The organism is Paenibacillus sacheonensis (genome assembly GCF_009909195.1).
Taxonomy (GTDB): Bacteria; Bacillota; Bacilli; order Paenibacillales; family Paenibacillaceae; genus Paenibacillus_Z; species Paenibacillus_Z sacheonensis.
In genome coordinates this window covers 115,344-230,686 of record NZ_JAAAMU010000007.1, presented here as the reverse complement: position 1 = coordinate 230,686, position 115,343 = coordinate 115,344, and the positions used below count along the sequence as shown (strand labels likewise).

94 protein-coding genes (2 of these 94 cut by a window edge) are annotated in these 115,343 nt (G+C 54.7%); 73 read left to right on the top strand and 21 right to left on the bottom strand.

Annotated elements, in window-relative coordinates:
- Window positions 1-2,166: the 3' end of a glycoside hydrolase family 94 protein gene (locus GT003_RS15955; protein WP_161699490.1), read on the top strand. Its footprint begins 6,135 nt before the window's first position; the window shows 2,166 of its 8,301 coding nt (coding positions 6,136-8,301); its start codon lies beyond the left edge, outside the window; its stop codon occupies window positions 2,164-2,166.
- A 71-nt stretch (window positions 2,167-2,237) separates the two neighbouring features.
- Here the strand turns inward: GT003_RS15955 and GT003_RS15950 are convergent, their stop codons facing one another.
- The gene (locus GT003_RS15950) at window positions 2,238-2,867 is read right to left on the bottom strand and encodes a DUF2238 domain-containing protein (RefSeq protein ID WP_161699488.1); all 630 of its coding nucleotides are present in this window, start codon (window positions 2,865-2,867) and stop codon (window positions 2,238-2,240) included.
- Window positions 2,868-3,052: 185 nt separating this feature from the next.
- A complete protein-coding gene (locus tag GT003_RS15945) occupies window positions 3,053-3,922 on the bottom strand; it encodes an AraC family transcriptional regulator (RefSeq protein WP_161699486.1) in 870 nt (289 codons plus the stop codon).
- 156 nt (window positions 3,923-4,078) lie between these two features.
- On the opposite strand from GT003_RS15945, the gene GT003_RS15940 reads away from it, so the two are divergent.
- Complete coding sequence (locus GT003_RS15940) at window positions 4,079-5,407, top strand: sulfatase-like hydrolase/transferase (RefSeq protein WP_161699483.1); 1,329 nt, start codon at window positions 4,079-4,081, stop codon at window positions 5,405-5,407.
- A gap of 146 nt (window positions 5,408-5,553) precedes the next feature.
- Window positions 5,554-6,543 (top strand): helveticin J family class III bacteriocin, encoded by a 990-nt coding sequence (locus tag GT003_RS15935; RefSeq protein ID WP_161699481.1) that lies wholly within the window; start codon window positions 5,554-5,556, stop codon window positions 6,541-6,543.
- 165 nt (window positions 6,544-6,708) lie between these two features.
- On the opposite strand, the gene GT003_RS15930 is transcribed toward GT003_RS15935, so the two are convergent.
- On the bottom strand, window positions 6,709-7,353 hold the full coding sequence (locus GT003_RS15930) for an MBL fold metallo-hydrolase (protein WP_239565887.1): 645 nt from the start codon (window positions 7,351-7,353) through the stop codon (window positions 6,709-6,711).
- A gap of 218 nt (window positions 7,354-7,571) precedes the next feature.
- Between GT003_RS15930 and map the strand changes: the two genes are divergently transcribed.
- Window positions 7,572-8,318, top strand: coding sequence for a type I methionyl aminopeptidase (map, locus tag GT003_RS15925; protein WP_161699476.1), 747 nt, complete (start codon window positions 7,572-7,574; stop codon window positions 8,316-8,318).
- Window positions 8,319-8,451: 133 nt separating this feature from the next.
- On the opposite strand, the gene GT003_RS15920 is transcribed toward map, so the two are convergent.
- Window positions 8,452-9,639, bottom strand: coding sequence for an MFS transporter (locus tag GT003_RS15920; protein WP_161699474.1), 1,188 nt, complete (start codon window positions 9,637-9,639; stop codon window positions 8,452-8,454).
- Window positions 9,640-9,770: 131 nt separating this feature from the next.
- Between GT003_RS15920 and GT003_RS15915 the strand changes: the two genes are divergently transcribed.
- Together GT003_RS15915 and GT003_RS15910 are read left to right on the top strand one after the other, a co-directional pair.
- On the top strand, window positions 9,771-10,655 hold the full coding sequence (locus tag GT003_RS15915) for a LysR family transcriptional regulator (protein WP_161699472.1): 885 nt from the start codon (window positions 9,771-9,773) through the stop codon (window positions 10,653-10,655).
- Window positions 10,656-10,815: 160 nt separating this feature from the next.
- A complete protein-coding gene (locus GT003_RS15910; RefSeq protein WP_161699470.1) occupies window positions 10,816-11,895 on the top strand; it encodes a phosphotransferase enzyme family protein in 1,080 nt (359 codons plus the stop codon).
- 419 nt (window positions 11,896-12,314) lie between these two features.
- Here GT003_RS15910 and GT003_RS15905 read toward each other — a convergent pair whose 3' ends face one another.
- A complete protein-coding gene (locus GT003_RS15905) occupies window positions 12,315-13,706 on the bottom strand; it encodes an S-layer homology domain-containing protein (protein ID WP_161699468.1) in 1,392 nt (463 codons plus the stop codon).
- 226 nt (window positions 13,707-13,932) lie between these two features.
- Between GT003_RS15905 and GT003_RS15900 the strand changes: the two genes are divergently transcribed.
- From GT003_RS15900 to GT003_RS15875, 6 genes are all read left to right on the top strand, one after another.
- Entirely contained in the window at window positions 13,933-14,661 is a 729-nt protein-coding gene (locus GT003_RS15900; protein WP_161699466.1) for an amino acid ABC transporter ATP-binding protein, read from the top strand.
- A 68-nt stretch (window positions 14,662-14,729) separates the two neighbouring features.
- Entirely contained in the window at window positions 14,730-15,632 is a 903-nt protein-coding gene (locus tag GT003_RS15895) for a glutamate ABC transporter substrate-binding protein (RefSeq protein WP_161699464.1), read from the top strand.
- Window positions 15,633-15,707: 75 nt separating this feature from the next.
- Window positions 15,708-16,361 carry an amino acid ABC transporter permease gene (locus tag GT003_RS15890; RefSeq protein ID WP_161699462.1) on the top strand — a complete coding sequence of 218 codons (654 nt, stop codon included), beginning with the start codon at window positions 15,708-15,710 and terminating at the stop codon, window positions 16,359-16,361.
- Between the two features lie 107 nt (window positions 16,362-16,468).
- Complete coding sequence (locus GT003_RS15885; protein ID WP_161699459.1) at window positions 16,469-17,119, top strand: amino acid ABC transporter permease; 651 nt, start codon at window positions 16,469-16,471, stop codon at window positions 17,117-17,119.
- A 72-nt stretch (window positions 17,120-17,191) separates the two neighbouring features.
- Window positions 17,192-18,451: an ATP-binding protein gene (locus tag GT003_RS15880; RefSeq protein ID WP_239565886.1), complete on the top strand. Its 1,260-nt coding sequence runs from the start codon at window positions 17,192-17,194 to the stop codon at window positions 18,449-18,451.
- 5 nt (window positions 18,452-18,456) lie between these two features.
- The gene (locus tag GT003_RS15875; protein WP_161699455.1) at window positions 18,457-19,350 is read left to right on the top strand and encodes a response regulator; all 894 of its coding nucleotides are present in this window, start codon (window positions 18,457-18,459) and stop codon (window positions 19,348-19,350) included.
- A 75-nt stretch (window positions 19,351-19,425) separates the two neighbouring features.
- On the opposite strand, the gene GT003_RS15870 is transcribed toward GT003_RS15875, so the two are convergent.
- Together GT003_RS15870 and GT003_RS15865 are read right to left on the bottom strand one after the other, a co-directional pair.
- Window positions 19,426-19,671, bottom strand: coding sequence for a hypothetical protein (locus GT003_RS15870; protein WP_161699453.1), 246 nt, complete (start codon window positions 19,669-19,671; stop codon window positions 19,426-19,428).
- 92 nt (window positions 19,672-19,763) lie between these two features.
- A complete protein-coding gene (locus tag GT003_RS15865; RefSeq protein WP_161699451.1) occupies window positions 19,764-20,846 on the bottom strand; it encodes an AraC family transcriptional regulator in 1,083 nt (360 codons plus the stop codon).
- A 673-nt stretch (window positions 20,847-21,519) separates the two neighbouring features.
- Between GT003_RS15865 and GT003_RS15860 the strand changes: the two genes are divergently transcribed.
- The 4 genes from GT003_RS15860 to GT003_RS15845 all read left to right on the top strand — a co-directional run bounded on the left by GT003_RS15860 (window position 21,520) and on the right by GT003_RS15845 (window position 23,557).
- Window positions 21,520-22,062 (top strand): NAD(P)H-dependent oxidoreductase, encoded by a 543-nt coding sequence (locus GT003_RS15860; RefSeq protein ID WP_161699449.1) that lies wholly within the window; start codon window positions 21,520-21,522, stop codon window positions 22,060-22,062.
- A complete protein-coding gene (locus tag GT003_RS15855) occupies window positions 22,059-22,691 on the top strand; it encodes a DsbA family oxidoreductase (RefSeq protein ID WP_161699446.1) in 633 nt (210 codons plus the stop codon). Before GT003_RS15860 ends, GT003_RS15855 begins: the two co-directional genes overlap by 4 nt.
- Window positions 22,692-22,727: 36 nt before the next feature.
- Entirely contained in the window at window positions 22,728-22,976 is a 249-nt protein-coding gene (locus tag GT003_RS15850) for a tautomerase family protein (RefSeq protein WP_161699444.1), read from the top strand.
- 137 nt (window positions 22,977-23,113) lie between these two features.
- Complete coding sequence (locus GT003_RS15845; RefSeq protein ID WP_161699442.1) at window positions 23,114-23,557, top strand: cell wall hydrolase; 444 nt, start codon at window positions 23,114-23,116, stop codon at window positions 23,555-23,557.
- Between the two features lie 96 nt (window positions 23,558-23,653).
- Here the strand turns inward: GT003_RS15845 and GT003_RS15840 are convergent, their stop codons facing one another.
- Complete coding sequence (locus GT003_RS15840) at window positions 23,654-24,205, bottom strand: helix-turn-helix domain-containing protein (protein WP_161699440.1); 552 nt, start codon at window positions 24,203-24,205, stop codon at window positions 23,654-23,656.
- A gap of 185 nt (window positions 24,206-24,390) precedes the next feature.
- Here GT003_RS15840 and GT003_RS15835 point away from each other — a divergent pair, with 185 nt between their 5' ends.
- From GT003_RS15835 to GT003_RS15820, 4 genes are all read left to right on the top strand, one after another.
- Window positions 24,391-25,044 (top strand): alpha/beta hydrolase, encoded by a 654-nt coding sequence (locus GT003_RS15835; protein ID WP_161699438.1) that lies wholly within the window; start codon window positions 24,391-24,393, stop codon window positions 25,042-25,044.
- Window positions 25,045-25,059: 15 nt separating this feature from the next.
- On the top strand, window positions 25,060-25,830 hold the full coding sequence (locus GT003_RS15830; RefSeq protein WP_161699436.1) for a DODA-type extradiol aromatic ring-opening family dioxygenase: 771 nt from the start codon (window positions 25,060-25,062) through the stop codon (window positions 25,828-25,830).
- A gap of 220 nt (window positions 25,831-26,050) precedes the next feature.
- Window positions 26,051-26,626: a metal-dependent hydrolase gene (locus GT003_RS15825; RefSeq protein ID WP_161699434.1), complete on the top strand. Its 576-nt coding sequence runs from the start codon at window positions 26,051-26,053 to the stop codon at window positions 26,624-26,626.
- A gap of 425 nt (window positions 26,627-27,051) precedes the next feature.
- On the top strand, window positions 27,052-29,001 hold the full coding sequence (locus GT003_RS15820; protein WP_161699432.1) for a galactose-binding domain-containing protein: 1,950 nt from the start codon (window positions 27,052-27,054) through the stop codon (window positions 28,999-29,001).
- Between the two features lie 122 nt (window positions 29,002-29,123).
- Here GT003_RS15820 and GT003_RS15815 read toward each other — a convergent pair whose 3' ends face one another.
- Window positions 29,124-29,525 carry a VOC family protein gene (locus GT003_RS15815; RefSeq protein WP_161699429.1) on the bottom strand — a complete coding sequence of 134 codons (402 nt, stop codon included), beginning with the start codon at window positions 29,523-29,525 and terminating at the stop codon, window positions 29,124-29,126.
- 180 nt (window positions 29,526-29,705) lie between these two features.
- The gene (locus GT003_RS15810) at window positions 29,706-30,353 is read right to left on the bottom strand and encodes an FMN-dependent NADH-azoreductase (RefSeq protein ID WP_161699427.1); all 648 of its coding nucleotides are present in this window, start codon (window positions 30,351-30,353) and stop codon (window positions 29,706-29,708) included.
- A 306-nt stretch (window positions 30,354-30,659) separates the two neighbouring features.
- Between GT003_RS15810 and GT003_RS15805 the strand changes: the two genes are divergently transcribed.
- From GT003_RS15805 to GT003_RS15795, 3 genes are read left to right on the top strand one after another with little or no spacing between them, the layout of a single operon-like run.
- Window positions 30,660-32,147 carry a spore germination protein gene (locus tag GT003_RS15805; protein ID WP_161699425.1) on the top strand — a complete coding sequence of 496 codons (1,488 nt, stop codon included), beginning with the start codon at window positions 30,660-30,662 and terminating at the stop codon, window positions 32,145-32,147.
- A complete protein-coding gene (locus GT003_RS15800; RefSeq protein ID WP_161699423.1) occupies window positions 32,137-33,210 on the top strand; it encodes a Ger(x)C family spore germination protein in 1,074 nt (357 codons plus the stop codon). The genes GT003_RS15805 and GT003_RS15800 overlap by 11 nt, the downstream gene beginning before the upstream one ends.
- 7 nt (window positions 33,211-33,217) lie before the next feature.
- Window positions 33,218-34,327 (top strand): GerAB/ArcD/ProY family transporter, encoded by a 1,110-nt coding sequence (locus GT003_RS15795; RefSeq protein WP_161699421.1) that lies wholly within the window; start codon window positions 33,218-33,220, stop codon window positions 34,325-34,327.
- A gap of 95 nt (window positions 34,328-34,422) precedes the next feature.
- On the opposite strand, the gene secD is transcribed toward GT003_RS15795, so the two are convergent.
- Together secD and GT003_RS15785 are read right to left on the bottom strand one after the other, a co-directional pair.
- Window positions 34,423-36,555 carry a protein translocase subunit SecD gene (gene secD / locus GT003_RS15790; protein ID WP_161699419.1) on the bottom strand — a complete coding sequence of 711 codons (2,133 nt, stop codon included), beginning with the start codon at window positions 36,553-36,555 and terminating at the stop codon, window positions 34,423-34,425.
- A gap of 28 nt (window positions 36,556-36,583) precedes the next feature.
- Window positions 36,584-36,934, bottom strand: a complete 351-nt coding sequence (locus GT003_RS15785) for a hypothetical protein (protein WP_161699417.1) — start codon at window positions 36,932-36,934, stop codon at window positions 36,584-36,586.
- Between the two features lie 229 nt (window positions 36,935-37,163).
- On the opposite strand from GT003_RS15785, the gene GT003_RS15780 reads away from it, so the two are divergent.
- Window positions 37,164-37,652 (top strand): hypothetical protein, encoded by a 489-nt coding sequence (locus GT003_RS15780; RefSeq protein WP_161699415.1) that lies wholly within the window; start codon window positions 37,164-37,166, stop codon window positions 37,650-37,652.
- 111 nt (window positions 37,653-37,763) lie between these two features.
- Here the strand turns inward: GT003_RS15780 and GT003_RS15775 are convergent, their stop codons facing one another.
- Complete coding sequence (locus tag GT003_RS15775; RefSeq protein ID WP_161699414.1) at window positions 37,764-38,405, bottom strand: HAD family hydrolase; 642 nt, start codon at window positions 38,403-38,405, stop codon at window positions 37,764-37,766.
- Between the two features lie 233 nt (window positions 38,406-38,638).
- Here GT003_RS15775 and GT003_RS15770 point away from each other — a divergent pair, with 233 nt between their 5' ends.
- From GT003_RS15770 to GT003_RS15750, 5 genes are all read left to right on the top strand, one after another.
- Window positions 38,639-38,998, top strand: coding sequence for a carboxymuconolactone decarboxylase family protein (locus GT003_RS15770; protein ID WP_161699411.1), 360 nt, complete (start codon window positions 38,639-38,641; stop codon window positions 38,996-38,998).
- Between the two features lie 27 nt (window positions 38,999-39,025).
- The gene (locus tag GT003_RS15765) at window positions 39,026-39,397 is read left to right on the top strand and encodes a MerR family transcriptional regulator (RefSeq protein WP_161699409.1); all 372 of its coding nucleotides are present in this window, start codon (window positions 39,026-39,028) and stop codon (window positions 39,395-39,397) included.
- A 214-nt stretch (window positions 39,398-39,611) separates the two neighbouring features.
- A complete protein-coding gene (locus tag GT003_RS15760; protein ID WP_161699407.1) occupies window positions 39,612-41,756 on the top strand; it encodes a penicillin-binding transpeptidase domain-containing protein in 2,145 nt (714 codons plus the stop codon).
- Window positions 41,757-41,782: 26 nt separating this feature from the next.
- Complete coding sequence (locus tag GT003_RS15755; RefSeq protein WP_161699405.1) at window positions 41,783-42,439, top strand: alpha/beta hydrolase; 657 nt, start codon at window positions 41,783-41,785, stop codon at window positions 42,437-42,439.
- Between the two features lie 261 nt (window positions 42,440-42,700).
- Window positions 42,701-43,663 carry an aminoglycoside phosphotransferase family protein gene (locus GT003_RS15750; RefSeq protein ID WP_161699403.1) on the top strand — a complete coding sequence of 321 codons (963 nt, stop codon included), beginning with the start codon at window positions 42,701-42,703 and terminating at the stop codon, window positions 43,661-43,663.
- Between the two features lie 294 nt (window positions 43,664-43,957).
- Here the strand turns inward: GT003_RS15750 and GT003_RS15745 are convergent, their stop codons facing one another.
- Together GT003_RS15745 and GT003_RS15740 are read right to left on the bottom strand one after the other, a co-directional pair.
- Window positions 43,958-45,736 carry a sensor histidine kinase gene (locus GT003_RS15745; protein WP_161699401.1) on the bottom strand — a complete coding sequence of 593 codons (1,779 nt, stop codon included), beginning with the start codon at window positions 45,734-45,736 and terminating at the stop codon, window positions 43,958-43,960.
- On the bottom strand, window positions 45,733-47,304 hold the full coding sequence (locus tag GT003_RS15740) for a response regulator transcription factor (protein ID WP_161699399.1): 1,572 nt from the start codon (window positions 47,302-47,304) through the stop codon (window positions 45,733-45,735). Before GT003_RS15740 ends, GT003_RS15745 begins: the two co-directional genes overlap by 4 nt.
- 208 nt (window positions 47,305-47,512) lie before the next feature.
- On the opposite strand from GT003_RS15740, the gene GT003_RS15735 reads away from it, so the two are divergent.
- The 9 genes from GT003_RS15735 (at window position 47,513) to GT003_RS15695 (ending at window position 59,009) form a co-directional block, all read left to right on the top strand.
- Window positions 47,513-48,421 carry an ABC transporter permease gene (locus GT003_RS15735; RefSeq protein WP_338045945.1) on the top strand — a complete coding sequence of 303 codons (909 nt, stop codon included), beginning with the start codon at window positions 47,513-47,515 and terminating at the stop codon, window positions 48,419-48,421.
- 26 nt (window positions 48,422-48,447) lie between these two features.
- Window positions 48,448-49,332 carry a carbohydrate ABC transporter permease gene (locus GT003_RS15730; RefSeq protein ID WP_161699397.1) on the top strand — a complete coding sequence of 295 codons (885 nt, stop codon included), beginning with the start codon at window positions 48,448-48,450 and terminating at the stop codon, window positions 49,330-49,332.
- Window positions 49,333-49,373: 41 nt separating this feature from the next.
- Window positions 49,374-51,050 carry a type 2 periplasmic-binding domain-containing protein gene (locus tag GT003_RS15725; protein ID WP_161699395.1) on the top strand — a complete coding sequence of 559 codons (1,677 nt, stop codon included), beginning with the start codon at window positions 49,374-49,376 and terminating at the stop codon, window positions 51,048-51,050.
- A gap of 116 nt (window positions 51,051-51,166) precedes the next feature.
- Window positions 51,167-52,471, top strand: a complete 1,305-nt coding sequence (locus GT003_RS15720) for an alpha-L-fucosidase (protein WP_161699394.1) — start codon at window positions 51,167-51,169, stop codon at window positions 52,469-52,471.
- A gap of 4 nt (window positions 52,472-52,475) precedes the next feature.
- Entirely contained in the window at window positions 52,476-54,713 is a 2,238-nt protein-coding gene (locus GT003_RS15715; RefSeq protein ID WP_161699393.1) for an alpha-L-fucosidase, read from the top strand.
- A 610-nt stretch (window positions 54,714-55,323) separates the two neighbouring features.
- Window positions 55,324-55,665 carry a helix-turn-helix domain-containing protein gene (locus GT003_RS15710; RefSeq protein ID WP_161699392.1) on the top strand — a complete coding sequence of 114 codons (342 nt, stop codon included), beginning with the start codon at window positions 55,324-55,326 and terminating at the stop codon, window positions 55,663-55,665.
- Between the two features lie 110 nt (window positions 55,666-55,775).
- A complete protein-coding gene (locus GT003_RS15705; protein ID WP_161699391.1) occupies window positions 55,776-56,885 on the top strand; it encodes an FAD-dependent oxidoreductase in 1,110 nt (369 codons plus the stop codon).
- A gap of 463 nt (window positions 56,886-57,348) precedes the next feature.
- Window positions 57,349-58,422 carry a copper amine oxidase N-terminal domain-containing protein gene (locus tag GT003_RS15700; protein WP_161699390.1) on the top strand — a complete coding sequence of 358 codons (1,074 nt, stop codon included), beginning with the start codon at window positions 57,349-57,351 and terminating at the stop codon, window positions 58,420-58,422.
- A 155-nt stretch (window positions 58,423-58,577) separates the two neighbouring features.
- Window positions 58,578-59,009 carry a cupin domain-containing protein gene (locus tag GT003_RS15695; RefSeq protein ID WP_161699389.1) on the top strand — a complete coding sequence of 144 codons (432 nt, stop codon included), beginning with the start codon at window positions 58,578-58,580 and terminating at the stop codon, window positions 59,007-59,009.
- A gap of 67 nt (window positions 59,010-59,076) precedes the next feature.
- On the opposite strand, the gene GT003_RS15690 is transcribed toward GT003_RS15695, so the two are convergent.
- A complete protein-coding gene (locus tag GT003_RS15690) occupies window positions 59,077-60,189 on the bottom strand; it encodes an alpha/beta fold hydrolase (RefSeq protein WP_161699388.1) in 1,113 nt (370 codons plus the stop codon).
- 222 nt (window positions 60,190-60,411) lie between these two features.
- On the opposite strand from GT003_RS15690, the gene GT003_RS15685 reads away from it, so the two are divergent.
- From GT003_RS15685 to GT003_RS15670, 4 genes are all read left to right on the top strand, one after another.
- On the top strand, window positions 60,412-61,035 hold the full coding sequence (locus tag GT003_RS15685; protein WP_161699387.1) for a TetR/AcrR family transcriptional regulator: 624 nt from the start codon (window positions 60,412-60,414) through the stop codon (window positions 61,033-61,035).
- A 61-nt stretch (window positions 61,036-61,096) separates the two neighbouring features.
- Window positions 61,097-62,602, top strand: a complete 1,506-nt coding sequence (locus GT003_RS15680; RefSeq protein ID WP_161699386.1) for a YhgE/Pip domain-containing protein — start codon at window positions 61,097-61,099, stop codon at window positions 62,600-62,602.
- A gap of 42 nt (window positions 62,603-62,644) precedes the next feature.
- Window positions 62,645-63,208 carry an NAD(P)H-dependent oxidoreductase gene (locus tag GT003_RS15675; protein ID WP_161699385.1) on the top strand — a complete coding sequence of 188 codons (564 nt, stop codon included), beginning with the start codon at window positions 62,645-62,647 and terminating at the stop codon, window positions 63,206-63,208.
- A 652-nt stretch (window positions 63,209-63,860) separates the two neighbouring features.
- Entirely contained in the window at window positions 63,861-64,742 is an 882-nt protein-coding gene (locus GT003_RS15670) for a phosphotransferase family protein (RefSeq protein ID WP_161699384.1), read from the top strand.
- Window positions 64,743-65,011: 269 nt separating this feature from the next.
- Here the strand turns inward: GT003_RS15670 and GT003_RS15665 are convergent, their stop codons facing one another.
- Window positions 65,012-65,905: a carbohydrate ABC transporter permease gene (locus GT003_RS15665; protein WP_161699383.1), complete on the bottom strand. Its 894-nt coding sequence runs from the start codon at window positions 65,903-65,905 to the stop codon at window positions 65,012-65,014.
- A 15-nt stretch (window positions 65,906-65,920) separates the two neighbouring features.
- Window positions 65,921-66,820 carry an ABC transporter permease gene (locus GT003_RS15660; RefSeq protein WP_420831455.1) on the bottom strand — a complete coding sequence of 300 codons (900 nt, stop codon included), beginning with the start codon at window positions 66,818-66,820 and terminating at the stop codon, window positions 65,921-65,923.
- Window positions 66,821-67,074: 254 nt separating this feature from the next.
- Between GT003_RS15660 and GT003_RS15655 the strand changes: the two genes are divergently transcribed.
- From GT003_RS15655 to GT003_RS15630, 6 genes are all read left to right on the top strand, one after another.
- Entirely contained in the window at window positions 67,075-68,640 is a 1,566-nt protein-coding gene (locus tag GT003_RS15655) for a response regulator transcription factor (protein WP_161699381.1), read from the top strand.
- Complete coding sequence (locus tag GT003_RS15650) at window positions 68,615-70,387, top strand: cache domain-containing sensor histidine kinase (protein ID WP_161699380.1); 1,773 nt, start codon at window positions 68,615-68,617, stop codon at window positions 70,385-70,387. Before GT003_RS15655 ends, GT003_RS15650 begins: the two co-directional genes overlap by 26 nt.
- A gap of 183 nt (window positions 70,388-70,570) precedes the next feature.
- Entirely contained in the window at window positions 70,571-72,247 is a 1,677-nt protein-coding gene (locus GT003_RS15645) for an extracellular solute-binding protein (protein WP_161699379.1), read from the top strand.
- 159 nt (window positions 72,248-72,406) lie between these two features.
- Complete coding sequence (locus GT003_RS15640; RefSeq protein ID WP_161699377.1) at window positions 72,407-75,481, top strand: discoidin domain-containing protein; 3,075 nt, start codon at window positions 72,407-72,409, stop codon at window positions 75,479-75,481.
- A 342-nt stretch (window positions 75,482-75,823) separates the two neighbouring features.
- Window positions 75,824-76,345: a DinB family protein gene (locus GT003_RS15635; protein WP_161699375.1), complete on the top strand. Its 522-nt coding sequence runs from the start codon at window positions 75,824-75,826 to the stop codon at window positions 76,343-76,345.
- A 193-nt stretch (window positions 76,346-76,538) separates the two neighbouring features.
- The gene (locus tag GT003_RS15630) at window positions 76,539-77,681 is read left to right on the top strand and encodes a zinc-dependent alcohol dehydrogenase (protein ID WP_161699373.1); all 1,143 of its coding nucleotides are present in this window, start codon (window positions 76,539-76,541) and stop codon (window positions 77,679-77,681) included.
- A 416-nt stretch (window positions 77,682-78,097) separates the two neighbouring features.
- Here the strand turns inward: GT003_RS15630 and GT003_RS15625 are convergent, their stop codons facing one another.
- On the bottom strand, window positions 78,098-78,859 hold the full coding sequence (locus tag GT003_RS15625) for an SDR family oxidoreductase (RefSeq protein WP_161699371.1): 762 nt from the start codon (window positions 78,857-78,859) through the stop codon (window positions 78,098-78,100).
- Window positions 78,860-79,672: 813 nt separating this feature from the next.
- Here GT003_RS15625 and GT003_RS15620 point away from each other — a divergent pair.
- From GT003_RS15620 to GT003_RS15505, 24 genes are all read left to right on the top strand, one after another.
- Window positions 79,673-82,264 (top strand): adenosylcobalamin-dependent ribonucleoside-diphosphate reductase, encoded by a 2,592-nt coding sequence (locus tag GT003_RS15620; protein WP_161699369.1) that lies wholly within the window; start codon window positions 79,673-79,675, stop codon window positions 82,262-82,264.
- 136 nt (window positions 82,265-82,400) lie between these two features.
- Window positions 82,401-82,736 carry a DUF1801 domain-containing protein gene (locus GT003_RS15615; RefSeq protein ID WP_161699367.1) on the top strand — a complete coding sequence of 112 codons (336 nt, stop codon included), beginning with the start codon at window positions 82,401-82,403 and terminating at the stop codon, window positions 82,734-82,736.
- Between the two features lie 43 nt (window positions 82,737-82,779).
- Window positions 82,780-83,280, top strand: a complete 501-nt coding sequence (locus GT003_RS15610; RefSeq protein ID WP_161699364.1) for an SRPBCC family protein — start codon at window positions 82,780-82,782, stop codon at window positions 83,278-83,280.
- 468 nt (window positions 83,281-83,748) lie between these two features.
- Entirely contained in the window at window positions 83,749-83,982 is a 234-nt protein-coding gene (locus tag GT003_RS15605) for a hypothetical protein (RefSeq protein WP_161699362.1), read from the top strand.
- 11 nt (window positions 83,983-83,993) lie between these two features.
- Window positions 83,994-84,308: a spore coat protein gene (locus GT003_RS15600; RefSeq protein WP_161699360.1), complete on the top strand. Its 315-nt coding sequence runs from the start codon at window positions 83,994-83,996 to the stop codon at window positions 84,306-84,308.
- A 41-nt stretch (window positions 84,309-84,349) separates the two neighbouring features.
- On the top strand, window positions 84,350-84,478 hold the full coding sequence (locus GT003_RS15595; protein WP_161699358.1) for a DUF4023 family protein: 129 nt from the start codon (window positions 84,350-84,352) through the stop codon (window positions 84,476-84,478).
- A 136-nt stretch (window positions 84,479-84,614) separates the two neighbouring features.
- Window positions 84,615-84,926, top strand: a complete 312-nt coding sequence (locus GT003_RS15590) for a WGxxGxxG family protein (protein WP_161699356.1) — start codon at window positions 84,615-84,617, stop codon at window positions 84,924-84,926.
- Between the two features lie 373 nt (window positions 84,927-85,299).
- Window positions 85,300-85,695, top strand: a complete 396-nt coding sequence (locus GT003_RS15585) for a (R)-mandelonitrile lyase (RefSeq protein ID WP_161699354.1) — start codon at window positions 85,300-85,302, stop codon at window positions 85,693-85,695.
- 239 nt (window positions 85,696-85,934) lie between these two features.
- The gene (locus GT003_RS15580; protein WP_161699352.1) at window positions 85,935-86,693 is read left to right on the top strand and encodes a cyclase family protein; all 759 of its coding nucleotides are present in this window, start codon (window positions 85,935-85,937) and stop codon (window positions 86,691-86,693) included.
- Between the two features lie 246 nt (window positions 86,694-86,939).
- Window positions 86,940-88,730 (top strand): histidine kinase, encoded by a 1,791-nt coding sequence (locus GT003_RS15575; RefSeq protein ID WP_161699350.1) that lies wholly within the window; start codon window positions 86,940-86,942, stop codon window positions 88,728-88,730.
- On the top strand, window positions 88,723-90,144 hold the full coding sequence (locus GT003_RS15570) for a response regulator transcription factor (RefSeq protein WP_161699348.1): 1,422 nt from the start codon (window positions 88,723-88,725) through the stop codon (window positions 90,142-90,144). The genes GT003_RS15575 and GT003_RS15570 overlap by 8 nt, the downstream gene beginning before the upstream one ends.
- A 212-nt stretch (window positions 90,145-90,356) precedes the next feature.
- Window positions 90,357-91,265, top strand: a complete 909-nt coding sequence (locus GT003_RS15565; RefSeq protein WP_161699345.1) for an ABC transporter permease — start codon at window positions 90,357-90,359, stop codon at window positions 91,263-91,265.
- Window positions 91,265-92,188 carry a carbohydrate ABC transporter permease gene (locus GT003_RS15560; protein ID WP_161699343.1) on the top strand — a complete coding sequence of 308 codons (924 nt, stop codon included), beginning with the start codon at window positions 91,265-91,267 and terminating at the stop codon, window positions 92,186-92,188. The genes GT003_RS15565 and GT003_RS15560 overlap by 1 nt, the downstream gene beginning before the upstream one ends.
- 56 nt (window positions 92,189-92,244) lie before the next feature.
- Window positions 92,245-93,930, top strand: a complete 1,686-nt coding sequence (locus tag GT003_RS15555; RefSeq protein WP_161699341.1) for a type 2 periplasmic-binding domain-containing protein — start codon at window positions 92,245-92,247, stop codon at window positions 93,928-93,930.
- A 341-nt stretch (window positions 93,931-94,271) separates the two neighbouring features.
- Window positions 94,272-96,089, top strand: a complete 1,818-nt coding sequence (locus GT003_RS15550; RefSeq protein ID WP_161699339.1) for a right-handed parallel beta-helix repeat-containing protein — start codon at window positions 94,272-94,274, stop codon at window positions 96,087-96,089.
- A gap of 182 nt (window positions 96,090-96,271) precedes the next feature.
- Complete coding sequence (iolD, locus tag GT003_RS15545; protein WP_161699337.1) at window positions 96,272-98,209, top strand: 3D-(3,5/4)-trihydroxycyclohexane-1,2-dione acylhydrolase (decyclizing); 1,938 nt, start codon at window positions 96,272-96,274, stop codon at window positions 98,207-98,209.
- A gap of 29 nt (window positions 98,210-98,238) precedes the next feature.
- Window positions 98,239-99,135, top strand: a complete 897-nt coding sequence (gene iolE, locus GT003_RS15540) for a myo-inosose-2 dehydratase (protein ID WP_161699335.1) — start codon at window positions 98,239-98,241, stop codon at window positions 99,133-99,135.
- Window positions 99,136-99,173: 38 nt separating this feature from the next.
- A complete protein-coding gene (gene iolB / locus GT003_RS15535; protein ID WP_161699333.1) occupies window positions 99,174-100,031 on the top strand; it encodes a 5-deoxy-glucuronate isomerase in 858 nt (285 codons plus the stop codon).
- Window positions 100,028-101,041, top strand: a complete 1,014-nt coding sequence (iolC, locus tag GT003_RS15530; RefSeq protein ID WP_161699330.1) for a 5-dehydro-2-deoxygluconokinase — start codon at window positions 100,028-100,030, stop codon at window positions 101,039-101,041. Before iolB ends, iolC begins: the two co-directional genes overlap by 4 nt.
- A 17-nt stretch (window positions 101,042-101,058) precedes the next feature.
- Window positions 101,059-102,516 (top strand): CoA-acylating methylmalonate-semialdehyde dehydrogenase, encoded by a 1,458-nt coding sequence (locus tag GT003_RS15525; protein ID WP_161699328.1) that lies wholly within the window; start codon window positions 101,059-101,061, stop codon window positions 102,514-102,516.
- A gap of 40 nt (window positions 102,517-102,556) precedes the next feature.
- Complete coding sequence (iolG, locus tag GT003_RS15520) at window positions 102,557-103,603, top strand: bifunctional inositol 2-dehydrogenase/D-chiro-inositol 1-dehydrogenase (protein ID WP_161699326.1); 1,047 nt, start codon at window positions 102,557-102,559, stop codon at window positions 103,601-103,603.
- A 97-nt stretch (window positions 103,604-103,700) separates the two neighbouring features.
- The gene (locus GT003_RS15515) at window positions 103,701-104,705 is read left to right on the top strand and encodes a LacI family DNA-binding transcriptional regulator (protein ID WP_161699324.1); all 1,005 of its coding nucleotides are present in this window, start codon (window positions 103,701-103,703) and stop codon (window positions 104,703-104,705) included.
- Window positions 104,706-104,954: 249 nt separating this feature from the next.
- Window positions 104,955-106,409: a serine hydrolase domain-containing protein gene (locus tag GT003_RS15510; protein ID WP_161699322.1), complete on the top strand. Its 1,455-nt coding sequence runs from the start codon at window positions 104,955-104,957 to the stop codon at window positions 106,407-106,409.
- A 904-nt stretch (window positions 106,410-107,313) separates the two neighbouring features.
- Complete coding sequence (locus GT003_RS15505; RefSeq protein ID WP_161699320.1) at window positions 107,314-108,792, top strand: Lsa family ABC-F type ribosomal protection protein; 1,479 nt, start codon at window positions 107,314-107,316, stop codon at window positions 108,790-108,792.
- 152 nt (window positions 108,793-108,944) lie between these two features.
- Here GT003_RS15505 and GT003_RS15500 read toward each other — a convergent pair whose 3' ends face one another.
- Complete coding sequence (locus tag GT003_RS15500) at window positions 108,945-109,496, bottom strand: TetR/AcrR family transcriptional regulator (protein WP_161699318.1); 552 nt, start codon at window positions 109,494-109,496, stop codon at window positions 108,945-108,947.
- Window positions 109,497-109,698: 202 nt separating this feature from the next.
- On the opposite strand from GT003_RS15500, the gene GT003_RS15495 reads away from it, so the two are divergent.
- Window positions 109,699-111,630: a fructose-1,6-bisphosphatase gene (locus GT003_RS15495; RefSeq protein WP_161699316.1), complete on the top strand. Its 1,932-nt coding sequence runs from the start codon at window positions 109,699-109,701 to the stop codon at window positions 111,628-111,630.
- Between the two features lie 188 nt (window positions 111,631-111,818).
- Here the strand turns inward: GT003_RS15495 and GT003_RS15490 are convergent, their stop codons facing one another.
- Window positions 111,819-115,343, bottom strand: partial view of an S-layer homology domain-containing protein gene (locus GT003_RS15490; RefSeq protein WP_161699314.1) — the 3' portion only. 528 nt of this gene lie beyond the right edge of the window; only the last 3,525 of its 4,053 coding nucleotides appear in the window; the start codon falls outside the window, past its right edge; it ends in the stop codon at window positions 111,819-111,821.

Genomic DNA, 115,343 nt, shown 5'->3' with positions numbered 1-115,343 from the left:
ATGGTTCCATCCCGGAAGAAGGAATCGACGGGGGTCTATACGGTGGCGCACGGACAAGGTTATTCACGCTACGAGCATGACAGCCATGGCCTGCATCACGAGATGACAGCGTTCGTCCCGCCCGAAGATCCCGTCAAGATCATCCGGCTGCGGCTCGCCAACGGAACGAACGACACGCGGAAGCTGTCCGTGACGTATTACGCGGAATGGGTAATCGGCGTGCACCGCGAAGGGAACGCCTCCAGCATCGTTACGGAATGGGACGCGGAACGGCGTATTCTGCTTGCGCGGAACACGTATCAGGACACGTTCCGCGACGCGACGCCGTTCCTCGCGCTCCGTCCGCGGACGCCGGGGACGAGCGAATCCTGGACGGGAAGCCGGTTGTCGTTCATCGGGCGGGATGGCGACCTCGAAGATCCCGCCGCCATGCGCAGGGCGCGGCTCTCGGGCGAGACGGGACCGGTGCACGATGCCTGCGGAGCCGTGCAGGTCTCCGTATCTCTAGAGCCCGGCGAGGATGGCGTCGTTTATATCCTGCTCGGCTGCGGCGATTCCCGAGAGTCCGCGGCGCGACTGGCGGGCAAATACGGAGAAGCAGATGCCTGCGAGCAGGCGCTGAGGGACATGCGCGCGCTCTGGAAAGACGTGAACGGTACGATCCGGGTCGCCACGCCTTCGGCCGAGATGGACATCATGCTGAACAACTGGCTGCTCTATCAGTCGTTGTCGTGCCGAATGTGGGCGCGCACCGCCTTCTATCAGGCGGGCGGCGCCTTCGGCTTCCGCGACCAGCTTCAGGATTCGCTGGCCATGCTGCACATCCGGCCCGATATGACGAGGGAGCAGATCATCCGCCATGCTTCGCATCAATACCTCGAAGGGGACGTGCAGCATTGGTGGCATGAAGAAACGCATCGCGGCATCCGTACCCGGTTCTCGGACGATCTGCTCTGGCTGCCGTATGCCGTCGTCCGTTATCTGGAACATACCGAGGACGAGAGCATCTTGTCTGAACTCGCGCCTTTCCTGCAGAGCGAGCAGCTGAAGGAAGGCGAGCACGAACGCTACGAGGAGACCGTCCAATCGCAGGAGAGCGGCACGATTCTCGAGCATTGCTTCCGCGCGCTGGATCGCGCGCTGCGGTTCGGCGAGCACGGGCTGCCGCTCATGGGCATCGGAGACTGGAACGACGGCATGAGCAACATCGGCCCGGAAGGGCGCGGAGAGAGCGTATGGCTGGGCTGGTTCCTGGGCGATGTCCTGCGCGGCATTGCCGGCATCTGCGAGAGGCGCGGCGATCGGGATCATTCGGAGCGTTATATGAACGCCCGCCGCGAGCTGGAGAGCGCCATGCAGGAAGCGGCCTGGGACGGAAATTGGTACCGCCGCGCGTTCACCGATGCCGGCGATTGGCTCGGATCCGTTCGCAACGCGGAATGCCGAATCGATGCCATCGCCCAATCCTGGTCGGTCATCTCCGGAATGGCGCCGCCGGAGCGCGCGCAGCAGGCGATGCGCTCCTTCGACCGCGAGCTGGTCGACCGCCATCTCGCCGTCGCGCACATCTTGACGCCGCCCTTCGACAAAACCAAGCCAAGCCCTGGCTATATTCAAGCCTATCCGCCCGGCATACGGGAGAACGGAGGCCAATATACGCACGGCGTCATCTGGAGCATCGTAGCCTGGAGCATGCTCGGGGACGGGAACAAGGCGTTCGAGCTGTTCCATATGTTCAACCCGATCACGCATACGAAGTCGGCGTTCGAAGCCCGCACCTACGTAGGGGAGCCGTACGCCATGACGGCCGACGTCTACACGGAACCGCCGCATCGCGGCCACGCGGGCTGGACGTGGTATACCGGCGCGGCAGGTTGGATGTACCAAGCGGGCATCGAGTGGATATTAGGCTTGAAGCGGAGAGGGAACAGGCTGTTGATCAATCCCTGCATTCCAGCCGAATGGCCGGAATTCAGCGTCACGTACACGTACGGGCGAACGGCGTACCGGATCAACGTCTACAATCCATCGCGCCGGTCGGGCGGGTGTACGGCTTTGCGGATCGACGGAGAGGAAGCGGAGATAAGCGCGCACTGGATGGACGACAGTCCGTTTATCGCGATGGAGGACGACCAGAAGGAGCATGTGATCGAGCTGACGCTTTAGAAGGGGAAGATATGCAGACGCTCAAATCGCAGCATTAAACACGAAAAGCCGCATTCATGCGGCTTTTTGCGTTATTCCGATGACATTCGCTCATGAATCTTCCTGGCATGCAGGCGACCGACGCATACAAGGCCGATAATCGCGCCGCTTAACGCGGAAATCATGTCCCACTGCGCATCCCATCGATCGCCCTGCATGCCCAAAAATTCGTCTGCATTTCCTCCGACGCATTCGTAGGCTGCGAATTCGGCAATTTCATACAAGCTGCTCACGGCAAGCGTGCAGGCAATCGCGATGGCAATCGGCCATTTCCCCGGCTTCATCAGATGCAGTCGAAGCAGCAATTCCCTGGCGGCAAATGCCGGGATGATGCCCTGAAATCCATGACCCAGACGATCGAAATGGTTTCTCTTCCAATGAAACCATCGCTTCAATTCGTTAAAGGCAGGTACGCTCTCATAGGTGTAATGGCCGCCGATCAAGACGAGAATCAAACTCGCCGCGAGCAGCCCGTAGAACAAATCAGTGAACCTGAACGTACGAAAGGTTGCGCATAGAATGATCACGGTGACGAGCGCGGGCGTGACTTCGGCGAACCAGATCGCGTAATCGCGCGGCCGAATGACGGACCAGACGGTAAATCCGATGAAAACCAAAAGCATCGTAACCGGGACGATGTAAGTCCTTGTCGAGGAGAACATTCGTTACTCCTTCCTGTGGGTTGTCCGTGCAGGCTTTCTGCTGGGAACCCGATCGCGCTGCTTGCCTGCCCGCGGATTATTCCGGATTCCAGTATCCATTGTTCCTTGAATGCGGCAGCGTCATTCACGACCGGCAGCGGCTGTTCGGATACGCGACTGAGCGCATTGAACGTACCGCGCAGGCATTATGGCTGAATCGAATTGTCGTGATGGTCAACCGTCTTCCGGCTGCGCTCCCGGAATGCGCTCGGCGTGATTCCGAAATGTCTGGTAAACGAACGCGAGAACGTAAATAAATCGGAATAGCCCAGCGTCAACGCGGCCTGCGTGATATTCATTGCGTCTTCGGACAAGAGGCGGGCCGCTTTGTCCATGACCCAGCGGCGTTTATATTTGGAAGGGGATACGCCGAATCTGCGGGTGAAACTACGCGTGAAGTGGCTGCGGTGGACGCCTGCCCATGCGGCCAAATCGTCCACGGTCAGATTTTCCGTGCCGTGAAGATGAATGTACGCCTGTACGGCGTCCAGCCAATGCGAGGAGGGCGCGAGCGTATCCCGTTCCTGAGGATCGATGCTCTGAAGCAGCCGGTAGGCGAGAGACATAAGCGGGAAGCTGCGATCGCTTCGAGACGCTCTCAGCTCGTCCAGCGCCTCGTGCACGATATCGAGCGAAGTCCGGTTGAAGGCGCCATTCCGGTAGGGGCGGTCGGAAGCGAGACCGACGCGGGCCAAGACGTCCGGCATCTGGTCGCCCTTGAAGGCAGCCCACATAAGCTTGACGGGCGGGCTGTCGTCCGCCTCGACATACGTATAGACGGATCCGGGAAAGAGGCAGAAGAGATCGCCTTCCGACAGGACGACGGAGCTGCCGTTCCAACCGAATTTCACTTTGCCGAACGCAACGAAATGAATACTGTAGAACTCGACGGAACGAGGTCCGACCTGCTGGGTGAAATCGTATTGATAACCGGCTTTGAGCAGCCATAAGCCCATCTTCGTCTCGAATGGGGCCGGGTAATGAAAGCATTCTTCTCTGACTAGCCGTCGGTTCATGATCGCCGATTCGCTCCTCTCGCGCTGCACGCTCGTTCCATCGTACACCAGGGATGCAACAAATTGTATAACAATTGCAAGATGCGGACATTCCCGATCGCGCGTGCGGACGGTACCCTTAGTATAGGTAATTCGAAACCGAGAGGGGAATGGAAGATGGAAGAGACGAATGGGCGCAAGCCGAACCTCCTGATCATTTATTGCGACGATCTGGGTTATGGGGATCTAGGCTGCTACGGCTCGGAGACGGCCAAGACGCCGCATCTGGATCGTTTGGCAGCCGAAGGCATCCGATTCTCGAATTGGTATTCCAATTCGCCTGTCTGCTCGCCGTCCCGCGCGGCGCTGTTGACGGGCCGCCATCCGGCGCGCGCCGGAGTGAACGAGATTCTGGGAGCAAGGCGAGGGCTGCATGGGCTGCCGGCCACGGAGGTGACGCTGGCGAAGGCGCTTCGGACCGAAGGCTATCGCACCGCCCTGTTCGGGAAGTGGCATTTGGGCGTGTCCGAGGAGACCGGACCCAACGCGCACGGGTTCGACGAATTTTTCGGCTTCAAGGCCGGCTGCATCGATTTCTACTCGCATATTTTCTACTGGGGCCAAGGGCATGGGATCAATCCGCTTCACGATCTGTGGGAGGACGAGACGGAGGTCTGGGAGAACGGGCGCTACATGACCGGGCTCATCACCGAGCGCTCCGTCGATTATATTCGTCGTCAGGCGGAACGGGACGAGCCTTTCTTCCTGTATGCCGCGTACAATGCGCCGCATTATCCGATGCATGCGCCGAAGGAATACATGGATCGATTCGCGCATCTCCCATGGGACCGACAGGTGATGAACGCGATGATCGCCGCAGTGGACGACGGAGTCGGAACGATCGTGGAGGAATTGAAGCGTACGGGCAGCTACGACAATACGATGATCTTCTTCTCCAGCGACAACGGGCCCTCTCCCGAGAGCCGGAACTGGCTGGACGGCACGGAGGACGCCTACTACGGCGGCAGCGCGGGCATCTTCCGCGGGCATAAGTTCAGCTTGTTCGACGGCGGAATTCGCGAACCCGCCATCCTCAGCTGGCCTGCGGGACTGGCGGGCGGACGGGTGAGCGACGAAATGACGGCAATGATGGACCTTATGCCGACGTTCCTCGATTTGGCCGGTATCGACGCCGGGGCCGGACCACTCAAGGATATCCGCATCGACGGCCGCAGCCTGAAACCGATGCTGGCGAACGGCGAACCGTCGCCGCACAAGCAGCTCTTCTGGGAGTATCAAGGGCAATTGGCCGTCAGGGAAGGCGACTGGAAGCTCGTGCTGAACGGAAAGCTGGACGGCAGTCTTCCGCAGCCGGATTGCGTGCATCTGTCGGATCTGTCGCAGGATCCCGGAGAGCGGATCAATGAGGCCGGTCGGCAGCCGGAACTGACGGAACGCCTGACCCGGGCGGCGCAGGACTGGTTTGCCTCCCTGATGGAAGATTGACAGGATGGATCAAGGTACCGCGAGCGCGGACGTTTAAGCAAAATTAACATTTTATGGTACTTGCAGACTATTCAAAGCGATATCCGATTATTTGATAATCAGGTAGTACTCGACTGCTTGACAATTATAATCATGGAGGTAATCGGATGCTTCGCACTAAAGCGTTAAGAGTGATGAACAGGCCATTGAAACTGCTCGCTTCCTTCGGTCTCGCGATGCTTATTTTCGGCATGACCGTCCTGCCCGCCTTCGCGGCGACGCCGGGCAAAACGGTAAACGCTTCGGCAACGCTCGCCTACAATCTCAAAGGGCTTCATCACAACCTGGCCGTTCAAAAAGCCTATATAGCCTCGACGTATCTGTACGTCACGCAGCGGTCCGGAGGAACGGTCTATCTGTCGAGATTGCTCATGAGCGGCACGAACGCCACCTACGTCGACGAAATGACCATCACCAATGCAGGCCATGGCCAAACGCTCGATATGTACACGTATAACGGCATCAATTACTTTTATTTCAGTTCGAAAGCGGACCCTTCGACGACGTATAACTGGTCACTGCAGGTAGCGAGGCTTCAATATTCCGCTGGCGCGACTTTCGATTACACGGATCTTCATCGGTTCACCTACATGAATTACGCCGACGAGAACGGCACGAGCCTGGGCGAGACCTACCGCGTCGACGGCGGCGGCAACAGCGAGTATACGATCTTCCGCGTACAAACCGCCGAAGGCAGCGTAACCTGGTCCATCTATGATACGGCAGCGTTGAACCAGCTTCTCGACGGCAGCGAACAGGTGAGAATGGACAGCGCGGCGGCGGTGAACGCCAACGTGGCGAGCATTACCCAGACGGATAGCGCGATCGTCAGGCCCAACGGTTCTTTCCAGGGCTTCGACATGCTGGGCAGCACGGAAATCTACACGTCGGGCGGCGCGGAAGGCGATACGCCGCAGATTGCCTTGATGTCGAACACGGGCGCGTACCAATCCCTCGTGAAAATTACGAACGTGGGTACTCACGAAATCGAAGGCGTGCAAACGAAAGACGGCAACGTGTATTTCAATATCGTGACGGATACGGTGAACAAGAAAGACTCGCAGAAGATTTATTATGTTTCGGACAGCATTTTCTAAGGGAACGAACCGAAAGGAGCTGTCGGCTTAGGCCGGCTGTTTCTTCGTAAAAACGCGAGCTAAGCGTCAAAAAGGACAGCAGCTCATGGCTTCGCGCCAGGAATGGCTGTCCTTTCTTGATTGCTCGATTGCTGCGAACCGAAGGCGGCTTCCTTGACCTTGCAGCTACTTGACCGCGACCGGGCCGGCGTCCAAGATCGTCCGCAATCGCCCCTGGAGGTTGTCCGTGCATTCGCCGCCGTGATAGGCGATGATTTTCTCAAGCTCCAACGACCGGAATTTGGCAATGGATTGCAGCGCCGAAGCTTGATCCGGCGTGTACGCAGGACTGTACGACTGCAGGATGCCTTCTTGCGCGGTGAGGGCATCGCCCGCAATCAACGTCTGGCTTGGAATATGGTAGAAGGAAGTATGATCCGGCGTATGGCCGGGCGTGAATACCACTTGAATCCCTCCGGCGAAAGGCAGGACATCCCCGTCCTGCAAAGCGACGTCGACGCTGACGGGATGGCTGACGAGTCTCTTGCTCTTCTCCAGGGGAATTTCTCCGGCCAAGTAAGGGACGGCCGCTTGATGGGCCAGCGCTTGAACCTGATCGCCGAAGGCTGCCATCAACTCGGGCAGGCTGCCGATATGATCCATATCTTGATGGGTAATCAGGATCTTCGTTAGTTTCTCGTACGGAATTCCCGCTTCTTGGAACGCGGCGCGAATCAACTCCGTTTGGCCGGGAAGCCCGGTATCTACGAGAACAACGTCTTGATCGTCCCACAGGACGGTCGGATTAAAGGGTTGACCGCGATTTTCCATATGAAGTTGAATGCTCCTGATACCTACGCCCGATGGATTCACTTTCGAACACCGCCTCATTCTAAATTGTGTACGACCTCATTATTCCTCTAGGATCGAGGAAAATCAATCTCTTTCTTATGGTCCGTGCGAAATAACCCGGCCATTTCGCCGACGGATAACGGATTCCATCTTCTCTATGGTAAGATGGAGCTATCTATAATACGGAGGGGTAATTCGTGACAGTAGGATCTCAAAAGGATATCGACGGACTGAAGGAAATCGGCAAAATCGTCGCCCAGACGATTGATGAAATGAAACGCCGCGTACGCGTGGGCATGACGACGCAGGAACTGGACGATATCGGAGGACGGCTTCTGAACCGGCACGGCGCCGTGTCCGCGCCGAAAAAGACGTATAATTTCCCGGGCAGCACCTGCATCAGCATTAACCATGAAATCGCGCATGGCATACCGGGGGCTAAGAAGATTCAAGCGGGCGATCTGATCAACATCGATGTTTCGGCCGAACGCGGCGGTTATTATGCGGATGCCGGGCACTCGTTCACGATGGCGCCGTTCGATCCGGTTTTAACCCGTCTCTGTCACTACACGCACGATACGATGATGAAGGTCATCTCTTCGTTGAGGCATGGCGTGAAGTTGAACGAAATCGGGAGGATGATTCAATTCGAGGCCGAAAAGGGCGGCTATCGGGTAATCAAGAATCTGTGCAGCCACGGAATCGGTAAATCGCTGCACGAGACGCCGCAGGAGATTCTCCCTTATTATAACAAGCACGATAAACGGGTATTGAAAGAGGGCATGGTCATTACCGTCGAGCCTTTTTTATCTACCGGTGCCGTATTCGCCGTTGAACAACCGGACGGATGGACGTTAAGCGCGCCTGACAACAGCTTTACGGCCCAACATGAACATACGATCATCATTACCAAGCATCAGCCTATGATTTTGACCGTGGCATAAATAGCTGATCCGTCGGATATAACCTGGAACAAAACAAGACAGCAGCCGGAAGCGATCGGCTGCTGTTTTTTGGTCTGGGCGAATTCTTGACGTGACGCCAGTATTGTATGACGGACTTCACGCCTGTCCCATTTCAACCCTCCGCAGGGGTTGGACGATGCGCTTGCGAGCCAAGCAGACGCCGGGATAGCAACAAGGCAAAAGCCGCAAAAACGACGAGTATGAAGCCGAACAGCAGGATATTGCCGCCTAAATGGTACAGCGGACTGCCTATGATCGGACTGCACGCCATGCCCATATATCGGAAAAAGTTATACGCGCCGACGGCGGTCGCCCGGTTATTCGTGAACGCGCCCGTCAGCAGCGTCGTCTGCACCGGGAGCGAGAGCCCGAGGAACAAGCCGAAGAAGATAATTCCGGCCAGCAGCAGCGGCAATGACATCGAATAGAAGATCAGGAAGAACAACACCGCTGCGGCGTTCAGAAAAGTCGTAAGCACGACCAGCTTTTTACCATTGATCCGTGCTTGGAGCTTCCCGCCGGCATAACTGCCGACCACGATGCCAAGCGACATCGGCAGAAATACCAATCCCTTTTGTTCGGCCGACAGCCCGTACCGATCGCTTAAGATGTTCGGCAGGAAGACTAGAAAATCATAAAACACGTAATACTGTATAAACCCCAGATAAATAATGGACGATCCGGTCCGATTCTGAAGAATCGCCGCGAAATCCCGCAGTCGAAAGCGGCCGGCTTGGACGTGGTCCGGCTTCGTTTCCTTCAAATAGAGGTAGTTGAACACCAGCACGACCAAGCCCGTCGCGGCGAGAGCGAGAAACACGGCGTGAAAATGGAAGATCCCGCTGAGAAAGCCGCCGATGACCGGACCGAGCACAGGACCCAAGGAAACCAGCATTTGAAAGGTTCCCATCGCTTGGCCGCGCTCTTTGCCGTCGAACAAGTCGCTGATGACCGTAACGGCAACGACGGATCCGGCAGCGATTCCGATCGCCTGCAAGGCCCGGAAGACCAGGAGCAGCTCGATGTTTCCGGAGAAAAAACACCCGACCGATGCGATCACGTACAGCGATATGCCGAACAGAAGCACTTTGCGGCGCCCTTTCGAATCCGTAAGCGGACCGTAGATCATCTGCATGATGGCAAGGAATAACGTAAACACCGAGATCGTCAGATTGACGACGAAGGAGGTAGAGTGGAGCTGCCGTGTAACCTCGGGCAGTACCGGCGTGTAAATGGTTTGCGTGAACGGCCCAAGAAATGCAGCGAACGCCACGATATAAACGATGAATTTTCGATTCATGATGGGTTACTCCTCATCTCTGGTTCCCCGAAATTTTGTTACTGCCATCGTAATGGATATCGATCATTTATTCCAACGCATTTTATGTTATAATCTCATTCACTAGAAGGAATGATTGGAGCGTGCGCTAGTTGGAACTTCTGCAGCTGCATTATTTTCTCGCGGTAGCTCGCTCGGAACATGTGACCGAGGCAGCCCGGAGCCTGCACGTGACGCAATCGTCATTAAGCAAAACGATTCAACGCCTCGAGGAGGACTTGGGCGTCTCGCTGTTCGATCGAACCGGCAGGAAACTGCAGTTGAACGAGTTCGGAAGAAGGTTTCTTCGGCGCGCGGAAAGGGCGTTGTTCGAATTGGAACAGGGGAGGCTGGAGCTTAGCGATTTGTCCAGCCCCGATCATGGCACGCTTGAATTAGGGGTGACCAGCGCCAGCGTGCTGCCCGAGATTCTTCGGGAATTTCGAAAAAAGCGGCCCCTGATCCAATTTCACGTGCAGATGCTGATCACGCAAGAAATGATCCAGCTTCTGGAGAGAGGAGAGGTGGATTATTGCTTGTCCTCGCCTCCGGTCGAACGGGACGATATCGAATGTCATATCGTCTTCACCGATCCCATCCTCGTCGCCGTACCGAAGGGGCATCGGCTGGCGGATCGAAGCCGCGTATCCTTGACCGAGCTGAAGGATGAATGGTTTGTCGGGGTAAAGATCGGCTACGGGACGCGCGATTTGATGGACGCGGTATGCAAGACGGTTGGATTCGCGCCTCATTACGTGTACGAGGGGGACGAACCCGCCAGGCTGGTCAATCTGGTGGAAGCCGAGATCGGGATTGCCTTCATCCCCAGCACGGCGAGGAATTCGCGCGTACATGTCCATTATCTCCAAATCGAGACGCATGAAGTGGTCAGAGAAATCGCCTTATTATGGCACAAGAGCCGGTACATATCGCCGGCTGCCCGGGAATTTCGCGAAGTCGTTATGGATTATTTCGCTGCCCGAAACTTGACGGAATAACGGTCGGGAGACGCTGCTGATGGGTAAAGCAAGCGGTTATGTGTAGATCTAAAGCATCGGTTGTATTTGATTATAGCGAAAGATTCCCTGGCGCCTAAACGGAATTTCCCGGTAGGCTATGTTCAAGGAGAAATCGCTGCAAGAAACCTGACAGGAGGAGATGTATATAAAGGTTAACGAAGCCGTCAAGAACATAGATGCCCTTATACTTCCGATGGCATCCGTGTTATACGGACTGGAAGGTTATGCATGCAAGCCGGCGAACGCGCACGAGGGAGGACGGAATGTCGTTTATGTCTGCGAGAAAGGTGGCGAGGCTGCAGCCGTCCTTAGAATCGCCTTCTTGCAGGACAGAACCCGGGAAGACTTTTTGGGAGAGCTTGAGTTTGTCAGGTATTTATTCGAGCATGGCGGTAGTGTCCCGGACGTCGTCGGCTCCCGTCAGGGAAACCTGCTGGAAGAGGTCGCGCATGATCACCATACCTTCTTCATCTGTCTGTTTCAGAAGGCTGCAGGGAAAACGCTGGCTGAAAATCAGTACCGGTACCGGGAAGGCGCTCCGATGACCGAATATTTTTTCAATTGCGGGAAGGTCCTGGGGAAGCTGCACCAGCTATCGAAAGGATATACGCCATCGCGTCGCCGATATGGTTTTCATGACAAATTCAATGCCGATTCTATCGAGAAACGGATACCCGGTTCGCTGCCATTGCTGAAAGAGAAGATGCTGGATCTCCTTAAAGCCTTGGAAGAACTGGACAAGAACCGCGAGGCCTACGGAATCGTCCATTTTGATTTCAATGACGGGAATTATGCGATCGATTTCGCAACGGGACAAATAACCGTTTACGATTTCGACAATTGTTGTTCTTGTTGGTATATGTTTGACGTTGCCAGTCTTTGGACAAACGGAACGGGCTGGATTCAATTCGAACCGGATGCCGGCAAACGCCGAGCGTTTATGGATGCGTATTTCAAAACAGCCCTCGAGGGATACAAATCCGAGACCGGGCTCGGGGATGCCTTGCTGGAGAAATTGCACTTATTCATACAAGTCAACCTCATGGAGAGCATCATGGACGCATTCGAGGTCATGCGGAACAACGGGGAAGCACCGGAATGCAATGAGGCGTTGTCGTATCGCATCAAATGCCTGGAAGACGATATTCCGTATCTGGGCTTCTTTCATGACATCTACGCGTGCGATGAACCATTCGAGCATGACAAACGAACAATCTGATCGGCGATACATCGCGGCATTCGGCGGAAGCTGCCGGTCGTTCGACGTTCATTCTGGCAGGATGCTAACGCCTAACGATCGCCAGCGATGCTAAGCCTCGAAATAAGCAGCCTCAAAAAACCTAATGACTCCCACCGGCGTTAATGGGCGTCCAGGAAGCTGCTTAGCGCGGAAAGTCGCGTAATAAGCCTCCTGGCAAGCGTTAGCTTTAGGAAATGGACAATATGGACCCATTAACCTTCCGTGCAAGCGTTTAGCCGATGGCGGGTGAGGGTTAGCGACGTGCATCGGTAACCAGCATCGGCAACGTGCATCGGCATCAGCATCCCCAAACGTTCTGCGAATGTTGATTATCTCGACACTATGCGAAGAGGCCGCTCCATCGGAGCGGCCTCTTCTTGGTATCCGATCGTGCAGTCTTACAGCGATTCGCCGTTCAAATAGTTGTAGAACGGCACGTCGGTCCAGAAATCGTAGCTTTGGACGTCGACGGCAGGGTCCACGTGCTTGAACCCGTCGACGACGGCCTTGGACTGTTCCTTCAACGAGAAGGACTGCGCGTAATACCGGCCGAGCTGGATTTTGTTGTTCGTGATTTCCTTATAACCGGCCAGGGGCGTCAGCGAGTAGTACAGCGGCTGCCACCACGAGCTTGCGATCAGCCCGGGCTGGTCGTCTTTGTTTTTCTTGGCGTAGGCGCCGATGATGGCGTCAAAGCGCTGTTTGTCGGCAGCGTTCGCGAATTCGAAGGCGATATCGTATTCCTTCGCGTATTCGATGTAATTGCCGTTCGCGATCTGGCGCACTTCGTATTGATCCGAGACGCCCGGCTCGCCCCATTCCTTCAAATAGACGAACGCGGATGTCTTCGGTTCGAATTGAACCTTGGCTTCGATGCCTTCGCTTCGAAGCAGGCCGATCAGCTGAACGGCATGCCGGAGGTCGCTATGACCGTAGACGAGCGACAAGGATTCGATGAAGTTCGGTTCGTAACGGCTGTCCTTCAAGTTGTAGCCCGTTACCAGTCCCTGCTCCAACGCAGCATCGACGATTTTCTGAAGCTGGTCGTCCTTGATGATGACCGAACCGTTATAGGCGTCCGTCAGCTTGGCATAGATGTCGGAGTCGCCGACATTGCCGATGTAATGCTTGTATTGGCCCTTGAAGACAAGCGCTTTACCGATCAGCAGATTCGCCAAATCCGCGGTGACGGGCGCATTAGGTTGGAGCTGGTTGTAATAGGAGGCCGGCAGCACGCCCGTATCGACTGCCGCGGCGAGCTCCTGCTTCGTTTGCAGGTTGAGCGAAGACAACTTGACCGGAAGCTTGGCGATCGCTTGCTCAGCTTTGGCTTCGGGATACGTGGAGGCCAGCTCTTGAAGGCCGGCCAATCGAAGCGCGAGCTGCACGGCATGGACCGCTTTGAGCGGCGCCGATGCGTTCGGGGCATCGGTCGACAGCAGCCCGTTCTGGTACAGCGCCGCAGCGGCATCGTAATAAGGGCTGGACGCGTTCAAGTCCTTGAAGGTCACGGGCTTGTCCGCCTTGGCCAGCTGCAGCGAACGGACCGCATCGGAGAAGAATTCGCCGCGGGTCACGTTCGCGGAGAACGCGAAGCCGAATTTGTCTTGCAAGAAGGCGGCGTATTCAGCGGAAGTAATTTCTAAGCCCGAGACGGACGCGTCCGCGAGGACCGAAGCGGAAGTCGCAGCCGGTGAAGCATAGGCGGCCGACTGGGCGGACCCCAACAAAGCGGCGGATAACGCGGCGGTCAGAAGAACCTTGCTACGTACGGAAAGCAGAATGGACATGAATGAAGACCTCCTCGTATGTATAAATCAGATAAAACTTAGTTCTTTAGTAGGGATATAGTAGCATTGGATGATTTACCCTGTCAATCGTAAAAAATCCATGCGTTCGATGTCGGATTCGTTAGGATTGCGTAGGTTTTCGTTATCGTTATATACCTAGCATGTAATCTAACATCACATAACCTGTCCATCGGAGCGGTTCCAGGTAACGGGAAGGGGGATTGCATTGATCGTATTTCAACAAGTGGAGAAGCATTATGGCGATTTTCATGTGCTTAAAGGCATCGATCTTCGAATCGCGCAGGGGGAAGTCGTCGTCGTGGTCGGTCCTTCCGGCTCGGGGAAGAGTACGCTCCTCCGCTGCGTCAACCGTCTGGAGGCGATTACGAGCGGCGATTTGACCGTGGGCGGCGTCGACGTCACGGATAAGAAAACGGACATCAACAAGCTGCGGCGGGAAATCGGCATGGTGTTCCAGCACTTCAATCTCTATCCCCATCTGAAAGTCATCGACAACATTACGCTTGCTCCGGTGAAGGCTCTCGGCGTTCCGAAGCCGCAAGCGGCGGAAACGGCCAGGATGTATCTGGAGAAAGTCGGCATCGCGGACAAGGCGGACGCGTTTCCTTCGCAGCTGTCGGGCGGGCAGCAGCAGCGCGTGGCGATCGCCAGGGCGCTGGCCATGAAGCCGAAGATCATGCTCTTCGACGAGCCGACCTCCGCCCTCGACCCGGAGATGGTCGGCGAAGTGCTGGACGTCATGAAGACGCTGGCGCGCGAAGGCATGACGATGGTCGTCGTTACGCACGAGATGGGTTTCGCGCGGGAAGCAGCGGACCGCGTCGTGTTTATGAACAAAGGGCAAATCGTGGAGATCGCGCCGCCGAAGGAATTCTTCGAGCAGCCTAAGGAAGAGAGGGCGCGTCTATTTCTCAAACGCGTCCTGCGCCATTAACGGGAGGCGCAAGTCCGAATACATGCCGAACAGGAGATGCAATCCATTCCGGAAAGGGGTTTTAAGCCATGAAGAAGAGAAATTGGATGACGCTTGGCATCATATTGACGTTTCTTGCCACGGCCATACTGGCCGGTTGCGGCAGCAATGACGGAGGTAACGGGAACGGAAACGGCGGCACCGGCGGTACGAACAGCGGAACGAACGGCGGGGGGAACAAGGACGCGAACGGCGGCGCGAACGGGGAGGCGGCCTCGGCGCTGGGCGACATCAAGAGCCGGGGGAAGCTCGTCGTCGGCGTCAAGTTCGACACGAAGCTGTTCGGCCTGAAGGATCCGGCGAGCGGCGACGTCGAAGGCTTCGACATTGACATCGCCAAGGCGCTCGCCAAGGAGATTCTCGGCGACGAGACCAAGATCGAGCTGAAGGAAGTCACGTCCAAGACGCGCATTCCGATGCTGAACAACAACGACATCGATATGATCGTCGCCACGATGACGATTACGGAGGAGCGCAAGAAGGAAGTCGACTTCTCCGACGTGTATTTCAAGGCCGGCCAGTCCTTGCTCGTGAAGAAAGGCAGCCCGATCAAGAGCATCGACGACATCAAGAAAGGCACCAAGGTATTGGCCGTGAAAGGCTCGACCTCGGTCGATAACATTAAGGAAAAGGCGCCGGACGCAACCGTCCTGGAGTTCGACAACTACCAGGACGCGTTCAGCGCGCTCAAAGCCGGTCAAGGCGACACGCTGACGACCGATAATGCGATCTTGTACGGCATGGCCGTTCAGGACCCGGGCTACGAGGTGGTCGGGGAGCCGTTTACCGACGAGCCGTACGGCATCGCGATCAAGAAGGGTTCGACCGATCTGCTGAACAGCGTCAACGCAGGATTGAAGAAGCTGCATGACAGCGGCGAATACGACAAGACGTACGAGAAATGGATCGGCAAGGCCCCGTCCGGGGAATAGCGGTCGGCGAACGACAGGATGGGTGGCCCAGCGCCGCCCATTTTCTGCATACCGGGAACAGCGGGAGGGGATAACATGCCGGACGTATCGATTTTTACGGACCATTTCGGAATATACATGAAAGGCTTCGGCAACACGATCTGGGCAAGCGTCATTGCCTTGCTCGGCAGCTTCGCGCTTGGGACGATCATCGCCGTCTTCCGCATATCGTCCGTCAAGCCGCTGCGGTGGATCGGGACGGGGTATGTGGAGTTCGTTCGGAACATACCGCTGCTGCTGGTCGTATTCGTGTTTTATTACGGCTTGCCATCGCTCGGCGTGACGTTAAGCGGATTCGTCTGCGGCACGGTCGGGCTGATGGTCTATACCGCCTCTTTCGTCGCCGAAGCCATTCGGGCGGGCATCATGAGCGTTCCGTCCGGTCAGTCGGAGGCGGCCAGGGCGTCGGGGCTGACCTACATGCAGACGATGCGGCATGTCGTGCTGCCGCAGGCGATACGAATCGTCATCCCGCCGCTCAGCAACCAATTCATCAACCTCGTGAAGAATTCGTCGGTGCTCAGCGTCTTCGCGGGATTCGACTTGATGTACTACGGCGACCAGGTGGCCGGTAAGACGTACGCGACCTTCGATACCTACATCTTCGTCGCGGCGCTGTATCTCGTTCTGACCCTTCCTTTAAGCTTCGCGGCGCTGAAGCTGGAACGGAAGCTCGCCAAGAATGGATAGAAACGCCCGCGCTGCCGGTTCTTGATACGCAAATCATGAACCTCGAACCGCAGGCAGGAATGCCGCGAACCGCAAGATTCGCGAATAACGAATAGGAGGATCGGCGGATGGACATAACTGGCGCTTTCTCTTACCATAATCTCATCTTCGTCATGAAAGGCTTCGGCATTACGCTATGGGTGGCTTTCGTCGCGATCGTACTTAGCTTCGTGCTGGGCAGCATCACCGGAACGCTTCGCTATATGAGGATTCCGGTCTTATCCCGCATTCTCGGCGTGCTCGTCGAGCTGATCCGCAATTTGCCGCTGCTGTTGATCTTGTTCTTCACCTATTTCGCGATGCCGGACGTCGGCATCAAGCTGGGGGTCATGAGCTCGGCTATCGTCGGTCTGGCGGTATTCGAGGCCGCCATGATCTCCGAGATCGTACGCAGCGGGCTAAGCTCCATCCCGATAGGCCAGATCGAAGCCGCCCGTTCGTCCGGCCTCACTTATGCGCAGACGGTATGGCATATCGTGCTCCCGCAGGGACTTAGGCGCATGGTACCGCCGATCGTGAGCCAATTCATCTCCCTGCTCAAGGACACGTCGCTCGCCATCGTCATCTCGCTGCCCGAGCTGATGCACAATTCGAAGATCGTCATCGCGCAAAATTTCGATTATACGCTTCCGATTCTCGCGCTGGTGGCCGTCTTGTATTTCGCGGTCAATTACGCGCTCTCGCTTGCGGCGAAGCGTCTGGAAAATAAATGGGTCTAAGGTTCGGCGGACTTCGGATTCTCGTTGGGAGTCATTCCTATAACGATACAAAAATGGTCCAAATCCGAAAGCATGCAAATTACCGTCGTCGCCATCGTCGTCGCGGTTGCGGGGGAATTCAAAATCAACCCGTTCATCGGCGAGGTCTTTCGCATCGGTCTTGGCAGCAGCGCCTTTCTGTTTCTGTTACTGCTCATGAGCCATCTGCCTTATTGGCGGACGGGAATCGCTGCAGGCGCGACGGTGCTGCTGTTTCGGGTAACGTTCGACGGGGCCGCCTCGGCCGATACGTTCCAACTGATCGACAGCGTGAAGACGCATTTCTCCGCCATGCTCTATTACGTCGTCTTCGGGGCCGGAATGAACCTCGTTCAACGCAGGCTGCATCAATTGAATCCGCTTATTCTCGGCGCTTGCGTCTCGCTGATCGACGTCGCGTCCAATGAAGCGGAGCTGCTGATGCGCAGCGCCGCGTTCGGGCTGCCGTATTTTCAATCCGGTCAGTGGCTGCTGATTTCGGTCATCGCCGTGGTGCGCAGTTATTTTACGACCGGCATCTACAGCAGCATCGCGGTGCACCAGATGCGCAGCGTTCACGCCGAGCAGCAGAAACGGATCGAACAGATGATCAACGTCGGCAGCGGGCTCTACGGCGAGGTCTTTTATTTGCGCAAGTCGATGGACGCTATCGAACAGATCACCGCGAAGAGCCACGACCTGTATGGCCGGTTGAACGAGGACGGGCTTAACGACTACGGCCGGGCCGTTCTCGGAATCACGCAGCAGATTCACGAGGTGAAGAAGGATTCCCAACGCATCCTGGCGGGACTGATGAAGCTGGTCGACCTGGAGAGCGCTCCGGAAATGACGTTGGCGGAGATCGTCGAGCTAGTGGGGAAGTCCAACGGCGAGTACAGCCGCATGCTGAAGAAAGACGTCCGGATCGAGAAGGATGTCGGCATCGATTACCGGACCGCTCACTATATCCCGCTTATCACCGTGCTGAACAATTTGGCGGCCAATTCGGTCGAAGCGATCGAACGGCATGGCACGATCCGCATCCGCGTACGGGAACGCCAAGGAGAAACGATCTTTATCGTCAGCGATACGGGGACGGGGATTGCCGAACAGGATAAGGACATGGTGTTCGAGCCCGGCTTTACGACCAAGTTCGATCAGGAAGGCGTCGCGGCGACCGGCATCGGCCTCTCGCATGTTCGCGCTATCGTCGGTTCGTTCGCGGGCAGATTCTTCCTGACGGAGCCGGGACGGGACGCCGAAACCACGTTCGCTGCGGCTTTCCCGACCGTCAAGCTCAAGAAGGGAGTGTAGGCCCCATGCTATCGTTCTGTATTGTCGATGACGATGCGGTAAGCCGGCGGATGCTGCAGACGATTATCGAGAAAGGCGGCGTCGGCGAGGTGGTCGGAATGGCCGCCGGCGGCATTGAAGGGAAGCGGCTCGTGCTGGACGAGAACCCCGATGTCGTGCTCATCGATCTCTTGATGCCGGATCAGGACGGGATCGAAACGATCGCGCGGCTGAAACAGGAAGGGTACGAGGGGAAGTACGTCATGATCTCCCAGATCGAGAACAAAGAAATGATCAGCAAAGCCTATCAAGCTGGCATCGAATTTTATATTCAGAAACCGATTAATCGGGTCGAAGTCAAGGCCGTGCTTGGCAAAGTAAGCGAGCAATGGCGCATGGCTCGTTATCTGAAGGAAATCAAACAGTCGATCGCGAAGCTCGATAACCTGAGTTCGGAGCCGGCTGGCGCACGGAAGAACGCCAAAGAAATCATGCGGACGATCTTAATGGACATGGGCATCATCGGGGAGAGCGGAAGCCAGGATATCATCGAGATGATCGATCAGTTGATCCATCGGCATGAGGGAGGAAGCTTCCCGCCGCTGAAAGCGCTGTTCGAGGCCGGCGCCCGGGCAAGCAAGCCGGAAGGCGGCGATATCGAGAAGGAGGGCAAAGCGGTCGAGCAGCGCGTTCGCCGAACCGTCATCGCCGCTATATCCAATCTGGCGAGCATCGGTCTTACGGATTACGGCCATCCGAAATTCGAGCATTACGCGCCGCTGTATTTCGACTTCGAGGACGTGCGTCTCAAGATGCGGGAAATCGACGAGAAATGCCCGCAGGAGAAGCGCAAGGTCAATATCAAGAAATTCCTTCAAGTGATGTACCTGGAAGTGCTCGATAAAATGAAAGCTCGATAAAATGAAAGCTCGATAAAATGAAACATCGGTAACATAGAAAAAGGAGGCGCGGCAATCGCACCTCCTCATGACGCTCTACTTATTGCTGTAGGCCAGTTTGTCTTGTTCGCTTAACGTGTAAAATCTGCTGAAGCTCCGAAACATGATCGTTCCGTCGGCAATGCGAACGGAGTGATCGTTATAGGATCTTATGGTCGAAATCGGTCTTAAGCGCATGCGATCTTGGAAAGCTTCGATCGGTTCCTTGTTCATCATCGCCAATTCTAGATCTTGATCCGTAATCAATTCTTGTTTAGCCGTAAATAGAGGTTTGTTAGCCAAAATTCAATCATCCTCCAAAGGAACTCTGTATAGGTACTAAATGATACAGGAGTATGGCATATAAAGCAATTGATTCGCGTTACGGCCCCGTTTCATCGCCGGCCATCCGTCATCGCCGATCGGCGGTATTCCATGGGCGTAACGCCATAGAACGAATAAAACTTCTTATAGAAGAACGAAAGATTGTTGTAGCCGATCTCCTTGGAAATCTGCTCGACGGTGCGATCGGTTAATTTCAGCTGCAGCGCGGCATGCATGAATTTCTGCTCCAAGACCAATGCGGAAAAGTTTTTGCCGGTCACGTTCTTGATGATCCTGCCCAAATGTTCGGCCGAATAGCGAAAATGCTTTGCCGTTTGCTCCAGCGTCGCGTTCAAGTAATGCTCGTTGATGTACGCCATGATTTCGATCACGGGAATCGTGGATGTCCGGCCTGCTTTGTTCAAGAACATCTCGTAACTGTCGCTTTCTAACAATCTGCTGAACAGGATGGTCATATAAGACTTGATAATCTCTTGATTCGTCTTTTTGCTGCCGAAGGACTCGCATAACAGGTTTTGGATCGTTTGTCTGATCTGCCAATTGTCCGACGTATGGAACAAGAGAAAGTTCTTCTCTCTCGAAGCATCCGCGATAATCGAAGCGATCGTCTTGCCGAGGATATGGTCCCCGAGGATGTTGTAGATGAAGGCATTGTCGAAAAATTCGTTCTTCGCCAAGAAATTGATGAGAATATCGTTTTCGCCGCATTTCTCGATGGAATGCTCGACATTCTTGTTGAGGATAATCAAGTCCCCTTCGTTTAATTCGAAACGCTCGCCCTCGATTTCTTGATAAAAGGTACCGCTGTAGACGTAATTCATCTCGAACAGGTCATGGGTATGCTTGAGCATCTTGACAAATCTTGTATGCCTGGAGATCGCGAAGATTTCTCCCGTGACATGCAATCGAAGCCGATCGCCCTCCAACGTGTAGTGGTAGATCGGAGGGTGGGTAATTGCCGCGGATGGCGCGGGCGCTTCATGCGGATGCTGTCGTACAGAGCGACGATCTACCGATGACGGATTAGATAGAATACGACTTTTAATGATGTCGTCCGAAAGATCGTTATCCTTTAATTTGGCTTCCAACGCCGTCCACTCGAATAACAACCGATCCAATTCTTCGTAATTCATGAAAACGCCTCCCATAACGATTATATCAGATTTGGTTAGTCCGATTGACGGCTAACGATATTGGATAACGGCAAACGATGCGTTACCATATCAGAAAAGGTTAGTTTGTCGAATAGGGAGGGGCGGAATGGATGTATGTTAACCCTGATCGCGAGCTTTTGCATGCCAGCCAAGCAATCAGAAGCATCATAGAAGAAGTGGTCGTAGACGGCAGAAAATCGGTTCGGATACATACCTCCTGGCAGCTCGAAAACGGCCGGGTATTGCTCTACGAGTACTCGCCGGCCAACTGTCCCGCCAGTAATTTCAGCGTGTATGAATGCTTGGAGGATTATAACGAACTATGCCGGCAGCTCGAATTGTTATAGTCGTCCCACCGGCCGCCCGAGGGGCGGTTTATGCGTGCCGCAAATGGAGATTCAAAAAAGTGTATTGACATTCTACCTACTAAAAGGTAGGATACGTACATGAACAAAAACGCCGCACGCGCAGCCGTATTCGTTAGAGGTGATTGGTCGACCGAGCAGCTGGCGCGCTAGCAAATGTTTGACGCTAAGAAAGATGCCCAATTGTTCTTTATGCAATGCTTACCTTTTAGTAGATAGCTTATTGTGCAGTGCACGCGCATAAGCGAATCTCCGGTAAAACTACATCATGAATGGAGCGAATCATAATGAAAACACTCGTTATCGTAGCACACCCGAACCTGGAATCGTCGAACTGGAACAAAGCATGGGTCGAGGAATTGAAGAAGAGCGGCGATATTACGATTCACGAGCTGTACAAGGAATATCCGAGCAAGAACATCGACGTGAAGCGCGAACAGCAGCTGGTCGAAACGCATGACCGCATTATCTTCCAATATCCGTTGTATTGGTACAACATGCCGCCGCTGCTGAAACAATGGTTCGATGACGTGCTGCTCTACAACTGGGCTTACGGTCCCGAAGCGACGGCGACGACGGGCAAAGAAATCGGAGTTGCCATCTCGACGTACGGAACGGCGGAATCGTACCAGCCGACGGGCTCCAATCGCCTGACGCTGGAACAAATTTTGGCGCCGATTCAGGCCAGCGCGCGATTCATCGGCGCCGTGTACCTGCCGCACTTCGCGTTGAGCGATACGTCCGACGTGACGCCCGAGCGTTTGGCGCAAAGCAGCAAAGCGTATGCCGAGCATGTGAAGACGGTTAAACCGGCCGCGGTGGCGGTATGAACGACGTGAAGATCGACGTCTTCATGGACATTGTATGCCCATGGTGCCGAATGGGGGATGCTAGCCTTAGAACCGCGCTTCGGGAGCTGCCCGCAGACACGAAGGTTACGGTTCGCTATCATGCGTACCAGTTGAATCCCGGCATCCGCAAGGAAGGCGAGGACTACCGGAAGGTCATGATCGGCCGCTTGGGCGGAGAGGCGCAATTCGAAGCCAGAATGAAGCAATATAATCAGACCGGCGCGCAGTTCGGCCTGAATTACAATATGGAACTGGTGAACTATACGCCGAATACGGTGTTGGCGCACCAACTGATCGCGATCGCGCCGGAAGAGCTGAAATCGCAATTGATCGAACAGCTGTACACGGCCTATTTCGAACAAGGCGCTAATCTTGGCGATGTGGACAAGCTGGTCGAAATCGCGCAAGCGAACGGAGTCGCGAACGACCCAGCGGCACTCAAGATGCGGCTTCTCCAAGGCGAAGGCCGGGAGCAGGTAGAAGAAGGGCAGCGCGACGCTCAGAAGCTCGGCATCCGAGGCGTGCCTTATTATATCGTCAACGATAAGTATGCCCTATCCGGCTTGCAGTCGCCTGCGGATTGGCTTCAGACATTCAAGCAGGTCTAAAGAAACCGCATTACAATCGAATGGAGGAGATCATACATGCCGATCGTAAATATTCAGGTCACGCGAGAGGGCACGACGCCCGACCGCGATTCGGTGACCGCCGAAGAGAAGGCAGCCCTCATCAAGGGAGTAAGCGAGCTGCTGCTTAACGTGCTGAATAAGCCGCTGGAATCGACATTCGTCGTTATCGAAGAAGTCGATACGGACAACTGGGGTTGGGGCGGACTTCCGGCACTGGAATATCGCCGTAAATTGGCCGCGCAGAAGGCATCCGCGGAAGGCTGATCGTACCCCTATCAATCCTGTTAAAGCCGCGTAAAACGCGGCTTTTTTGCGTTTTGGCAATTACGCTTCGTAGGCTGGAGTCACACATTCGGTCCTCTTGCAATATGATGAGTCTAGAAATCTAAAGAGGTGAGCCGATGGGAGTCGTAAAAGCCAGGAAAGCAGACATTGATATGCTGGCAAGGTTGCTTCGAGCCGAAGCCGAGACCGAAGGCGAGAAGGGAATGCTCCTTGTTGGAAATGTCGGCATTAATCGAATAAGAGGAAACTGCTCCGATTTTAAAGATATTCGGACCATTCCCCAAATGATCAACCAACCGCATGCATTCGAAGCGCTGCAGCATGGGTTGTATTATCAAGGCTCGAGAGAGAGGGAACGCCGCTTGGCGCAGCGATCCGTGAATGGGGAGCGGAATTGGCCGGCCAAATTCTCGTTATGGTATTTCCGTCCGGGCTCGTTTGATAATCCGGGACCTTGTCCGCCGACCTGGTACGATCAGCCGTTCGCGGGACGATGGAAGAAGCATTGCTTCTACGAACCGACCGGCGCGGAATGCGAGAATATCTACAATACGTTCTAACAGGACCAACGAAAAAAGCCCGGGATCGGGCTTTTTTTCGTGTTATTGGGGAGGGTAATTAGGCTCGGAAAGTTAGGATGTCTAGCTTAACGCCGCTTAGATAAGGTCTTGTCCGTTCTCGCTCTCCGTATAGATCGCGATGAGCACGATGGCCGTTTCTTCGCCTATGTTGCGTACCCTGTGAGGCGTACAAGCATTCCAGCTGAAGGAATCGCCTTCTTCGAATTCGGCCCCGTCTTCCCCTTGCTCCGCATAGATGCGTCCTTTAATAACCAGATGCACTTCCTCGCCTTCATGCGCATGGGGGGCAATGCCTGTCGAAGCGCCGGGAGGAAAAGTCACGATATTCATCCTGACGTTCTTCGTGGAGCTCAAGTGCTCCACTTGGAGTAATTCCGAACCGCTTGTCGTCACGGTTCGTTCGTCGCTGCGAACGATTTGCATGCGCTCTTCTTTCTTTAACAGCAAATAGGCGAGCGGCACCTTCAAGGCTTGCGCGATATTTTCGAGCGTTGCGATCGAAGGGGAGGTTTTATTCGTTTCGACCTGACTCATAAATCCTTGGGACAGGCCGGTAGCTTCGCATATTTGAGCGATCGTGATGTTTTTGCGTTTTCGGATCGCCCGAATCGTAGAACCGATGTCCATGCCGATCCCACCTCTAAAATATTTGTAATACGAAAGTTAAATTCATATTATCAATTTATGTATTGACAAGTCAATGAGGTGCGAGGTAAATTACAGATACAGATTATATATTCTTATTACTAATATTCGAGTTCGGACGGAAGTCGATGCGCTGAGCTCGGATTGGTCTCATGGAGGGGAAGCACATGAATCCGAATTATCGCTACGATGTTCATTTGCCGCCTAATATGGAGCAAGGGAAGAGCTATCCGACCATCTTCACGCTGCACGGCAAAGGATCGAATGAACGGAATATGTTCGGTTTGGTCGCGCCGTTGGCCGATACGTTCATCATTATCGGCGTTAGGGGAAATTTGCCGCTTGGCGCCGGCTATCAGTATTATGAATTGAAAAGCCTGGGGAACCCGATTCGGGAGATGTTCGACCAAGCGGTGCAGGATCTCGAAGCATTCATTGCCTATGCCACGGAGAAGTACCCGATCGATGCAGGCAGACGTTATCTGCTCGGCTTCAGCCAAGGGGCGATTCTATCCGTCGCGCTGGCGCTTACGATGGGAGAACGACTGAAGGGAATCGCGGCGATGAACGGCTATATTCCCGGTTTCGTGACAACGGAGTATGCGCTGCGAAGCATGAAGGGCGTTTCCGTATTCGTCTCCCATGGAGAATACGACTCCGTGTTCCCGGTTCGGATCGGTCACGAGACGGCCGCCTATTTACGCGACCGGACAGAGCATGTGACGTTCAAGCTGTATCCGAGCGACCACGGCGTTTCGGAAGAGAACCAGCTTGATTTCTTGGCATGGGTCAAGCATGACGCTGAAGCTGAATCCATATAAGAGGGAGCGAAACTTATGATGCCATCCTATTTCTTCGCGCACGGCGCGCCGTCGATCGTGCTCGAGGATAACGAATATACCAAGCTGCTGAAGCAGTTCAAGGACCATAGCCCAAAGCCGCGAGCGATCGTTCTATTCTCCGCGCATTGGGAGGAATCGATACAGACGGTTAGCGCCGCGCCGGCGTACGAGACGATTTATGATTTCGGCGGGTTCCAAGACGAGCTTTACCGGATGACGTATCCGGCCCGAAGCGATGAATCCCTCGTGGAGCGGATTCAAAGCCTGTTTACGAAGCAGGGGATCGAGAACGTTCGAAACGAACAACGAGGCTTGGATCACGGGGCATGGGCGGTTCTGAAGCTGCTGTATCCCGAAGCGGATATTCCGGTCGTTGCGCTGTCCGTCAATCGTCACCTGCCTCTTGCGCAGCAGTATGAGATCGGGAAGGCACTGGCGGCGCTTCGCGAGCAGGATGTTCTCCTTATCGGAAGCGGAGGGACTGTTCATAATCTGAGAAAGTTGAACTGGCGCTCCGAAGGGATTGACCGGTGGGCGGAACAATTCGACGACTGGATTCAAGAGAAGCTGGAGATGTGGGACACGGAAGCGCTGTTCCAATACCGCGAACTCGCTCCCCATGCCCAAGAAGCCGTACCGACGAGCGAGCACTTCATTCCGCTTCTTCTTGCCATGGGAACGGGCGATGCCGGCCGCAGCGCGAGGCTTCTTCACAGAAGCTATCAGTACGGTAACCTGGGCCTGAGCTGCTGGCAATTCAATTGAGATTCGATATTTGAAGTCTGCGGTCTGGAGTGCGGAGATTGCAGTTAAAAACTGCGGTCTGAAATCCGAAGTCGCTATCCGGCGGCTTCTTTTTTATGACTAACGGCATCCATCTGACATATGAAAACTCATTCGCTTCCCGTATTGACACTTTCATAACCAATGGTTATATTAGGAACATCAAATAATAACCATTGGTTATGAAAAAGGTGATGAGACGATGTTCGCAGGACATTTCGGTTTGGCGGCAGGCATAAAATCGAAGGTGCCGGAAGTTCCGCTCTGGGCGTTAATGGTAAGCACGCAGCTGTTGGACATTGCATTCGTTCCGATGCTGCTCGGCGGAGCGGAGACGATCGAAGAGACTCGCCCCGGAGGCGGCTACGGAGAAGCGGTCATCCATGCGGACTATACGCATTCGCTTGCGGGCGCGCTATTGATCGCGCTGCTTGCCGGGCTTGCAGCATGGCGGCTCTGGGGCCGGCGGGCCAGCGGAATCATCGCGGGGATCGTGTTCAGCCATTGGCTGCTCGATCTCGTCGTGCATCGCTCCGATATGCCCCTATTGCCAGGGAACGCCATGGATCTGCCGCTCCTCGGACTGGGGGCGTGGAAATCTCCAGGCTTGTCCGCCGTGCTTGAACTTATCCTCATCGTAGGCGGCTTATGGCTGTACGCCCGATCGGCGCTCGATAAGGGGAGAGGTGCCGGTAGAAAAGCAGCGGTCATCTCGAGCTGGGTGCTCGGCTGCGCGCTCGGATTGGCTCTCGTCACGGACGTGACGGGCTGGTTTTAAGGAGGGATAATAATGAGTTTTATCATCTATCTGATCGTGTTCGCGGCGTTATGCGGCTGGCTGGATGCCAGAATCGCGAAAGACAGGGGATGAAATGAAATGAAGTCCGCTTAAATCGCGGGCTTTTTTTGTTTCTGATCAAGATTAAATTCATTGGCAACAAGACGGACAGGCGATTATCATCATTTTTTTATAACGCAATCGTTCAAGTTCCTTCCCCCGCAAGCGATTGACGCATGCGAAAACGTCGAAGATTTTAGGACTATTTCGCAAAATGGGGCGGTGCTATAATTAGCGCATGCTCGTAAATGTAAGTGCTTTCATTTGGCTAGCATGTTTGATTGCCGTCTATTATGCGCTCGGGAAAGAAGGTGGTGCTGCGCCAACCGCTTCGCCAAACCAATGAGAGAGGCAGGTCAATTAAAATGCCATTGTCCCCATCCCGCTCCCGCATGCCCCGCTTGACGGTTTTGCTCGCCGCCGCACTTCTCCTCGCGATATCGATCTTCGTTCCGCAAAGGTCGTATGCGTTGTCCACGAACGGCAACGGCGGTACGACGGACGTCGGCACTTGGTTCATCACGTACAACGGCACCGCCAATTGGGCCAACAATTTCGGCCACGGCTTCCCAATCATGTATCGCCCGCTCGACCAGAACGGCAGCTACTCGATCCCCGACAGCACGAGCACGGCGCAGGCCGATTTTTACCTGCAGCAGCTGGCGGACGCGAAGATCGACTTCCTGCTGTTCGACGAGACGAACGGAGGCATGGCCGGATACGCGATGGAGAACGCCTACGTCGTCGACAACGCCGGCATCATGTGCCAGCGCATCAAGATCTGGAACGAAACGCACAGTTGGAAAATCAAATACGCGTTCGCCGTCGGCGTATACGACGCGCTTCGCGGCAGCGATTCGGTGGGTCTTACCGCGGAGAACCAAGCGCATTACGTGTTCGATAACTTCTATAATAACAGCGCATACGGCGGTCCGGGCAACTACTACCAGGTCGACGGCAAGCCGCTCCTCATCCTGTACAACTGGGCGAGCGACACGCTGGCGCAGTGGAACGCGTACGCCGGCAGCAAGACGTACGGCAGCCAGTTCACGGTCCGCCGCGCCTCGAACAGCGAAGCGGGCACGTACGGCTGGCAGACGGCCTACGGGACGCAAGTGAACAGCGAGGTGGAAGTCGTAAGCCCGGGCTGGAACAATCACGTCGGCTCCACGCCGATTCCGCGGAACAACGGCGACTACTATACGGCGAGCTGGAACACCGTACTCAGCAACCCATTGCCGCGGATCGTCATGATTACCGCGTTCAACGATTACAACGAAGATTCGGCGATCTGGACCGCGGACACGACGAATCTGAACACGACCTATGACGAGAAATGGTCGGGTCATGACGGGCTGCTGCATCCGACGATGTATTGGGACATGACCAAGAATTACATCGCGACGATGCGCGCCATGCCTGCCGGTCCGATTAACTTGGCGCTTGGCGGGACGACGACGGTCAACAGCGTCTATGCGCCTTGGGCAAAATCGAATCTGACGGACGGCAGCCGAGGCACGGCATATTCCAGCCAAGTCGGCGTGAAGAGCGACCATGCGGAATGGATCGAGCTCGACCTCGGCAGCGTGAAGGCGTTTAATACCGTGACGCTCGCGAACCGCTCCGACATGGCCTACGGGTTTCCGAAGGATTTCAAGATTCAAGTGTGGAACGGCTCGTCCTGGATCGACCGCGTGACGCAGGCCAGCTACGCGCAGCCCGCGGCGGGGGCCGCGGTGCCGTTCACGTGGGGATTGACGGACACGACCAATAAGATCCGCATCTACGCGACCGGGCTGCGGCCGGACAATATGGGGGATTACGTCCTCCAGCTCGCGGAAGTCGAAGTGTACGACGCGCCCGGCGCCAGCGTCGCGAACGCGGGCTTCGAGTCCCCTGCAGCATCGAGTCCGTCGAATATTACGTACGGTCCGATGACGAGCGGATGGACGTTCGACAGCGGCGCGGGCGTTCAGCATAACGGCAGCTGGTTCGGCGCGTCGAATGCGCCGGAAGGTTCGCAGACGGCTTTCGTTCAAGGCGCCGGCCAATTCAGCCAGTCGATCACGATGTCTGCCGGTTCTCATACGGTCAGCTTCCAAGCGGCCAAGCGGACTTCCCTGGGCGGCACGCAGTCGTTCAACGTCTATTGCGACGCGGCGCTGATCGGCTCGTTCACGCCTTCGTCCGGCAGCTTCGCCCCGTTCTCGACAGGCAGCTTCACGACGACGGCGGGCAGCCATACGATTAAATTCGTCGGGACGAATATAGTAGGGGACAACACCGATTTCATCGATGCGATCGTCGTGAACTGAAGACATACGAAGCGATAAAGGCAGTCTTCGTTTTGTTCGCTTCGCTTCGGTAGTCTTGTGAGACGTTTACGGGGCATGAAAAAACGCCGGTGACCTTAACCAGGTTACCGGCGTTTCCCATACTAGCGTTTCGGCATTTTGCTCTCGTCCATGTACAGCAGGTTCCAGCGATGGCCGTCCAGGTCGGCGAATCCTGCGCCGTACATCCAGCCGTCATTCTCGCTCGGCTTGCCAAAGATGCTTCCTCCTGCGGACTCGACTCTTCGAACGAAGGCATCAACTTCTTCCCTGCTGTCGGCGCCAATGGAAAATATGACCTCCGCATTGCGGGAAGTATCCGCGATCGTTGAACCCGTGAATTTCTCGAACACCGCGTCCGGGAACAGCAGAATCGTGGTTTGGCCGACGGCAAGCTTGGCTCTTTCGTTGCCGAAGCTCGTCGCATGGAGTCCGATCGCGTTGAAAAAGGCCGTTGATTTCTCGACGTCTTTGACCGGCAGATTAATCCAAATGTCCTGTGACATGGCAGCAGCCTCCTAGATTATCGTTTAACTCATGCTAATTATACGCTATTACCCGGAGCAGCGGCGGATCAATGAGAAGAAACCGCAGGACATGACATTGCTGTCATGCATCCTGCGGTTTCTTTCTGAGCCGTCTTATTTAATTGCCTGAGAGTTGGACATAAGAATCCGTCGAACGGGTTAAACCGTTACCGTATTGACTAGGCGAGCGGCTGCTTCTTGAGCTTCTTGTTTGGCTTTGTCCAGCACGACGGCTTTGTCGAGTACGGACGTCCCTTGGGCGCGGATGATTTGGTAATCTTCGATGCCGAGGAAGTTGAACATCGATTTGAGGTATTTGTGGGAAAATTCATTGTCCGTGTACCAATCGTCGTTCGTATAAACGCCGCCGCTTCCTTGAATGACGAGCAGGCTGCGGCCGTCGGTCAGCAAGCCTACGCTGCCGTTTTCCGTGTATTTAAAGGTTTCGCGGGCGATCAGGATATTATCCATGTAATCCTTCAATCGCGAAGAGATGTTGAAGTTATGAAGCGGCATGACGATGACGTATTTCTTGGCACTCTTGAATTGCTGCAAAATCTCGTTCATGCGGCCGGTGACCCGCTTTTCCTCGTCCGTCAGTTCGCCGCCGGAAGCGAATTTATTCCATGCGCTCAGAACGGTGCTGTCGATTTCCGGAATTTCTTCGGCGTACAGATCGATTTGCTCGATCGCTCCGTTGGGATTCAGCTTGCGGTAGTTCTCGATAAAGTGGTTGCCGACTTCCAGACTGACGGAAGTAGGGGAATCGACGGCAGCATGCGCATTGATAACAAGCAATTTTTCCATATCGCTCACTCCTAGTTGGTTTGTTTAATTGACGATAAGATAAATCGTCGATTAGTAATGTCTATAATATACGACGCCGGACAGGCGATGTCAAAATTATTTTTATGGTAAATGATCGTTTGCAGCATCCGTACGCTCCGGATGGATTGGTTTAGTTATGCTCGAAGCCGAAGAGACTATGCAGTATTATTTTGCGCCCGCATGTTGAAGATGCCCCCAAAGGAATAATAATCCGTATGCAGGCTACACTATCTTCGAACATTTTCCAATTTTTATTTCTATCGTTGGCAGGAGGCGGATCGGGACATGGCAGCGTCCGAACCATTGACGATCGAGTCGTTGGGCGAACTCATGGCCTTGGTCGGGAAGTCCGCCGACTTTACGCGGATTACTTTAGAAGCGGGAGCTAACCGCATCACATTAAGCGTCTACTCCTCCATGGCCGACAACCGGCAAATATACGAGCATCTCATGCCTGGCCTGCAAGGCATGCAGGAGAAGATCCGCGATTGGTCCGCCTTGCTTGGCCGGCTCCCGTTCAAGGACATGTCCGTGGAGACGGAGCCGAAGAAGATCGCCGCGAAGCTGCAGAGGGGCTTTGCTGTCATTGAATTGGCCATTCTGCCCGCGGAGACGCTGCTCATTGACATCTCGAACGAAAGCTTGGGCCATCGAAGCAATAACGATACCGAGAACGAATTCGCCGTCATCGGACCCAAGGCAGGCTTCGTCGAGAATTTGGAGATCAACATGCATCTGCTGCGCCAGCAGATCGCCGTACCGCAATTGATATTCGAAGACATGACGCTCGGCTCGTTGTCCAAAACGAAGATCGTCGTGGCGTATATCGAAGGCTTGACGAACCCCGAGCTCGTGCAAAAGATGAAGGACAGGCTTCGCGGGATCGATTTCGACGTCGTCTACGACAGCGCGATGCTCGAGCAGGTGATCGCGGACGAGTCGAATACGCCGTTCCCGCTGTTCTTGACGACGGAACGGATCGACCGCATCTCGTACGTGATCTCATCCGGGCAAGTGGCCGTCATGTGCGACGGTTCTCCGTACGTGCTGTCGGGGCCTTCGACGTTCATGGATTTCTTCATCTCGCCGGAAGATTATTATTTGCCCTGGATTACCGGGTCGTTCTTCCGGATCATTCGCATAATGAGCGTGTTCTTCTCTCTGTTTGCTTCGCCGCTCTACATTGCCGTGCTGACCTACCATTTCGAAGCGATTCCGACCCGGCTGCTGCATCCGATCATGTTGTCGGGACTGCATGTTCCGTTCTCTCCCGTAATGGAAGTGCTCTTCTTGGAGACGACCATCGAGCTGCTTCGGGAAGCCGGAGCGCGGCTGCCCGCGAAGATCGGACAAACGCTCGGCATCGTCGGGGGCATCGTGATCGGCGAAGCCTCCGTCCAGGCGGCGCTTACGAGCAATATCTTGCTGATTATCGTGGCGCTGTCCGCGCTCGCTTCCTTTACGACGCCGATATTCAAAATGGCCAATACGATTCGGGTGCTGCGCTTCCCGTTAATCTTGCTGTCCGCGCTTCTCGGCGGGTTCGGCATCGCCGTCGGCTTCACGCTGCTGCTTGCCCACTTGCTCCGGCTCAAGAGCTTGGACTCGCCGTATATGATTCCGTTCTACCCGTTTCGGAGGGGGAATCTGGCGGACAGCCTGATTCGCTCTTCCTACCAGCATACGACGAACCGCACCTTGTACTTGAACCCGCTTCGCAAGAAACGCTATCATCCCAACATGGCGAAGGACGACATTGATCATGAGGATTAAATCGCTGCGGGCGGCGCTGCTGCTGGCAGGTACCGTGCTGATCGCCGGCTGCGGAAGCGACAGCGTCATTAATCGTATCCGCGTGCTGGTGGCCGTCGGGTTCGACCGGGAGGGCGAGATGTGCACGGGCGTCGTAGCCTATCCGAATTACATTCACCGCAAGGGCAGCCTGGCGATCATGAAAGGTAGCGGCAGGGAGCCGAAGCTGATCATGGAGCAATTCCAACGTCAGTCTCCGCGGAAGATCAGGTACAACAAGGTCGATTCGATTATTTTGAGCCGGCAAATCGCCTCCGAAGGCGTTACCGTGGCCGTCAATTCGATCGAACGAGATCCGGCGCTCGGCAGCAACGTGCTGCTCGCCGTCTCGTCCTGTTCCGCCGAATCGATCATCCGCAGCCTCGACCGCCAGGAGCTGGAAAACACGCCGTTCAACCTCGTGCGGCAGAACGTGAGCGACGGCGCCGTTCCGCTGTCGAACCTGTATTTTTTCCTTCACGATTTCTACTCGGAAGGCAAGGATCCATCAATGCCGAGCCTGGCTTTGGACAAGCAGAACCAGATCTTCATCGATGGTTACGCGCTGTTCAAGAAGGATCGCCTTAAGCTGGTGCTGAATCTGGAAGAAATGGCGCTCTTCAAAATGCTGCAAGGGAAACCGAAGATCGAACAACTGTTTACCTATAAAGGGGAGCATTACGTGCTTACGGTAAGGCATGGCCGTACGCGCTCCGTTCCTCATCCCGGAACGTCCCCGAAGTCGATGCGTTACGACGTACGCTTGACCGGGAGCATTAGGAATTACAAGGGCAATCTCCTTGCTCGCCTTCCGGATGAATCGAGGGCCTTTGCCGAAGCGATCGAGTCGCAGATCAAGAACAAGCTGTTGGCGCTGCTGAAGAAAATGCAGGCGGGCAAACTGGATTCCCTCGGCGTCGGCGAGCGGTTCAGATCGGTGGAGCGGGACTGGCAGGCGGCCGCGTTCTACCGCGAAGACTATCCGACGATGGATTTTCAGGTGAACGTCGTCGTCAATATTACCAATTCAGGAGCCGGAGAATGAGGAATCGATGAATTATCAAGCCCCGCTCGCCAAGACCGTGTCGCCCTATCTGCTCTGGTTCATGATTCACAAATCGCAGACGGGAGTCGCCGTACTCGATTTTCAAAGCAGGATCGCGCAAGGAGCCGAGCAGGATTCCTGGGTGTCCGTGCTGTTGACCGGCCTATCCATGCACCTCGTCGTGCTGCTTATGTTCTACGTGCTGAAGCATGCGAATCGCGGCGATCTCGTTTCCCTACACGTCCAGCTGTTCGGAAGAGGGCTGGGCACGCTGCTGAACGGTGTGTTTCTGCTCTATTTGCTGCTGCTCGTGTGTTATCAATTGATTACGTATTCGCAGGTCATTCAGGCCTTGGTCTTCCCGGATATGGGCACCTGGCGCATCGGATTGGTTTTCCTGCTCTTGTTCGTCTATATCACGAGCGGAGGGTTCAGAGTCATCACCGGAACCGCGTTCTGGTTCGTGCTCATTCCGAGCTTGTTGATCGTAACGCTGTTCATCCCGCTCCAGTATGCGGATTGGCGGAATTTCCTGCCCATGTTCAATCACTCCCTGCCCGAGTACGCGTACTCGGCCGCGCAGAGCCTTCCGCTCTATATTGGCGTCGAGCTGCTGCTGATGTACTATCCCTTCATTCGAAATAACGATAAAGCCCAGAAATGGGCGCATATCGGCGTGATGCATACGTACTTGCTTTATTTCGTCTTCGTGGTGGCGACCTTCGCTTACTACAACATGGGCCAGCTCCGCCATTCGGTCTGGCCGACGCTGGGTATGTCCAAGATCATTCAGTTCACGTTCCTGGATCGATTCGACTATTTCTATATCTTCAATTGGGTATTCGTGATTACGCCGCCATGCTGTCTGATTCTATGGAGCTGCACGCGCATACTGCGGTTCACGACGCGGATGTCGGGACGCGTATCGTTGTGGGCCACGGCCGCGGTCGTGTTCGTCATCGTGGCAGTGTTCCATGACATGCTTGCCATCGACCGGCTGGGGGCCGTCGTGCGTTACGCCGGAACCAGTTTATTGTTCGGGTACATTCCGCTGCTCGCCGTATGCGTGTTCATCGCGAACCGCTTTCGGAAATCGGTCCGCGACAGCGAGGCCTAGCGCCGATCCGCACGATTGCCGACTTGACTGTTACGAACGCATACTCGCATTCGCGAATTTACGTTCGCAGCAGGCGTTGTTGGACGTTGTTTCGTTTAAGCTTTGCGGAACAAGTACTTACGCTTGTAAAGCATTAGCCATACTTGCGCGGCGATAAAAATCGACGAATACGCGCCGCTTATCAATCCGAACAGCAGGGCAAGCGAGAACAAACGGATGCTTTCGCCCCCGAACAGCAGCAAACCCGCGGTAGATATAAAAACCGTCAGAACCGTATAGAGAGACCTGCGCATCGTCTGCCGCAGGCTCAGGTTCACGAGCGCTTCCAGTTCGCTTGCCGAGCTGATTGCGGTTTTCTTCATATTGCGCCGAATCCGGTCGAAAATAACGATCGTATCGTTAAGCGAATAGCCGACGATCGTCAGCATGGCGGCGATAAACGTAAGGTCGACCTCCAGACGAAATACGGAGAACAGCGCAACGGGAAGCAAAATATCGTGAATCAGCGCAACGATGCATGCGATTCCGTATAAATAGTGGAAGCGGATCGCCGTATACAGCACGACCCCTCCCGAAGCGATAAGAATGGCATAGACAGCCTTCTTGACCGATTCTTCCGCAATGACAGGATCGACCGTGGATTCCTGTTTGCTCGCTTGCTGTCCGTATTGTTGCTTCACCTTGCCCTCTATGGCGTCAAGCTTGGCGAGGGGGATCGGTTTGCTGAAGGTAGTCGCGGCCGACATTCCTTTCTCGCCGGTCTTTACGACAGGCTTCATGCCGACGGACGGTATCTCCTCATGCAGAATCTTCGTGATGTCATTCGTTTCGAACGGATGGCCGATATACAGCTCCAATCGGGTTCCCGCTTGATAATCGACCCCCAGGTTCAGCCCTTTGCTTCCAATCGTGACTAGGCCCGCTGCGAGTACCAAAGCCGAAACAATCAGGCAGCGCCTGCTCCACTTGACGAAATTCGGCAGCCGCCGCGTCTGATTCGAACTCCGCCGGATCCGTCCGGCGTCGAACCATAAGGGACTGCGGACCGCGTCCTTCCTTAGGAGCAGCCACAACAGAAATCGAGACCCGTACACATTGGTGAACAGGCTGACGATGATCGTCATCATCAATACGACTGCGAAGCCCTTCACGGAATTGGTTCCGATCGTCATGAGCACCAATGCGGCTATGAGCGTGGTGAGATGGGCGTCCGCAATGGTCGAGAAGGAAGCCCGCGCCCCGTTCCGGCAAGCAGAGCGTAAGCTTTTACCGTCCTGCAGCTCTTCTTTGATTCTCTCATACGTAATAATGTTCGCATCGACGGCCATGCCGATGGCCAATATGAATCCGGCGATGCCGGAAAGCGTCAGGGCGGCGTTCATCCAATCCAGGAAGACGAAGCAAATGTAGGCGAACCCGGTGATTGTCAGATTGGCCACTAGTCCAGCCAGCCGGTATACGACCAGCATAAAGAGCAGAATGGCTGCCGAGGCTAGATAGCCGGCGAATAACGTTTTTTGAAGCGCTTCTTCCCCCAGGGATGGCGACACGGTACTGACCTGCTTTTCGACAAGCTTGGCGGGGAGCGACCCGGCATTCAATAGATCCTTCATTTCGGTTGCTTCATTCAGGCCCCTGCTTGAGATGGCCGATGAACCGTTGTTAATGACAGTTTGCACGATCGGGGAAGAGACGACTTTGTCATCCATTAAAATAGACAGCGGCTTGTCCAAATTCGCTTCCGTTACCCGCTTCAGCTTATCGGGATCTTTGAACGTGACGATCACCTCGGCACGGTTCAGATTGTCATAGCCGATTCCGGCCCCGTTCGGCGAGAGATCATGGCCATCCAGCACGGTCCGTCCCCGTTCGTCCTTGAAGGTCAGATAAGCGGGCTGTCCGATCAGTTCCCTGAGCTTCGTCTGGTCGCTGACGCCGGCAATTTTCACCCGGATGCGATCCGTGCCTTCGATCGTAATATCCGGCTCGGCCACTTTGCTGATATTGATGCGTTTCTCGACCGTCCGTTCGGTTGCCAGGAGCAATCCCTTCGTCACTTTCCCGCCCGAATCGATCGGCCGAACCTGATACAGAATTTCGAAGCCGCCTTTCAGATCAAGCCCTAGCTTTAGATTTCCGATGATCGGGGAAACGGTCGTGAACATAAAAGTCAGCAAAAACAATACCGTTATCGTAAACGGCAGCAGTCTTTTACTATAGTTGCGCAATCAAAATACTCCCTTTCATTCTATAATGTCATAGAAGAACAGGGGGATTGGCCATATAGTTGGATTGATACTTAATGGGGTTAAGGATGTAGAACTGCTTAAGCGTGGGGATGAAGGAGCGGACATGGAATCTTAGCCTTGCTTGCGGAGGAGATACGGAGGCGAACAGAACCAATAGCAATAAAGCGTAGAGGACCAGCTGGAAGACCGGTTGGGTGTTTTGGAAGACGGACGCTTCGATCGCGTTGGAGGAATCGCTGCTCGGGTTCCAAGTCAGCTGGACGCCGCTTTCATGCACCGCTTCGGAATGCTGCAGGGGACACAGACAGGCTGCGAGCAGAATGAAGGCTAGCAGTACGATCTTTCCGATTTTACTCATATCGTCACCTCCTTTCGATTCATGTGGAGTATATCACCTGAGAACGCTTCATGTAAAATGCATCGTTCTCCTTACTGGGATGAAACGCTGTGCGAAAACGAACTGAAGAATCAGGTCCCATGCAAGCCCCTTTGGCTTGGAAGTGGTCTAAAAACGTTGGCATGCTGCGAAACCTATAAAGAGGTTGACACGGTCAATGCGATGTTGAAAAAGGAAGGGATGAGCAAGAATGGACCGACCTTTAATTTCGGAGCATGAAATGGTTCAGGAAACGGAGTTATTCCATAAGATTTTTACGGTATTCCGTCATGAGATCGACCAAATAGAGAATACGCGGGGAAAGCTTAACGATTTCCAGCTCATGCAGGCCGTCTTGCTCGCCAAGGATACCATGGGCGTCGTCGGCTGGGACAGCAGGCAAACGGTGAGCTCGATTTTCGAGAAATACATGCATATCTATCGGACGTTCGGAAGAGAAAAAGCAGATGAATGGGTAACGATCACATTTGAGTACAGCGTTAGTACGAGTGAGTATGAAGGAATCAATTCAACTCTAGGACGCCCGGACACAGAAGACGGCTATACGGTCGGCGAAGAAGAAGGCATACTCACAAACAAAACATCCAGAATAGACGAGCTCTCCCATCTCATTGTAGAGAAGGAGACCGATTTGTTGCAGCTCTACCGTGAGCTTTTTTTATTGCAGCAAGGTTCCTAAATTGGTAGGTCGGCATCCTACGGTCATGATAGTATCGGATGATAATAGCTAAAAAACGGATCGTGGAGCAGTTGCCGATGGCAGCTGCTTTTTTATTTGGCGATTGTTCTCTCAGGTTACATTCAGGATAATGTCCTTTAATTCTATCAGCGTCTTGATGCGATAGGTGGCCTGCGAGAAGTCATGCGTCTGCGTGAAGTCATTCTGGACAATCGCGCAATCGATGCCAGCCGCCACGGCTGCGTTCAACCCTCGGTTGGAATCCTCTACGACCAGCGTCTCGTTCTTGGCAGCTCCAAAGAGCCGTAAGCCGGTCAAGTAGGGCTCCGGATGCGGCTTGGTGCGCTCGTAGTCTTCGCGAACAAGAACGAAGTCCATGAATTGCTTAATCTGGCGCTTTTCATGAATCAGTTGGAAATCCGCTCGTTTTGAAGTCGTCACGATGGCCATGCGGACGTGCTTAGACAGTTCGGCGAGCGTATCGACTACGCCCTCGATCTCTATCGCTTCCGTTCTTAGATATTCCTGATAATAGGCGTCGCGGACCTCGCGCTGCTTGTCGATGGTCCGTTCATCCATACCTGCCGCCCTCGCTTGGGACCATGTGCCAAATGTCTGAGTCATGTCGCGGAGGTATTGATCTTTATCCAAGGTAAACCCGATATCGGCTAGGGCGCGTTCTCCCGCTTTGAAATACCACCATTCCGTATCGACCAGAACGCCGTCATGATCGAAGAGGATAAACTTTTTCATTGGACCATTCTCCTTTGTCAGCTGCGGCAACCATGCGAGCCGCTTATATAGTTCTTCGCAGTTGGCCACTATTGCACCTTCACCAACACTGAAATATTCGTCGTAACATTCGCAGAGCATTAGGCTCCCAGGCTCCCTTCCGAAGTCACTGACGATTTTCAATAAATCTCTTGCATTAGAGCGCGCTCTAAAGTTTAGAATGAGAATCAGCTAAAACATGAGGAGCTGATCGTATGAAAAATCGGTATGAATTCGGAATGGAAATGTTGAATAAAGTGGACGGGCATGCAGGAGAGGCTGTCGCAGCCCCGTTGGGAGATTTGGGAACCCTTCTCGTGGAATGGTTCGGCGATATTTACGGCCGCGACAAGCTGACCTTAAGAGAACGGGAAATTGCAACGATAGCCATGCTGACGGTGCTGAACAGGGAACCGCAGCTGCGCGTGCATCTTGGGGCCGGATCCAACGTAGGGCTGACCCGTCAGGAAATGGAAGAAGTTATGACACATTCGGTTCTATATGGGGGATTCCCGACGGCTATCAACGGCATGAACCTGCTGAACAGCATGACGCTGCCAGGTGAAGTGAAATAACGCCGCATGCTGATATAGAATACGAATATGAAAACGACGCATACCATCCAGCAAGTTACGAAGATCACCGGTCTATCCGCGCATACGCTGCGTTATTACGAAAAAATCAGCCTCATCCGCGACATTGAAAGAGAAGGCAACGGTTACCGCTATTATTCCGAAAAGGACGTCGAATGGCTCCAATTTCTTATCCGATTACGGGATACCGGCATGCCGATCCGTGACATGCAGCGTTTCGCCGAGCTGCGCTATCGCGGGAACGAGACCGTCGCCGAACGGAGACAGATGCTGGAGAGACATAAACATCAGATCAGGGAGCACATCGACCGGCTTCTAGGAAATATAGAGGCTTTAAACGAGAAAACCGATTATTACAGAGAATTGGAGAAGGAACGATGAAAGACGAACCGAATGGTTCTGAATGTCTATTGAGTAGACAGAGATCAAGTATCCACCATCACGACGGCAGCCGGCATATTACGTTCGGCTGCTTTTTTTGTTGAAATTTGTAGAGATAGGATTACGCTGGCATTCAGTGCAACAAATTCGTTCCACTAGCGTCAAATAATGGAAGGATAAATAGGCTAAAACTTTGGTGGCGGTGATATCAAGCATGATAAAAAGAGTGAATAAGCGAACGATTTTCTTGAGTGGTTTGCTCTCCTTCATGTTCGTCGTTCTAATTGCACGCGTATTTCAGGTGCAGGTTGTGCAGGGAGGTACCTATTTGGCCTTAGCGAAACAAACCTGGGCGAAAGATAACGTAATAGCGGCTAACCGCGGGATGATTACGGATAAGAATAATAAACCGCTGGCCATGAACGTCAATGCCTATAATTTATCGTTGCAGCCGCAGAGAATTTATCATTTACATCTGCAAGATGAAATCGTAGAAAAGTTGTCTCTCCTATTGGGGAGCAGCGAAGCGTATCTTAACGGCCTGATTAGCAAAAAGAAGAGCGATGGAAACTATTTCGTGCAGGTCGAGGTGCGGAATGGCGGGTGGTTATTGGATAGCGGCATGGACGATAAATTGGTAAAGTTAAAAGCGGCATTGCAGAAAGAAAAATCCACTTCCGACGTAGGCATGGTCATCGAACAAGCGGACAAGCGTTTTTATCCGGATAATTCTCTCGCATCTCAGCTCTTGGGGTATGTCAACAAAGAAGGAGTTCCGATCATGGGACTGGAAAAAAGCCTGGATAAGGAGCTTAAACAAACGGATGGCCGAATTATTGCTTATCAAGACGGAAGTTCGATCGAACTTCCAAATGGTACGATAAGTTATCAGAAGCCCGTCAATGGGAAGAACATTACGTTAACGATCGATGAACAAATTCAATTTTACGTCGAGGATGCGCTGAGAGGCTTGCAAGCCAAATACAATCCCAAAAGCGCCTCCGTCATCGTGGCCGATCCCAATACGATGGATATTCTTGCCTTAGCGAACATACCGAGCTTTAACCCGAATGCATTCTGGGAGAAAGCCAACGATCTAAGCGCCTTTTATAATCATGCGATCAGGTCGGAATACGAACCTGGCTCAACGTTCAAAATCGTTACGTTAGCTGCAGCCGTTCAAGAGGGATTATTTGATCCGAACGAGAAATATAGATCCGGATCGATCAAGGTTCCCGGACGTACCATTCATGATATTAACCCGCAGGGCTGGGGAACGATAACTTTCCTAGAAGGGCTGAAACGGTCAAGCAACGTGGAGTTTGTGAAGCTGGGCTATGAAAAGTTAAAACCCGCCAAGCTGGAGCAGTATATTAGAAATTTCGGGTTCGGATCGCCAACGGGGATTGAATTGCCCGGCGAATCCAAAGGCGTCATTACCATGAAGTACCCATCGGACTTTGCTGCTGCTTCTTACGGGCAGGGGGAGGTACAAGTTACCCCGATTCAACAAATAGCTGCCATCAGCGCTATTGCTAACGGCGGTAAATTAATGCAGCCTCATCTGGTGAAGAAGATCGAGGATCCTCAAGAGGGGAATGTTGTAACCAGTAAGCCTACTGTAGTTCGGCAAGTCATTTCGAAAGAGACGGCAACTAAGGTTGGGCAATATTTGGAACAAGTCGTATCGGATCGCGTGATTGGCTCCGGAAGGTACGCCTATATGAACGGATATACGGTAGCGGGAAAAACCGGCACGGCAAACAAGGTGGAAAATGGGGAATATGCAGAAGGCAAACATGTCGTTTCGTTTATTGGCTATGCGCCGGTTAGCGATCCCAAACTAGCGATCATCGTAATCGTCGATGAACCAAACAGCGAGGTCGACGGTGGAGGGGTAGTCGCGGCGCCGGTGTTCAAACAGATCATGATGAATAGTTTGAAATACTTAAAAATACCCGAGGACAGAAAAGAGCAGCAGCCCACGGATGAAGGGAATCAACAACTTGTCACGATGCCTAGTTATTTGGGGAAGGGCATCCAGGAACTGAATAAAAACGGATTGATGGTCAAAACAATCGGATCGGGGAAGAAGGTCATCTTCCAATATCCGACCGCTGGCGTAAAAATCAATAAACTTGCTCCAATCTATCTCTTCACGGATCAGACGATAAATCAAACACCGCCCGACTTAACCGGCTTACCGTTAATTGATGCCTTGAGCATAGCAAGAATCCTGAAATTCGAACTAAACGTGAGCGGGGAGGGGTTTGTCGTATCTCAACGCTTCGATCCGAAGACAAAATCCCTCAGCGTCGTTCTTGATACGGAATTGAAATCATCCCTTACGAAGCAGTGACCCTATGAAAACAGGAGATGTGCGCTATGAAGATCGCGGGAGAGTTCGTCACTGAAACGCTCGAATATGATGGCGGACGGCAGGTTACCGTATACGTCCCGCCGGTTCCACCGCAGGCAGTCGTGTTTGCCGGCGACGGTCAGCTGATCTCGCAGTGGGGCGGGTGCTTAGAGGCGGCCGACGTACCGCCAACGATGATCGTCGGTGCCCATCGGACGTCCGATACAGATGAGATGGCGCGCATCCATGAATACTCGCCGCCGTTCGACCGGGAACGGTTCGCCTCGCACGAGAGGTTCTTCGTCGAAGACGTCCGCCGATGGGTGCAATCGCGCTTCGGCGTCGCGCTGCCCGCCAAACGAACCGCGGTATGCGGCGTATCGGCGAGTGGGGAGCTCTCACTCGCGATAGGGCTTCGATATCCGGACATCTATGGTACGGTATTCTCCGCTTCGCCGGGCGGGGGCTACCGACCGCCTGCCGTGATGCCCGGCCAGCTGCCGCGTACCTATCTCGTGGCCGGCACGCTGGAGCCTTTCTTCCTCGAGAACGCGACCCGGTGGGCGGAAGCGCTGCGCGATGCAGGCGCGGAGGTCGAAATGATAGAGCGGATCGCGTCACACGACGACGCGATGTGGCGAGAAGAGTTCCCTCGGATGGTGGCGTGGGCGTTTGGGCGATAAGCATCCGTAAAGTTTGGGGCCGCTGGCTTGATTCGCAAAAGTACCAAGGTGCAGTTTGCCTCCATCCACTCCTATCAAAATGCAGGGCAGCAGGGGAGCGTATCTGGAGGCATGAACCCGAGGTTTTCAAACTAAAAGACAGGTAAATAAAACTAATAAATGATACGTGCTATACTTCAGAAAGTAATGATTTTAAATTTAAAGAACGTAGAAGAGCTTGCCGCAGCTCCCAACAAATTCACTATGCAGGAAGGGATAAAGATGATTAATTCGACTCGGATTCCTGAGAAGCTCCTGCGATCCTTGCTAATGGAACAGTACGAGTTAGTTCCCGCCACGCTTGAGTTTCTTCCGCTGGGACTTGATTACAACGCTGCAGTATATCATATCGTCAGCGGGCAGCAGGTTAGTTATCTGCTTAAGGTCACATCCAGACCTCTTTATGAGCCATGTTATCTGGTTCCTAGTTATCTTAATCAACAGGGGATAACATCCGTTGTGGCTCCTATTTCTAACAGTAGGGGGGCACTATGGACCCAGCTACGGGATTGGACTGTCGTTGTCTATCCCTTTATTGACGGAGAGTCAAGCTTCGAAGGGATGTTAGCCGAGCAGTGGAATAAGTTAGGCATCGCCCTAAAACTGATCCATCAGGTTATTTTGCCGCCTGAAGGATTCCATTCTCTGCGACAGGAAATGTTTAATCCAGCAGAGTACATCCGATGGGTAAGAACGTTTGAGAATCATAATGCACGCTTTGAAAGTGTCAATACCATTGAAAACGAATTACGCGCTGCGTGGGATAAGAATAGGCCGACGATACACGCAATGTTGACTTCATTGAAAGAACAGGCAGGTCTCCTTCAATCGCGAACGATTCCTTATGTAATATGTCACGCAGATCTGCATCCAGCCAATGTGATCCGTGATGAAGCTGGACAGGTGTTTGTAATCGACTGGGACGAGGTGATGCTCGCTCCCAAAGAGCGTGATTTCATTTTTGTCGGGATGCCGCACGCTGATGCATTTTTTCAGGGGTACGGAACCACAGAAATTGATGAGACGGCACTCGCCTACTACCGCTTAGAGAGAGATATTCAGGATCTTATTGAGTGTGCTCGAGTAGTATGTACCATGGATGATTTTGCATTAGAGGAAGAAGCAAAGTCTAAGTCCAATGCCGTCAAATTATTTCAATGTATCTTAGCGAAAGAGAGAACTTAATGGACCATTCCGCCAACTGGGAACGATAGTGCAAGACGAAAGGCAGCCCTTTCGGCTGATTATGGATTGTTTGGAAATACCCGTCGCTTAGTAGACTCCTTCTCAACAGAAAGCTTGAAATAGATGCACTTCGTTGGCACTAAAGGTCTGGAGGACGAGGTTTAACAGGCTAAGCTGCACTAACGAACACGATAGCTCAATCAAGACACGAAGTCAGCCGATCGTAAATGATCGGCTGCTTTCATGTAACTTAGGCAAGTTGAATTGTATCTTGGCGTCAAGATGCTCATCCAACTATACGCTTTTAATAATTTGCTTCGGAATCAGAATGAGCATGCTAGTGCGGAGATTCGTTTCCGGCACATCCTCCGAATCATTGGTTGAACCGACGCCGCTCTGAATGGAGAGACCGTACTCCGAACCGAAAACCAACTTAATTCGATCATCGACGTGCTTTAAGCCGTACCCGGTGGAATGTTTCCTTAAAAGCTGCTCCAAGACAGCGGGTTCGATGCCGGGTCCGTTGTCGCAAATGCTGAATTCTATCGTTTCGCCTAGCACCCGGCCGGTAATGACCAATAATCCTTTGCCGGTTTTCTTTTTTTTGATGCCGTGTTTAATTGCGTTTTCTACGATCGGTTGAAGAATGAGGTTAATCATGCCATAAGAGTAAACCTCTTCGTCGATTTGGTAGACCACATCGAATCGAAGATCGCTCGTCGCCAACACGATCTCCAAATAGGACTTCATATTATTGATCTCGTCCCGCACGGATATGATGTTATCGCCACGATTAAGCGCGGTCCGGTAAAATTGGGACAAACTCGTCACCATCTGGCTAATCTCGTGATTGTCGCTCTCGAGCGCCTTCCAATTAATGAACGAAAGCGTGTTATAGAGAAAATGGGGAGAGATTTGCGACTTTATGGCTTTCAGTTCGGCTTCTTTTTGAATGATTTTGTTCTTATACCGTTCGTTAATTAACCCGTTGATTTGCTTTAGCATATCCCCGAATCGGTTGGTAAGCTCCCCGATCTCGTCTTTGGACGTGCTCTGTACCCGGAGCTCCAACTCGCCCTGTTCAGCTCGCTTCATCCAATTATTAAGCTTATAAATTCTGCGTATCATTGATTTGGCGAACACCGAAATAATGATGATGAGGATGAGCAGGCAAATCCCGACTACGATTAGCGTCGCGCGGACGATACTTCCCGAGTTTTGCAAGATATCCTTGTCAGGCACAAGGCAGTATAAGTACCAATCCGTATTGGGGATGTTTTCTTTAATCAGCATCATGTCGCTGCCGCCGATCTGGATGACGGCTTTCGGATTATCCTTGATCATCGCGAATACGCCCGAGGTTTGTTCGTCCAAATCATGACTGGAGTACACCGGATTCCCGGCCGAATCGAGCAGGAACACCCATTGTTCTTTAATGGAATCGGGCAGGTTGGAAAATAGGTTACGGTTATTCACGCGAATATAGAGGATGTTCTCCTCTTCTTTCGCGGCCGAGGGAGCGGCTTTCTCGCCGGGCGAATACCGGAGCGGGAATTTGCCGGCTAGGAATAGCTCGTTCCCTTCATGGAACCAAGTCGTGCCTTTAGCCATGCTCACTGTCTTATACCAAGCTTGGTCGGTAATTCTCTCGATCCTCTGAATATAGTCGCCGTATTCCGGCATCTCGTTCGCCGTATAGAGGGTAAGCTGCTGGGTTTCCGTATTCAGATTCAAGAGCATATTCAAGTAAGGATTGAGGTATTGCGTCAAGTCGTTATACAGATTGTATAGATCGATATAGTTGCCGTTAAGGATGCGTTGAATAATATCGTTGTATAGAATCAATGCGGCCATGTTCTCGTAGTGGTCCATATTGGCTTTGATGCTCTCCGAGTAGACTTCCACGTTCCGCTGGTAGTCTTTCGCCGCTTGTTGGTACAGGAAATCCTTCGATTGGTTGTAAGAATAGATACCAAGGAACAGAATGGGGATAATGCTGATAATGAGGTAAGACAGAATGAGCTTCTGTCTAAACCGCAACCGGTCGATATATCGGCGTATCCAAGCCATCATGGCCGATGTCCTTCCCTAATCTGGGTAGGCGTTAGTCCGTAATAGTTCTTAAGCAGCGTGCAGAAATACGGAATATTGGAATACCCGACTTCATTTCCGATATCGACGATCTTGCGATTCGTATGCTGCAGCAATTGCTTGGCTTCCTCCAGCCGAAGCATCGTAATATATTTAATTAAGCCGACGCCCGTTTGCTTGGCGAAGAGATGGCTTAAATAACTAGGGGACAAATAGACTCGCTCCGCGATCTGCTCGACCGACAAGTCGGACCGGTAATCTCTCTCGATGAGTTGGATGACGTCCTCGATGACTTTATGCGTCGCTTCGGAATTCGCGGTAATCGGGGTAGGCTCGTCGTGCGCACCGTAATCTTGCAGAATCTCGAGCATGAGTTGACGCAAGTCCTTCAACTGCGCCGTCTTGAAGATCTTCTCGAGATTGTTCTTGAAGGAGACGGAATCTTGCTTGTGCGTCGCATTGAATATCGAACGGACGATTTCGGAACAGATGTATTTCACGTAGATGACGGAGAAGCGTTCGCTGTTTTTCAGGTCGTCGAATAGCCGGGCGAATCTCGTGCGCACGTCTCCGAGTTCCTTGCGTTCGATGCTGTCGGATATCGCGAGAAGGGCTTGGTCAATGTAACCCGATTCCTCTCCGCCCTCGGACGAGCTCTCCGTAAACAGCAGGGCGCCGTCGTCGAAGAAAAACTTGCTTTCCAGCAGCGCCTCCATCTTGCGATATTCTTCGCGCATCGTTCCGATTTGGTTAAACGTACCGCTTACCGCGACGCTAACGTCCGCATGAAACCGTTCTTTGATCCACTGGATCATTCGTTCGCCAATAGGTTTCGATAACGCGAAAGTTTCGGACGCGTAATCGACTTCCATCATCGCCAAGAGCTGATATTCGTTCAAGGCGATGAAGGAACTCTTGCCGGGGATCAGCTCGCCAAGGCTCTGTTCGATATCGAAGCCGGCGGCGTCGAATAGTCGCTTGGCTGAATCCAGCATCATCATTCGGAAGCAGCGTTCGTCCGCAGCTTCACGATGCGGAAGGATATCCTCCCACTGTCGCAAGGGAGAATGCAGATCGTCGTTCGTCAATAGTTCGGTCAGTTTCTTGTATTTTTCCGATTGGATGCCCGCCCGGTAGGCTTCTTGGTATTTTACGGCGTCTTCCCGTTCCTTTTGTTCGTCCTTGCACATTTGAATGACTTGAACGAGCACTTTAAGGAAGTTATGAACCTCGACCGGCTTGAGGATATAATGCATGGCTTTCAGGTCGATCGCTTTCCGGGCGTACTCGAATTCGCCGAAGGCGCTTAGAAAAATAATTTTGACAGGGAGATTCAGCGCCCTTACGTGCTCCGCTAATTCAAGCCCGTCCATTTGTCCCATCCGGATATCGGTAAGCAGGATATCGATCGGATTCCGCTGCAAATAATCAAGCGCTTCTTCTCCGCTATCCGCCTCGATAACTTCCAGCTCCAGATCATACTTGGCGATAAGCAGCTTAACTCCCCTGCGCTCGAAGCTCTCGTCGTCGACGATAAGTATTCTAAACATGGCGCATCCTCGCAGTCTGATCGCATTCAGCGAATGGTTTAATTCAACTATCATTTATAGTAGTAGGTTCCGTCAAGGCGTCATTCCGAGAATCCAAATAAAGTGAAATGTTTCGAAGATATGAGAAAGATACAGCCCTCCAGCACCCTGTTATGATGAATTCGTGGCCGCAGAACAGACCTATTGCTTCCCGGACAGGAGGAGGATTGTGAAAGATCGAACGAAACGTTTCAAAAAATACCGCGTGCTCTTGGCGATGCTCGTACCCGGCTTATTGTACTTGACGGTATTTAACTACATTCCGATGTACGGGGTCCTGCTTGCTTTCAAGGAATACAAAATCACGGCGGGCATTATGGAGAGCCCGTGGGTCGGATTGAAGTATTTCCGCAAAGCCTTCGAGGATCCCCACTTCTTCGTCGTCGTCAAGAACACCATCATCATCAGCTTCTATAAGCTGCTGTTCGGCTTCCCGGTTCCGATTTTGTTCGCGGTATTGTTGAACGAAATACGAAATCGCACATTTAAGAAGTGGGTTCAGACGATTTCTTATTTGCCGCACTTCATGTCTTGGATCGTGTTGTCCGGGATATTCATTACGATCTTCTCGATGGAAGGACCCATCAACGCAATCGTGAAAGGCATGGGACATCTGCCCGTCATCTTCATGGCCGACGAGCGTTACTTCCGCACGATCCTCGTGAGCACGTCCATCTTCCAAAGCTTCGGGTGGGGTTCGATCATCTTCCTGGCCGCCATCGCTTCTATCGATCCGCAGCTGGGCGAAGCCGCCATTATCGACGGAGCCGGCAGGTTCAAAAGAATGATCTATATTACGCTTCCCATGCTCGTGCCGGTCATGTCCATCATGTTGATCCTGTCGATGGGGACGATATTGGATGCGGGATTCGATCAAATCTTCAATATGTACAATCCGCAGGTGTACGACGTTTCGGATATTATCGATACGTACGTGTACCGCATCGGGCTTATCGACGCGAATTACAGTTACTCCACGGCTGTCGGACTTTTCAAATCCGTCGTTGCGCTCATCCTGATCGTCGGCGTCAACCGCAGCGTCAAGGCCATCGGAGGGAACGAACACACGCTGTGGTAGAGTTCCCCTAGAGAGGAATGAAAGATATGGTTAAAAACTCCCGAATGTCGTCAAGAATCGCGGACTTCGTGCTGTACACCGGAATGTTCTTGGTCATGGTCGCGACGCTGTATCCCTTCTGGAGCCAAGTCGTCGTTTCCCTGCAAGCGGGAGCGTCGACCTACTCGACGGGCATGATGCTGTTTCCCAAAAGGATAACGTTCGAAGCGTATGGATTGGCGCTGCATTATAAACCGTTGTGGATAGGTTACGGAAACACGATCTTGCGAACTTTAATGGGCGTTTCGTTAACGCTTATTATCACTTCGATGACGGCTTATCCTTTATCCAAAAAAGATTTGCCATTCAATCGGGCGTTTACGGGCTATATGCTGCTCACCATGCTTTTCACCGGTGGACTGATTCCTAATTACTTGCTCATTAGAAGCTTGGGAATGTTGGATACGATATGGTCGCTCGTAATACCGGGCATGTTAAGCGCGTTTAATGTACTGATCATGCGTAATTTCTTCAAATCCGTCCCGGAGAGCCTCGAAGAGTCGGCAACCGTCGACGGGGCGGGCCACATTCGCATATTCACGAGCATTATCCTGCCGCTGTCGATGCCCGTGCTGGCCACGATTGCCTTATGGGTAGGCGTCGGTCACTGGAATGCTTGGTTCGATAGCCTAATCTATATCAACGATCCGCGCAATCAAGTGCTGCAGGTCGTTTTAAGGAAGATCATCATCGAGAACGATACGTCCAATATGGCCGCAATGATTCAGAAGATGAATACCCACGCCGAATATACGAGTCGGCAATTACAATCCACGGTTATCATGTTATCGGTTATTCCCATGTTGATCGTGTACCCGTTCGTGCAGAAATATTTTGTGCAAGGCGTCATGATCGGCGCTATTAAAGGCTAATGCCTTAAAATAGAAGACAAACGACAAAGGGAGAGGTTAAGTTGAATAAACGGATGAATGGCTTGTCGCTGGCATTATCTATCGTCTTATTGGGGTTGACGGTTACGGCTTGCAGCAACAATTCGAATTCCGATGAGGGGAAGACGAATGATTCGGCGGCGAGCCCGCCGCAATCGGCAACGGCGTCGGGCACGGGAGCATCGGATACCGTCGATCCCGTTACGGGCAAGAAGATGAAGCTGATGGTATGGAGCTTCGACGCGGACAAGACGAACGTCGACGGGTATGCCATGAACGCGATTCGCGAGAAGCTGGGAGTCGACATCGATTTCTACAATTCCACTAACGATGCCGCGGCAATTAAAGAGAAATTATTGCTGCAAATCGCATCGGATAACATTCCGGATTGGTGGACGGAAATTCCGTTCGCGGAAGGCGACAAATTCGCCGATCAAAACGTCGCGGCGGAAATTCCGCTGGAGATGCTCGAGAAAAACGCGCCGAATTACATGAAGTGGATGGAGAAGAATCTCGGTCCGGATCCGATGCGTTACGTAAGGCGCCAGGACGGCAAAATCTACAGCTTGCCCGTTCTCTGGACATTGGCTTCCTCTTCGGAGGTTCTCGGTTACCGTCAGGATTGGTTGACGAAAGTGGGAATCGATAAGACGCCGGAAACGATCGATGAAATGGCCGTCGCCTTGGACAAATTCCGCAACGAAGATCCGGACGGCAACGGCAAGAAGGATACCTACGGCATGACCAGCCATCCGGCGACGGATGCCACTCAGCAAGTGCAAGGCCTATTCTCCGCCGTATTCGGCGCATACGGCGTCTGGCCGGGCGCGACGGTCGACATCGACGGCAAAGCCGTGCGCGGAGAAATCGAACCGGGTGCCAAAGAGGCGCTTACGACCCTGAACAAATGGTTCAAAGCCGATTTGATCGATCCGGAATTCTTCATTAACAAAGACGCGAACGTTGACGATAAGGTCATCTCGAGCAAAGTCGGCGTCGTTCAAAAATCGTGGTGGGAATTCATCCAGCCCGAAGCGTTCTACGAGGGTAAATTCTATGCCAAGCTTCGCGAAAAGGTGCCGAACGCGGATTGGGCGTTGTCGAGCGGCCCGAAAGGTCCGAACGGGAGCTTCGGAATCACGCAGGGCAATCCGATGCTCGGTACGGGCATTCAGTTCGGCAAACCGCTCGAGGCGAATCCGGAGAAGCTGGCCAAGTATTTGCAAATGTTCGACGCGACGAGCTTCGATTTGGATCTCTACACGAAGATCCATTACGGAGTGGAAGGCACGACCTACGAAAAGAAATCGGATGGCACTTATGCCTATCTCCCGCCGTACGACACGGACGAATCGCGCACGGAGTACGGGATCGGCAACTTCTATCATGCTCCCGGCAGCTTCAACGATTACGATTTCCAAGCGCCGTTCATGACGCGCGGCGATCTGATGGACGTCAAGAACGCGGCTGCGAGCAAAGGGATCGGCAAATACGACTTTATGCTTCCGTTCGCCAAGCCCGCGTTCACCGAATATCAAGACGCGTTGACGCAATTGACGATGAAAACCTATATCGAATTCATTACCGGAAGAAGACCGATCGAGGATTTCGATAAATACGCAGCCGAGTGGAAGAGCGCGGGCGGAGACAAAGTGCTTGCCGAAGCGCAAACCAAGCTGGACGAAATCAACAAGAAGTAAGCCGGGACCTTGAGCAAGAGGACATGCCGCGAAACCGATTAGCGTTATCCGGAATCGATTCATGTCCTCTTTCTTGTTGCGGAAACTCGCCTATCGGAAAAGGAGAATAACCTTACATGAGCGATAAGAACAGGGAAACAGACAGTGTTGCCGTCGAAGTCAAAGGGATCCCCGGGAAGAAAGAAGTGCTGACCGCATCGGCGGCGGGTTCGGATATCGAAGACGAGGAAGGAGGGAGATCGTATCAGTGGTTAAGCGCGGCGACTAGCGAAGGGATTTACGAACCGATTGCAGGAGCCCGCCATGCAACGCTGCCGTTGTCGGCGAAGGAGGTCGGCCGATTCGTTCGGTGCGAAATATCCAATTCCAACTCCGGGGAAACAATCGCAGCCGGGTCGAGCAGGGCTGTCGGTCCGATCGCCGACGCTGCCGGAAATCCGCACGCCGATTGGCTGCGTGAGGGGAAGTACGGAATATCGCATCACTTGCTGGCGGAATTCATGAATCGCGTCGCGGCGGAAGACAAAGATAAGTGGCAGCCGCACGAGACTTGGAACGAGGTCATCGACGGTTTCGACGTCGAGGATTACGCAGCGCAGGTCGTAGAGACGGGAGCGGCGTTCGTCATCTTAACGCTCGGCCAGAACAGCGGATATTTGCTGTCACCGAATAAGACCTACGACCGGATCGCGGAAGTCGAGCCGGGCGAACGCTGCTCGCTAAGAGATCTTCCCATGGAGATTATGGATGCGCTGATCCCAAAGGGGATCAAGGTTATTCTCTATTTGCCGGCCAATCCGCCGAGCAAAGCACATAAGTCGCCGGGGGATAATGCCATTAACAAGGCTTTCCATTACCCCGTGGAAATCGCCCCCTCGCAGGAAACCCAAGCCGCCTGGCAGTCCGTTATTCAAGAATGGTCGGATCGGTATCGGGATAAGCTGGCCGGCTGGTGGTTCGACGGTATGTGGTTCCAGCAAGCTTACGATGATTTCTCGCAATCCCGGAATTGGTATAGCTTGGTTCATGCCGCGAAATCGGATTGCGTTTCGAGGATCGTCGCTTTTAATTCGGGCATCGGCAGCGACCGGCTGGTTAACTCGCCTCTCGAGGATTATATGGCGGGAGAGACGAACGAGATCGGTTTGCTTCCGCACAACGGCAGGCATGCCGACGCGGAGAACGGCGTCCAATGGTTTCAGTGGACGTTCCTTGGCAAATTCGTCACCGACTTGGCCGGATGGGGCAACACCGGGTTGAATTGGGCTCCGGAAGAAGTTATCCGATGGGTCGAACAAGCGACGGATAGGGACGGAGCGATCGCGTTGGACGTGAACGTCAATCGGTACGGCAAGATGGATACGAAGCAGCTGGAGTTGTTGAAAGCCTTAAAACGCAGGGTAAAACCAGAGGAGGCATGAAATAATGAAGGCCGTATTCCGTAAAATAGCTTTGGCTGCCATGTTCGCGGTTATTGCGTCGTTGCTGGTTCTGCTGCCGAGCAACGAGGCCGAAGCCCAAACTTATAATTCCAACACGGATTGGTTCATGCAAGGGAAGTACGGACTATTCGTCCAGTGGCTGTACGGAGGCGGCGATATTACGGGGGATTGGAATACGTTAGTGAACGGTTTCGACGTCGATTATTTCGCCAAGCAAGTGCATGAAACCGGAGCTCAATACGTCATCTTCACGTTAGGGCAGAACTCGGGCTATTTTGCTTCTCCGAACGCCGCGTACGATACGCTCGTCGGACGAAATTCCGCGACGACCAAGATGTCGACCCGCGACTTGCCGGCGGATCTCTACGATGCGCTGAGTCCATACGGGATTAAGTTGATGCTGTACATGCCCGCAAGGTCTCCTTCGGATGATCCGAACCCGGTCACGACCGCCTTGGGCGACCCTACGCCGATTTACGATAATCTTGCCCCTCAGGCCTTCCAAGCCAAATGGGAAAATATCATTCAAGAATGGTCGGACCGGTATGGATCGAAAGTTGCCGGTTGGTGGTTCGACGGTACCTATAATACCGGTCCAACCTACGGTAAACCGGATATCTCCCAGGCTTACACGAATTATAGCGCCGCTCATAATTTTCAAACGTTCGCCGCGGCGGCGAAACACGGAAATGCCGACGCGATCGTATCGTTCGATCCGGGGCTCGTCGTAGAAGCGCCGATGACAACGTACGCGGATTATATTACGGGAGAACAAAACGTGCTGCAGTACGTTCCGTCCCAGTACAATTCAGCTCCGTTTTCCAGATGGATCGGCGGCGTGCAATGGAGCGAAACGGCGTACCAGGGATACGATTGGGCGCGCAACGGCATGAAATACACGACGCTCGATCTAACGAACTATTTCTCGACGGTAACGAATCAAAGCGGCGTAATCTCGATCGGACCCAACGTCAACAAATACGGGCATATCAATGCTGCGCAGTACGCACAGCTCGTGAACATGCATAACGCCTTGGCGGGAGTCGGTCCCGGAGTAAGCGTCACGGACGATAATGACGGCTCAATCGCGTACTCGGGAACGTGGTCGACGAGCGTTCCTTCCGGGACGGGGTACTACAACAATACGGGCCATTTTACGACGACTCCGGGAAGCTACGCACAGTATACGTTTAACGGGACCAACGTCGTATGGACGGGCGTGAAAGGCCCCGATCACGGAACGGTCGATATTTATATCGACGGAATATTGGACAATCGGGTGAATTTATACGCCGCGCACCGGTACGTCAATACCGCAATTTACTCGAAAGTCGGATTGACCAACGGATCGCATACGATCAAGATCTTGGCCCGAAGCGACAAGGACACCGCGTCGACAGGATATTACATGGAAGTCGACCGATTCAATATCACGTCGGGAACGCCTTCTGTAACCGATGATTCGGCAGGCGGCGTATCCTATTCCGGCACGTGGTCGACCAGCGTTCCAACGGGTACGGGCTATTATAACGATACAGGGCATGTCTCGACCGCAAGCGGCAGCTACGCGCAATATACGTTCTCCGGATCGAGCATCGAATGGTACGGGATATTAGGACCGGATCACGGGAAAGCCGATGTCTATATCGACGGCGTCTTTGATCAGACCGTCGATTTGTATCGCGCAAACCGGTATTTGGACAATTTACTCTTTGTCAAGAGAGGCCTATCGAATGCTTCGCATACGATAAAGATTACCGCCCGCAGCGATAAGAATGCTTCTTCTACCGGATATTACGTGGAGGTAGATCGCTTCAACAGTTCTAGGGGAACGCCGATAACGAAGATGGACGATCGCGACTCGCAGCTGGTTTATTCGGGAAGCTGGAACACGGGGATAGCGACCGGGACTGGTTATTACAAAGATACCGGCCATTACACGACATCGGCTGGCGCCTATATGCAAGCGGCGTTTAACGGAACGAGCGTCGAATGGAGAGGTAAACTCGACGCGGATCACGGCATGGCGGACGTCTATATCGACGGCGTATTGGATCAAACGGTCGATCTGTACAGCGAGTTACGGTACGATGACGTTGCGGTCTATCGCAAACAAGATTTGACTAGCGGTGCCCATACGATAAAAGTCGTCGCCCGCAGCGATAAGAACGCCTCTTCGACGAATTACTATGTCGAAGTCGATGCTCTGGTCTATCAGTAGGTTTGATGGAGGATGTATTCCTCATATTGAAGCACGCGAACAAGGTAGCCTGAATAAAGGCTATCTTGTTCGCAACAATAGGGAGAAACAGTCCGACCCTTAAGTCGGAATGGACAATCAGAAGCATAGAGGGTTATACGATTCAACGGAGACGATAGTCGAACCGATTGGAGTAGGGTGCAATTTGCAGCTGCTCCTTTTTCATCGAACGAAAGAGTAATATAGCTCCGCTATGAGGCAGCATATGGATGTAAAAGGGAAGCTATACTTCCATTCATTTATTTATCCTATTGTTGCTTTTAACGTCTATAATGGGGATGGAACATATTTACATATGCGTTACTCACAAAGTGTCTGAGCGTGGATATTCGATTTTAATTTCTGAGGAGCGAGATGGGAATTGAAATGGACCGTTGGCATCATTACGATTTTGTGCGTTATTTTTCTTAACGGTTGATCTATTTGTTTATAAGGATTCTCCCACAAAATTAGCCTTTAGAGGTTTTGCAATTAGCGGGGACTATAGTTGAACACATCTTGGAGCAGCTTGAAAGAACAGAATTTTGCAATCGTCCTTTTGTTACTAATGACTTGAATTTGGAGGGAAATCGTGAAAAGAGAAAACATCTTATTGCCAATTTCGATTATTATTCTCGGAGGATGCTTAATTCTTTCAGCTTGGGTAGCATCAAATGAGCTGAAAGGCCAACAATTAGAAAAATCTCTAAATACCCTTGCTCAAACAAAAGCACTAATGACTTCTAATGAAGCAGCGCAATACATGGGAATTTCAATAGTAGATTTTGATTTTCTTATTAATAGTCAAGCGGAGTTAAAATCAGGAATGAGCACTTACGATAAATATATGTTCATTTCATTTATCGACATAGGTAATCAAAAATACTTTAATAAAGTCGAGATAGATAAATGGATTGAATACAATATCCATTAAGAGACTTGCCAGTATAACAGTTTATTGAATATTGACTATCGGGGAACGGTAGCTGAATGCATGATCGTGGGTGTTGTATTAATCTTCATTACTCAATTTGAAGGCAGGGAGTGGAAATCCTGAAGATTGTTATAATTGGCGCCGGCATTGCTGGACTTGCCACCGCGCTTGCGCTTAAAGACAGAGGGGCGGAAGTACTTGTAGTTGATAAAAACGGAGGATTGGAAACGCGCGGTGCGGCGTTGACGCTGTGGTCCAACGGAACCTATGCCTGCAAGAAACTCCATGTATTGGAAGAGGTTCTGGAGCATTCCGCAATTTTATCGAAAGGCAATATTTACTCGAGCAGAGGGAAACAGTTAGAAAGCCTCCCCATTGATTATTCAACCCCAACCGTTGGAATTCCCCGGTACGAATTATTGCGTATATTGGCAGATCGGTTAAGCGAAGGGACTATTAAATGGAACAAAAAGATCCGCTGCTTAACGGAAACCGAAGTGGAATTTGAGGATGGCACCTCAGTCGAAGCCGATCTCGTGATCGCGGCTGACGGAATACATTCAACTGTTCGGAGTCAATTCATTCATGATTCATTACGCTATAGCGGATATACATCCTGGCGCGGAATTGCGAATACCAAACTTTCTTCACCCTATGAAGGGGTCATGACACAGTTCTGGGGAAACGGGGTACGATTTGGTTTTTTGCCTTTGATAGATGGAAAGACGTATTGGTTTATGACTGCGAACGCGAAAGAAAAAGCAACCGAAAGGGATGACGTTCTGAAATTCATTGGATCGCTGCCTAAGCCGGCGGATGCCATCTTCGAGGGACAAGATCATTCCCAAATCATCCATTTAGATATCTATGATCGTCGCCCTATTCCGAAATGGTCTTTCGGGAATGCACTATTGCTCGGCGACTCCGCGCATCCAATGACCCCTAGCCTTGGTCAAGGCGCTTGCATGGCACTGGAAGATGCCGTCATTTTCTCCGCTTGCTACGCTTCATCTAAATCCATCCAACAAATCTATGATGAATTTGAAGCAATACGGATTCCCCGAGTCAACGCCGTGGTTCAGTTATCGAGACGAATCGGCATGGTCGGTCAAATTCAGCAACCCCTGTTAGCCCGTCTGAGGGATCGTATTTATCCATTGGTACCGCGGAAATGGAAGAAACGAATATGGGATGAACTATATGGCTTCATCAAGATTTAAATCATTTACCGATGGTGGTTTTCTCCTTAAAAGCAAGTAAGGTGAACGATTATTTGGCTCCGCAGAACATGGGGTATAAGACCATCTACTTAGATAAAAATGAAACCAAACGAGACGGGATCGACTCCGTCCGTGATTTTCATGAACTACTGGCAGTTCTAAGTTAATAGTTTGATTCCCTGTAGATGTTTATAAAATACGAATATGGTTATACTATAAATAAATTATCGCTTGCGTTTAACTGATATTCATGACGAAACCGTGTAAGTTGGACCATTTGAAGGTGCTGACAAAGAATATACATTAGATCAACGATAAATAAACCGCTAAGGCATGACGCCTTAGCGGTTTTTATTATGCAGCGTCGGCCTCATAGGAGGGTAGGGCTCCTGCAACCTATCCAGAGGCCAATGCGTCTATTCTACCGTTCCCTACAAATTTCGAATAGGACGGTGTTAATACGATGATACGGCACAAACATATCCGGACGGGACTTCTTGCGGCATTAACGCTTGTTCCCGCCTTGCCTTTGGCTCAAGCGCACGCGGAGACTCCGGCTCCTTCGGCGCACACGAGCGTCCAATTCCAACTTGGGTCGAAATATTATACCGATCGCACGGGCAAACACGCTTTGGCGACGGCGCCTTATTTGAATGCAACCGGTTTGACGATGGTTCCCCTTCGGGCGCTCGCGGAATCATTATCCGCTGGCGTCGTCTGGAACCAAGCGAAGCATGCGGCCACGGTGACGGGTGCGCCATTCGGGACGATCACGATCTCCTCGTTCGAGAACAAAGGCGGAGTCTTGTTCGTGCCGGTCCGAACCATCGCCAGCCAAATGGGGGCCGACGTCGGCTGGGATAGCGCTTCACATGCGGTTACGCTCTCGCGCAAGAATCTGGGACAAACGTTCCGATACGACTTTAGCCAAGGTGACGATGGATGGAAAGGCGGCTTCGCCGATCTTCCGGTCGACTACGATCCGGCGATCTACGATTTGAAATACGACCGCGAATTGCTGCCGCTCGAAGGCGGAGCGAACAAGACGAATTACGGATTGAAACTCCAAGGCAGCAACCGCAGCGACGATTTGTTCATGTTCCTGACGAAGAAAGTGGAAGGGCTCGAGCCGAATACGGAATACGGCGGGAACGTTACGTTCACGCTGTACACGAACCAAGACGGCGGCGGCATTGGCGTCGGCGGGGCTCCTGCGGAGTCCGTATATCTGAAGGCGGGAATTATCGGAACCGAGCCTCAAGCGGTCAAATCTGGCGAAGCGGGCTCGGAATTTTATCGGATGAACATCGACAAGGGGAATCAGGCAACGGATGGAGCCAACGTCAAAATCGTCGGGAACGTCGCAAAGCCGGATGCGAGCAAGCCGGGCTATCAGCCCGTCAAGTTCGAATGCACAGCAACCGCGAAGACGAATGCCAAAGGCGAGCTCTTCCTGTTGATCGGTACCGATTCCGGGTACGAGGGGATTTCGACGTTCTATTTCGACGACTTCAGTCTGACGGTGGCGAAAAAGTAAGAAATAATGTGGTTGCGGTAGGAAGCGAAAGGCGATGCAGGGGACTCTCCCTGTATCGCCTTTTTTTTGGTCCGCCGTTTGCAAAGCGCTTATTTTTGCAGAATCAGTAAAAGCTATTTCATAAGTACGATAATAAGTAAGGAGTGGCATATCAGATGAAAAGGCCCAAATCTATCATCGTTGCGATAACGGCAGCTGCGATACTATTCATTGGAGGAATATACTGGACGAATCCGGCTTCGGCGCATCCTGAGACGATTAAACGCGTCGATTTACTTCGCCATGATCTCGGCATTAACGGTCGGGAAGTCTTGCAGGATCTTGTCGAATTCGCCCCTGGAGCCGTGTCTCCAACCCATGCCCATCCGGGCGAAGAGATCGCCTACGTGCTGAAAGGCACGTTGAAGTACGAGATCAAAGGACGTCCGCCAGTGACGCTTAAGGCCGGCGAGAACGTATTTATCCCGGCAGGAGTCATACACAGAGCGACGAATGTCGGCGATGGCGCAGCTTCCGAGCTTGCCACGTACGTCGTGGAGAAAGGAAAAGAGCTTCTGGAGCCGTATCCAGCTAACGAGCTTCCGTAATCTTCGTTTCGCTCGTAACGCGTAAAAAATCGCTATCCATGGAGCGATTGGCGATCGATGCACGCAGCTAAAAAAAGTCCATGAAGTTTCTAATCGTCGCTTCCGGGTCCTCCTCCGGGAAAAAATGCCCGACGTTTTCCAGCTTGACCATCTTCACGTTCGAGGCTCTGCCCGGTAGGAAGGCGTTCAAAAGGTCGTACGAAATCGAAGCCAAACCAAGAACGGGCATATTCAGCACGGGGTAATCCGCTAGATCCTTGATGTCTTGGTTCCAGGTCTGGAACCAGGCGTTCGACGATCTGATTGCGTCACTGCCGGCATACGCAATGGCGTACGCTTCGCGATCGAAAGCATCGATCTTAGCCGGGTTAACAGACAGGTAGTCCATCACCCAGTTTTGCAAGAAGCGGAAACGGCCTTCCAACATTTGCTGAGGCAGGCCGGGTACGGAATTGAGCGCGAACCACCACGTGTAATAGTTGGGATTCGGTTTCTTGAACGCATCCTCGGACGGCAGCATTGGAATCTGCTTGAACGCGTCGAAGACATGCGGGACGTCCAGCATGGCGAGTTTCTTTACGGCAGACGGATAATTAGCGGCAAAGCTGTAGGCTACCATCGAGCCTATATCGTGACCGGCGATGTTCAGCTGCTTCAAGCCCAGCTGGTCGGCGAGCGCCTTGACGTCCGAGGCCATCGTCTTCTTATCGTAGCCATCCAGCGGTTTGCTTGAACCGCCCATGCCGCGCAAATCCACTGCGATGACGCGGTAACGATCGGCGAGCGCCGGCATGATTTTGTGATAAGCCCACCAAGTTTGCGGCCAGCCTGGCAGAAGCACGAGCGGGTCGCCCGTGCCTCCCTCGACATAATGGATGCGGATGCCGTTAACGTCGGCGTAGCCGTTCTTGAATCCGGGCAGCTTCGCCGCCAGTTCCGCATCGAGCTTGCTACCATCGACGGGCCTCAGCACCTGAACAGCTGAGGATGGCGCCAATTCAGCTTCTGCATGGGCCGTACGCAAGCCGGAAACACCTATTGCTGCGACAGAGACAAGTCCCGCGAACCCGATGGTCTTCGCCGCGCGTCTTAGACTGCAGCTGCCACCGGATTGCAGCGTACGAATGACGATCCGGTACCGCGACAGCAATTTTGCAAAGATCTTCCTTGGCTTAAACATGTATAGTCCTCCAAATGGCGTATAGTAGGAAGCGCGTACCGCTATTTTTTGATCGTGGATGCATTTCCATACCGTATTTATAAAATACTAGGTTGACGAAGGATGAGCTTCCATACATTGCACGTATGCTTCATGTCGCCTCGAAATTGACTTTCGAATGAAAATCGATTACGATTCGTTATACGATCGTTGAATGAAGTGAAGAGGAGGGAGGCAAAACCATTGCATAAAATCCCCAAGACGAGCAGAGACCAGCAAGCAGCGGAACGTAGAGAACAAATTCTACAAGGCGCCAAGGACTTGTTCGGGGAGCATGGCTTTCACGGAACCACCATGCGAATGATCAATAAGCATGTCGGCATCACCGACGGTTTGCTGTATCATTATTTTCCCGGAGGGAAACAGGAAATTTTGGAGACGATCTTTGCCGAGGTGCAGGAGGCGAAGATGGAACGCATGGATAAGCTGCTGGCATCGATCGAACGGGATCAGCCGCTGCAAGATGCGCTTTCCCAATTTTTGATCGGCTTGTACGCGACGCTGACGGAAGACCGGGCATTCATCCGAATGATGTTCCGAGATGCGGAGTCCATTCAATCGGATCGGCGCAACTTTATGTCCGAGATGATCAAGCTGCGTCACCAATCGCTCACCGAGGTGCTCCAAGAACGGGCGGAAGCAGGAGAAATCCATGAAATGGATTACGCCTTGGCTGCCCATCAGCTGCTGTCGATCGGTGTCGTCTGCGCGCTGCGCGAGGTTTCTTTCATTAACGTGGTCGACGTCGAGATCGAGAGTCACATCCGAAACATGGTCGCTTTCTCCGTGTCACAATGGCGAAAGTGATTTCTTTTTACTTATTTCATTAACCGAACGTAGAATGAACAAGTGGAGGCTCAATTTTTTTATGATTCATTTTTTTCGACAACGGCATCCTTATCTGACTGTCTTCCTTGTCTTTCTCGTTGTGCTGGTCTTCGGCCTGGCGCAGCTCGGTTCTAGCGTTAACCCGGTCCCGCGCGACCTGCCGGTGTTGATCGTGCAGGGCGATGCCGGGACAGCGACGCCGGCCGGCGACAAGAATTTCGGCCGCGAGCTATCGGAGCGTCTTCGTCATGCCAAGCTGCCTGGAGGAGAGGAACCGGTCCTGGTCTGGCGCGTCATCTCTTCCGAGGCTGAGGCCATCAAGGCGATGAACCGGGAAGAGGCGTATGCTGCGCTTGTCATTCCGGCGGATTTCTCGAAGAAGGTGTCGAGCCTGCTCTCGCCAGATCCGCAGTCGGCTTCCGCCGTCCTGTACGTGAACCAGGGCATGAACTATAACGGCGCTACGATGGCAAGCGGCATCGTGACCCAGATGCTCGGCGGCGCGAACGTGCAGCTTCGCGAACGGCTGTTGGCGCAAGCCGGGCCGGAGGGCATGTTGACGCCCGCGCAGACAAATGCGCTCGCCGAGCCGATCCAAGTATTGAACCGCAGCATCAATGCCATCGGCCCGAACAGCTCTAATGGCAACGCGCCGGTCGTGCTGACCCAGCTCGTCTGGTTCGCCGCGATGGGTTCGACGATGATGCTGTTCGTGGCAGCGAACCGGGCGACCGCGAGCGGGTTCCGCCTGCATCGTTTCGGCATCCGCTTATCCCAGATCCTCATGGGCATAGCCGCATCAGGCGCCGCCGCGCTCAGCATTCTTTGGATCGCCGGCCAATGGTTCGGCCTGCACATACCGGATTACGCCGGCATCGGCTGGTACTTATTTTTCGTCTGCATCGTGTTCTTCCTCGTCCAGACGACCGTCGTCAGCTGGCTGGGCTTCGCGGGCATGCCGCTATTCGTCCTGCTCTTCTTCTTCGCGGCACCGCTGCTCGCGCTGCCGCCGGAGCTGCTGCCGGCATTCAGTCACCGTTTCATTTACGACTGGCTGCCGCTCCGATTCGCGGCGGAAGGGCTTCGGGACCTGTTCTATTTCCGAGGATTGAATTTGAGCCGTCCGACGTGGACGCTGGCCGCGATTGGCGGCGTTGCGGTCGTCTTGACCCTATTATCGGTGTTGAAGCGGCATCGAATGGCCGATGACGAATCGGAGAATAAAGTCACGGATTCGGTGCTGGAACTGGTTATAGCGTCGGAAGCGAGCGAGCCGGCGGAGCAACCCGCGCTTGCGGAGGCAGCGGTTCACGCGGACCTGCCAATCAAGGATAATGAATTCCGCAATGCCGTTCGAGGGTTTTTAACCCCAGCTCCGCCCGCGAACGACGATGGGCATTTCACCGATAAAGAATACCGGAAGGTGCTGCTGAAGCTGAAAGAGGCCGCGAACGAGGAAGAGGAGCATGCTGAACGCATGTCCTCCGATAAAGCCTACCGGGATACGCTGAAGAAATTAACGGGACTCCATAAGGAACGCGAGTAAGGAAGCATTCCGAACAACCATCACAAGGGAGGAGATCAATCGATGAAAATCTACATTGTGTACGATAGCGAAGCGGGGCATACGGAACAACTGGCACGTTCCATAGCCAAAGGAGCCCAAAGCGTGGAGGGCGCCGAGGTGTTCATCAATCACGTCAATAAGGCGAACGTCAGGGATCTTGCCGATATGGATGCGATTATCTGGGGATGTCCCGGACACTTCGGCACGATCAGCTCCGGCTTAAAGCAATGGATCGATAAACTCGGGTATTTGTGGGCGAACGGGACGTTGGTGGATAAGATCGGCGCGGTATTCTGTACGACGGTCACCATTCATGGCGGTATCGAAGCGACCTTGCTTAACCTGATTACGCCGATGCTCCATCAAGGCATGATGGTCGTCGGCTTGCCGGCCAATATTCCGGAAAATGCGCTGTACGGCAGTTATTATGGCGTCGGTGTCACGTCTCCCGTCGAGGAAACGAACGATGAGTTGATCCAATCGCTGTTCAAGAATGGGCTTGGACTAGGGGAAGTGCTAGGAAAGCGCGTGGCCGATACTGCCAGCCTCGTTGCGGCAGGCAGGAAACTGCATGGGAATTCTTGAATAGGCAAAACAACCCGTAAGAACAAAGCGCGATGAAGCTAACGCCGCACGGCTTTCAGCGCAGGAGATCCATTGTAGTAGACTCATCCCGAGCAGACTCATTCACGCAGCAGACTCATCCATAAAACAGGGCCGCTTCGATACGAAGCGGCCCTCGGAATGTCGAGAATATCTAACGATTGTGCCAGGGGCTAATCTGCTCAAAATGACCATTTTAGAACGCTAACGATTGCCAGATTGCCAGGAGGCTTATTGCGAGATTTTCCCTTGCATAATCGCTCGTTTGCGCTCAATAACGTCTGTCACACCTGTTAGCGTTTATCGAGCCGTATTATTAGATGAATAGCAACGCTGACAACCGTTAGGAGTCAGTCTGCGGTCATGGAGCAAGAAGTTCCGTTTTACATGCGGGCTGCTTCCGCGAATCATACGGCAAGACAACCTGTCTTGAAGTACCATAGCTAGGTGGTAAGGATGATGACCTCTCGACCTGAACGGGGGAGGAAACCATGAAAATAACCCCTCGGGGAAGGGGTCTTGGTACGGGGTCAAGAATAGGATAGAGGCAAGATTTTGGGATCGGCTCGGTTGACGAGAAACGAATGGAAGGAACACGAGCCGCCCACGAGCCATCTAAAACCGGAGGTGCCCTATGAATGCGATTCGTACCGTGATAGAGAAGCTAAAATTGAACGTCTCGCATATAGAAGATGTTCCGGAGTCGTTCAGCTCGGACGTATACAAGCTTACGCTTGCCAGCGGAGACACCGTTTTCGTGAAAATTCCATTTAACAAGGACAAACTGTTCCGTGAATCTCGGATGCTGGAAACATTAAAGGGTCTCCTGCCTGTTCCCGAGGTATTGGATATCTGGTACGGGGATGAACGTACCACCGGAGCACTGCTTCTCTCGGCGATTCAAGGTATGCCTTGCGCGGGAGTCATGGATGAGCAGCTCCCTTATCATATCGGCGTGGTTCTCGCTATGCTCCATGAGGTAAAAGCTCCTGGCTATGGTTACCATGTAACGGATGGTTATAAATTGCTGGATCCAAATGATTGGAGACGCTATATCAAAAGTAATTTCGAAAAGTGGAAAGAGCCATGCAAAGACATGCTCGACTCGAAGCTGTATGACAGGTGCATCCTTCACTTTGATGAAGTTTTCTCCGCTTTACCGGATCCCGATGGACCCTGCATCGTTCACATGGATTTTAGACCAGGCAACATATTGGTGAATGGCAGCGAGGTGGCAGGCATTATTGATTTCGAGAGTGCCCGCGGCGGATCGTCGGAAATCGATTTCACGAAGGTCAATCGGTATATTTGGGAAGTCAACCCGAGAACAAAGAAACCGTTCATTGAAGGTTATCAATCGATTCGGCCTATGTTGCCGTTGGAAAGCATACTGCCGTTGTATGATATTTACGATGCGTTCAGCGCAATTGTTTGGTGTAAAAACAGAGGAATCGAAAAAAATCGGACCTTCCTTCAGGAAAACATTCTAACGTTAAGGAACTCGGTGGGCTATTGAGCGCAGGGGTTTAATTGTATAGGGCGGTCAACCCACAACGGAGGAGATTGTTCGGCTTGCCGACAGTCAAGCTTTCTGGCGGGATGCCATACCCGCCGTCAGGGTTGGAATCAACCCGCTGAATTTGGATCCGTGAAGGCAACGAATGACGACCTGCCCATACAACAGCGGCCGGCCAAGACGTTTATCGCGTCTTGGCCGGCCGGCCAAGACGTTTATCGCGTCTTGGCCGGCCGCTGTTGTTTCGTTTGGTTCAGTCTGAAACCCTGCTAGCTCTTGATCGCGCCCATCATGATGCCTTTCACGAAGAAGCGCTGGATGAACGGATAGACCAGGATGATCGGCAGCGTCGATACCATGGTGACCGCCATGCGAATGCTCTCGCCGGACACCGGGATGCGCTTCGACGATTTGGCCAGCGCCTCCGCCTCGGACACCATGGCGCCCGTCTGGTACTGGTTCAGAATTTTCACGAGCACGGCCTGAAGCGTCTTCAGCTCCGGCTTGTACGTGTAGATGTACGAGTCGTACCAGGCGTTCCAATGCCCGATGCCGATGAACAGCGCGATGGTCGCGAGCACCGGCACGCAGAGCGGAAGCACGATGCTGCCGAAGATCTGCAAGTCGTTGGCCCCGTCGATCTTGGCCGATTCCTCGAGCTCCGGGGGCAATTGTTCGATGTACGTCCGCACGAGGATCATCAAGAAGACGCCGATCAAGCCCGGGAATACGAATACCCAGAAGGAGTCGATCAGATGAAGCGATTTGATTATCATGTACGTCGGAATCAAGCCGCCGCCGAAATACATCGTGAAGATGAAGAACAAGGTGAAGAACCGCCAGGCGATCAACTCGCGCTTGCTTAGCGAGAAGGCCATCATGCAGATGGCGAACACGGAGAGCGGCGTGCCGACGACCGTCCGCAGGACGGTGATTTTCACGGAGCTGATCAGCTCCGAATTGCGCAGGATCGAGCGGTAGCTCTCGAGCGTGAACTCGCGGGGCCACAGATAAAGTCCGCCCCGAACGGAGTCCGTGGCATCGTTCAGCGAGACGATGAGAATGTTCCAGAACGGATAGAAGGTGACGGCGAAGACGAGAAACAAGAACGCGTACATCGCCGCATCGAACGTTTTATCTGATATCGTGCTTTTTCCGAGCATGCTGCACCTGCTTCCTTAGAATAGCGATTGGTTGTTGAATCTCTTGGAGGCGGAATTGACGATCACGATAATGATGAACGCGACGACGGAATTGAACAGGCCGACGGCCGACGCGTAGGAGAACATGGAGTTTTGCAGGCCGTATCGGAACGAATAGGTCGAGAGCACGTCGGAATAATCCATGTTCAGGCCGTTGCTGAGCAGGAAATGCTGATCGAATCCGGCATTCAGGACGCCGCCAAGCGACAATATCAGCAGGATGACGATCGTCGGCTTCAGATGCGGCAGCGTGACGTAGAGAATCTGCTTGAAGCGCCCGGCGCCGTCGACCTTGGCGGCTTCGTACAGATCGAGGTTGATCGACGAGATCGCCGCCAGATAGATGATCGAGCTGTAACCCATTTCTTTCCACGTATTGCCGAAGGCGACGATCCACCAGAAGTATTTGCCCTCTTGCAGGAAGAAAACGCTGTCCTTGGTCAGATGCAGCCATTTCAGCACGTCGTTCACGATGCCGTCCGAGGAGAGCACGGTGACGATGATGTTCGCGGCGATGACCCAGGAGATGAAGTGCGGCAGGTAGGAGACGGTCTGCACCGTTTTCTTGAACGCGGCGCCTTTGATTTCGTTGACGGCGATCGCGATCATGATCGGGATCGGGAAGGACACGATCAGGGTCAGCAGCGTCGAGGCCAGCGTGTTGCGCATGATGATGAAGAAGTCGCCGTTGCTGAAGAAATAGTCGAACCACTTCAGGCCGACGAACTCGCCGTGAAACATATTGGTCCAGAAGCTGCCGAGCTTCGGCTGGTAATTGATAAAGGCCATGTAGAGTCCGGCCATCGGCAGATAGGCGAACAGGACCGCCCAGATTATCGCGGGAAGCAGCATCAGGAGAAGATATCGCTGCTCCATGAGCCGGTGCTTGAATTTTCTTTTGGCCGCCTTTTCCTTGGCGCGAATCGTCGTCACAGCCGTTTCCATGGGGTGCACCTCTCTCGTTCATAATGGGAAAAGTATACGGGCTCGCGATTTGCGCCAGCAATACAACATTGTGCAGAATCATGCGGGAAAACGTCTTACATGCCGTAATGAGGCTTTTCGGGCTTCTTCGCGGATCGGGACAGATAGTATAATAGGTCTGGACGTTATAGGGGGAGGCTGCGGGAATGCTGGCGATCTATCTTGTGGAGGACGAAATCATCGAACTGAACCTAATGATGAACCATATCGATTGGGCGGGAATGGGGCTTAGAGTCGTCGGGTCGGCCAAGAACGGCAAGAAAGCCTGGGAGCAAATCCAAACGCTGCAGCCGGATATCGTGCTGTCGGACGTGCGCATGCCGTTCATGGACGGACTCCAGTTGGCCGCGCTTATCCAAGCGCGCTTCGATGGGATCAAGGTCGTGTTCCTGAGCGGGCACGACGAGTTTACATACGTCAAATCCGCGCTGGATTCGGGCGCGGTCGGCTACCTGCTTAAGCCGATCGATCGACGCGAGCTGTCGGTCATTATGGACAAGGCGAAAGCGGAAGTGGAGAAAGCGAAGCTGCTGCGGCGTTCCAAAGAGGTGCTGATCGAGAATCTTCTGGCGGTCCTGTTCGTCGGAGCCGACGGCGGAAGCCGAGAGCAAGCCTGGCGCGAATTGGTCGATCGCTATCCCGAATATGAAGACAGGAAATTTGTAACCGCTTTATTCAGCGCGGACGGCTATTCGAATCTGCATGCCGTTAACGAAACGAACGGACGGGAGCTGTATCGAACGGCTGAGCTGCTCCAAGAACTGTTGGACATCCGCGGAATGGAAGGGATGGTCGTCGGACTGAACGAGCACGAATGGCTGCTCGCGCTCCCCGCGGCCGCCGGATCGAATGCCGCAGGCTTGTGGGAGGAGGCGCAGCAAGCCATTCAGGCTTCGCTGGGCTGGACGGTGACGGTCGGCGTCTGCGATCGGGAAGGCACGCTGCGCGAGGGCAGCTCGCTGTTCGCGAAAGCCAGGCAAGCGGCCAACGAGCGATTCTTCGCCGGGCCGGGGACCGTGGTGCTGGATTCCAGGCTGCATCCGAGGCTTGACCTCGGCTTCGGCAGCCTAGACGAAGCGTCGCAGCCCGGCAAGCTCGACCTGTCGGACCGGGAACGGTCCATCGGGGTCGTCAGCCGGTTCTTCGATCTTGCGCGCAATCTCCGAACCACGAAGTCGCGCGTGCTTCTCGGAGCGAAGGAGCTGCTCGCCGCGATCGCTTCCGAGCGGGCCAAATACGAGAATTCCTCCGGAGCGGCTGCCGACGCCGAAGAGCCTGCCGAATGGACGCGTGCAATTGAACGGGCGGAGACCCTTGATGAGGTCAGGGAATACATGCTGGAGCTGACCGGCATGATCTGCTCGCAGCTCGAAGACCGGCAGCAGGACCGCCACCTGCAGCTGGTGCAGCAGGTGACGGACATCATCGACCGCGAATATCACGTCGCTCTCACGATCGACTATTTGGCGGGGAAAGTCTATCTGTCGCCCAATTACCTGCGCGTGCTGTTCAAAGAGAAGAAGGGCTGCACCGTCCATGAGTATCTGACCAGGATTCGGCTGAACAAGTCGCTGGAGCTGCTCCGCGACAAATCGCTCAAGATCCACGACGTCGCAAGCCGGGTCGGCTATGACAACACGTCCTACTTCTGCTCGTTCTTCTACAAAACGCAAGGAGTCACGCCGAATGAATATCGCAAAAAGTTTCTATAAACCGCTGCGGCTGCTCTATGCGAACCTTGTCAATAAGCGATTCAGAAGCAAGCTGTTCCTCGTCTTCCTCTTGGTCACGATCGTCCCGGTCTCGGTCCTCGTCTCGTATTCGTACCATGCGATCAAGGACCAACTCGTCCGGCAGGCCGTCGAGAACGTCGGCAGCACGATGGACCAGATCAACAACAACATCGAGAACAAGCTGAGCCTGTATGCCCAGCTCTCGACGTTGATCTATCTGGATACGGAGCTCCGCAATTATTTGCTTAACCAATATAAGAAGAACGACGTGTACGTGCTCGACGCGTTCGACTATATCAACAAGTCGCTGTACAAAATCATGGCGATGAACCCGAACATGAAGGCGCTCACGATCTATTCCGACAACGAATCGCTGAATTCGGACGGCTTCTTCATCAAGCATACGGCGGATTTGCCGCAGACCCTGCGCGATCGGTCGTTCCAAGCCGAAGGACAGCTGACGAGCTTCTACGTAACCGATCCCGCCACGAACGAGAAAGTCATCCTGCTGGCGCGCTCGTTGAATTATCTCAGCTTGAACTACCCGTACGGCATCCTGGCGATGGAAATCTCGGAATGGGAGCTGTATTCCCTGATCGAGAAGGAGAACAAGAACAAGACGATCTACGTCGCGGACGAGAAGGGCGACATCATCACGTCGAGCACGAAGCAGGCGGCTTTCCGGAACATCTCCGATATCGTGCCGGGCGCGGCGAAGGCCGGAGCGCTGAAAGACGGGGACGTCGTCTACGGCAGCATCCGAGGCGAGCGTTCGATCTTCGTGCAGAAATCGCTGCCTAACGGCTGGAAGACGGTCGTCGTTCTTCCCTACGATGCCTTGATCGACCAAGCGTCCGCCGCCTCGCGGAAAATGCTCTACATCTCGCTTGCCTGCCTCGCGGTCGCGGTCGTCCTGATCTACTGGACGAGCCAGCTGATGACGAAGCGCTTCGAATCGCTGCTGCAGCAGATCCGCAAGGTCGAGCGGGGCAACTTCGACGTGCGTCTTCCGAAGATGGGGACGGACGAGGTCGGGCAGCTGTCGTTCGCGCTGAATAAGATGGCGGTCACGATCCAAGAGCTGATCAACGACGTGTACAAGAAGGAGATCGCGCAGAAGGAAGCGGAGATGGACAGCCTGCAAGCGCAGATCTCGCCCCATTTCCTGTACAATACGCTGGCTTCGATCTCCGCGCTGGCCATCGCGAACGACACGCGGCAGAGCCATCTGATGGCGGACGACTTGGCGCGGTTCTACCGCATATCGCTAAGCAAGGGGAAGAAGAGCATCCCGATCGAACAGGAGATCCGCCTGACCGAGCATTATCTCGCGATCCAGCAAGTCCGCTTCGAGGGACTGTTCAACGTCCGTTTCGCGCTGGACGAGTCGCTGCTGCATTACACGACGCCGAAGCTGATTCTGCAGCCGTTCATCGAGAACTGCATCAACCATGCCATGTGGGACGAGGAAGGCGGCATCGGCATCGTCATCAAGCTCATGGCGGACGGCGGCGACCTCGTGCTGGCGGTCGTCGACGACGGGATGGGCATTCCGCGGGCGGTCATGGAAAGGATGCTCGAGGCGCCGGATGCGTCGGTGGGGTACGGCATCTACAACGTGCATAAGCGCATACAGCTCGCGTTCGGCGATCGGTACGGGGTGCGCGTGCACAGCAGGCTCGGCATCGGGACGTCGGTCCATATCCGCATGCCGATGACGCGGTGAAGCGGGGGATGAAAGACGTTTTCCGGTACGTTTGCATGCAAAGTGGTATAGAAACGCGGCGATGCGGGTGTCTACAATAAATTCAGGCGGCAGCGATGGGCCCCGCGGAACCGGCCGGTCCGTTCGGATATGAAATCGCTGTCACGACAGTGCTCGCCAATACGTTAAGGGGGAAAGACACGCATGTGGAAAAAGAAGCAGTTTCGATTCACGCTTGCCGTGACGTTAATGGCCACGATGCTCGCGGGCTGCGGCGGCAACGACAAACCGGCGGCGAACGATGGAGCGGCGAATGAGCCGGCTTCCGGGAACGCGGCCAATAGTGCAGCCAATCATGCAGCCGACGACGAGGGGACGTCCGACGCGTCCAAGCCGGTCAGCTTCACGTTCTTCGACGCGAATGTCGGCGATACGTTCGATAACCCGGTCGCGCAGGAAATCACCAAGAAGACGAACGTGTCGCTGGAAATCCAGCAGCCGACGGGCAATCCGTCCGAGAAACTGAACCTGATGCTCGCGAGCAACGATCTGCCGGATATCATGGACATCGGCAGGGGCGACATTCTCGAGAAATACATCGCCGCCGGCGCGCTCGTGCCGCTTAACGATCTGATCGACCAATACGGCCCGCATATCAAGGAAATGTACGGCGACATGCTCAAGAAGACGAGAAGCGCGGACGGCAACAACTATTACCTGGCCAATTGGTACGGGCTCGAGCAATATCCGGTATTCGGTTTTCTAATGCGGATGGACGTCATGAAGGAACTCGGCGTCGGCGAGAAGACGAACAACGGCGAGCCGTTCAGCTCCGACGAATTCGTCGAGTTGCTGAAGAAGTACAAGGAGAAGTACCCGGTGTCGGACGGCAAGCCGACGGTGCCGATGACCTTCAACGGCGAGAACATGGGCGCGATCACCGGCTCGTTCAAGGGCATGTTCGGGATCATGCCGTATTACCAAGTCGATGGCAAGCTGCAGACGGACGTGAAGGACCCGCGTTACCTGGACATGATCAAATTCATGAACTCGCTGTTCACGCAAGGCCTGATCGACCCGGAATGGGCGACCAACAAGACGCAGCAGTACGAACAGAAGCTGGCGAGCGGCAGCTACTTCTCGACGGCCGATGCCTTCTGGAACCTGGGCAAGCCGAACACGGTCCTGAAGGATGCAGCCAAGGATGCGGCCAAGAAAGACGAGGCCCAGTTCTATCCGTATAAGGTGCTGGCTCCTGGCGTCGATCCGTCGAAAGCGACGTACGGACCGAAGAGTTCCCTCGGCTGGGACGGCATCGGCATCTCGAAGAGCAACAAGGACCCGGTCCGCGCCATTCAATTCCTGGATTACCTGGCCAGCGAAGAAGGCCAGTACCTCATGATGTGGGGCATCGAAGGCAAGGACTGGGACATGAAGGACGGCAAGCACGTGCCGCGTCAGGAGACGCTGGATGGCTTCGCGAAGGACTGGGACGGCTATTCCAAGCAGACGGGTATTCGCAAATGGACGTGGACGATCAAGAACGGTCCGGGCTCCGACGGCACGCCGTACGATCTGATCGGCCGCTATCAGACGGATCCGGTATCCGCGCTCGCGATCAAGAACCTGGCGGACACCTCGTTCGACACGGCGCCGTTCGATAATTTGGGCCCGAGCGGAGGCACGCCGGAAGCGATCATCCAGCAGAAGGTGAACGAGACGACCTCCAAATACTTCCCGCGTATGGTCATGGCCGCTTCGCAGGACGAAGCCGTCGCCACGTACGAGAAGATGCTAAAGGAGCTGGAAACGGCCGGCGTATCGAAGCTGGAGGCCATCTACACCGACAATTACAACAAACGGATGGAATTGTGGAAATAAATTCGCCGGCTGGTTGCAAGCTGCAAGGTACGGGGGCGCTTGCTTGCGCCTCCGCCTGCATGCCGCTGTTTCGTGCCCGGGCATGGAAGTGGCCCGTCATCAGCTACGGCGGAATGAACCAGCGAGGATGATCGAAACCCTATGCTAAGGAGGCGGCAAATGCGCAAATCCGTATGGACGCGGCTTATCGTTGTTATGGTGACCATCGTGCTGGGAGGGACCTTAATACCGCAAGTGAATCACGCGAAGGCCAAGCTGAGCGTCGAACAGAAGAACGGCAAGGTGGAGGCTGCGAACGGCTGTTATACGATTACGTACGATCTAGCGAAAGGCCTCGGCAGCTTCGTATGGGGCGGGCGAACGATCGTGCAGGACTTCGGCTCGGACATCAAATTCGCCGGGGACGACGCGCGCTACCGGTCCTCCGATCCGGCGAAGCGGACGGCGGAATGGAGCAAGCTGCCCCGCGACGGTTATGGCAGCGACGGCGTGAAGCTGTCGATCCGCAGCGTGCTTGACTCCGGACCGACTCTGACCTTGAACTTATACTTGTATCCCGATAAAGCCTATTTCTTATCCGATATGAACGTTGCGAATCCGGCAGGCAAGGCGGTCGAGATCGTTGAGCCTGTCGCCGCTTCCAACCTGGATATCGGAGCCGGCGCGGACAAGCGTATCCTGACCACGCCGTACACGAACAACTTCGACTTCGGCGTGGCGCCGGTGAACGATTTCGGCAGCAGCCAGAACGGCGCGGACCGCTATGAGGGCGAGCAGCTGAAATGGGAGCCGTTCAACGGCATCAGCCACTGGGTGTCCGCGATGTTCGACAATGCCGGGAAGCAGGGCTTCGTCGCCGGCGCCGCGACCGTGAAGAACTGGAAGAGCAGTCAGAAGCTCGGCCAGGCGGCGCAGGCGAACGGACCGCTGACCGCATTCGGCGTCTATAACTGGGGAGGCTCGCAGAGCGGGCCGACGATCGCCTCGGACCGTTTCTTCTTCGGATTCTACGACGATTATCAAGCCGGGCTGGAGGAATACGGCAAGGTGTACAATATCGGCGAGCCGCATCTGGAGTGGAAGGGCGACGTGCCGATGGGCTACAACACGTACTACTCGCATTACGGCTACGCAACCGCGGAAGCGATGTACGCGATGGTCGACTACGTGGCGGAGAACCTGAAGCCGCTCGGTTACGAATATTTCAACCAAGACGGCGGATTCTGGCCGGATACGAGCCTGCCGTTCGACGAGGGCATGCAAACCTTCGCCGATTATGTCCATAGCAAAGGTTTGAAGGTCGGCGGCTATCAGACGCCGTTTACGATCTACGACTCGTGGCTGGACGAGGCGATTCCGGGTACGGACGCCACGTACCGGGATATCTGCCTCAAGGACGAGAACGGCAAGCCGGTCCGGACGTATCTGGGCACGTACGCGATGGATATTTCGAACCCGGCGGCGCAGACGGCGATTCGGACCGCGATCAAGAAATACGTGGATTGGGGCTTTGATTACCTCAAGCTGGACTTTATCGATATGGGCATGTACGAAGGACGGCATTACGATCCGTCGGTCAACGGCGTGCAAGCGTACCGGATCGGCATGGGCATTATTCGCGATACGGTACTGGCGGCGGGCCGGCCGATCTATATCAACGAATCGATCGCGCCGCTCCTTCCCGCGGCATTTGCCCATGGCAGGCGGGCGGCTTGCGATACCTCGCTCGGCGTGAACGGGTACGCCGGCATCGAGCGTCAGGCCTTCAATGACCTGGCCTCCTGGTGGACGAACGGCACGCTGTACGATTACAACGATCCCGATATGATCATGCCGGAGAACTTTGCCCAAGGCTTCTGGTACAAATACAGCCAGAGCGAGGGCAAGCTGCTGGCGACGACCGTCGCGATGGGCGGCGGGCATTGGCTGATCGGCGACAACGTTCCGTTCCTGTCCGAGGACCGGATGAGCCTTCTGCAGAACGAGGAACTGCTCGATATCGCCGCGAACGGCCGGGCGGCCAAGCCCGTCGCCATGACGAGCTTCTATCACAAAGGCGAGCATGCGCCGTCGGTCGCGTATAAGGCGGGCGACCGAGGCGAGACGTACGTCAGCCTGTCCAACTGGGATGCCAAGAACGAAGCGACGATCAGCGTCAAGCTGACCGACCTCGGCCTGAACGGCAGCGCGAATTACGCCTTGACGGAAGTCTATTCCGGCCGCGGACTCGGCAAGGCGAAGGGGCAGTTCGCGTATACGCTCCCGCCGAGCGGCACGGCGATCATCAAGGTGACCAACGGCGGTTCCGGCAACGGCGGCGATGCGCCGGCGAATCTGGCGCTCGGCAAGCCGGTTAACGTATCCTCCGTATGGGCCGATCCCGGCTACGAAGGCGCGAAGCTGACGGACGGCGAGTTGAGTACGAGATGGAGCGCTGCCGATAAGCACCAGAACGACGAATGGGCGGAGATCGATTTCGGGAAGCCGACGACGGTCAATCAGGTGGTCGTGAAGGAATACAAGGGCGATTATTTCCAAATCGCCAATTACGCGCTGCAGTATTGGGACGGCGAGCGTTATGCCGACATTACGAAGGGCTTCACGGTGGGCGATAACAAGACGATCGATTTCAATGCGGTCACGACGTCCAAGATCAGACTGCTTATGAAAACCAACTATTTCATTCCGTCGATCAAGGAAATCGAAGCGTACAACGTCAATGGAGGCGGCGGCCCGCGTATCGTGCAGGACGACAGCAGCGCGGAGTATGGGAACTACTCCGATATCCGAGCCGGCGTACAGCGGATGCAGGTGTTCAAGCTGACGAAGAGCGATCTGCCGAAGCTCGACGTCTACATCTACGAGAGCTACGTGAACGCGGTGCCGGCGGATGCGTATTATTTCGACATCGTCACGCTGGACGAAAACGACGATCCGCAGGACAAGATCTTCTCCGCTTCGCTCCCGGCGTACAATATTCCGGGCAGCGTGAGTCCGTATTCGATCTATCCACGGCTGAAAAACCTGGATACGACGAAGAACTACGGCTTAATCCTCAAATCGCCAAAATCGGCGGACACGGGATCGACGGACAATAATTACGGCTTCGCTTACAGCGACAGCGATCCGTACGCGGACGGTTACGAGAAGCTGTCGCTCGACGGCGGCAAGACGTGGACGGCCGAGAACGGCGGGAAGCGGGATCTGATCTTCACGGTGTATTCAAACGGCTAAGCAGCAGGACCTTAAGGACGGAAGACGGCGGGCGAGCTCCCGCCGTCTTTTGCTGTTCGCATTTTCGAGGGGAAGGGGACGCGCTTCGGTTGATTGCGCTGCCGGACATCCGTTATAGACTGTGCCGGGCGATAAGCCGGCTGGGAGGATCATGGAGCGATTAGTGGAATGGTAAGGATAAGGAAACGATTGGAAGTTATGGCATTCGAATTCAACACGATAAGCCCATTCGGCAAATCATCATTGCATACACGTAGTTTGGATTCCGTTCACGTTGAGGAAAGAAGTCAGTCTGAAAACGTGAATATCGATAAGCACAATACCATGATGGAGGCGATGGCGATGAATTTTGATCTGGAAGAAGCAATCGAGGTGCTGGAGCGTACCCCGCGTACGCTGGAGGCGCTGCTGTCAGGGCTGTCGGCAGGCTGGCTGCGAAGCAACGAAGGCGAGGGCACGTGGAATGCCGTCGAGGTCGTCGACCATCTCATCGAGAGCGAACGGACGAACTGGGTGCCGCGGCTAGCATTCCTGCTGCAGGAGGGCGAGAGCAAGTCGTTCCCGCCATTTGATAGGTTCGCCCATCTAGGCCAATCTGAGCAGCCACTGGCGCGGAAGCTGGAGGAATTCCAGGCGGTGCGAACGGAGAATCTCGCCAAGCTGAGGACGCTGGTCGATCCCGAACGGGATTTGGAACGGACGGGCAGGCATCCTTCGTTCGGCATCGTTCGCGCGCGCGAGCTGCTGTCCACCTGGGTCGTTCACGACATGACGCATATCGCCCAGATCGTGAGGGTCATGGCCGAACGGTACCGTACGGACGTCGGTCCATGGACGGCGTTTCTCGGCATTTTGAAGAAATAGTCACGGTTAGCATCGAATCGGCTGCAAGTTCGAATGGCGGTCGCGGGATTGCAAGCATTTAATTTCATTTAATTTCATTCGACGCCGCGAATATTCTCGGCCCCACATAGCTACCGCGAATGTACGCCCCTTAAAGACTACCCGCCGTGATTTAGGGGAATGCTTCTGACATTAATCGCATAGGGGTGGTTCAATGAAGGCTCTAACCTACCAGGGAATGAAAAAAGTGAAAGTAAAAGAAGTAGAGGATGCCAAGTTGAAAAACGCAGACGATGTTCTCGTGCGCATCACGACGACCGCTATCTGCGGTTCGGATTTGCATCTCTATAACGGGGAAATTCCCAATATGCCGGATGATTTCATTATCGGTCACGAACCGATGGGCATCGTGGAAGAGGTGGGGAAAGATGTGACGCGCGTCAAGAAAGGCGACCGCGTTATCGTTCCGTTCAACGTTGCCTGCGGAAAATGCTGGTATTGCAGCCATCAACTCGAAAGCCAATGCGACAATTCGAACGAATTCCTTCATGGCGACACGGGCGGCTATCTCGGATATTCCGACACGTTCGGCGGATACGCCGGCGGACAAGCGGAGCTCCTGCACGTGCCCTACGGCAATTTCATGCCGTTCAAGGTTCCCGAAGATGCGGAGATGGAAGACGAGAAGCTTTTATTTCTATCCGATATCTTGCCGACCGCCTACTGGAGCGTCGAAAACGCCGGCGTCAAGCAGGGTGATACGGTCATTATTCTCGGCTGCGGGCCGGTCGGGCTCCTCGCCCAAAAGTTCGCCTGGCTCAAAGGCGCAAAGCGGGTAATCGCCGTCGATCATGTGGATTATCGGCTGGAGCATGCCCGCAAGACCAACAATGTCGAAGCGTTCGACTTCAAAACAACGGATAATCTGCTCGGCCACCTGCAGGAACTGACGGGAGGCGGAGCGGACGTCGTGATCGACGCGGTTGGACTGGATGCCGAAAAAACGATTCTAGAGAAAGTGGAGACGCTGCTAAAGCTGCAAGGAGGCGGGCTCGGTGCGTTTCGGATGGCGTGCAAGCTGGTCCGTAAAGGCGGAACCATTCAAGTAACCGGCGTATACGGCATGAATTACAACGCGTTTCCGTTCGGCGATTTATTTGCGCGCAACATTACCGTAAAATTGGGACAAGCGCCGGTGATCCATTACATGCCCGAGCTGTATCGCCAAATCAAAGAGGGCGTGTTCGATCCGACCGACATCATCAGCCACCGGATCAGCTTGGACGAGGCCGAGCGCGGATATCGGATTTTCAACGATAAAGAAGAAGGGGCCATGAAAATTATATTGAAACCGTAAGTCTTGTCCGGGCTTCGGAGCGGAGGTACCGGAAGTCGAGGGCGGCAGAGGCTTATCCTTCATATCGTTGAGAATAACAGGAGACTAATGCAGCCGATCGTATTTCGAACAGATGCCTTTAAAGTTTGCATATGCAGAATCCCTGACCGGGCATAATACCATAGGGGTGAATGACCATGAAATGCGTCTACTGTGAAAACATCCAACAAATAAAAGGGAATCAGCATAAATGTTACATTTGTTCCATCATTAAGCGAAAGCGATAAGGTGTGTCGGGAATAGCCTTACAGCGACCGGAATGCATCTGAATCAAGCGCATCGTACAAAGCGGCCGTCTACATACTCTCTTGTAGACGGCCGTTTATTTTTAAACTCCAAGAAAATAGGTAAAGCCTTGAAGTGCTGCGTCACCGCCGTCAGTTCTTACGGCCGTTCAGTTCATCTTGCAGCCACTGCCGAAAGCGGATACGGCCGCGATAATCCGGCTGGTGCGAGATTAGCGCTCCGGCGCTAAGCGACCGGCTGACCCGGCGCGGCAGGGGGACCGGCAGCAGGAGCGCGCGCTTGCCGGCGATCGACCGCCATGCGCGGATCCATTGGCCGGCATCGATAATTTCAGGGCCGGCGATCTCGATTCGTCTGCGGGCCGGCGTAGATTCGACGACGTCGGCAATCGCTGCCGCGACATCGGCGCATGCGACGGTCTGCAACGGAATTTTCCCGATTGGCAATGGAAGCATCCGCCACCGTCCGGCTTGTTTCAGCAGCCCGGATACAAACTCGTGGAATTGCGTGGAACGGACGATGCTCCACGGGACCGGCCCGCCTTCGACGATGCGCTCCTGCTCCGCTTTCACGCGATAATAACCGAACGGCACCAGCTCGCATCCGACGATGGATACGCCGACATGATGGCGAACGCCAGCCTCGGCCTCGGCGGCTAGCAGCCGTCTCGATCCTTCCACCAACACCTTCGACGAATTCGTCGTGGCGTTGCTGGCATCGACGACGGCATCGCAGCCAGCCAGCGCGGCAGGAAGCCCTTCGCCCGTCGTCAAGTCGATTCGATGCTTGGTTGAGCTGCGGCTGAGCGATCGCGTCTCATGGCCGCGTCGGCGAAGTTCCGCAACGACATGCCTTCCAAGCGTTCCGTTTCCTCCGACAATGGCTATAATCATCGTTTATCCCCCTCAGTAATGGCAATCGCTTCGTATATTTAATATCATTAAGAAAGTGAAACAATAGAAAGGGCATCCGGCTCGCGAATGTCGGATTAGCTGTCGAATCAGCTAGGGAACATGCCCGCTGAGAAAGCCTAGTGATTTCGACAGTTAATGGCATTAAGCACTTCATCCATGTTTGAAATAACCCCCGGCGGAGACGCTGGCAAGCATGAATGGTATGCCGGACATGCTTATAACGACAATGCCCTGCTACTTGTGACAGCGTAGACTCATAAATGTTTCAGTCATTCGAATAGGTAAATGAACGAAAGGACCCCGCATACCGGATGAAGCGGCAGCGAGGCCGTTTTCCCATGGGGAACACGGTTTTCTACCAGTGAACTGTGTTCGTCTACCTTCTATGGTAAGTCGTCACGGACACCGTGCCGGTCGCGCCGACCGCATGCCAGAGGCCGCACAAGGCGGTTCGGATTGTTTGATATGCGTGCTATAAGAGGAGCGGAAGACATCGGGGTGTGCGGATAAAGGACTGCGGCCAATCGCTCAATATGGAGCTTGCCGCTGATGCCGCATCGTGAAAACGATATCGGTCTTAACCGTGAAAATGGAGTAAATTTAGCCAAAGGACAAGCAATCGTTCGAGAATAGGCGATGTAAGCGGAGAATAGCGATGAAATGGGTGGATTTTGGCGTGTAAACCTATATGTGGTATAGTATAATCATAAATACACACAATATATAGTTACAGAGATGCTGGCAATCGGTGTGCTTGCGAGAAATGGATACAGGAGAGGATGGACCAATCGGATGGCAATGACGCGGAAATTGGAAGGTCTTAGCGAGAAAATATTTTTGGACCGCTATGCGTGGAAGAATGCGGATACGAGCAATACGGCAGTCGGAGACGTCGTTCTGGTCCTGACGAAGGACGATCCGAAATTCCCGGCCAAAGAGGTCGGCGAAGTGATCGGACGGAACGGTAACGAAGTGACCGTGAGGTTAAGAAGCGGGGATACAGTGACATCGAGCGTAGAGAAGCTCACGCTTACGATAGAGAAGACGCCGGAGGAAATGTGGGACCGTCTCGCCAATGCGATGGCAGGCGCGGAGAAGGACGAAGCGGACAAGGAGACTTGGACAGAGCGATTCCGTTACATTCTGGACGACTGGAAGCTTGTGCCGGGCGGACGGATTGCCGCAGGCGCGGGGGCGAGCGACGAATTGACGCTGTTCAACTGCTACGTCATTCCATCGCCCAAGGACAGCCGCGGCGGCATTATGGCGACTTTATCCGAGATGACGGAGATCATGGCCCGCGGAGGCGGCGTAGGGATTAACCTGTCCTCGCTGCGTCCTCGCCGCGCTATCGTGGCAGGGGTCAACGGATCTTCGAGCGGAGCAGTGTCCTGGGGAGGGCTGTTCAGCTATACGACCGGCTTGATCGAACAGGGAGGCAGCCGCAGAGGCGCGCTTATGCTCATGATCAATGACTGGCACCCGGATGTTCTCGACTTCATCACGGTGAAGCAGACCATGGGCCAAGTGACCAATGCGAATCTGTCGGTTTGCGTCAGCAACGGCTTCATGAAAGCCGTGAAGGAAGATTTGGAGTGGGAGCTAGTGTTCCCCGATACGAAGGATCCCGAATACGACGAGCTGTGGACGGGCGATCTTGACGCTTGGAAGAAGCTCGGCAAACGCGTCGTGCCCTACAAAACCGTTCGCGCGCGCGAAGTTTGGCATACGATCATCGAATCCGCATGGAAATCGGCAGAGCCCGGCGTCGTCTTCATGGAATACTATAATCAGATGTCGAACAGCTGGTATTTCAACCCGATCATCTGTACGAATCCATGCGGCGAGCAAGGTCTTCCGGGATGGGGCGTCTGCAACCTGTCGGCTATTAACTTGTCCAAGTTCTATGACGAAGACAACCATGACGTGGATTGGGAAGAACTGGCGAAAGTAACCCGATGGTCGGTGCGTTTCCTCGACAACGTCATCGATACGACGCCTTATCACTTTGAAGAGAACGAGAGGAACCAGAAGCTGGAGCGCCGCGTCGGCCTGGGCACGATGGGTCTGGCCGAATTGATGATCAAGCTGCGCATCCGTTACGGCAGCCCGGAATCGCTTCAGTTTCTCGATAAAATATATGGCTTTATGGCACGCGAAGCTTATCTGGCTTCCTCGGATATCGCCGCGGAGAAAGGCTCGTTCGAGGCATTCGATGCGGAGAAATTCCTGCAAAGCGGCTTTATGAAGAACATGATCTCGGAATTCCCCGAAGTCGGCGAAGCGGTTCTGGCCAAAGGCATCCGTAACGTTACCGTCATTACGCAGGCGCCTACGGGCAGCACAGGGACGATGGTAGGCACTTCGACGGGGATCGAGCCTTATTTCGCCTTCGAATACTTCCGCCAAAGCCGCCTGGGTTACGACAAGCAGCTGGTCCCGATCGCGCAAGCCTGGAAGGATGCGCATCCGGGCGAAGAGCTGCCGGATTACTTCGTAACGGCCATGGATTTGTCGGCGAAGGATCATATCCGGGCGCAAGCGGCGATCCAGCGCTGGGTAGACAGCTCGATCTCGAAGACGGCGAACTGTCCAAGCGACTTTACCGTCGACGAAACCAAAGAGCTGTACGAGCTTGCCTTCGACCTGGGCTGCAAAGGCGTAACGATCTATCGCGACGGCAGCCGGGACGTGCAAGTATTGTCGACGAAGAAGGAAGACAAGTCCGATTCGGCTGCCGATGAAGCGGCTGCAACGGCGGAAACGGAACAAGCGGAGGCGAAGCTGGAGACGCTTAACGCCGCGCTGAACGTCAACGTAACGCCGCAGGCGGAGCAGGCGTTCGACAAGCAGTACAAGCGCCGTCCGCAGGTTCTCCGGGGAGCAACCTACAAGGTGAATACGCCATTCGGCATGGCTTATATTACCATCAATGATCTAAACGGCATTCCGGGCGAAATATTCTTGAATGTAGGCAAAGCGGGCTCTGACGTCTTCGCGATGGCGGAAGCGCTGGGCCGCGTATGCTCCTTGTTCCTCCGTTACGGCGACCACGGCAACAAGGTGAAGCTCCTGATCAAGCATCTGAAAGGCATTGGCGGCTCAGGCGCGATCGGGTTTGGCTCGAATCGCGTAGAATCGATCGCCGATGCGGTAGCGAAAGCGCTGGAGATTCATATCGAGAGCACCAACGAGCAGGCGGCTGCATATGAGCCGGTGCAGACGGCTCCATCCATGAATGCCCCATCGCCAATCGCCGATCATTCGCATAAGCATGGCGAGGTCACCTCGCGTGACCTCTGTCCATCCTGCGGATCTGCCTCGCTGCTGAATGTCGAAGGATGCAAGCAGTGCAGCAATTGCGGTTATAGCAAGTGTAATTAATCCTTAAGCGATCTTCGAGCAGGCGGTTAAACCCGTTTTCTCGAAAGATCGCTTTTTATATTCCTTGACGGGAATATTCTCCGAATGGTATATTCAGTCGGAAGGAATGAATTTCCAAAAGGAGGTAAAAAATGGCGTGAATCAAGAAGTCACGGCTTTTATCGAGAAGCTGCCGGAATGGCAGGGCGGGATCAGTTCGACCCTGCGGGACATGATTCTGGAGACGATTCCGGAAGCCGAAGAACGCATTCAGTACAAGAAACCGCATTTTCTGAAAAACGGACATTATGCCGCGGTTATTTCGCCTTCGAAGGATGCGATCGCGTTCATGATCATGAATGCCGGCGGCATCGAATTTCCGAAGGGATTCGAAGGACCTGCCGAACGAAAGTGGATCAAATTGCGGGAAGGCGATACGCCGGATCTCGTCCTGCTGTCCGGGCTTCTGCAGCAAGCTTCCAATACGCTCTAATCGATCGGTATCGTTCATTACCACATCCGAAGGAGGAACGCTGATGAACGCCCGACAAGGACTTTTATTGAAACGCGAGTTCAATGCCCCGCGAGAGCTCGTATTTAAGGTATGGACGGATCCGGCGCATTTTGGCAGCTGGTGGGGTCCCAAGGGTTTCTCGCTTGAAGTGGCGAAGATGGACGTCCGTCCGGGAGGTATGTTCCTGGGCTGCCAGAAGTCGCCGGACGGGCAGCATGCCATGTGGGGCAAATTCGTTTACAGGGAAGTCCAGGCGCCGGAGAAGTTGGTATGGGTGCAGTCCTTTTCCGATGAAGAAGGCAATACGGTCCGCGCCCCGTTCAATCCGAACTGGCCGCTGGAGATCTTGAATATGCTTACGCTTGAAGACAACGAGGGAAAGACGCTATTGACACTGCAGGGCGGACCGCTCAATGCCTCTGCCGAAGAGCAGGACGCATTCGACGCGATGGCACCGATGGTTGCGCAAGGGTTCGAAGGCACGTTCGAGGAGCTTGCCAATTACCTGGCTAATCGACAGTAGAGGAGACCGGTTGGCCAATTGCCGTATCATCTACAATGTTGAAAGGTGATCGCTGCAATCTACCCGAGAACGCAGACGTTCTCGCAGAAATTCAAGCATTTTTGAATGGCGGCATTTTCGCGGAATTCAGTTTCGGGCTAAAATTGCGCAAATAGAAGTGAAGCGGATCGTCCGGCTTCACTTCTTTTTGTTTTCCATTTCGTGACGTCTTCTGGAGAAACAGAAGCGAGGTTGAGAACGACATCCGCCTTTTCCGACACTTTCTCTGCCACGTCATCTTGGTTGTAATCAATGACTTCAAATCGGCTTGGACGAAGCGGAGCACGGTTATCGCAATAACAATAAAGAGAAGCCGCGACGAACATTATTTTAAAACCTTAGTCTTCCAAGTTCTTGCACATGGGATAAAAATCCTTGCGATGAAGGAAGCTAATAATCGCTGCACAGCTAACAGAAGGGAGCATGATCATGAACCAATCCGCAGATGCAATGACGGCAAAGGAATTGGAGTATATTGCCGATTCCATGTCGAACGAGGATTTGCTGCTTAAGCAATGCGCGGTCGCGTCGGCAACCGTTCAAAACCCGCAAATAAAAGCGACCGTAAACCAGTTGATGAACAAACATACCCAGCATTATCAGACGCTGCTGGCGATGATGGAACAGCACAGAGCCATGGCGCCGACGCAGCCCCAACAATAAGGGAGGATCTTATGAATAGTCAGCTTAACTTGCCGGAAGAAGATATCGCGAATACGATTTTGGCGGATTTAAAACGGGTTACGAGGGAATACGCGACGGCCGCCACCGAATCCGTCTGTCCGCAAATTCGGCAAATGTTTACGAACTTGCTGAATGAAACCCTCGCCATGCAAGGGGATCTCTATACGACGTTGAAACAAGCCAATTTGTATAATGCTTCCTCGCCCGTGCTGCAGCAAGAAATAGACAAACAGGTTGCCCAGTATAAGCAAACGCAGCAAAAAACATCTCAATTCGCGCAACAAAGCGCCGTTCAAGTTCAATAAGTCCAGCATTCAGCGCAACTTACGATACGGGGGGATCCGGTATGGAATCCACGAACGAATTCGTGAAGAAGTTCAACGAGACCCAGGCAAAACAACGCAAGAACCACGAGAGCGGCAAGGGTAAACCGTCGAAGAGCCTGCAAAACGTGCAGCACACGAATAACCCTTAAATTCGCAAAACGGCCGTCTACGCTAACAATCGTAGGTGGTCGTTTTTATTGCGGCTTGCGTTGGACGGCACGCATAATTCATGTCCTTAAAGGGAAATTATAAGCTGAACCACAAATCAGCGAGGAGTTGGCACCCATGAGAAAAGTGAGATATCTAATGGCATTTACACTGGTAAGTTGCTTTACATGCCTGTTAGGCGCCGGAATTATTAGCGCTGCGGGGATGAATCATGCGAACACCGTGAACACGCCTTCTACGCAAAGCAACCAGTCGTATGATCGTTCGATGAATACGTACAATGCGACTTCTACGACCGGTGGAAATTATCGGACAAATGCCGTCAACGATGACAATGATTTCGACTGGGGTTGGTTAGGCTTGTTAGGATTAATCGGCCTAGCGGGCATGAGAAGCCGCAGCCATGACCGTAATCCCGAGCGTTCGTAACGGAACATAAATGCTAGACCTTTACCAGGAGCGTCCATCGCGGTCGCTCTTTTTTCATGCCTACTATGAAACGTGATACCTGTTAAACGCTTCCAGCTATTATGCGTCCGATCGGCTTCGCCATGGTGTGCGGCTGGGTTACGGCTTATCGTCCCTTGTCCGCATTACTTTCGACAACACCAACGAATAACAATATTACTCGACAAATTCGGAACTTATGTTAATAACGTAACAAATTGCGTCGGTTTAACCATTGTCTTCAAAGGTTAACTGTACAATAATTAACATGCGTTCATTAAACCATATAAGTTAATTAGTCAGCCGATCCAGTGGCCATTCGTGTTACTCGCAGCACTAACGGAGGGAATAGAATATGGAAATCAGAAAAAACGGAACCCAGCCTTCAGGCAAAGGACCAGCGGAATACTTTACCGGTACCGTTCGCATCGATCCCCTGTTCGAAGCAGCCGATCCTGCGCGCGTGGCCGGAGCCAGCGTTACGTTCGAACCGGGGGCGCGAACGGCATGGCATACCCACCCGCTGGGGCAGACGCTAATCGTAACGGCAGGAAGCGGAAGCGTACAGCGCTGGGGAGGGCAAATCGAAGCCGTTCACCCCGGTGACGTGATCTGGTTTCCGCCGGGCGAGAAGCATTGGCACGGTGCTTCGCCGACAACGGGGATGACCCATATCGCGATTCAAGAACGGATTGATGGCAAGGCGGTCGATTGGCTGGAGCATGTTAGCGACGACCAATACCAGGCCTAATAAGCTTTCGGTTAAGAGGCACGCCATTATTGGCGTGCTTCTTTGACGTTAGCTTGGGCGGCGGAACTGAAAATCCGGCAAACGTTCGACGATGCGGCTGACGGGGAGGGAGGCGTTATCGATAACCCAATATGGCTCATTCTGCTTGACGGATTCGTTAGGTTTCCGGAAAATAGTGCTATACGCTGGAACGCGCGGGCGAACGGTCCGCGCGAGTTTGGCGGGAAAGAGGTATCCCTATGAGATTCATCGATTTAAGCGTCGCTATCAGCCCGCGGATTCGCGAGCCTTTGCCTGCGAAGATCGAATACGCGAGTCACGAAGACGGGGCGAGGCAGGCCGCTGCCGTGCTGGGGCTTCAACCGGACGATTTTCCGGAAGGCAAAGCATGGGCGACGGAGACCGTGACGCTGAACACCCATGCCGGGACGCATATCGATGCGCCGTGGCATTACTGGCCAACCTCGGAAGGCAAGCCTGCCCGCACGATCGACGAAATGCCGCTGGAGTGGTTCTACGGCGACGGCGTCCTGCTGGACTTCAGCGCGAAGCCTCCGGGATATGAGATTACGACCGAGGATCTGAAGGCGGAGCTCGCCCGGATCGGCTATACGTTGAAGCCCTTCGACATCGTCCTCGTCCGAAGCGACGCGGACAAGCGCCTATTCCATGAGCACTATGCGTTCTTGCACGCTGGCGTATCGGCTGCCGCTACCGAATGGCTGCTGGACCAGGGCATTAAGGTGGTCGGCACGGACGGTTGGGGCTGGGACATTCCGCTCAACCTGCAGGCCGAAGCGTACCGCAAAGCGCCGAGAGAAGGCGTCTTGTGGGCGGCCCATTACGTCGGCAAGGACCGAGAGTACTGCCAGATCGAGAAACTCGCCAATCTGGACCAAATTCCGAAGCCGTTCGGGTTCAAAGTTTGCTGTTTCCCGATCAAGGTGGAAAAAGGCAGCGCCGGCTGGTCAAGACCCGTGGCGATCGTCGAAGACTAACCTGTCTGGCAGTCGCTGCTGCGCTGCATCGGAAACAGCCCCATCGGCCTGCTCGTAGAACGACATACGATTGAACCGCTGGACTCCCATAAAGCTGTCGGCCTACAAAATGCCGGCAGCTTTATTGCGTTCAAACTAGAAAGGCATGGCGGTCCGGCCCAATTCCTTGTCATTGACTATGCCGGCGGGAAGCAGTAATAATAAGCCATAGACCATTTCGACAATACGAAGGCGGGAATACGCGCGGTGGCTTTCCTGAGAAAATTATCCATTCGTTCGCAGTTGTTGATCCTGGCCGCTTGCACGATCGTCGTCATTCTTGTCGTCATCCTGCATACCTATTCGATGATGTCCGGGATGATCACCCGCAGCCACGAGGAATACGTCAAACAGACCGTATCCGAGATCAAGAAGAACGTTGCCTCCAACCACGACGTCATCTATCGCATCATGCAGGATATCTCGTACAACCAAGACGTGCAGGACTATCTGGTCGAGACGGACAAGCTGGTCCGGTACGACAAGTTCACGAAGCTGAACAAATACCTGAACGGTCAGAAGGATCTGAAGGAAGGCATCGAAGATATCATCATCTCGGGCAATAACGGAACCTGGATCGATCTGTACGGCGGCAACCGCTATGTCGTCCCCCTGCGCAAGCAGCTGGCGAACAGCAAGGTCAACGGGTATTACGCGGGAATGCAGCAGTTCGACGCGCTGTACGGTCCCGACAAGAAGCTTATCTTCGCGACTTCGATCACCTACAGCCAGCAGGGAGCGCTGTTCAACCGCAACGTCGGCACGGCGTTCTTCATCGTCGATGCAGCCGCGCTCGTCAGCGAGCAGGACTATTCGTCGAAGGAAACCGGCACGCAGCTCTATTTGCTGGACCGTTCGCATCAGGTGATCGCCAGCACGTCGTCGATGACGACGGGAAGCGATTTCAAAGGCTTCGACTTCGGCGCCGCGAACGTGAGCAACCGGGTCATTCACTGGAAGAACCGCAGCTACGTCGTCGAGACGGAGCCATTGCCCGACATCGACGGCACGATTCTCAGCATGGTGCCCGAGAACGAGCTGTTCCGGGAACTGCTCGATATCCGCAGGCAGGAGCTGATCATTCTCGGCATCGCGCTCCTAGTGCTTGCAATACCGTTCATGTTCATCATCAATAATATCCTGCGTCCGCTAAAGCGGCTGATCTTCTTCATCACGTCGATCAGGCGCGGGGATCCGCTCAAATTCAAGAAGCGGATCGCGCTGCACGGCTATATGGAAATCAGCATCGTCGCGACCGAGCTTAACAGCATGCTCGACGAGATCGACCGATTGACGCTGAGTCTCCTGGATACGAATACGCGGCTGTACGGCATCGAGCTGGAGAAGAAAAAGTCGGAGCTCGCCTTCCTCCGCAGCCAGATCAATCCGCATTTTCTGTACAATACGTTGGAAGCGATTACGGGCATTGCCGTCGTCGAGGGGCAGGACCGAATCAAGTCGATGACCCGCGCGTTGTCGAGCATTTTCCGGTACAGCGTCAAGGGCGCGAGCGAAGTGCCGCTGAGCGAGGAGATCCGCATGATCGAATCGTTTATCCGGATTCAACAGATCCGGTTCGCGGACCGCTTCTCGGTCCGCTATGAACTGACGGAGCAGGCGCTGGCCTACCGCGTCCCGAAAATGATCCTGCAGCCGCTCGTGGAGAATGCGATCTACCACGGCTTCGAGCCGACGCTCCGGCAGGGCGAGCTCTGGATTCGAGGGTTCGTCGATGCGGATGGATCGCTCGTCGTGCGCATCGAGGACAACGGCACGGGGATTCAACCGAACGTGCTGGAAGAGCTGAAGGGCATGCTGGCCGCCGCCCCCTCGGGCATGCACGTGCCGGCGGAGCAGCGAAGCATCGGACTCGTCAACGTGCATAACCGGCTTCGGTTGATGTTCGGCGCGGAGAGCGGCCTGCGGATCGAGAGCACGGCGGACGAGGGTACGACGATCGAAATGACGGTTCACGAAAGGAGCGGTCCGGATGCATAAGGCACTGATCGTCGATGACGAAAGCTGGGTCGTGGAGAGCCTGAAGGACTTGGTCGATTGGGAGCGTCACGGCTTCGAGATCATCGGACAAGCGCATAACGGGGCCGAAGCGCTGGCGCTTATGAAGGAGCTGAAGCCGGATGTCGTCTTTACCGACATCCGGATGCCGGAGATGAGCGGCCTCGAACTGATTCAACGGGGACGAAGCCTAGGGCTTCCGATCCTGTTCGTCGTCGTTAGCGGCTATGCCGAGTTCGCTTATGCGCAGAAGGCAATCTCGTACGGGGCAGTCGCCTATTGCCTGAAGCCGTTCGACGACATGGAAATTTCCGGCGTGCTGCACAAGCTGGACGGCATGTTGACCAAGGCCAAGGCGATGCCGTCGCCGGCGTCGCCGCTCTTGCAATACCTGTTGGAGACCGGAGAGGACAGCCGGCAGAAGCTGCTGGACGAGTTGGAACGCGCGGGCTTCGGCGATTGGAGCGCGAACGGCATCGTTCCGATCGCGGCGGTCGGCTCGGGCGAGCTGGAGCTGCGAGGGCCGAAACTGCGATTGAAGACCGGCGCCTCCAAAACGGTCTATCTGCTTCCCGCGGAGCAAGCGATCGCGCTCGGGAAAGCGTGGACGTCGCGAATCCCGGACGGCTTGTCCGGCATCGGCATCGGCGGCGTCATCAAGGATCTCGCCGAGGTCAGGGCCGGCATCGACGCCGCGGACGCGCTCGCGCATCAATTCTTCGTGACCCGGGAGATCGGGGCGTACGCATCGCGCACGTTCCGGCAAGAAGAGCTGAACCTCCGTTTGGCGGACATGAGCGAAGCCATCGCCGGCAGAGCCCAACCCGCGATCGAGCAGGCTTTCAAAAGCATCGGGGAGCTCTTCGGCAGCGGCGCGCTATCGATCCGGCACGCGTTCCAAGTCTACAACCTGACGGTTTCTTTCTTGTTCAAGCTGGGGCAGACGGAAGAAACGTTGTACAGCTACGAACAGCTGCTCCATGCGTACCGGGACGTGTACGACATGCTGGCCGCGCTGGAGGCGCTCGCAGCGCGGGATATGATCCCCGCGGAGCCTGCGCCGTCGATCGAGACGAAGAATCGCAGCTTCGCCAGCATCCTGCAGTTCGTCACGGAGCATTACCGCGAGGAGCTCTCGCTGCAAGGCTTATCGGAACAGTTCTACTTGAACCCGAGCTACATCAGCCAGCTCTTTCGCAAGGAAGTCGGCGAGACGCTGACCGGCTACATCGCCAGGCTGCGAATCGAGCAGGCGCAAGAACTGCTGAAGGGAGACGGCGATTCGATACAAGAGATCGCCGAGAAGATCGGGTACCGGGACTATTTTTATTTTACGCGGCTGTTCAAGAAGATAACGGGCAAGACGCCCTCGCGATATCGCAGCGAACGCGAGTGAAGGCGCTGGGAATGGACGATTTTTAGCATTCATATGGACGATTTTTAGCATTCATATGGACGCGATTTAGGAAACCTTCGGTCGAAGGTTTCCTATTTTTATTTTAGGCCATGTAAAGCGGTTACATTCGATAAATCGCGTGCATACCCGAAGCAAGCAATGCAGGCGATAATGGAACCATATTGTTGGTAACGCTTACGAGGAGGTGCGATATGGGAAAAACTTTACGGAAGGATCTGGTCAAACACAGGTATTTATATCTGCTGCTCCTTCCTACCGTGCTCTTTTACGTCTTGTTCCAATACGTGCCGATGTACGGGGTGCTGCTGGCCTTCAAGGAATTCCGCTATCATGGCGGCATCTTGGGCGGGCCGTGGGTGGGGCTGGACAACTTCAAGGATTTGGTGGGCCAGAGCGATTTCTGGCGGGCTTTCTGGAACACGCTGTATATCAGCTGCGGCCGGCTCGTATTCGAATTTCCGGTCGCGATCCTGTTGGCTTTGCTGATCAACGAAGTGGCGCGGGAGAAGATGAAGAAATTTTATCAAACCGTGTATACGTTTCCGCATTTCATCTCATGGGTCATCATCAGCGGCATCATGTTCAATTTTCTAGGCAGCGCCGGCGTCGTGAACCAGATCATCGCTTCGCTCGGCTTTCACAAGGTGACGTTCCTGACCGATCCGGGCTTGTTTCGGGCGATCGTGTTCCTGTCGAACATTTGGAAGGAAGTCGGGTGGAGCGCGATTATCTACCTGGCGGCGATCGCCGGCATCAATCCGGAATTGTACGAGGCCGCTTACGTGGACGGCGCCGGCCGGTTCGAACAACTGAAGTCGGTCACCTGGCCCTCGATCCGAGGCACGGCGGCGATCCTGCTGATTCTGGCCGTGGGCAACGCGATGAACGGCGGATTCGATCAGATCTTCAATCTGTACAATCCGGGCGTCTACTCGACGGGCGACATCATCGACACGTATACCTACCGGTCGGCGTTCTCGGACGGCCTCAGCTTCGGCGTGACGACGGCGGTCGGATTGTTCAAAGCCGTCTTGAACTTCTCGCTGCTCTATCTGGCCAACTTCATCGTAAAACGACTCGGCGGGGAGGGACTCGTATAATGGACAACGCGACGCAAGCCGCAAGCCCGCAAACACGGCCAACGCCAAGGAAGCGCGGCAAACTGAACATGGCCGATGCGGTCATCCACTTCATTCTGGCCGTCTTGACGCTGGCGACCCTGCTGCCGTTCTACAACGTCGTGCTCATGTCGTTCAGCACCTCGGTCGCCGTCTCGAAGCAGATGGTCTATCTCATTCCGACCGCGTTCGATCTGTCGGCTTACGGCTACATCCTGCACGAGCCGCGATTCTTGAAAGCGCTCATGGTCACCCTATTCGTCACGGGCGTCGGGACCTCGGTCAACATGCTCGTGACGATCACCGGCGCGTACGTGCTGTCGAAGTCCGGATTTCCGGGCAGGAAGATCGTCATGGGCGGCATCATCTTCACGATGTTCTTCAACGGGGGATTGATCCCGTTCTACCTGACGATGAAAAACTTTCATCTGATCAACAATTTGCTCGTCATGGTCCTCCCGGTCGCCGTCAACACGTTCTATATGATCATCTGCATCGCGTTCTTCCGCACGCTACCGGGAGGCTTGGAAGAGTCGGCCAAGATCGACGGGGCGAACGACATTCAAGTGCTGTACAAAGTCGTCATCCCCATCTCCATGCCGATGCTCGCGACGATTACGCTGTTCTACGCGGTCGACCGCTGGAATGAATGGTGGTACGGCGTCCTCTTCATGACGAACGTCAATTTGCTGCCGATGCAGGCGCTGTTGAGAGAGCTGCTGACCAATTACCAGCAAGTGCTCTCGAGCATTACGACCAGCGTCAGCGTGCAGAATTCTGATCTGCAGCCGGAGATGCTCAAGATGGCGGTGCTCGTCGTCAGCACGCTCCCGATCGCCTGCTTGTACCCGTTCCTGCAGAAATATTTCGCCAAAGGCGTTATGATCGGATCTATCAAGGGATAGTAAGAGCGACAAGCTTTTATTATAAAATCTTACTTTAGACAAGGGGATAAGTGCAGATGAACAAAGCAAAACGGATTGGCTTGAACGGTCTCCTCGCCGCGGCGCTCATTGCGGCCGTATCGGGCTGCGGCAACGCCAACGACGCGAACGGGACGAACAACGCGCCGGCGGCGTCGGACAACGGCGGCGGGAATGCCGGCGGCAGCAACGAGGCGGCGAATGCGCCGGCCGCGGCGGACGATAATCCGTACAAGGATCACCTGGACATTTCCCTCTCGTGGTGGGGCATCGGCGTCGGCTTCCAGCAGCATGACGGGCTGGTCCAGAAGATCGAGAAGGACTTCAACGTGACGCTGAAGCCCGTGGACATCGGCTGGGACAACTATAAAGAGAAGAACCAAGTATGGTCCGCGGCCGGCCAGCTGCCGGACATCATCACGAACAGCATCGTGAACGACAACCCCGCGACGTATAACCAATGGGTCAGCCAAGGCTTGGTTCGGGCGCTGCCGGAAGACTTGAGCAAGTATCCGAACCTGGATAAAGTAGCCAAAGCGCCGGACGTGAAAGGCGTGTACCGCGACGGCAAGCTGTATGCCATTCCGCGGATGACGTATCCGAACACGGATATGTGGGCGGTCGACCGGGCGGTCTTCGTGCGCAAGGACTGGATGGATAAGCTCGGCCTGAAGGATCCGCGGAGCTTCGAGGAATTCGACGCCATGATGAAGGCATTCGCCGAGAAGGATCCCGACGGCAACGGCAAGAAGGACACGACGGGCATCGTCATGAATACGCTCGGCTACTTCAAAGGCGTCTTCATGCCGACATTCCCGCAGTTCGACAATTCCAGCTGGGTGAAGGAGGACGGCAAATGGATGCCGTTCTATGCCTCCAAGCAAATGGACCAAGTCATGGTCCAGGCACGACAGCTGTACGCCGACGGCGCGCTCGATCCGGACTTCGCGGTCGAGAAGGCGGGCGAAGCGAACCAGAAATTCTATCAAGGCAAAGCGGGCGCGCTGGCATTCGCCTCCAATTCCGTCAGCGGCTCGAGCGGCGTCAAAGCGGAATGGGAGAAAAACAACCCCGGCAAAAACTTCTTCGACAACGTGAAGATCCTTCACCTGTGGCCGGCGGCCGACGGAACGGTCTACCGGCATACGACGCAGTCGTTTTGGTCCGAGACGATGTTCAACGCGGAAGTCGACGACGCCAAATTCGACCGCATCCTGAGCATCTACGACTGGCTGCTGTCGCCGGAAGCGAAGGAAATGTTCGACTATGGCATCGAAGGCACGGATTACACCAAAGACGCGAGCGGCGCGATCACGATCACCCGTCCGAAAGAAGGCGATGCCTTCGTCGATCTGAAGAAAGAGTATCCGTCGATGGACATCGTCTCGCAGCTGGCGGCATGGCGCAACGCAAGCTCCTTGGAGGACAGCCCGGCCAACCGTTCCGCGCTGGGCGACGCGGTCGTCGAATTCATCCAGAACGAGCTGAAGTGGCAGATGGACAATGCCAAACCGATCCCGACGGCATTCGATATCTTCTCGATGTCCACGCCGGCCAAGGACAAATTGTCCACGATCAACTTCGACGAGGATTTTACCCGAATCGTGCTGGGCAAAGACGATCCGGTCGACATGCTGCATGACGCGCAGAAGGGGTACGACGGCAAAGGATTGCAGGCTGCCATCGCCGAAGTCACGGCAGAGATGGCGAAGCTGGGTCAATAATGCGCAGCTACGCGCAGTTGCATATTCGTGAACGTCTCGAATAGTCGAACGCACGACGAGAGAAAGACTCTGCGCGAGCTTAGAGAGCTTAGGGCGGAGTCTTTCTTTATTTTTGCCGATATCTCTTTTTTCTTTCTATCTTTCGCTTGCCCGAGATGGTAAGTTTAACGCAGATGCTCGAGAGCAAGGCCTGTTTGCTAGCGAGATGTACTAGCGAGATTCGTTAGGGAGATTGACTAGCGGCTAGCGAGATTTACGAGTGAAATATACTAGCGACACTGCTAGCGGGACTTATAGCACACTGCTAGCGAGACTTATAGCTTCGACAAGGGGGATGCGACATGAATGCCGAACGAACGGCCGCAGATGCGGCGGTCCGTATCTTATTGACGGATTACGGCGCCGAGCCGAACTCCGGGCGCGATGCGCTGCCGGCCATGCGCCGCGCGATCGAAGCGGCATCGCGGGTGCCGGGACCCGTCGTGCTGGAATGCCCGAAGGGCAGCTACGATTTCTATCCGGAGGCGGCGGCTCGGTTGACGTATTTCATCACGAACACGGCAAGCGAGGAAGAGAATCCCGATCCCGCGAAGACGATCGCGATTCTGATCAAGCAGGCTTCGCGCTTGACGCTGGAGGGGAACGGTTCGCTGTTTCTGATTCACGGCCGCATGACCATGCTCGTCGTGGATGGCTGCGACGATATCGAGATCCGCAACCTGCATCTGGATTATGTCCGGCCGACGGTGGCGGAGATGACGATCGAGGCGGCCGGCGGCGATTATTTCGATGCGCTCGTGCATCCGGATTCCCGCTATGAGCTGCAAGACGGCCGCGTCTATTGGATCGGCGACGGCTGGCGCTTCCATGAAGGACCGATGCAGGCCTTCGATCCGGTACGGAATCGTACCTGGCGCATCGATAACCTGGGCGAGAGGGCGGTCCGGGTCGAGGAGCTTGCCCCGATGCGGCTGCGCTTCCATTTGGACGGCGCACCGGAGCAGCCGCCGGGCAGGGTGCTGCAGGTGCGCGACGGCATCCGCGACCAAGTGGGGGCCTTTATCCACCGAAGCCGGAACGTGCGATGGCTCCGTTCCGGCGTGCATTTCATGCACGGTCTCGGCATCGTGTGCCAATACAGCGAGGACTTGCGCTTCGCCGGGCTGGACTTGACGCCGCGTCCCGAGACGGGCAGAACGGTAACGGCGTTCGCCGATTTCATTCATCTGTCCGGCTGCCGCGGCAAGATCGTCATTGAAGACTGCCGGTTCGTAGGCGGCCATGACGATCCGATCAACGTGCACGGCACGCATTTGCAAATCGCCGATATCCCGGCTCCGAATCAAGTGCGCCTGAGGTTCATGCACCCGCAAACCTTCGGTTTCGAGGCGTATTTTCCCGGCGACGAGGTGGAATTCGTGGAGAGCGCATCGCTGATCGCGTACGGATCGGGCAAGGTAAAGACCGTGCAAGCGCTCAGTCCCCGCGAGTGCCTGCTCACGCTGGAGGAAGACGTGCCCGCAGGCGCCGCGGCCGGCCATGCGATCGAGAATACGACCTGGACGCCGGAAGTACACATCAGCGGCAATTATTTCGCCCGCATCCCGACGCGCGGCGTGCTCGTCTCGACCAGGCGCAAAGCGGTCATCGAGCGGAACGTGTTCGACGGCATGACGATGAGCGGCGTGTTCGTGGCCGACGACGCGGAGAGCTGGTTCGAATCCGGTCCGGTCCGCGACCTCGCGATTCGCCGCAACCGGTTTATCGCGTGCGGAAGCGCCGACCATCCCGTCATCTATATCGCGCCCGAGAATCGTCTCGTCGAAGCCGATAAATCCGTGCACGGCGGAATCGTCATCGAAGACAATCGGATCGAGACGTCCGAAGCGGCCGCGCTGGATGCCAAGAGCGTGCGGGGGATCCGATTCGCGAACAATGCGATCGTCCCGGCATCCGAAGTCGGGAGCCATGGCGGTCAGCGGCCGAGAAAGGCGGCAAGTCTCATCAGGCTGTCCGCCTGCAGCGAGGTGACGATCGCCGGCAATGCGATCGCAACCGAAGGAACGCCGGCCCAGTTCGTCTTCACGCATCTAACGGCGATCGACGAGGTCCGCGTCGAGCCGGGACAAGGGCTGCGCATAGAGAGCATCGAGGAGTAAGGAATTTGTTACGAAATATCCATAAAGAAAGCGTTGTCACGCCGTGGGGAATCCTATATACTCAATTTGTTAAGGAAAACGATTACCCTATCTAGTAATTTGGATGATATGAGAGAAATATCATCCTTTTTCATAGGTTTAGGGTAATCGATAACCCTCGCTCAAAGGAGTGTCGTAGAACGATGGAAACGGTTCGATTAACGACCGCGCAAGCGCTCATCCGATTCTTGAACAGTCAATTGGTGGAGTTCGACGGCGAGCGGCAGCGGCTCATCAAAGGCGTGTTCACCATCTTCGGCCACGGCAACGTGCTCGGCATCGGCCAGGCGCTGGAGGCAGAAGCCGGCGGGCTCGAGGTATACCAGGGGCGCAGCGAGCAGGGGATGGCCCATGCCGCTGTCGCGTTCGCGAAACAGAAGCGGCGCAAACAAATCATGGCCTGCACGACATCGGTCGGACCGGGTTCGGCCAACATGATCACGGCTGCGGCGACCGCTTCCGCCAACCAAATTCCCGTGCTGCTGCTTGTCGGCGACACGTTCGCAACGCGACAGCCGGATCCGGTGCTTCAGCAGATCGAGCAGCCGTACGACCTGACCTTGACGACCAACGATGCCTTCCGCGCCGTGAGCAAATTCTGGGACCGCATTAATCGCCCGGAGCAGCTGATGTCCGCGTTGATTCATGCGACGCGCGTGTTGACCGACCAGGCGAACACGGGAGCCGTAACGATCGCGCTGCCGCAGGACGTGCAGACCGAAGCATACGACTACCCGGTCAGCTTCTTCAAGCAGCGCGTTCACCGCATCGAAAGGCGCGTTCCGGCCGCAGCGGAACTGACGGAAGCCGCGGCGCTGATCGTCAGCAAGCGCAAGCCGCTCATCCTATGCGGCGGAGGCGTCCGTTATTCGGAAGCGGGAGAGGCGCTGAAGCGCTTCGCCGAACGCTTCCACATTCCGTTCGCGGAGACGCAGGCGGGCAAGAGCGCCGTCGAGAGCGATCATCCGTATAATCTCGGCGGCATCGGCGTGACGGGCAACCTCGCGGCCAACCGGCTGGCGCAGGAGGCCGATCTGATTATCGGCGTCGGCACGCGGTACTCCGATTTTACGACGGCGTCGAAATGGCTGTTCCGGCACCCGGAGGCCGACGTGCTGACGATCAACGTCTCGGTGCACGACGGCTACAAGCTCGATGCGGTCAAGCTGACGGCCGACGCTAAGCTGTCGCTGGAGGCGCTGGAACGCGAGCTCTCCGCACTCGGGTACCGCGCATCTTACGACGGCGAGATCGCAGCCGCCAAGGCGGATTGGAACGCGGAGCTCGAACGGTTGAATGTCACGGGCTACCGCGATGGGGAACCGTTCGTGCCCGAGGTGGAGGGGCACCTCGATCACGTGCTGCCCGAATTCAGCGAACGCTTTCAGAGCGGTCTGACGCAGACGAGCGTTATCGGCGAAATAAACCGGCTCATCGACGCGGACGCGATCATCGTCGGCGCATCGGGAAGTCTGCCGGGCGACCTGCAGCGGATGTGGAAGAGCAGGCTGCCCAATACCTATCACATGGAGTACGGCTACTCCTGCATGGGGTACGAGATTTCCGGCGCGCTCGGCGCGAAGCTCGCGGAGCCGGACAAGGAAGTCTATGCGATGGCCGGCGACGGCAGCTATCTGATGCTGCACTCGGAGCTGGTGACGAGCCTGCAGGAGCGGAAGAAAATCAACGTGCTGCTGTTCGACAACGCGTCGTTCGGCTGCATCAACAACCTGCAGATGGGCAATGGCATGGGAAGCTTCGGCACGGAGTTCCGTTACCGGAATCCGGATACGGGGCGGCTCGACGGCGAACTGATGCGGATCGATTTTGCGCAGAGCGCGGCAGGTTACGGGGTGAAAACCTACGCCGCCCGCACGCTGGAACAGCTCCGGGAGGCGATTGCCGATGCGAAGAAGCAGGCGGTCTCCACGCTGATCGACATCAAGGTGCTGCCGAAGACGATGACGCACGATTACGAGCAGTGGTGGCATTTCGGCGTCGCGGAGGTCTCGGGAAATCCGGCGGCCGAGCAGGCTTACGCCCGGAAAGAGCAAGCGTTGAAAGAAGCCCGGCCGTATTGATTGCCAACAGATCCCAAGGAGGAAACGGCATGCTGGATAATTCGAGAATCAAGCTCGGCATCGCGCCCATCGCATGGACCAACGACGATCTGCCGGAGCTGGGCGGGGAAAATACGTTCGAGCAGTGCATCAGCGAAATGGCGCTCGCCGGCTTCGAAGGTAGCGAGGTGGGCAACAAGTACCCGCGGGATCCGGCGGTGCTGCGGAAATACCTCGCGCCGCGCGGCCTATCGATCGCGAGCGCGTGGTTCAGCGCTTTCCTCGTGACGAAGCCGCTGCAGGAGACCGTGGACGCGTTCACCCGGCATCGCGATTTTCTTCATGCCATGGGAGCAAGGGTAATCGTGGTCGCGGAACAGGGACATAGCATTCAAGGCATGCCGGATAGGCCGGTGTTCGACGACAAGCCGTCATTCGCGGAGGAAGAGTGGCAAATGCTCGCGGCCGGTCTTCATCGGCTGGGCGAGCTTGCGCAAGAGAAGGAGATGGACGTCGTCTATCACCATCATATGGGCACGGGCGTTCAGACGGCGGAGGAGATCGACAAGCTGATGAAACTCACGGATCCGGCGCTCGTCTCGCTGCTGTTCGACACCGGCCATCTGGCCTTCTCCGGCGAGGATCCGCTTGCGGTTCTCGCGAAGCATGCCGATCGCGTCAAGCATGTGCATTTGAAGGATATCCGGGCGGACGTGGTCGCGCAGGTCAGACGGGAGCGGCTGAGCTTCCTGCAAGCGGTCAAAGCAGGCGCGTTCACGGTGCCCGGCGACGGAGCGGTGGACTTCGCGCCGGTGTTCGCCAAGCTGGGCGCGATGAACTACGCGGGCTGGTTCGTCGTGGAGGCCGAGCAGGATCCCGCCCTGGCGAACCCGTTCGAATACGCGGTGAAAGCACGCCGCTTCATCCGCGAGCAGGCCGGCCTGTAGACGGTATCGGCAATCGATCAAGAGGAGGGAAGCGGAGCATGGCAGAATTGATCGTTTCTTCGCAAGCGCCGGATCAAGAAGGCAAGGTGCTTGGCATTACGCCGGCTTCGGCAGGCTGGTCGTACGTCGGATTCGAGGTGTACGCGCTGCAACCCGGCCAGTCGCTGAAGCGGGAGACGGGAGACCGGGAAGCCTGCCTCGTCCTGTTGTCCGGCAGGGCGAAGGTCGGCACGCGGCATGCAAAGTGGGACGATATCGGAGAGCGGATGAGCGTGTTCGAGCAGATTCCGCCGTATTCGGTCTACGTACCGATCGACGATTCCTTCGAGGTCGAGGCGCTGACCAAGCTGGAACTGGCCGTATGTCTGGCCCCGGGCAAGGGAAGCCACCCCGCCCGCCTGATCGGTCCGGCGGACGTCGGCGTCGAGCAGCGAGGCGCGGGCAACATCGGGCGGCGGATTCACAATATTCTTCCGGAGCACAAGGAAGCGGACAGCCTGCTCGTGGTCGAGGTGTTTACGCCGGAGGGCCATTGGTCCAGCTATCCGCCGCATAAGCACGACACGGATAATCTGCCTCACGAGTCTTATCTCGAAGAAACGTACTATCACCGGGTTAACCCGGGGAATGGATTCGCGCTCCAGCGCGTATATAACGATGAGCGTTCGCTGGACGAGACGATGGCCGTCAAGGACGGCGATGCGGTGCTGGTGCCGGAGGGCTATCACCCGGTGTCGGCGCCGCCCGGCTACGAGGTCTATTACCTGAACGTAATGGCCGGCCCGGTTCGGGCATGGGTGTTCCGCAACGACCCGGACCATGCGTGGGTCATGGAGCGCAAGCTGGCGGAGGCGGCGCTTGCCGCAGACTACGACGAGGGAGTGAAGCCGGAATGAACAACCTATCGTTCCCGGAAGGCAGGCTGCTTGATTTCGTCGCGCTCGGACGCGCATGCGTCGATCTGAACGCCAACGAGATTCACCGGCCCATGGAGGACACGGTCACGTTCACCAAATACGTCGGCGGCTCGCCGGCCAATATCACGATCGGCATGGCGAGACTCGGAATGCGGACCGGCTTCATCGGACGCGTGTCCGACGACCAGATGGGCAGGTTCATCGTGCGCTATTTCGAGCGTAACGGCATCGATACTTCCGGCATGATTACGGACCGATCGGGCAGCGTGACCGGGCTCGCTTTTACGGAAATCAAGAGCCCGAGCGACTGCAGCATTCTCATGTACCGCGACAATGTCGCCGATTTGCTGCTCGAGCCACGCGACGTCGACGAGGCCTACATCGCGAATGCCAAGGCCTTGCTGATCTCGGGCACGGCATTGGCGAAGAGCCCTTCGAGAGAGGCCGTGTTCGTAGCGCTCGATTATGCGCGCAAGCATGGTACCGTCGTGCTGTTCGACCTTGACTATCGGCCCTATACCTGGGCTTCGCCTGAGGAGACGGCCGTCTATTACAACCTCGCGGCCGCGCAATGCGATGTCATCCTCGGCACGCGCGAAGAATTCGACGCCATGGAGACGTTCGAACGGAACGCGAGCCGGGATGACGCATACACGGCGAATAAGTGGTTCGGTCGCCATGCGAGCATCGTCGTCATCAAGCACGGCAAAGACGGCTCGTTCGCGTTCACGAAGGAAGGCGAGCGGATCGAAGGCACGACGTTTCCGGCCAACGTGGTCAAGACGTTCGGAGCGGGCGATTCGTACGCGGCGGGTTTCATTCACGGCCTGATGAAGGGCTGGGATCCCGCCAGGTCGATGGAATACGGCGCCGCGGCCGCCTCGATCGTCATCTCGAGCCACAGCTGCTCGGACGCCATGCCGACGCTTGAGGCTATCGAAGATTATATCGAGCTGTGCAAGAGCGGCCGGTTCGCGAGTCAGTCTTAATCCAAGGAGGAACACAGATGTCTACAATCGAAGCGCAGACGCTCCCCAATTTTATCGGCGGCCAGTGGGTCTCGTCCACGTCGGGCAAGTCGGAGCCCGTGTACAATCCGGCAACCGAAGAGATCCTGGCCCGCGTTCCCTTGTCCGGCCGCGAGGACCTGGATGTCGCCGTGCAGTCGGCGAAAGAAGCGTTCCTATCCTGGAGCGCAACCGCTGTGCCCCGCCGCGCCCGCGTTCTATTCCGCTATCAGCAGCTGCTGATGGAACATTGGGAAGAGCTGGCGCGCCTCATCACGCTGGAGAACGGCAAGAGCTATAAAGAAGCTTACGGCGAAGTGCAGCGCGGCATCGAATGCGTGGAATTCGCGGCCGGCGCGCCTACGCTGATGATGGGCAAGCAGCTGCCCGATATTGCCACCAATCTGGAATCGGGCATGTACCGATACCCGATCGGCGTCGTCGGCGGGATCACGCCGTTCAACTTCCCGATGATGTGCCCGTGCTGGATGTTCCCGCTCGCCATCGCCTGCGGCAACGCCTTCATCCTGAAGCCGTCGGAGCGCACGCCGCAGCTGGCGAACCGGCTCGGCGAGCTGATGAAGGAAGCGGGATTACCGGACGGCGTCCTGAACATCGTGCACGGCGCGCATGACGTCGTCAACGGACTGCTCGAGCACAAGGACGTGAAGGCGATCTCGTTCGTCGGCTCCCAGCCGGTGGCTGAGTACGTCTACCGGAAAGGAACGTCGCACGACAAGCGCGTGCAGGCGCTCGCCGGCGCCAAGAACCATACGATCGTCATGCCTGACGCCGATCTGGATTACGCCGTGAATCAGGTGCTGAACGCGGCGTTCGGCTCCGCGGGCGAACGCTGCATGGCCGCTTCGGTCGTCGTGGCCGTCGGCGAAGCGCATGAACCGTTCTTGGCGAAGCTGAAGGAAGCGGCCGACGCCATCAAGATCGGCAACGGCCTGGAGGATGACGTATTCCTGGGCCCGGTCATCCGCGGCGCGCACAAGGAGCGCACGCTGAGCTATATCGAGACCGGCGAGAAGGAAGGCGCGCTTCTGGTTCGCGACGGCCGCTCCGATTCGGCGGTGAACGGCAAGGGCTATTTCGTCGGTCCGACGATCTTCGATCAAGTAACGACGGAGATGAAGATTTGGAAGGACGAGATTTTCGCCCCGGTGCTGTCCGTCGCCCAAGCCGTCTCGCTCGACGATGCCATCGCGATGGCCAATCAGTCGGAATTCGCCAACGGCGCCTGTATTTTCACGAAGGATGGCAGCAACGTGCGCAAGTTCCGCGAAGAGATCGATGCCGGCATGCTCGGCGTCAACCTGGGGGTCCCTGCGCCGATGGCGTTCTTCCCGTTCTCCGGCTGGAAGAAATCGTTCTATGGCGATCTTCATGCCTGCGGCCCGGACGGCGTGGAATTTTATACGCGGAAGAAAATGGTGACGGCACGCTGGTAGCACGTACAAGACAGACGATGGATGGGGAGGCACGGGACAGATGACATTACGGGTAGGCGTAATCGGAACCGGCGCGATCGGCCGGGAGCATGTTCGCCGCATGACGCAGGTGCTGAAGGGAGCGGAGGTCGTCGCCGTGACGGACGTCAACGCCGCGCAGGCGCGGGAGGTCGTGGATGCATTCAAGCTGCAGGCCGTTATCTATGAAAATGGGCAGGAGCTGATCCGCGCGCAGGACGTGGACGCGGTGATGGTGACGTCTTGGGGCGCCACGCACGAGGAGTTCGTGCTGGCTTCGATCGCGGCGGGCAAGCCGGTATTCTGCGAGAAGCCGCTGGCCGTGACGGCCGAAGGCTGCAAGGCCATCGTCGAAGCGGAATCGGCGTTCGGCAAACGGTTGGTGCAAGTGGGGTACATGCGCCGCTACGACCGCGGTTACCGCGCGGTGAAGGAGGCGCTGGTCAACGGGACGATCGGGGAGCCGCTTATCCTGAACTGCGCGCACCGCAACGTGTCGGTGCCGGACTTCTATACGAGGGACATGTCCATCGTCGACACGTTCATCCACGAACTGGATGTCCACCGGTGGCTGCTGGACGACGATTACGTATCCGTCCAAGTCGTTCAGCCTCGCAAGTCTCGACTGGCCGGCAGCCATCTGCAGGACCCGCTGCTCGTCTACATGGAGACGGCGAAGGGCGTCCGAATCAACGGCGAGATCTTCGTCAATTGCAAGTACGGTTACGATATCCAATGCCAGGTCGTCGGGGAGATGGGCATCGTCAGCCTGCCCGAGCCGATGAGCGTGACGATGCGCAGCGAAGCGAAGCTGTCGACCGGGCTGCTGACCGATTGGAAGGAACGCTTCATCGAAGCGTACGACATCGAGCTTCAGGACTGGATCGACTCCACGCTGCGCGGGGAGATGAACGGGCCTTCCGCATGGGACGGCTACGCGGCGGCGATCGCATCCGACGCCTGCCTGGAGGCGCGCGATTCGGGCGCCATCGTACGTATTTCCATGCCTGAACGCCCGTCGTTCTATCGTCATCCGTCCGAAGACAAGGCAGCGAGCGGAATAAGTTAAGCGGTGGACGCCCGGCGGACGAACGGCCCGGCGTCCTTCCCATTTCTCCGCCCGTTCGCTATACTGGACAAAACAAGTAGAGATGAGAGCGTGCTGCATGAAATCGACGATATACGATATCGCCAGGGCGGCGGGCGTGTCGACGGCCACCGTATCGAAGGTCATCAACAATAAAGGCAGAATCAGCGAGAAGACGCGGAACAAGATCAAACAAATCATGGACGAGCAGCGCTACGAGCCGAGCGTGATGGCTTCCGCCATGAAGGGGAAAGGTACGCGCACGATCGCCTTGATTATTCCGGACATCGATAATCCGGTCTATGCCGAATATTTGAAACGCATCGAAGCGAGGGGCCACGAGCTGGGGTATACGATCGTCATGGCGTCTACGGAGCGCGACCCCGAGAAAGAGGAGCGCCATATCTCCCTGCTCCGGCGCAAGGTGGACGGGTATATTATCGCAGCGCGCTTCAACAATATCGGTCTCTTGAAGGAGCTGACCGAGGACGGCGTACCGGTGGTCCTCTTCGCCCATGAACGCGATGAGCTCTCCGTGGACAGCGTAACCGCCGACGACTATCTGGGCGGCTACCGCGCCACCGAATATTTGCTGGAGCTTGGGCATGTTCGCATCGGCATGGTGGGCGAGGACACGCTCAGCAGCCATGAACGGATTCGCGGCTACAGGCAGGCGCTGCAGGACCGCGGATTCCAGGCGGAGGAAGGCTTGATCCGCGTCGGCGGCCACACGATCGACGGGGCAGCCGAACAGGCAGGCATGCTGCTCGACCGGGCGGACCGGCCGACGGCGATCTTCGGCTACAACGATGTCTCCGCCGTGGGGGCCATGCTGGCGGCAAGAACGCGCGGCATCCGCATGCCCGACGAACTGTCGATCATCGGATTCGACAATACGATGCTGTGCGAGATCATGGATCCCAAGCTATCGTCGGTCTCCATGCCGACGCAGGAGCTCGGGAATCGGGTCATGGAGCTCTTGATTCGCAGAATCGACGGCGGGGACATGCCCAAGCAGCGCATCCGGCTGCTGCCCGAGCTTGCGGTGAGAGAATCGACCGCCCGGCCGGGAGGAAGCGTCTGAGGCATAATTATATCTTCTTGTCCAAGCCGCAGTCGATGCGGCTTTTTTCTATGCCTTGCGCATGGAAAATCTCTCTTAGGACCGCTTTACACCAGGATGCAACTGCTATAACATGCTAACTGAGAACGGAAAACATGATCGGCATGCATGGCAGGAAGCCGCTCGCCGATCGAAATCCGTCGTTATGTAAGCGCATTTATTTCGCGTGCACCTCGTACTTCAAGTATGAATTCGGGAGGAATCGAAATCATGACCAAGCAAACTCGTCTGCCGAGAACGACGCCGGAGGCGCAGGGCCTGTCCTCGCAAGCGGTAATCGCCTTCCTGGACGCCGTCCGGGAACGAAATTTGGAGCTGCACAGCTTCATGCTGCTCCGGCGCGGCGAAGTCGCCGCGGAGGGCTGGTGGGCGCCGTACCGGCCGGAATATCCGCATATGCTGTTTTCGCTTAGCAAAAGCTTCACGTCGACGGCGATCGGCTTCGCCGCTGCGGAGGGACTGCTGTCGGTGAACGATTCCGTCATCGGTTTCTTCCCCGACGACGTGCCCGAGCAGGTATCGGAGAATCTCGCCGCGATGCAGATCCGGCATCTATTGATGATGGGCACCGGACATGCCGCGGACGTCACCGGAAGCGTGCAGAAAGACGATCATTGGGTCCGAGCCTTCCTGGCTGAGCCCGTCGAGTACGCGCCCGGCACGCATTTCGCCTATAACAGCGCGGCCACGTACATGCTGTCCGCCATCCTTCAACGGGTTACCGGGCAATCCCTTCTCGCGTTCCTGGAGCCGCGCCTGTTCGTGCCGCTCGGCATGTCCGAGGCCGCGTGGGAGACGTGTCCGCGCGGCATCGCCGTCGGCGGCTGGGGGCTGAGCGTGACGACGGAGGACATCGCCAAATTCGGCCAGTTGTACTTGCAGCGCGGCGAATGGGCCGGGCGGCAGATTTTGCCGCGCGCTTGGGTCGATGAAGCGACTTCCTTCCACATCGACAACGACGACGGTCGCGCGAACGATTGGACGCAGGGTTACGGGTACCAATTCTGGCGCTGCCGTCACGGAGCGTACCGGGGCGATGGAGCGTTCGGCCAATTTTGCGTCGTCATGCCGGAACAAGAAGCCGTGCTTGCCGTCACGTCCGGGCTTGGCGATATGCAAGCCGTGCTTGACGTCGTCTGGGCCGAGCTGCTGCCCGCCCTGTCCGACGCCGAAGCCATCGATCCGAACGAATCCGTGCAAGCGGAGCTGGCCGAACGTCTTGCGGCTCTTCGTATCGACGCGCCGCAGGGGGAAGCTTCCTCGCCGAACGAATCGCAGTTGGAAGGCTGCGTCTTCCGCTTGGAGTCCAACGAGCTCCAGCTCGATACGATCGCGCTGCGCTTCTCGGCGCAAGGCGCGGAGCTCGTCATCGGCAATGACCGCGTCGGCGATCAGACCGCCCGATTGGGCCGAGGCGCTTGGCAATCCAGCCGAATTCGTATCGACGGCATCAAACAAGGCGCCGAGCAGCGCGCCGAGGGCAGCTTCTCATGGAAGGACGGCAGCACGCTGGACATCCGGCTGCTCCTCGCGGAGACCCCGTTCACGTATGCATTGGCGCTTCGTCAGGATGGCCGGGAGCTCGAGCTGCAAATCTCGGCGAACGTCGCCTGGGAGGCGGGACGCGTCCTGACGATTCGCGGCCGGACGGCGGCGCTTCATTGAATCTCGATGAAATCGATACGAATCGATACGAATCGGAGGTTCCGGCGCTCAAGGTACATTCGGGCCGACCCCTAACGATTGTCATCGGCGCTAATCTTCAAAATATGCGGTTGCTTAGCCGCTAACGTTTGTGAGAAACGTTAGTTGGCATATAAGCGCTGATAAGCACGGAAAAATCACTGAATAAGCCTCCTGGCAATCGTTAGCGATTTAAAAGGGCTCATTTATACCGAATAGCGACCCATACAACCGTTAGCTGTAAGGTATATAGGTTATTCATTCGCACTCATGAAGAGATTGGCTTGCGTGCGCTGCAAAGGTTGACAGCCGAGGTGTGACCAAGCACCGCGTGCCGCGATGACGCCGAACGCCGGGAGGCGCGAGCGGTGCGGCAATAAGCAGTCCACTAGCGTTTCGCGTTGGTGAATTTCTTGATATGATGGGGCTGTCTCCAACGAGGCAGCCTTTCTGTCTTCATTTACTAGCCCGATTAAATTTGAAATAAGTTGTCGTTTATGATAAAGTGGGTTTTAATTTCACGATGGGAGTTGAAGAGAATCATGTAATCGTTCTTGCTTAGGTTGTAGAGAATAAACCAAATCGCTTGTTTTATTCTTTATATAAGCAGGAACGTTACTTGTTCTTTTCGCTCGATCGGTATTGCAGTCCAGCCCTAGGGCCGGATTTGTCATATCTGTTTGAGTCACGGGAAAAGCTAACTTTCTTGTGGCTTTTTTGTTTTTCCAAAGGAGGGATAGCATGAGCACGGACACGGCCGTTACGCATGTCGACTCCGTATAAGTCGTTCATATCCATTGAACCCTTATGCGGAGTAAACGAGATGGGATGGATATGTACCGACTTTTTATACCAAGCAACCTCGTTATAAAAAGGAGGCACTACCATGTCAATGATACACGTACAAAACCTGACATTTTCGTATCCGAGCAGCTTCGATCCGATTTTTGCGGATGTCAGCTTTCAAATCGATACGGATTGGAAGCTTGGCTTTATCGGCCGCAACGGTCGAGGCAAGACGACTTTTTTCAATTTATTGCTGGGGAAATATGAATATAACGGAACGATACTATCTTCCGTGGCGTTTAATTATTTTCCCTATCCGGTATCGGATAAGAGCAAATTAACGTACGAAATACTGGAAGAAATCTGTCCTCGGGCAGAGGATTGGGAGTTTCTACGAGAGTTGTCTTATTTAGAAGTCGATGCCGAAGTCATGTACCGTCCATTCGAAACCTTGTCGAACGGGGAACAGACGAAGGTTTTGCTGGCCGCGCTTTTTCTGAACGAAGGGCAATTTCTATTAATCGACGAGCCGACCAATCACCTGGATATCCATGCTCGAAAGACGGTTGCCCACTATTTGCGAAAGAAAAAAGGATTTATTTTGATTTCGCATGATCGAAATTTCTTGGATGGCTGCGTGGACCATATCTTGTCGATCAACAGAGCCGATATCGAAGTGCAAAGCGGTAATTATTCTTCATGGAAGCTGAATTTCGACAGACAGCAGGAACATGAGGAAAAAACGAACGAGCGTCTGCAAAAAGACATCGGCCGGCTGCAGCAATCTTCGAAACGTTCGGCCAGCTGGTCCAATCGCGTGGAAGCTACCAAAAACGGCACCACGAATTCCGGTTCCAAATTAGACAAGGGATATGTCGGGCATAAAGCCGCAAAAATGATGAAACGCGCCAAGAGCCTGGAATCGAGGCAGCATAAAGCGATCGAAGAAAAGTCGACGCTGCTGAAAAACGTGGAAAAAACGGAGGCTTTGCAGCTAGAGACATTGGCGTACAAATCAAACGAACTCATTCAATTAACGGATGTTTCCGTTAGGTATGATGGCGAATGGGTACATGCGCCGATAAGCTTTACCGTCGAAGCGGGAGACCGAGTCGTGCTCGATGGAAGGAACGGCAGCGGCAAGAGCAGTATTTTGAAATTGCTGCTCGGGGAGCCGATTCAGCATATGGGTACCTTGAGCGTAGGCTCAGGCCTGGTCATTTCTTACGTCCAGCAGGATACGTCTCATCTGAAGGGGAAGTTGTCGGACTTCATTGAAGAGAATGGGATTGATGAACCGTTATTCAAATCCGTTCTGCGAAAGATGGATTTCGACCGTATCCAGTTCGAGAAAGATATCGGCCATTATTCCGGCGGACAAAAGAAAAAGCTGCTCATAGCCAAAAGCTTATGCGAAAAAGCCCATGTCTATATTTGGGATGAGCCGCTGAACTTTATCGACGTTTACTCGCGGATGCAAATCGAAGCGCTAATCAAAAGCTTTCATCCGACCATGGTTTTCGTGGAGCATGACCAGACGTTCCAAGAAGAAGTGGCAACGAAGAAGGTCGTTCTATAGCGTTGCGCGATATCCGGAGCATTCAACGATGTACTCGTCAAGCTCGTCAAGCCTGATGATCGCTCATAACGACTACGCTCAGAATGGCCGTCCATGCCACAACGAAGAAACCCGCCGAAGGCTCGGCGGGTTATTCCATGTTCATCGGCTCGTTATGGACGGGCAATGACCATACGGAGGAGGTCCTGAACGAGAGACCGCAGCTCGTCCGAATCGGCAGCAACCGATTTAAAGCCGCGCAACGCGCCCGTGATCAGATGTGCCACTCTCCTTGGCGGAATGCCGCTCGCGCCGGCAGGGCACGTTTCCAACAAAGAGGAGAGCAGGGTTTCCAACTTCCCATAGCTCTCGTCGAGCGCCTCCCGAGCGAATTGGTAAGAGCTGTCCGTTATTTCCCTATATTCCGGCGAATGCAGCGAATCGTCGAAGTTACGGATCGCCCAGACTTCGAAGGCGTAGACTATTTTGTCTTCCGTCGTTATATGCGACGACAGCCCTTCCTTGATCTCCTCGATGAGGATATCGCCGTGGTGAACGATCGCGGCGTTGAATATGTCCTCCTTGCTCTTGAAGTATAAGTAGAGACCGGCGCGCGATATACCAGCGGCCTCCGCAATGTCGTTCATCGATACGCGCTTGTAACCGTACTTGAAAAACACCTTTAATGCCGTGGCAACAACATGCAGCTTCTTCGTATCATCCATAGCTCCATTTTATACAATTTACAAACTTTGTCCAGCGGTCCACTTTATAGGCCTCGGTTTCATGAATCGCCCGTTATTCGCGAGGCTATTGTTCTATCGTGCAGAATAAATCATTCGAATCTATGGTAAACTACTCCAAAAGATAGCGGAGGTTTGAGCCCTCTTATCGTTCGCCATATTTCCTTGAAGGAGGACATCGGACTTGGATGCGCAGTTTCTAGATTTATTGGCCCAACATTACGATACGGAAGACAAAGTCGTAACGGAAATCATCAACCTTGAAGCGATCTCCAATCTTCCCAAGGGAACCGAGCATTTCGTCAGCGATTTGCACGGGGAGTTCCAGGCTTTTCAGCATGTGCTAAGAAACGGTTCGGGTACCGTCAAAGAGAAAATCAAAGCGTTGTTCCGCGCGGTTTGGACGGAGCATGAGATCAATTCGTTCACGGCGTTGGTTTATTATCCGGAAGAAAAAATACAGCTGGTTAAAGCAGACTTGTGCAATAAACAAGCCCTGAACCAATGGTACAGGCAAACGATCGAGCAAATGCTTATGCTGATTTCGTTTGCCTCTTCCAAATACACGCGCGCGAAATTGCGCAAAGCGCTGCCGGAGCAGTTTGTCTATATTGTAGAAGAACTACTATACAAGACGGATTCGACCAACAATAAGGACCCGTATTACGAGGAAATCTACCGGCAAATCATTTCCTTGGGCCAGGCGGATAAGCTCATTATCGGCCTCGCTTATACGACGCAGCGCTTGGTAGTGGACCATCTTCACGTCGTCGGCGATATCTATGACCGCGGGCCGGAACCCGATAAGATCATGGACACGCTGATCAACTACCATTCCGTAGACATTCAGTGGGGGAACCATGATGTCCTATGGATCGGCGCCTACGCGGGTTCCCTGGTCTGCCTTGCGAACATCATCCGGATCTGCGCCAGATACGACAATCTGGACATTATCGAAGACGTCTACGGAATCAATCTGCGTCCGCTGTTGAACTTGGCGGAGAAATACTATAGCGACAACCCGGCTTTTAGACCGAAGCTGCAGACCGACCATAATGGTTCGGAGCAGGAAATCCTGCAGATTACCAAGATCCATCAAGCCATTGCCGTGATCCAATTCAAGCTGGAAATCCCGATCATCAAGCGACGTCCTTATTTTAATATGTCTCATCGGCTGCTGATCGAGCAGATCGATTACGACAATAACGAAATCAACATGGGCGGAAAAACGTACCCGCTGGCAAACGCCTGCTTCGCGACCGTGAATCCGCAGCAGCCCGAAGAATTGCTGGAGGAAGAACGGCAGGTGATGGAGAAGCTGCTGTTCTCCGTCCAGCATTCCGAAAAGCTGGCCAGACATATGAATTTCCTGATGAAGAAGGGCAGCCTTTATTTAAGATACAACGGGAATTTGTTATTTCACGGGTGCATTCCCCTGGATGAAGACGGAAACATGGAAGAAATGCGGATTGAAGACAAGACGTATTCGGGCCGTCAGCTGCTCGACGTCTTCGAATATTATTTGCGTTACGCCTTCGCGCATCCGGAAGAGACGGACGATCTGGCTACGGATATGGTCTGGTATATCTGGACGGGGGAATGCTCCTCGCTCTTCGGCAAGCGAGAAATGACCACCTTTGAACGGTACTTTATCCAAGATAAAGAAACCTATAAGGAGAGAAAGAATCCGTATTACCACTTGCGCGAGAAGGAGGAGACCTGCCGGAACATCCTGATGGAGTTCGACATGAATCCGGATCATGGACATATCATCAACGGCCACACGCCGGTCAAAGAAATTCGCGGAGAGAGCCCCGTTAAAGCAAACGGAAAATTGGTCGTCATCGACGGCGGGTTTTCCAAAGCCTATCAATCCACGACTGGCATCGCCGGCTATACCTTGCTGTATAATTCTTTTGGCATGCAGCTCGTCGCCCATCAGAAATTCATTTCGAAAGAAGACGTGTTGTGCAACGGAACGGACGTATTGTCCGTGAAAAGGCTGGTGGACAAGGAACTGGCGCGGAAGCTGGTAAGGGAAACCAACGTCGGGGAGAAGCTGCTGCAGAAAATCGATAATTTAAAGAATCTCCTGGAATACCGCTACATGAAATGAAACAACCGCGAAATGATAAAACTGCCAATTGATTAAACTGCCAAATGATTAAACTGCGAAATGGAATTCTTCGATAAAAACAACTTCTTCTAGACAGCCGTTAAAATAATGCGGCCGTCACGGCCGCGCTGCTCCTTCATTCAAAAAAAGATGAGCCTCCGAGAATTCTCGGGGCTCATCTTTGTTAGTTAGCTCATCGCTGCATGCAAACGCTGAAGCAGCACCACCGCCTCGGCTCTGGTCGTCCCCGCCTGCGGGCGGAACGCGCCGCCTGCTTGGCCTTGCACGAGCTGCGCTTTAGCCGTAGCGGCGACCCAGCCTCTGGCCCAGCCGGCGATTTGCGCGTCATCCGCAAAGGAAGTGCCGACGGCCGCCGAGGTCAGCCCGGCTGCTTTACCGATCATGACCGTTGCTTCGGCCCGGGTAATGTTCGCGGCTGGACGGAAAGTGCGGTCCTCGTAGCCGTTCAAGATGCCTGCCCGAGCAGCGGAAGCGATCGAGGCGGCAGCCCAATCCGGGATGCCGTTCGCATCTTCGAACGGCAAGGCTTGCGCTGCTGGCAGGTCCAGCACCTTGCTCAGCATGACCGCGAACTCCGCGCGCGTGACGGCTTGGTTCGGCAGGAACGTACCGTTCGGAAAGCCATTCACCCAGCCGAGTGCGGCGCTGGATTGGATTTCATTTTCGGCCCAGTGGCCGGCGATATCGTTGAACGATGGTTTCGTGCCCTCGGAATCCTCCGTTATCGGCATAACGGCAAACAGCGTAAAGTGATCGGTTTCGCCGGCTATGGTCGAGCCGGAGGACTTTCCGGGAAGCTTCTTCCACTGCTTGGCGGTTTCGTCATAATAGAACACGGCGGAAGGCTGTCCGTCATCACCTTGATCGCTGCTGCGCGTCAGCGTTAACGTGACCGGGAAAGCGAACTTTCCGTCCACGTCTTTCGTCAGGCGGAAGGCATCGCTCAGCAGGATTTGATCGGTGCCAAGAAGCTTTTGCGCATCGCGCGTCGCGTTTTGAATGGAAACGGTCGTCTTCTGAGTCACCGCGCCTGCCGGAATGCGCAAGGTCAGACTGCCATAGTTAAGCGTATAGGCTTGCCCGGGAAATAACACGAATTGACCGTCCGAGAGCACGGGGGCTGGCGGCGCGTAGGTACCCGTATCGGATACGATCGCCGTAATCTCGATGGACACCGCTCGCTCATTGCCAATGGCGTCTTTCGCGTACACCGTGTACGCGCCGTTTCGCGTGATCGGAATTCGATTCGTGGCAGCGACTGCCGTGCCGAACGCCGGATTCGAAAAGCTGCCGATGTTCAAGTCTCCGGGCGCCCACCGCAAATCGCGGATTGCATTTCCGGATGCTTCCCCGTCGGCTGCTGCTGCGACCGTTATTTCGACTTGCGAGGGGGTTCCGGTTTTCGGCGTATAATCCAGTGCGATGGTTGGCGGTCCGTTTACGATGTTGCCGATCGCAATCGTATCGATGCGACTGTTGCCTGCAGCATCTTCGGCATATACCGTGTAGGTTCCGTTGCCCGTCACCTCGAATGCGCCTGCGTCCACGATTGTTCCTCCGCTTGCGAAATAGGAGGCTGCCTGCGAACCGGCAGCCCACTTCAATGAACGGATCGCGCTGCCGGTTCCGTCAGCATCGACCAAGACGAACAGCGGGCCGTTTGCAGGTGCCGCGGTCGATGGCGTCAACGCGATAGCAGGGAGGACGCCGTCGACCAGCACGCCGCTCGTCGTGGCTGCGCCGGCAAGCGCAAGCGGCACGGCATCGCCGATGGACGTGATAGCAGCTGGCGCGACAGCCGCAAGAGAGCTGCCCAGGGCAATGCCGTCCGAATCCAAGTCGCCGGCTTTCACCGTGTAGGCGAACGTCAGCTGGTTTGGCTGACCCGCCGGATGCCCGGCATATTCAGCTGTAATATCGGAGCCGTTCAAGCGAATCGGAAGGAGCGGCGTTCCCGCAGCATCGATCGGGTGGTTGAACGTGACCGTGAAGTTCAACGCCTGGCCGATTCCGTAGGTTCCGTTAGCCGGCACCTGCACCGATTGGATTTGCGGCGTCGGTACCGCGAGCATCAAGAGATACGAGCCTTGCGAAAGTCCGTCCTGCGACGTGACGAGCACTCGGATCGGATTGCTACCCAAATGCAGATTTACGCTGGAGGAAGCTTCGCCGTTCAGCGTCACCTTAGAACTCGGATCGGCCGGCGTCGCGGCGATGACAGCCGTTGTCACCGGCGTATTCAAGGCTGCCGCGTAGAGGCCGGTATGCGCATCGAAGCTCCCGAGCGAATGGGTTGCTCCCGGCGTGCTGAGCGTCCAGCCGGCTAACGCGGCTTGTGCAAAGCTCGCCTTCGGCAACGGATAACCGGTACCCTCGATCAGATCCCAGTTCTGCCCGCTGCCGATCGACCAATTATCGGACGCGTAGGTTGCCTTCGTCTGAAGTTCGCCGGTCGTCTTTCCAGCAGCGTCTCCGCCGGACGTCGATTGTCCGCTGGTCTCCGTGTCCCAGAAGGAGTGAGCGATTGTTCCAGCGCTAGCATCCGCGACGAGTCCCCCGGCGATCTCCAATGCAGGGGCGGATACGTAAGCTGTCGATAACGCATAGTCGATCCGCGACGTTCCGCTCATCGTACCGACCAGACCGGCCACGCGGTCGTTTCCGGTTACGGCGCCATGAACCGTCGCGTAACTAACCGTCGTATCGACGGAAGTGCCGATCAGTCCGCCAACCGAATCGCGGCCGGTCACGTTCACGTTCGATAAGGCCAGATCGGCAATTTGCGCGCCGATCGTTTTCCCGAAAAGTCCGACATCGTCGGTTAACGACCGATTCGCCTTCAAATTCGCGATCATGTGCCGATTGCCGTGAAATATGCCCGTGAAAGGCGAGGCGGTGCTCCCGATGGGCAGCCAGCCGTCCCCATCCGCATAATCGGATAGATTCAGGTCGGCTTCCAATTCGTAAACTTGATTCATGCCGTAACCTGCCGCAGCATGGCTGAGATCGGCAAGCTGAGCCGCAGTCGTTATGCGATGCGGATACTGCGCCGTGCCCGCGTCTCGCGTGACGTTCAGCATGTAATCGGCGGTTAATCCTGCCGCCGAGGTTACTCGGACCGCGATCGCGTTGACGCCCGGATTCAGTGCAATCGTCTCCAAGTTGCCGCCATTATCAATGGAAACGGTAGACATGCTTCGTTTGGCCGTCCCCGCTATGGTAAGATGATCGACTTGGCTGACCACTTGCGCGTTATAAATGCCGTAATTGCCGGCGAACGCACGGTCGAGGGGGATGGCTGAGCCGTCGGCCGCATTTGCGACATTCAAGGCATCTAGAGCAATGCTGTCGTATTGACCGAGGAGCAGCGGAGAAGTCGATCCCTCGACAATACCCCAAACATGGGTGAAATCCCATCCCGCATAGGTAGCCATATGCTTCATATCCAAAGCAGGATGCCCTTCGCCGCCGCCGCTCGATGTCGATTGGCCGCTCGTTTCCGTATCCCAGTAGGCATTGCTTATCGTCGGATAGCCGTCCGCCTTGCCGATGAGCCCGCCCGAATTGGGGCTACCATGGATGACGGCATTCGAGTAGACATTGCGAATCAGTCCCTTCGCAACGCCGAAAGTCGCGTAACCCGCGATGCCTCCGAACTCGTCTGCGGCCGAGGGCTCCCCGGACACGCGTCC

Excerpts from the sequence above, each read along its gene's own strand:
- GT003_RS15950 (WP_161699488.1), bottom strand. The coding sequence starts at position 2,867 with ATGTTCTCCTCGACAAGGACTTACATCGTCCCGGTTACGATGCTTTTG.
- GT003_RS15945 (WP_161699486.1), bottom strand. The coding sequence starts at position 3,922 with ATGAACCGACGGCTAGTCAGAGAAGAATGCTTTCATTACCCGGCCCCA.
- GT003_RS15940 (WP_161699483.1), top strand. The coding sequence starts at position 4,079 with ATGGAAGAGACGAATGGGCGCAAGCCGAACCTCCTGATCATTTATTGC.
- GT003_RS15935 (WP_161699481.1), top strand. The coding sequence starts at position 5,554 with ATGCTTCGCACTAAAGCGTTAAGAGTGATGAACAGGCCATTGAAACTG.
- GT003_RS15930 (WP_239565887.1), bottom strand. The coding sequence starts at position 7,353 with ATGGAAAATCGCGGTCAACCCTTTAATCCGACCGTCCTGTGGGACGAT.
- GT003_RS15920 (WP_161699474.1), bottom strand. The coding sequence starts at position 9,639 with ATGAATCGAAAATTCATCGTTTATATCGTGGCGTTCGCTGCATTTCTT.
- GT003_RS15910 (WP_161699470.1), top strand. The coding sequence starts at position 10,816 with ATGTATATAAAGGTTAACGAAGCCGTCAAGAACATAGATGCCCTTATA.
- GT003_RS15905 (WP_161699468.1), bottom strand. The coding sequence starts at position 13,706 with ATGTCCATTCTGCTTTCCGTACGTAGCAAGGTTCTTCTGACCGCCGCG.
- GT003_RS15895 (WP_161699464.1), top strand. The coding sequence starts at position 14,730 with ATGAAGAAGAGAAATTGGATGACGCTTGGCATCATATTGACGTTTCTT.
- GT003_RS15890 (WP_161699462.1), top strand. The coding sequence starts at position 15,708 with ATGCCGGACGTATCGATTTTTACGGACCATTTCGGAATATACATGAAA.
- GT003_RS15885 (WP_161699459.1), top strand. The coding sequence starts at position 16,469 with ATGGACATAACTGGCGCTTTCTCTTACCATAATCTCATCTTCGTCATG.
- GT003_RS15880 (WP_239565886.1), top strand. The coding sequence starts at position 17,192 with ATGCAAATTACCGTCGTCGCCATCGTCGTCGCGGTTGCGGGGGAATTC.
- GT003_RS15875 (WP_161699455.1), top strand. The coding sequence starts at position 18,457 with ATGCTATCGTTCTGTATTGTCGATGACGATGCGGTAAGCCGGCGGATG.
- GT003_RS15865 (WP_161699451.1), bottom strand. The coding sequence starts at position 20,846 with ATGAATTACGAAGAATTGGATCGGTTGTTATTCGAGTGGACGGCGTTG.
- GT003_RS15860 (WP_161699449.1), top strand. The coding sequence starts at position 21,520 with ATGAAAACACTCGTTATCGTAGCACACCCGAACCTGGAATCGTCGAAC.
- GT003_RS15855 (WP_161699446.1), top strand. The coding sequence starts at position 22,059 with ATGAACGACGTGAAGATCGACGTCTTCATGGACATTGTATGCCCATGG.
- GT003_RS15850 (WP_161699444.1), top strand. The coding sequence starts at position 22,728 with ATGCCGATCGTAAATATTCAGGTCACGCGAGAGGGCACGACGCCCGAC.
- GT003_RS15845 (WP_161699442.1), top strand. The coding sequence starts at position 23,114 with ATGGGAGTCGTAAAAGCCAGGAAAGCAGACATTGATATGCTGGCAAGG.
- GT003_RS15840 (WP_161699440.1), bottom strand. The coding sequence starts at position 24,205 with ATGGACATCGGTTCTACGATTCGGGCGATCCGAAAACGCAAAAACATC.
- GT003_RS15835 (WP_161699438.1), top strand. The coding sequence starts at position 24,391 with ATGAATCCGAATTATCGCTACGATGTTCATTTGCCGCCTAATATGGAG.
- GT003_RS15830 (WP_161699436.1), top strand. The coding sequence starts at position 25,060 with ATGATGCCATCCTATTTCTTCGCGCACGGCGCGCCGTCGATCGTGCTC.
- GT003_RS15825 (WP_161699434.1), top strand. The coding sequence starts at position 26,051 with ATGTTCGCAGGACATTTCGGTTTGGCGGCAGGCATAAAATCGAAGGTG.
- GT003_RS15820 (WP_161699432.1), top strand. The coding sequence starts at position 27,052 with ATGCCATTGTCCCCATCCCGCTCCCGCATGCCCCGCTTGACGGTTTTG.
- GT003_RS15815 (WP_161699429.1), bottom strand. The coding sequence starts at position 29,525 with ATGTCACAGGACATTTGGATTAATCTGCCGGTCAAAGACGTCGAGAAA.
- GT003_RS15810 (WP_161699427.1), bottom strand. The coding sequence starts at position 30,353 with ATGGAAAAATTGCTTGTTATCAATGCGCATGCTGCCGTCGATTCCCCT.
- GT003_RS15805 (WP_161699425.1), top strand. The coding sequence starts at position 30,660 with ATGGCAGCGTCCGAACCATTGACGATCGAGTCGTTGGGCGAACTCATG.
- GT003_RS15800 (WP_161699423.1), top strand. The coding sequence starts at position 32,137 with ATGAGGATTAAATCGCTGCGGGCGGCGCTGCTGCTGGCAGGTACCGTG.
- GT003_RS15795 (WP_161699421.1), top strand. The coding sequence starts at position 33,218 with ATGAATTATCAAGCCCCGCTCGCCAAGACCGTGTCGCCCTATCTGCTC.
- GT003_RS15785 (WP_161699417.1), bottom strand. The coding sequence starts at position 36,934 with ATGAGTAAAATCGGAAAGATCGTACTGCTAGCCTTCATTCTGCTCGCA.
- GT003_RS15780 (WP_161699415.1), top strand. The coding sequence starts at position 37,164 with ATGGACCGACCTTTAATTTCGGAGCATGAAATGGTTCAGGAAACGGAG.
- GT003_RS15775 (WP_161699414.1), bottom strand. The coding sequence starts at position 38,405 with ATGAAAAAGTTTATCCTCTTCGATCATGACGGCGTTCTGGTCGATACG.
- GT003_RS15770 (WP_161699411.1), top strand. The coding sequence starts at position 38,639 with ATGAAAAATCGGTATGAATTCGGAATGGAAATGTTGAATAAAGTGGAC.
- GT003_RS15765 (WP_161699409.1), top strand. The coding sequence starts at position 39,026 with ATGAAAACGACGCATACCATCCAGCAAGTTACGAAGATCACCGGTCTA.
- GT003_RS15760 (WP_161699407.1), top strand. The coding sequence starts at position 39,612 with ATGATAAAAAGAGTGAATAAGCGAACGATTTTCTTGAGTGGTTTGCTC.
- GT003_RS15755 (WP_161699405.1), top strand. The coding sequence starts at position 41,783 with ATGAAGATCGCGGGAGAGTTCGTCACTGAAACGCTCGAATATGATGGC.
- GT003_RS15750 (WP_161699403.1), top strand. The coding sequence starts at position 42,701 with ATGATTAATTCGACTCGGATTCCTGAGAAGCTCCTGCGATCCTTGCTA.
- GT003_RS15745 (WP_161699401.1), bottom strand. The coding sequence starts at position 45,736 with ATGATGGCTTGGATACGCCGATATATCGACCGGTTGCGGTTTAGACAG.
- GT003_RS15740 (WP_161699399.1), bottom strand. The coding sequence starts at position 47,304 with ATGTTTAGAATACTTATCGTCGACGACGAGAGCTTCGAGCGCAGGGGA.
- GT003_RS15730 (WP_161699397.1), top strand. The coding sequence starts at position 48,448 with ATGGTTAAAAACTCCCGAATGTCGTCAAGAATCGCGGACTTCGTGCTG.
- GT003_RS15720 (WP_161699394.1), top strand. The coding sequence starts at position 51,167 with ATGAGCGATAAGAACAGGGAAACAGACAGTGTTGCCGTCGAAGTCAAA.
- GT003_RS15715 (WP_161699393.1), top strand. The coding sequence starts at position 52,476 with ATGAAGGCCGTATTCCGTAAAATAGCTTTGGCTGCCATGTTCGCGGTT.
- GT003_RS15700 (WP_161699390.1), top strand. The coding sequence starts at position 57,349 with ATGATACGGCACAAACATATCCGGACGGGACTTCTTGCGGCATTAACG.
- GT003_RS15695 (WP_161699389.1), top strand. The coding sequence starts at position 58,578 with ATGAAAAGGCCCAAATCTATCATCGTTGCGATAACGGCAGCTGCGATA.
- GT003_RS15690 (WP_161699388.1), bottom strand. The coding sequence starts at position 60,189 with ATGTTTAAGCCAAGGAAGATCTTTGCAAAATTGCTGTCGCGGTACCGG.
- GT003_RS15680 (WP_161699386.1), top strand. The coding sequence starts at position 61,097 with ATGATTCATTTTTTTCGACAACGGCATCCTTATCTGACTGTCTTCCTT.
- GT003_RS15675 (WP_161699385.1), top strand. The coding sequence starts at position 62,645 with ATGAAAATCTACATTGTGTACGATAGCGAAGCGGGGCATACGGAACAA.
- GT003_RS15670 (WP_161699384.1), top strand. The coding sequence starts at position 63,861 with ATGAATGCGATTCGTACCGTGATAGAGAAGCTAAAATTGAACGTCTCG.
- GT003_RS15665 (WP_161699383.1), bottom strand. The coding sequence starts at position 65,905 with ATGCTCGGAAAAAGCACGATATCAGATAAAACGTTCGATGCGGCGATG.
- GT003_RS15660 (WP_420831455.1), bottom strand. The coding sequence starts at position 66,820 with ATGGAGCAGCGATATCTTCTCCTGATGCTGCTTCCCGCGATAATCTGG.
- GT003_RS15655 (WP_161699381.1), top strand. The coding sequence starts at position 67,075 with ATGCTGGCGATCTATCTTGTGGAGGACGAAATCATCGAACTGAACCTA.
- GT003_RS15650 (WP_161699380.1), top strand. The coding sequence starts at position 68,615 with ATGAATATCGCAAAAAGTTTCTATAAACCGCTGCGGCTGCTCTATGCG.
- GT003_RS15645 (WP_161699379.1), top strand. The coding sequence starts at position 70,571 with ATGTGGAAAAAGAAGCAGTTTCGATTCACGCTTGCCGTGACGTTAATG.
- GT003_RS15640 (WP_161699377.1), top strand. The coding sequence starts at position 72,407 with ATGCGCAAATCCGTATGGACGCGGCTTATCGTTGTTATGGTGACCATC.
- GT003_RS15635 (WP_161699375.1), top strand. The coding sequence starts at position 75,824 with ATGAATTTTGATCTGGAAGAAGCAATCGAGGTGCTGGAGCGTACCCCG.
- GT003_RS15630 (WP_161699373.1), top strand. The coding sequence starts at position 76,539 with ATGAAGGCTCTAACCTACCAGGGAATGAAAAAAGTGAAAGTAAAAGAA.
- GT003_RS15625 (WP_161699371.1), bottom strand. The coding sequence starts at position 78,859 with ATGATTATAGCCATTGTCGGAGGAAACGGAACGCTTGGAAGGCATGTC.
- GT003_RS15620 (WP_161699369.1), top strand. The coding sequence starts at position 79,673 with ATGGCAATGACGCGGAAATTGGAAGGTCTTAGCGAGAAAATATTTTTG.
- GT003_RS15610 (WP_161699364.1), top strand. The coding sequence starts at position 82,780 with ATGAACGCCCGACAAGGACTTTTATTGAAACGCGAGTTCAATGCCCCG.
- GT003_RS15605 (WP_161699362.1), top strand. The coding sequence starts at position 83,749 with ATGAACCAATCCGCAGATGCAATGACGGCAAAGGAATTGGAGTATATT.
- GT003_RS15600 (WP_161699360.1), top strand. The coding sequence starts at position 83,994 with ATGAATAGTCAGCTTAACTTGCCGGAAGAAGATATCGCGAATACGATT.
- GT003_RS15595 (WP_161699358.1), top strand. The coding sequence starts at position 84,350 with ATGGAATCCACGAACGAATTCGTGAAGAAGTTCAACGAGACCCAGGCA.
- GT003_RS15590 (WP_161699356.1), top strand. The coding sequence starts at position 84,615 with ATGAGAAAAGTGAGATATCTAATGGCATTTACACTGGTAAGTTGCTTT.
- GT003_RS15585 (WP_161699354.1), top strand. The coding sequence starts at position 85,300 with ATGGAAATCAGAAAAAACGGAACCCAGCCTTCAGGCAAAGGACCAGCG.
- GT003_RS15580 (WP_161699352.1), top strand. The coding sequence starts at position 85,935 with ATGAGATTCATCGATTTAAGCGTCGCTATCAGCCCGCGGATTCGCGAG.
- GT003_RS15570 (WP_161699348.1), top strand. The coding sequence starts at position 88,723 with ATGCATAAGGCACTGATCGTCGATGACGAAAGCTGGGTCGTGGAGAGC.
- GT003_RS15565 (WP_161699345.1), top strand. The coding sequence starts at position 90,357 with ATGGGAAAAACTTTACGGAAGGATCTGGTCAAACACAGGTATTTATAT.
- GT003_RS15560 (WP_161699343.1), top strand. The coding sequence starts at position 91,265 with ATGGACAACGCGACGCAAGCCGCAAGCCCGCAAACACGGCCAACGCCA.
- GT003_RS15555 (WP_161699341.1), top strand. The coding sequence starts at position 92,245 with ATGAACAAAGCAAAACGGATTGGCTTGAACGGTCTCCTCGCCGCGGCG.
- GT003_RS15550 (WP_161699339.1), top strand. The coding sequence starts at position 94,272 with ATGAATGCCGAACGAACGGCCGCAGATGCGGCGGTCCGTATCTTATTG.
- iolD (WP_161699337.1), top strand. The coding sequence starts at position 96,272 with ATGGAAACGGTTCGATTAACGACCGCGCAAGCGCTCATCCGATTCTTG.
- iolE (WP_161699335.1), top strand. The coding sequence starts at position 98,239 with ATGCTGGATAATTCGAGAATCAAGCTCGGCATCGCGCCCATCGCATGG.
- iolB (WP_161699333.1), top strand. The coding sequence starts at position 99,174 with ATGGCAGAATTGATCGTTTCTTCGCAAGCGCCGGATCAAGAAGGCAAG.
- iolC (WP_161699330.1), top strand. The coding sequence starts at position 100,028 with ATGAACAACCTATCGTTCCCGGAAGGCAGGCTGCTTGATTTCGTCGCG.
- GT003_RS15525 (WP_161699328.1), top strand. The coding sequence starts at position 101,059 with ATGTCTACAATCGAAGCGCAGACGCTCCCCAATTTTATCGGCGGCCAG.
- iolG (WP_161699326.1), top strand. The coding sequence starts at position 102,557 with ATGACATTACGGGTAGGCGTAATCGGAACCGGCGCGATCGGCCGGGAG.
- GT003_RS15515 (WP_161699324.1), top strand. The coding sequence starts at position 103,701 with ATGAAATCGACGATATACGATATCGCCAGGGCGGCGGGCGTGTCGACG.
- GT003_RS15510 (WP_161699322.1), top strand. The coding sequence starts at position 104,955 with ATGACCAAGCAAACTCGTCTGCCGAGAACGACGCCGGAGGCGCAGGGC.
- GT003_RS15505 (WP_161699320.1), top strand. The coding sequence starts at position 107,314 with ATGTCAATGATACACGTACAAAACCTGACATTTTCGTATCCGAGCAGC.
- GT003_RS15500 (WP_161699318.1), bottom strand. The coding sequence starts at position 109,496 with ATGGATGATACGAAGAAGCTGCATGTTGTTGCCACGGCATTAAAGGTG.